Genomic DNA, 115,343 nt, shown 5'->3' with positions numbered 1-115,343 from the left:
ATCCGCGGAGCCCCGTTCCTTTGTGCAGCCTTCCATCGGGTATGATAGTGATATGCCCAAGCTCTCCGGCGAATCCATCATGCCCGTAGATCAGCTGGCCATTGGCTACGATGCCGCTGCCCACGCCGGTTCCGAGGGTGATCATGATGAAGTCTTTCATGCCGCGCGCAACGCCATACATCATTTCACCTACTGCCGCCGCATTGGCGTCGTTGGTGAGTGAGCTCTGACATTGAAAACGCGCAGTGATGAGATCGCGGAGAGGCACTACGCCTCTCCACGGAAGATTTGGAGCATATTCTATTGTTCCATTGTAGTAATTGCCATTGGGTGCGCCTACACCGATGCCCTGGATGTTTTCCAATCCGCCCACCTGTTCTATCGATGGCTGCAGCGCATAATATAATTCATCAATGAAATCGTTGGGGTTATCGTGTTTTCTGGTTGAGATGGCGCCGCGGTAGGAAATATCTCCACGATGATCCACAATCCCAAACACTGTATTGGTGCCGCCTATATCGATACCAATTGCATATTCCTGCCGTTGACTTACCATGTCTGTTACCTGATTAGTTAAATGTGTGTGCATGTTGTTACAGAGAACAATTCGTTTAGAGATCACATTATCAATGCCCCGCAGCAACCTGCGCATCTACGTCGAGGCCTTGCTTTTTCAATACTGCTTTGGTTTTCAGCGTATGCCATGCAAGGTATGCGAAACAAAGTAACGGAACAATATACGAGAAGTGCGTGAAGTTGGTGCCCATGATGGTTTCACCGGCTGCCACTGCTGTTTTGTCGATATCGATGATGGCTCCCTGTGCAGGCGGAACTATCGCTCCTCCAAGGATCATCATAATCAGGAACGCAGAACCCTGGCTGGTGTATTTGCCCAGGCCGCTTACAGCCAGTGCAAAAATACAGGGCCACATCACCGAGCAGCAGAGACCGCAGCTGATGATAGCGAAGTTGGCCACCATACCTGTTGATGTCAGTGCAATCACCATCGCGATGGTTGCCAGTACAGAAACAGTGAGCAACAGTTTCACTGGTTTTTCACCGGCGAACAGGAACGCACCTACTGCAATGGCGATGCAGATTGGATAGAGCAGGAAGTCTTTCACTTCGTTACCCTTGATGATATTCACCAGCAGAATAATGCCGAATGCGAGGAACGGCACTACTATGCCCAACAGTTTTTTGAGTGGCTTCTTAATATTGAAAACGCTCACAGCGCCCGTCCAGCGGCCGATCATGAGACTGCCCCAATACAGAGAAACGAGGTGGGAGATATGTGCTTCATCGTACCCTCCGAATTCCTGCAGTTTCAGCAGCGCTCCGAAGTTATTGTCGATGGTTACTTCCACACCTACATAAATGAAGATGGCGATCATTCCCAGCACCAGTTGTGGAAATGCCATGGCTCCCCATCCGCTCTTATTCTTTTTTGCTGCAATCATACTGATAAACAGCACCAGCAAAATCAATGTCAGTGATGAATAAATGATTGCGCTCTTTGAGATCTGAAGCTGCTCTTTCACGGCATCTGCAAACAATACCGGAAGAAATAATGCACCGATTATAACCAGCGCTATCAGGGCTTTCGGGCTCTTCTCCAGCTTTTCATCAGAAGTTGTCTTCGGCAGTTTGGATGCCGCGAAGATCAATGCTGCGAGAATGAACAATCCTGAAAGGAAGAAATACAATGTCTGGATATTTGCAATTGAAGCAGTTGCTTTTCCTTCTTTCACTGTTCCGAACAACAACCAGCTAACCACCAATGGTCCAAGAAGGGTTCCAAATGAGTTGACACTACCGGCCATGTTCAGGCGGTGAGCGCCTGTTTCTTCGCTGCCCAATGCAATTGCAAATGGTTGTGCAGATGTCTGCTGCAGAGAGAATCCTAATGCAATGATGAAGAAGGAAATCAGTACGAGACCGAAGGTTGCATTGCCCGATCCGCTGATGAATGCCAGCGCCAGTGCGCCCACCACAGAGATCAGCAAGCCGTAGATGATGCCTTTTTTGTAACCGATCTTATTCAGCAGATCCGTTCCGCTGAGCGTTGAGAAAAGGAACAAAAGCAATGATCCGTAAAAATAAGCGCCGTAGAAGGCGGAGCCGATCAATTGGCTCTGGATCTGATCAAGGTGAAAATACTCCTTACAAAAAGGAATGAAGATGCTGTTGGAAGCTGCTACAAACCCCCAAAAGAAGAAAACCGTAATCAGAACCCCGAACTGAGACCATTTTGTTGGTTGTTGACTCATGAACAATCGTTTGATTTGAAAAGATTTTTTAAAAATAGTTGTTTTTTATGATCAGCCGCAAGGATCGTCTCTAAAATTTACAAAGTCACTAAACATCAGTGCTTCTCCTTAGATTTTTGTAATGCCGTGAATGGTGTTCGGTGCTTTTTTCCTAAATTCAATCTGTATTTCATTTAAACACAGTTTCAGCAGCATGGAGATCTTACACGTCAGCGCAGAATGTTATCCGGTAGCGAAGGCAGGAGGCTTGGGAGATGTGGTGGGCGCATTGCCAAAATATCTCAATCAGCAGGGCCAGATCGCCAAAGTGGTGATGCCCATGTACCGCACAAGATTCCTTTACACCAATCAATGGGAGGTAGTTCACAAAGGAAGTTCCAATCTCGGCAACTGGAATTTCGAGTTCACCGTTATCCGCGAAAGCACCAATGTACTCGGTTTCGATCTCTATCTGGTAGACATCAATGGATTGCTCGACCGTGAAAAGATCTATGGGTATGACGATGATACGGAAAGATTCACTGCCTTCCAGATTGCAGTACTGGAGTGGGTTTCGGCCTGGCAGGATAAGCCGGATGTGATCCACGTGCACGATCATCACGCAGCGCTGATCCCTTTTATGATGAAGTACTGTTACAAATTCCAGCACCTCGCGGAGATACCTTCGGTACTCACCATTCACAATGCCCAGTATCAGGGATGGATGGGATGGGACAAAAGCGTGTACCTTCCACGATGGGATACCTGGCAATGGGGCATGCTCGACTGGAACAATCAGATCAATCCGCTTGCCTGCGGCATCAAATGCGCCTGGAAAGTAACAACTGTTAGTCCAAGCTACCTTGCCGAACTCACGCAGAACAGCAACGGCCTCGAAGCCCTCTTCGAATATGAAAAAGGAAAATGCGTGGGCATTCTCAACGGCATCGACGTGCAGGTTTGGGATCCGGCCAGCGATCATTACCTCAATAACCACTACGATATCGAAAGCGTTGAAAAAGGAAAGTCCGCCAGCAAAAAACTTCTCTGCGAACAATTCGGGCTCGATCCCGCCAAACCCCTGATCAGTTTCATCGGAAGACTGGTAGGAGAGAAGGGCGCCGATCTGTTGCCCCAGGCTATTGGCGACTCCTTTTATTATATAGGAAGAAAGATGAATTTCCTGATGCTCGGAAGCGGCTTCCCCGAAGTGGAGGCAGCCCTTACCGATCTCAAAGAAATGGCACAACGCGATTACAATGTATACATCGGCTATAACGAAGCACTAAGCCACCTGATGTATGCAGGTTCGGATTTTCTGTTGATGCCTTCGCGGGTAGAACCATGCGGATTGAATCAGATGTATGCCATGAGATACGGAACTGTTCCCATGGTTCGCAGTACCGGCGGCCTCATCGATACCGTACTCGATATGGGCGAAACAAACGGATACGGAATCTGTTACAATAACGCCAGTGTGGGCGATATCACCCATGCCATCTGGCGGGCAACAGATTTGTACGAAAATCAGCAGAAGCTGCAGGCACTGCGCCGGCGCATGATGGAGCTCGATTACAGCTGGGAAGCCAGCGTTGAACAATATATTCAGGTTTACAAAGCATTCTAAAATTTCCACTATGAGCAAAGAAGTGATTGCCGTCATCTTAGGAGGAGGAGCAGGAACAAGATTATACCCCCTTACCGCAAGCCGCTCCAAACCAGCTGTACCCATTGCCGGGAAATACCGGTTGGTAGACATTCCCATTTCAAACTGCATCAATTCGGGCATCACCAGAATGTTCGTGCTTACGCAGTTCAACTCGGCATCGCTCAATAAACATATCAAGAACACATATCACTTCAGTGTTTTCAGTACTGCTTTTGTAGACATACTTGCTGCAGAGCAGACACCCGACAGTACCGCCTGGTTTCAGGGAACGGCAGATGCGGTGAGGCAGAGCCTGAAACATATCAATCAGCACGATTGCGAATATGTGCTCATCCTCTCCGGCGATCAGCTCTATCAGATGGACTTCAACAAAATGCTGGACGATCACAAAGCCAAGAATGCAGATATCACCATTGCAACTATTCCGGTTGGCGGTCGTGAAGCTTCTGACTTCGGCATCCTCAAAGCGGATGAAGCACATACAATCACCGCTTTCACCGAAAAGCCCAAGGCTGATCTCTTACCCGATTGGGTAAGCGATACCGGACCCGAAATGCAGAGCCAGGGCCGCAATTATCTTGCAAGCATGGGCATCTACATCTTCAACAGAAAAGTGCTGGTGGATATGCTGCTGGATATTTACAAAGACTCTACCGACTTCGGAAAAGAAATTTTGCCGAAAGCGCTCACCGAATATAAAGTGGCCAGTTATCAATACGATGGTTACTGGACGGACATTGGTCATATCTATTCTTTCTTCGAAGCCAATCTGGCGCTCACGCAGGAGATACCGCCATTCAATCTGTTCGATAATGGCAAAGCCGTGTACACGCGTGCGCGTATGCTGCCGCCTGCAAAGATCAGTGGCACTACGCTGGAGAAGACCATCATTGCAGAAGGTTGCATCATCACAGCCAGCCGCATCGAGAATAGCGTGATCGGTATCAGAAGCCGCATCGGACATGGCACCACCATGGTGAGCTGTTATATGATGGGCTCCGATTATTTTGAAACCATCGAAGAAATGGAATATTCAAAAGAGCGCGGATTGCCGAGACTGGGCATTGGGGAAAGATGTTATATCAAGAATGCAATTATCGATAAGAACTGCCGTATCGGAAATGATGTGCGCATTAACGGCAGTACGCATATGGAGAATGCAGATCATTCGCTGTACACCATTCGCGATGGTATTGTGGTGATCAAGAAAGGCGCGATTCTGCCGGATGGATTTGTGGTGTAACACAGCATATCATTTCATGTTTATGATATTTAAAAGCCGGAATTAAGTTCCGGCTTTTTGGGCGCCCGATCTACTTAGCGGGAGATTGGGCGCCCACAACCCGTTTATCCCGCCCCATTGGGCATTCCCTCTGAAATCGATACTTTTGAAAGCCCGCCACAGGCAATTTTCCTTATTGTGTAATATTTACACAATAATCATTATCTTCCGTTCTCAACCATCATTAACAACGATTGCTATGGCCATCAGTTCTTCATCCGGCGCCGGCACTGCAGCGCTGAAACCTAAACCAACGCTGACAACTGCTCAGATCTTCAACATGAGCTTTGGCTTTCTGGGCATCCAGTTCGGATTTGCCTTGCAGAACTCCAACGCCAGCGGCATCCTTCGCAACTACGGCGCTGAAGTGGAGCACCTGAGCTGGTTCTGGCTCGCCGCTCCATTGATCGGATTGATTGTTCAACCCATCGTTGGGCATTACAGCGATCGCACCTGGAACCGCCTCGGCAGACGAAGGCCTTACTTCCTCGCAGGCGCCATCCTTTCTTCGAGTGCACTTGCGCTGATGCCTAATGCAAATATCCTCGGCAGTATTGCACCGCTCGTAATCATCGGAGCAGCCTTTCTCATGATCATGGATGCCTGTTTCAATCTGGCCATGGAGCCCTTCCGCGCATTGGTTGCAGACAATCTTCCGGATTCACAACGAACCAAAGGTTTCGCCATTCAAACATTCCTCATTGGAATAGGAGCCGTGATGGGATCCGCATTGCCTGCCATTCTAAACAGTGTATTTCACGTAAGCAACGAAGCACCCGAAGGCGTGGTTGCACAAAACGTGAAACTTGCTTTCTACATCGGCGCCAGCATTTTTGTGTTGAGTGTGTTGTGGACTGTTTTCAAAACGAAAGAATATCCTCCCAAAGAATATGCAGAATACCACGGCGTGCAGGATGATAAGAAAGAAGGATTAAGCTCCATCTTCAAAGACTTTGCGCGCATGCCCAAAACCATGAAGCAACTCGGACTGGTACAGTTTTTCAGCTGGTTCGCTTTATTCGGCATGTGGGTATTTACTACAGATACCATCGCTACACATATTTTCGGATTGAGCATCGATGATAAAAGTTCCAAAGCGTATCGCGAAGCGCAGGACTGGACCGGCGTTATTTTCGCCGTGTACAACGGTGTTTCCGCCGCTTATGCATTGCTGCTTCCCACCATTGCCAAAAAGATCGGAAGAAAACAAACACATGCGTTGTCGTTGTTCATCGGAGGCATTGGTCTCATCAGCGTTTACTTTGCACCGAATAAAGAATTCCTCATCGGATCGATGGTCTGCGTAGGTATAGCATGGGCCAGCATTCTGGCGATGCCTTACGTAATCTTATCCGGCTCCATACCGGCAGGTAAGATGGGCATCTACATGGGTATCTTCAATTTCTTTATCACCATACCGCAGATACTGAACGGACTGATCGGTGGCCCGATCGTAAAACATCTTTACAACAATCAGCCCGTATATGCACTGGTGCTCGCAGGCGTGTTCATGCTCTGTGCCGCCATCAGTGTGATCTATGTGTATGACCCCGGTGCAATTCGTATCAAAGAAGAAAAAAAACTGGCATGAGAGGAATAATCACTTTCGTATGCGCATTGATGTTGGTATCATCAGCCATCGCTCAGGATACACCACGTTTTTATCCTGCCCATTGGTGGACGGGCATGAAATCGCAGCAACTGCAATTGCTGGTGTATGCTCCGGGAAGCACGAGGGGAGTAGAGTCCGTTCGGCTGAAACCCTATACCGGTGTGCAATTGAAGAAGGTACATCGCTTTAAGAACCGGGCATATATTGCCATCGATCTGGAGATTGCTGCCACGGCAAAACCAGGACAACTGCAATTGAAGTTTTTGCTGAAAGGAGATGTTGGTCCAGATTTCAAATACGAATTGAAGCAACGCCAGCCAGGCATTGGCACTACACGCATCAAAGGCATCGGAACCGAAGATTTGATCTACCTCATCATGCCCGATCGCTTCAGCAATGGCGATATTACCAACGACCGCATACCCGGCATGCTCGATCAATCGCTCAACCGCAAAGATATCTGGGCCCGCCATGGCGGCGATCTCAAAGGTGTCGAAAACAATATCGGCTACCTGCAGGATCTCGGTGTAACTGCCATCTGGCTCAATCCTGTTCTCGAAAACGATATGGCCAATCGAACGGAACACGGCTATGCTATTACTAATCATTACAAGGTAGATCCGAGACTGGGCGGGGCTAAAGCCTATCATTCACTCATCGATGCACTGCATGCGCGAGGCATGAAAATTATTCAGGATGCAGTGTACAATCACGTTGGCATCAATCATTTCCTCTTCAAAGATCTGCCCGACAGCAGCTGGTTCCACTTCTCCAAAAAGTATATCAACACCACTTACAAAGATCAGGTGCTGATGGATCCTTACGCTGCAGCCGACGACAAAAAAAGAATGAGCGATGGATGGTTTGTTCCTTCGATGCCCGACCTAAATCAGCAAAACGAATTCGTTGCCAACTTCCTCATCCAGCATGCACTCTGGTGCACGGAAGAATTCGGTCTCGACGGATGGCGCATCGATACCTATGCCTACAACGATCTCGCTTTCATGAACCGCTGCAACAAAGCGCTGCTCGACGAATATCCGCAGCTTCATATCTTCGGAGAAACATGGGTTCACGGAACGCTTAACCAGAGCTACTTTGCAGCCAATCATTTCGATATTCCCTACAAAAGCAATCTGCCAGGCGTAACGGATTTTCAACTGAATCTGTACGGCATTATTCCGGCACTCACGCAGCCCTTCGGGTGGACGGAAGGCGTTAGCCGCCTCTACAGCACTACCGCCAATGATTTCGTGTATCAGGATCCCAACCGAAATGTGATCTTCCTCGACAATCACGATGTGAGCCGCATCTTCTCCATCCTGGGCGAGAACATTCCAAAAATGAAAATGGCCATCGGATGGCTGCTCACCTACAGAGGCATTCCGCAACTCTACTACGGAACCGAAACGCTGATGAAGAATTTTGCCAACCCCGACGGACTCGTCCGCGAAGATTTTCCCGGCGGATGGAAAAATGATTCCGCTAACAAATTCACCGCATCTGGCAGAACAACAGCAGAGAATGAAATTTTCGATTACACCCGCAAACTCGCCAACTACCGGAAAAACACACCGGCGCTGCATTCCGGAAAGCTGATGCAATATGTTCCCGAAGACGGCGTGTACGTCTATTTCCGGTACAACGATCAGAAAACAATTATGTGCATCATCAATTCAAACGATCAGCCTAAAACCATTGCTACTGCAAGGTTTGAAGAAAGATTGAAAGGATTTGGCGGAGCAACCGACATCGCTACAGGTAATCGTTTCACACTAAAAGATTCCATGTCGCTGCCTGCGCAAAGTTTGCTGATAGCAGACCTGCAACCATAACGATGCAATCGGTATCATAATTCCTGTATCTTTAAGTACCGTAAAACCTTGAACATTGGTACCACCCTTGAAGTACGAGGAAGAACATTTTATCGACAGCACCAAACCGGTGTGGAATTACTCCTTATTCACCGACGAAGATATCCGCAACTACCAGCAGGGCACCAATTACAGGATGTACCAGCTGCTTGGCTCTCACGAAGCAACAGTGCTGGGCATAACAGGCTATTATTTCGCCGTATGGGCGCCTAACGCAACCTACGTTGCTGTTACAGGCAATTTCAACAACTGGAATAATGAAGCTCATCCGCTCTTTGTACGAAAAGACAGCAGCGGCATCTGGGAAGGCTTTATTCCGCATATGCATAAGGGTGAGGTCTACAAATACCATATTCACGGATACAAAGGCGTACAACTCGATAAGGGCGATCCCTACGCAAACTTCTGGGAACGCCGTCCACAAACCGCAAGCATCACCTGGAATCTGGATTATGTGTGGAAGGATGAGGAATGGATGGCAAACCGCCACGCCAGCAACTCCATCGACGCGCCATGGAGTGTATACGAAATGCATCTGGCCAGCTGGATGCGTCCGGATAAGAATGATGAAGAAAGTTACAATACCTACGCTACCATACGCGAAAAACTGGTGCCTTACCTGCAGGAGATGGCCTTCACGCATGTGGAGTTCATGCCTGTAATGGAGCACCCTTACGACGGCAGCTGGGGCTACCAGGGGGCAGGATACTTTGCACCCACTTCGCGTTTCGGCGATCCGCAGGGGCTGATGGAACTGATCGATGCGCTCCATCAGGCCGGCATCGGCGTGATACTCGACTGGGTGCCATCGCATTTTCCCTACGATGCCCACGGCCTCCATATGTTCGACGGCACACATACCTACGAGTATGCCGATATGCGCAAAGGTTTCCATCCCGACTGGAACAGTTACATCTTCAATTACAAAAGGGGAGAAGTAAAATCTTTCCTCATCAGCAGTGCCCGGTTCTGGTTCGAACTGTTCCATATCGATGGCATCCGGGTAGATGCCGTGAGCTCGGTGATCAAACTCAACTACAGCCGCACCGAAGGCGAATGGGAACCCAACGAATTCGGCGGCAACGGCAATATCGAAGCCATCCACTTCATCCGCGATCTCAACGAAACCATCTACCGCGACTTCCCCGATGTACAAACTATCGCAGAAGAAGCCACCGACTGGCCCGGCGTATCGCGACCCACTTACACCGACGGACTCGGTTTCGGCATGAAATGGATGATGGGCTGGATGCACGATACCCTCGACTATTTCAAAGCAGATCCGCTCTTCCGCAAAGGACTTCAGGATAAATTCACTTTCAGCATGATGTATTATTACGACGAGAACTTCATGCTGCCGCTCAGCCACGACGAAGTGGTGCACGGCAAGAGCCCCATGCTCTACAAAATGCCCGGAGACGAATGGCAGAAATTCGCCAATCTCCGCACATTGTACACCTATATGTTCACTCACCCCGGTGCCAAACTGCTCTTTATGGGCAATGAATTCGGAGCTACCGATGAGTGGAATCATAAGTCTGAATTGCAATGGCCACTGCTTCAGTTCGATGCACATCGTCAATTGAAAGATTGCGTGCGCGACCTCAACAACTTATTGCGCAATCAGCCCGCACTCTATGAGAACCAGTTCAATGCCCAGGGATTTGAATGGATAGACCTCAATCACCGCGACGAATGCGTGATCGCTTACCGCCGAAAAGGCAAGCTGCCGGAGAACGATTTGCTTATAGTGTTGAACCTCACACCCAATGTGCGGCACGATTGGAAATTATATGCAAAAGGGAAGAAGGTTTGGAAGGAGATATTCAACAGCAACGACCGAAAATACTGGGGTTCAGGCGATGTGTTCAATCTTGAAATTTCCGTGAAATTGGTAGACAAAAATCAAGACCTCTACGAAATAAACGTACATTTACCAGCGTTGGGAGCAATAGTTTTACGCTAACCAACCTTTACACGTAACCTTTTGATCCAATACCAATCTCAGAAACATGCGAAAGTATCTCCCGCTGGCGGGATGTCTGCTAATGTCCGCAGCAGTATACAGCCAGTCTGACAGCGCCGGCTTTTATCATGATAAAGGCCTGGTGGAAAAACAAGCCCGCCGCTACCGTGAAGCTGAAAAACACTTCATAAAGGCTTCATCTTTCAATCCGAAAAATACTGTTATCCTCACAGACCTTGCATCTGTACTGCTCGAGCAGAACCGCTACATGGAGGCCCGTGAAAAATTGCTGTCCGTTGAGCAACTCGATCCCAACAATCTGCCGGTGATCGAAAAACTCGCGCAACTCAGCATCAACACGCGCAAGTGGGAAGAAGTAATCAAGTATGCCGATAAGATGAAGCAGCTGAAAAGCACTCAGCCCGTGAACTTTCTGATGGCAAAGGCCAATTACGAACTGGAGCGATATGGTGATGCTTTGAGATTCTGCGAGCTCGCTTTCAGAGACGATCCTAAGAAAGCAGAAACGCCTTACATCGCTGCACGCGCACTCGTTGAAATGAGCAATTACAAAAAGGCGGCAGGCTGCTACGAACAGGCGCTGGAGCGCGATTCGTCCAACGCCACCTGGATGTATGAAGCCGGACTCACCTTCTACGCCATTCCCGACGACAAGAAAGCCGTTTACTGGCTCGAACGCGCCGGAGCTAAGGGCTACAAAAAAACAAACGATTATCTCGAAAACCTTGGCAACGCCTACCTCAATACAGGGCAACTGGAAAAAGGCATGGAGATCATGAACCAGATGCTGAAGAACAGACCCGGTGATAAGGAACTCATCTACACCATCGGCGAAGCATGGTACAAAGCAGGCAAGTGGCAGGAAGCCATCGATACATGGGATAAGATCTTCAGCATCGATGCCAAAAACGCCAACGCGCTCTACATGATCGGAATGGCATACCAGAAAAAAGGAGAGAAAGAAAAAGGACAACAATTGTGCGATAAAGCCATCGAACTCGATCCCGGTTTGGCTAAACAGCGTACAGAGAAGAAAATGCCAACAGGATTGTAAGAAGTAATATCAACTTTCTGAAATAAACGCCGGGCCTGCTTTTCAGGTCCGGTTTTTTTGTGCAGTGATCTTACAGCTCATCGAAATAATAGCGTTTTTCGATCTGGGAGCTTCCGCCGAATACACCAAGTCCGGATTGGATATTGCCCACAGGAGAGATCAGTTCATTGGCAGGAACAGATCCGAAATCCGTCTTGTATTTTTCGTAAGTAACCAGATACCTGTACAACTCTCTGCTCACCGATTTTATCTGCAGCAACACACGGCCTTTCAGTTCAGTAGAGTCTGTAGTGAAATACGTTTTATCGATGCCGAAATTCAGTTCGTATTTGTTGTTCTCGAAATGAGAATCGGTTAAGAAGATCCTGCGGTATGGATTGTCGGGATTATCGAAACGGATATTGTCGATATTCTTATCATTGGTGTACAGATCGAGCCGAAGGAACTTTTGCTGAGCAACAGTATCTTTCACCAATTTTACGCCGGGTTCCGACTTCACCTGTGCATAGAGTGTTTGAGCTACTTCGGTAGCCATATCGTATTTGGTTCCTTTGTAACTGAAAGTGGTACGAACTTTCAGCACCTGCTTCAATGCTTCGATTACATACAGTTCCTGCGTTTCGGCAAGATCAACCAATTTGAGTTTAACCTGCAGTACAGGTTTAAGCTGATGTACGTTGCTGCTGGTATCGAGCTTTTCGATATTTACGGGTGCGGGGATGATGGTGTTCGCTCTTGCTGCACCCAATACAGGATGGCTTACTTCCAGCGTATAGTTGCCGCCGGGCTTGAAATAATGTTTAACAGTAAAAACAGAAGTGGGATTGTTTTCAAACTGTGGTGATTTATCTGCTTTCAGCAACCATTTGCCGCCGTGTTCTTCGGTTAGCACCACAGTGGCGTCGTTCACTTTTTCGAATTGCAGCAGATTGCCCGCACCTGCGCGGATGGTTCGTCCGATAGGGATCCTTACCAGATCGCCTGCTGTTGCTTCGGAGAGGATCACCAGTTTATCGTCTTCACTGGCATCGGGAATGAAATTCTTCCTGCAGGAAAAAGCCGGTAGCAGCAGAAGCAGCATCAAAGCATGAAATATGTACTTTTTCCTTTGCATCAGAAATTGATATTGTAAGCTACATAAGGTGTAATGTCGAAAAACTGGTACTTGGTGGTAACCACCAGCGAACGCTTGCCCAGCGTACCTTCCAGATCGTACACGTACTGGCTGGGCGCTCCGTACACGTTGTAAATTCCCATGATCAGTTTTGCAGGAAGTTTTTTGTTCACCAGATGATGGAAGCCTGCCGATACATCGAGCCTGTGATACGATGGCGTTCTGTACGGATGTGCATTGGTGCCCTGATAGATCAACCGGTATTCGTCGGGCGAACGCGGATCTTTGATCTGCTGCGCATCATCAAAATCGGGATAAACAAGACTGGGGAGCGTGAACACATCACCCGTAGCCCAGCTCCACAATGCAGCACAGTTCCATCTTTTGCCTACCTGATACGATACTGCCAGATTGAGATCGTGACGACGATCGTACTTGAAAGGGAATTTGTTTCCCTTATTCACGTATTTGAACTGACGCCAGTTCCAGGAAAGTGTATAGCTGATCTGTGCTCTCCACTTCGGAGTTTTCTTAACGTACATGAACTCCGAACCATAGCTCCATCCTTTACCTGTTTGAATGGATTGCTCCCAGCTTCGGTTGTTCAGGAACAGATTCTTGCCTTCGATATAGTTGGTAACGTTGTAGAGTTTCTTGTAATACAGTTCGGCGCTGAAGGTGCCGAAATTAGGGTGATTGTAGAGATAACCAAGATTGAACATCCGGCTCTCTTCGGGTTCCAGCTTGCGCGTAGAAGGGACCCATGCATCACTGTTAACACCCATGTAAGGATTGGTAACCTGATGCAGGTACTGCGCCATCTGGCTCCAGGCAAGACTTACCTGATTATGTCCGTCGATTCTGTAAGCCGCATAAAATCTGGGCTGCCAGGAACTGAATGCAAAATTACCGTGTGTGTAATTGGAAAAATGTAAACCCGGGCGTACAGTGAGTTTTTTTCCGAGTCTGAATTCAGATTCGTAGAACAACACAGCTTCGCGGTAAGTGAGAGTAGGGAAGGCGCTGAACTCATCGGGGTCATCGATAAAATCCTGCGTTACCGTTCGCGTGAATGGCTTGATGCGCGTAGCTGAGTACTTCGCGCCGAAATTCATTCTCCAGTTATTGGTGGGCGAATACTCAAGTACACTGCGGATATTGTATTGCCTGATCGATGAAAAGATATTGTATACTTTGTTCTGCACTATCGATCCTGAACTGTCGTACAGAGAATACCTGAAGCCTGCAATATTGTTGTAGCTGCTCATGTTCAGCGATGTATTGATGAACGCATTGGCGCCGAGCAGTCTGTTCCAGCTGAGTGCAAGGTTTTTATTTCCCCACTGGTGGCGGTTATTGATATTCGCTTCAGACAGTTTGAGGTTATCGTCTCCGCTGTAGATATTGAACATCAGTTTATCTTTCTTCGAAAGTATATGCGTCACCTTCATTTGAACATCGTAGAAATTGAGGAGGATGCTGCTGTTGGTGAGTCGCAGGAGCGGATTGATCCAGCTATGACGGAAGCTGAGCATGATGGCAGTGCGGTCTTTTTTCAATGGACCTTCGATGGTGAAGGAGCCTGCGAGTACGCCTGCATTGATCTCGCCCTGCCACTGCTTCATATTGCCGTCTTTGGTGCTTACATCCATTACAGAACTGAGTCCACCTCCGAAGCGGCTCGGAAAATTGCTTTTGTAAATGTACATCGACTTCAGCGAGGTCTTGTTTACGATCGGCAACGAACCCAGCAGGTGCATGGGATTGAATACGGGATTGCCATCGAGCAAAAACAAGTTCTCTCCGGGATTACCTCCCCGCACGAGAATGCCGTTGGGAATATCGGCTACGTTCTTCACGCCGGGAAGCTGATACAATGAGCGAAGTACATCGGGTTCGCCGAGTACGTTGTTGTAATCTTCTGCATTCACTTTATCGGCGCCTTCTCTTTTCTGCCGGGGCACTTCGGCTACAATTACTTCGGCGATGGCAGGAACGGGCTGCAGGCGTATATCGCGCCGCATATCCTGTTGCAGATCGGCGATGTTCAGCACCATCGGCGTGTATCCGGCATAGGTGATCTGAATGGTCTGTTTCCCTTCGGGGATTACGAGGGTGAAATAGCCATGCTGATTGGCCAGTGTGCCTTTTCGGTGAACAGGATCCCAGATGGTAGCATCGGGGAGCGGCTCTCCGCTGGTTTCATCTTTTACGATGCCGAAAATGGTGTAACTGTTCAGCAATGCATCATCGGGCAATGCGGTGGAGTTGGGAGCAAGAATGAGTTTGTTGTTTCTTTCCACCACCCTTATCAGCTGGCCACGCAATACCTGTTGCAGCAATGCACCGATGGTAGCGGGTTTGCCGCTGATGGTGACAATCTTACCTGTATCAATAGCCGAAGATGTGTATTCGATAATTACCTTGCTATGCAGGCTGATATCTTCTAAGAACGAGCGGATGGATGCTTTGTCTGTAAACGCACTGAAGGGTGTGGTCAATAAACGTTGCTGCGCATTAGCCCGGTGGAAGCCAATGCAGCCAGTCAGAATAAATATTGTGAAAAGTAGACCCTTCATGTAAAGCCAAAACCCGGTGGCCGTGGTTTAGGAGGGGCAATTTGCTGAATTCCGTGGATTTTCCGTCTTATTTTTTATGAAATATAATTTTATTGACTTCTGTGCTGGTTTCCAGACCCGTAAACAGTTTTACTTCTTCCAGCACTTCAGTGAGTGGTTGTTTGTCGAATTTGGCGGTGAGGTGCATTTTCAGGGCTTCGGACTGGATGGCGGGAGCTACAGAAATTTCGATGCCGTAGTAGTCGGCAATCTCCTCCAGCGCTTCCATGAGCGGCGTATTGCTGAAATTGAGGAGACCTGTTTTCCATGAAAGGAAATTGGAATCCGATACAGCAGCCTGTTGAAGATCGTTACCGGTGAGCACGGCTTTTTGTCCGGCTGAAAGTATCACCTGTGGCGCTTCTTTCTGTTTTCCGGCAAAACTTACCCTTCCGGTGCTCACGATCACTTCGTCTCCCAGGTCGGTTGAATGAACAAGGAAGGAAGTGCCCAGTACCTTTATAGTGGAGTAATCGGTGGAGATGAGGAATGGTTTCTTTTCCATTGGTTCAACTTCAAAGAAAGCTTCGCCTTTCAGCTGCACTTTCCTGAAAGTACCTGCAAAGTCTTTATCATACCCGATGCTGCTGCCTTTGCGCAGGGTTACCTGTGTGCCATCTGGCAAAGTAACAGGGGTATTGCCTTCGGCTGCGATTATGGTTTGTGTGTTGTTCTGTGTACGATTCCAGAGATACCAACCGCCGAATACCACGCCGAGGAATACTACGGCAACAGCCAGCCTCTTCAGCGGGAATACCATAGCGGGTTGCTGCTGTTCTTTTTGGCGAATGCCTGTATCTACTTTATTCCAGGCTGCAATGGTATCGAATGTGGGAGTGTCATGCATGGTAGCGCCTTTATCCCAGATGAGCTGCATCTGTTCGTATTCATGGCGATGCGATGCATCGGCATCCAGCCATTGCTGCAATTCTGCCAGGTCTTGCGGGGTGGCAGTTCCATTCAATTGGCGGGCAATAATATCAGCTATCTGGTCGTCTATCATAACGTGCTTGCGATAAAACTATAACAGAAAATAGTGTTGAACCCCTATTTCCATGAACGAATAAAACGCAGAAAGGAGGAAAACCGAAAGGTAAACCTGCCGTTCCTTTATAAAAAGTCTTAATATCTTCAGTGCTTTTCCCATCTGATTCTCTACAGTTTTCACAGAAATGCCTTGTGAATCAGCAATTTCCTGATAGGTGAGCTTGCCCATCCGGCTGAGTACGAATACTTCGCGGCATTTGGGTGGCAGCTTGTCGAGCGCAGATTTCAGCAATGCCATAAAATCTGTTTCCGCTTTCTCCGGCGAGAGGTGCACCTGCTCCGTGGCAATGGTTTCCTGCCCCGTTAATGCAGTTACCATCTGCTTTTTGTTGCGTTGCAGCCAGGTGAGGCAGTTGTTTCGCACAGCTGTGTAGAGATAGTACCGGATGCCTTCATTGCCCACGAGGCTTTGCTTCTTCTCCCATACATGCATGAAAATATCCTGAACGATGTCTTCACAAACATTCATTTCTTTCACTAATGTATAGGCATACTGGCACAGTGGTTCATAAAAGCGCGAGAACTCTTGCTGGAACTGATGGTATAGTGGGCTGGTTGTCGACATGCCGATTTTACGGTATGTAAAAATAATGGAAACCGGGTAAATAAAAGAGGGAGGTCTTTGTTAAACCTCCCTCATAACCCTATTGTTCTACTTGTTCTTTTACTGTTTTATCAGCTGTTGTCTGTAACTGATCTGGGTTCCGCTCAGTTCGAGGGAATAAGAACCCGAAGGTAAATTACCCAAATCCGTGATGCTGCTTGTATTAACGCCTGCATTGCCGCGAATGTTGTATGTTTTTACAATAACACCGCTGAGGTTGTAGATGCGTACGCGGATATTGTCTTCTCTGTCGAGTTTGAAACGAAGCTCCAGCACAGACTTGAACGGATTGGGCGATGCCCTGGCCGTGAAGACGCCGAGATCGGTACGAACCGACATGATCTTCGACTCTGAAGAATTGTTATCGAAATCTACCTGACGGATCTTGTAGTAGCTCAATCCATCTGCCGGTTTATCGTCGATGAATTCATAACTGCTGTTGCTTCCTTTGGCTGCTACTTTTCCAATTATGCTGTAGTCTTTGCCATTGGTGCTTTTCAGTATTTCAAAATGATGGTTGTTGATCTCTTCGGCAGTTCTCCAGTTGATATGCACTTTGCCGTTGTTGTATCTCGATCCTATAGACAACCATTGTACCGGCATTGGGATCAGTGCCGTAACCGGACCAAACTCCGAAGTATTGCCGGCGCCTGTTGCACTTTCATAAGCCAGTGCCGTGATGCGGGTGCCGGCTGAAACTGACCCCTGGAGGCTGCTCAACGGAATGGAAAAGCGGAATTCAGCTTCGTTGCGAATGCCGCCTGTGCCTGTTCCTTCCTGCGATGCATTGTAATTGCCGGTGGTGCCAACGAGCAGGTCGGCTGCATCGAGTGTTGCGTCATCCTGACCACGGAAAAGGAAAGTCTTTCCTTCGCCGAAGCTTGTTACATATCCGCCGGGAAGTGGATTGGGATTGGGACCCGCATCGGCAATATAAAATTCTATCACAGCATTGGGGCGTGAAAAACCACGTACAGTAAGGGTTGTAGCGCTTACCTGTACAGAAGTGATCACAGGGAAATTCAGCAGGTTGTTAACGCCTGCATCACTGTCGCCGTTATCGTTGCTGGTAACCTTATCTGCATTGAGATCGATGCCCAGCAGATTGTTGTTGTTGAAGATGCTGTTGCGCGAGAATTTATTTCCGGTGGCAACACCTGCCGTTGTTTTTGCTACAATGCCTCCATTGTTGTTGTTGCCAATATGATTTCCTTCAGCTGCATCTTCACTGCCATCGTTATTGGAACCGATGATATTGTTCGATAAAGTGAATGTGCTGTACTCTGCAGTGAGCAAAATGCCCGCACCTCCATTGGCGCCGTCTGCCTCTGTTCCTCCGGGTGCATTTGCTCCGATATTGTTTCCTGCGATGATGTTGTCGTTGGTGTTGTCTGCAAAAGTATTTCCCATGTTAAGGAAATCGAAAGTGCTGAGACGGATACCGTCGCTGATATTGTATACGATGGTGTTCTTCTCATCATTGGCATTGCCATTGAGTCCGTCTGTGCCCACGCGGTTGCCATGGCTGTTCATGATATGGATACCTTCTCTGCCATTGCCTGCTGCGGCTTTTCCGAAGCCGATGATATTGCCTGCGATCACGTTGTCGTGGCTTTGTACCAGAAATAAACCTACTTCACCGTTATTGCCGATGATATTGCCTTCCAATGCGTCGGAAGTGCCGTCGCCATTGGTTCCGATGGTATTGTTAAGAGCGGTTACTGTTACCAGAATTCCATTTCGGCTATGGCCAAAACTGCCGCCAGCTGCTGTTGTGTTCAGATTTTTGTCGAACCCGATTATGTTGCCGGCAATCACTGCACTGCGTGTATTCCAAAGAATGATACCATCAGCGCTGTTGGTTCCTGAGCAGATGAGATTGCCTTCGTTGATATCATTGAGGCCATCGCCATCCACGCCAATAACTACGCCTGTGTTAAATGCACCTCCGTAGTTGAAGAGGTTGACTGCAATGCCGCCACTGGCATTGCCGAGGCCCGCTGTTGCACCGTCTGCACTTGTTCCGAGATAGTTGCCCCAGATATGTGCAGTGTTTCCCTGCTGATTGATGTTGATCGCATAACGCGGCGAACGGATGATCGACAATCCTGCAATGGAAACATCCGCTGAATTGATGGTGAAAACATCTGAGCCGCCATTGAGAAGACTGCCGTCGATTGTTACTACGATAACTCTCGAAGATATGGTTCCCTGACTTGCTCCGGATTGCGAATATCCATTAATGAAGAGTTCGTCGGTAATGGCAGGTAATCCGGCCCCTGTGAGACTAATGGTTGTTGATCCGGCCGGAAGATTGAATTCGATGATGTCTGCCCCAGGCAATGTATTGCTGGTTTGAATAGCTTCAGCCAATGTATTTGCGCCACTGGCAGCATTGCTGGTTACAGTAATAGTGTTTGCTGTTGAATGGTTGGTGTACAGGATAGCCAATACATGAAAGGCAATACCTGTCAGGGTCTTGAAGGTAATTGACATACGAGGTCCTTTTGATGTTCAGAGTTGAATCAGGTTACTGGAAGGAAGATGGACTTTGGAGGTATGTTAAATAGGATGTGTGGAATAGGGAGGGTACCTGACAATACTAAAGTATAAATAGAATGCGAATATCGCAATTATTCTTTCTATGTAATGAATGGTGGAAAAGTTTCTTTCCGGAAAAGGGAGAAGCGCTTAAAAGTCTTCCGGTGTTTGCTGCAAAAGAAGGTAGGCATTGCCCAGGTGACGGGTGATATCAGACGCAATAAGTCCAGGCTCTGAAACCTGCACTGCTGCCAGATCTCCTGCCAGCCCATGCAGGTAAACTCCCGCGATGGCTGCCTGTTCGGGTATCAGTCCCTGTGCACAGAGACCGGTGATGATGCCTGTGAGTACATCTCCGCTTCCGCCGGTTGCCATACCCGGATTGCCGGTGCTGTTGAACCAGGAAATTCCTCCCGGCGTGGCCACCATGGTGAAGGCGCCTTTCAGCACAATGGTAATGCCGAGTTTTTTTGCATGATGGTGAGCCAGTTCCCATCTTTCAAAATCATTGGCAGCCGGACCGAACATCCTTTCCAGTTCTTTTACATGCGGTGTAAGCACTGCACGCGATGGTATCTTTTCAAGCAATGATTTGTTTTCTCCGAGTATATTCAACGCATCCGCATCGAGCACCAATGCTCCCTTGCTTTGCTGAAACAATTGTTGCAGCAGGGGAGCGCCTTCGGTATATCTCCCCATACCCGGACCCACGCCGATGGCATTGAATGCTGCAATATTTTCTACCGTTCCGATATGATCCGTTCCTGCCACAATACACATGGCCTCCGGCGCACTGATCTGCATGATCTCATAACCGGCTTTCGGCACAAAACAAGTGAGCTTGCCCACTCCGCTGCGCAGGCAGGATTGTGCGCTGAGCACAGCGGCACCCATCATGCCAAGGCTTCCTGCTATCAGTGCCGCATGACCGAAATCCCCCTTGTGCGCGAACTTATTTCTGACAGGAAGAATAGCGCGGACAATTGTATCATCGATCCACTGGTAAGTGGGGGTGATGGTGTTGAGGTATTCGGGGTGAAGACCAATATCCAGAATGTGCAGTTCCCCTATATGCCGCTGGTTCTCTGCTGCAAGAAATGCAGGCTTGTAACATTGAAAACTCAATGTCTGCATTGCTTCGATGGCGATTGCACCTTTACTGCTTTTATCGGTGTACAATCCCGAAGGAATATCGATGGCAATCACCAGATTCCCGCTTTGGTTGATATGCTGCACAACAGCGGCAGTAAGTCCGTCCAGCGGACGGTTGAGTCCGGTTCCAAGCAATGCATCGATTACAATATGATCGTCGTCGATTGCATGAATGGTTTCTTCAGACGAAATGAACCGGATGATGGCATTTGTCTGATGAAGACGCGCAAGATTGGTCTGAAAATCCGTGGTTCCTTTTGCGCCGAATTCGAGGATGTTCACCGTTACCGCATGTCCGCTTTGAGCAAGCAGTCGCGCGATTGCCAATCCATCACCGCCATTATTGCCTTTGCCACAGAAAATGGTAAAGGCACTTTGTTTGTAGCCGTTATCCAGCAGCCAGTCGAAACAGGCTGTGGAAGCACGTTCCATAAGGTCGATGCTAAGGATGGGCAGCTCGCGGATGGTGAATTGGTCCCATTCGCGGATCTGAGCGGCAGTGAGAATTTGCATAGGCGAAAATTAGAGATAAAGCTAGGGTTAATCCCCGATATTAGTTGTATTTTATGCCTGTAAAACAACCTGCTCTCCATGAAATTCAGGCATTACCTGTATTGGCTGATACCTGCATTGCTATTGACTGCTCCTGCATCTCAGGCGCAATCGAATGCAAAAGATTCCATCCATGTATTTGCACTTATCGCCAAAGCGGAAGAATTCTTCTCTTCTTCAGATTATGACTCTGCCCTGAATTATTGCGGCCTCGCAGAAAGCTATTGCAAAAAGATCAATTACAAAAAAGGACTCGCTTACACGCTGATCGAAAGAACCGATATTCTCATGGATAAAGGAGATCTGACGCGCGCTGCCCTCGAAACAAATGTGTCGCATGCCATCGGGCAGCAACTGAAAGATTCCCTGATTCTCGCCATTACTTTCATGCAAATGGCACAGACCAATATGTATGGACAGAAGTATGATGAAGCCATTCCTTTCTTTGAAAAATGCGCGCAGTATTTCAACAATCATCCTTCCCGATATGCCGCGTTGGCCTTTAACGATTTCGGATTCACCTACGGTGTAAAAGGTGAACTCGATAAAAAAGCCAACTGCCTCATCAGATCCATCGATATGTACGAGTCGCTGGGTGATGGCTACGATGGCGAAAAAGCCGCTGCCTACAACAATCTCGCTACCGTTTACTACGAATTGAAACAACGCGATAAAACCATTGAATACGCTAAGAAATCTCTTGCCCTTAGAGAAAAATCCGGCGATATCGCAAGGCTGTCGCTGGGTTGCTGCAATCTCAGCCAGTTCTATCTCGGAGTGAATAATCAGGAAGCTGTAAAGTATCAGAAACTTTGCGTGAAATATGCGGAACAGTCGGGAGATGAAAGCCGCATCCTTCATTCCTACATCACTTCATCCCTCATTGCCAGCGAACAAAAAGACAGCGCTACCGCGATTGAATATGAACTGAAAACTATTGCGCTGCTGGAAAAAAGCAAAAAGGATCCTTCCATGCTCGCCCGGCGCTATATCGCAGCCGGAATGGCCTTCTCCGGAAAAGATTCTGCCCGCGCAATTTCCTATTTCAACAATGCTCAACGATTGTCAGCAACATTGAACGATAAATTCAATCTCCGGGATCTTTATCTTCAACGGGCTATCTTTTACAAGCGTCATCAGAATTACGAAGAAGCCTACAGCAACCTCACCACTCATATTCTTTACAGGGACAGCATCATCAAGAGCAATACAGCCTCCACCATTGCAGATCTCGAAGCCAAATACGAAAGTGAAAAGAAAGACAACCTGATTTCCCGGCTCAATGCAACCCAGGAAATCAAAACCCTTCAGATAGAAAAACAGAATGCATTATTGGCCGGCAATCTGCTGGAGGCACAGAAAAAACAGAACGAGATCGATCTTCTGTCAAAAGAAAAAGAACTGCAGGATTTGCAGATCAGCCGGCAGGATGAACAACTCGATAAACAACAGCTGCTGGCCAGTTACAATCAACAACAACTGCAACTGGCAGCCAAAGAAAAACAGTTGCAGGAGAAGCAATTGAAAAACTCCCGAACGGTGCGTAATCTGCTGTTGGTGGGGTTAGGACTTATTTCCATCATCGGGTATTTTCTGTTTAACCGTTACCAGCTGAAACGAAAGATCCATGAGCAGGAAGCTTTGCTGGCTGTGCGAAACAATATCGCTAAAGACCTGCATGATGAGATCGGTTCTACGCTCACCAGCATCAAAATTCTATCCGAAGTTTCCGGGAAGAACCTGCAAAAAGACACCAGCAAAGCAGCTGTATTCATCCAGAAGATCACCGAACAATCTGCCGCTGCACAACAAGGCATCAGCGACATCGTGTGGGCAGTGAAACCAGAAAACGATAAAATGGAGAACATGGTGGTGCGCATGCGCGAATATGCCGCACAGACACTCGAATGCAGGAATGTGCAAACCTATATCACCATCGATGAAAAACTGCTGAACCTGAGTCTGGATATGCAGCAACGGCGGGACTTCTTCCTCATCTACAAAGAAGCGATCAATAATATTGCGAAATATGCGCAGGCAACTGAAGTGAATGTGGTTATCGAGAGCAAAGAACATCAGCTCAATCTGATGATTCAGGATAATGGAGTGGGTTTCGATACCGGCCTCATTCGAAGCAGCAATGGACTGCGTAACATGAAAGCCAGAGCAGAAGCGTTACACGGAGCATTGAATATCCGCTCTGTTCAACAGCAAGGCACTGTGATAGACCTGCGGATACCACTTACATGATCATGTAGTATTCACCAAACTGAAAGCTGATTATCTTTAAATTATGGCTATTAAAGTACTGGTATACGACGACAATGCTGCGCTGCGCACCAGCATCGAGGCACTGATTGTTGCAGAGGACGATTTTGTACTGCTGGCAGTGATGCCCAATGCAGAAACGGTGGAAACAGACGTACAACAGTTTCAGCCAGATGTAGTGCTGATGGATATCGATATGCCGGTAGTAAATGGAGTGATGGCCGTGAAAAAGATCCGGCAGTTCAATCAGCAATTGCCAGTGATAATGCTCACCGTATTCGACGACGACGATAATATTTTCAATGCCATCTGCGCAGGCGCATCGGGTTATCTGCTGAAACAAAATGCTACCGGCGAAATTCCCGGCGCCATCCGAATGGTAATTGCCGGCGGCGCTCCCATGACCGGTTCCGTTGCCAAAAAAGTATTGCAAATGGTTCCCAAAGCCATCAACGCCGATCAGGAAAAAAGCAATCTGTCAGAAAAGGAAACAGCCATTCTTCAATTGCTCGTAAAAGGATACAGTTATAAAATGATTGCCACAGAAATGAACATCAGTATCGATACCGTTCGGTTCCATATCAAAAAGATCTACGACAAACTTCATGTACATTCCGCCACAGAAGCCGTTTCCAGAGCCATCAGAGATAAACTCGTTTAACAGATAATCATGTTTCCCGTAATGCCGCTACATGGATATGTAGTTGATAACACCCCGCAGTAAAACTAGGTTTGGGGTGTAATCAAAAAACCGACATCATGAGACAGTACATTCTGCTTGTTATTTTGCTGGTAACAGCAGCCACCATACATGCACAAAGCCCTATTCCCAAAAGGGCTGAACAAAGAGCAAAGGACAAAGCCAACAGTAAAGTGGATGAATCAGTTGACAAAGGCATCGATTCTGCCTTTTCGAAAACCACCCGCGCAATTGGCAACCTATTCAAGAAAAAAGACAAAACCAAAAAGAGGACGGACGAAGAAGCCCGCAGCGACGAATCTGTATCCACTTCGGATAGAAGAGGAAACATCGGAAATGCAGGCGCCGGTTCTGCCAGGAAAGTGAACAGTGCCGGAGATTTTGAACCTGGCGGAACAGTATTGTTTGAAGATCATTTTTCAAAAGATCGTACCGGAGATTTTCCTGCCAACTGGAATACCAACGGAAGCGGAAAAATTGTAACCATCGATGGAGTGGAAGGAAAATGGCTCGATGTGGTGCACAACTGCATCATCACTCCCGTGCTGAACAAACCACTTCCTGAAAATTGTACCATTGAATTTGATCTGTTCCTCAGATCGGAAGGGGAGCGCAGTACACCATTCATTCAATTCGGACTTACCGAAGTGCGCGATATTCTGCGGGAAGACCTGTTTTACAAAGATCGGTTCTTCGTTAACCTGCACCGGTACACCGAAGAAGATGGAAAAACACTGGAGTATGGATTGAAGAATGATGTGATCGGCAACAAAAGTAGTTTTCCGCTCACTGCGTATGTGAACAAAGTATTGCATGTTGCTCTTGCAGTAAATAAATCACGCGTGAGACTTTATCTGGATGATAACAAAATCATCGACCTGCCACAAGCGCTCACCAGCAATATGCGCAATAACTTTTTCCTGAACAACAATGCAGTGATACCTGCCTCTGAAACCGGCATGTACGTGGGCAATATTCGCATCGCTTCCGGGGAGACCGATGCGCGCAGTCTTCTCATCAAACAACTGATGGAAGAAGGGAAAGCCGTTACCAATGATATTTTGTTTGATGTAAACAGCGACCGGATAAAGAAAGAATCTTTTTCCATCATCAATCAGTTTGGCGACGCGCTGCAAAAGAATCCTTCCCTGAAAATAAAGATCACCGGGCATACTGATAATGATGGCAACGATGCAGACAACCTCACCCTCTCACAAAAACGTGCAGCGGCGGTAAAAATGTACATCACGGAAAATTATGCAGTGGCTGGTTCCAGAATTCAGACCGATGGAAAAGGGGAATCGCAACCAATTGCCACCAATTCCACAACAGATGGAAAGGCAAGGAACAGGCGCGTAGAATTCGTAAAACTTTAATTGCAAACCATGAAAAATTGTTTCCTGATATTTCTGGTGTGCCTGTTGATGTCAGCACAATCATTTGCGCAACCCCGGAACCGAAGCAGGGATAGCATTGGTGTTGCCGGCTGGCGCACCATCATCAAAAAAGCGCCGGTGCTTACCGGTGAAACATCACCGAGGATCATTGTTCCTCACGAACAGCCATTGTGTTTTCCCATGGAATTCGATCTCAAAATATCCATTCCGGGTAAAATTGCAGAACAGGCCATGTTCATCAATGCAAACACGGGCGTGCTCGGATTTTTGCCTCCCAGCAGCAGTGGCCTTGTTAATATGCTCTTTCCCGAACTGCCCGATTTCTCTTTTTCGGTGATGAGCCTCAAAGGCAATGCCTTCCACTATTACACACGAAAAGGAAAGAACAATACGATCGACAGATGGGTGTCGACCGGCAATACGGAAACACATTTTTTTCAAATGCCTGCGGGTAGTTTTACAGGAGCAGTTGATTTGCAAAGAAAGAACGAAACGGCCCCTTACTGCAATAGCACACTTACAGCAACGGCTTATCGTTTTTCCACCAATCCGGATATGACCTGGTTTTTGTTTGGAGATCGTTTTCCGGAGAAACTGCATCCACGGAAATTCCTGGGCAATTTCGGAGTTGGCTATCTGTATACCGATGAAGGATTGTTTATTGCCACTGAATTCAGAACAGGTTCCTACACCTGCAAAGTCACCGAAATACAGGTAACCAATACCTGTTTGCATACGAATGAATTCAATGTAATGGAAGATAAGTTTGTGGAGAAACGAACGGAGGCGCTCAATCAGAACAGACAAAAACTGGAGCGGGATGCTGCGAAGATCGGCGGTGATTGCGCGAGTGAGCAATCCGATCTGTTAACCTTCAGACGGGAACAACAAACGAAACAAGAGGCCGCTTTGCGGCAATCCAAAACAGGCAATACTTACCAGGATCAGAATGTGCAGCGAAGCATGCTGAGTATGATGGATCCGCTCACCATGGTTCAGGAAGGGATACTCACCACAAAGCTGAGCATCTGCAGAGCAGAACATTCTACCAGCTCCAGAAAAGCAGAAAAGATAAATTGCCTCAATAATCAGCTGGGAGTTCTGATGGATCTGGAAACGCGGATGCGCGCGCTGGATACTCAATACGCCAATGATCCCGGTAAAGCATATGCAGAGAAGAGTAAGTTGTATATGCAACGCAGGCCCGGCGGGTGTTCATGAAATTTATTAAGAATCGTTGTGAGCGGGTCTATGCCCGCTCACAACGATTATCTCTTCACTACTGCTTCACCACTTTTATTGCTTTCAGCAGATCTCCTCCTATCACCAGATGATACACTCCACTCACATACTTTGCGGTAGACCATTCTACAATATTTGCGCCCGCATTCAGTTTCACTGATCTGCGTTCTATCAATCCTCCGCTCAAATCGTATATTCTTAACTCCACCTGCTTCGCAGCTTCACTGTACACCTGCACTGTAAACCGGTCTCGGAAAGGATTCGGATACACTTTCGTCTCCATCGGTTTTGCTTCCGCTGGTGTGGATGAATGTATCGCATTACCCAATGTGAATCTCTGCAACTGATCAACCTTGCCTGTCGAAATCCAGTTGTTTGCCGATGCATTCCCTGATGCGATCATGCGCAATCGAGATCCTGCTTTGCCGGTAAACACTGCCAGCTCATTTTTGCTATTTCCGTTCAACTCTTTGTCGGAAAAACTGAACCTGAGTTTGGTATCGCTGCCTGGTTGTGAGGTTGGCTGTATATCATAATACCTCAGAATACTTTTTTTACCCGCGGCATTGAACTGTTCTTTGAAGCCACGTATGATGGTGGTTTTTCCAAGGTTCGACGATGTGGTGATCTCTATACCCAAATTGCCGGGATTCACGCCCTGCGGCGCATTCAGGTCAACCGTGGTGATGATTTTTCCGTCGTTGCCGGTAATGTAATTGTCAACGCCATCCTGACCAAGCACCGCTCCCGGACCAAGTGTTACGCGATGATTTCCGATATCGGTCATATGCCCGGCTGGGTCCCATCTGGCGATGATGTATATGTCCTGTTCCAGCACCATCACACCATCCGGTCCTCCTGAGTTGGTGATAAGATGATAGAACCTCGACTCCGATGAACCTCCGAGTCTGATCCATGATCCTTCAGTTCTTCTCAGTGCAACGCGGCTGTAATCCGGAACAAAGTTTCCGTTGTTCAGCCAGGAGCCGTTATGTATGGTAATCCATGGATTGTCCGATGCCACCACGTCTGTGCCTCCTGTTATCAGCAGACTCTGCGCATGTGGGCTTTGTTGCCAAAACACGGAAACCAGTGCCAGCAGCAGTATCCATCGCTTGTGATAAAATTGTTTTTTCATACCGTTATATTAGGAGTGATCTATTTTGTTTTCTGCAACAGCTGCATCATGGCATCGATCTTCTTTTCGAGCTCGGCTATTTTGGCTGATTGCTCATTCAGTTTTTTCTGTTGTGTGGTGATGATATGCTGCTGCTCCTGCACCGATTTCACTAATGGCACAACAAACGCATCATAGCTTAGACTGTAATGATCGCTCTCCGATTTTGGAGTGATGATGCCGCTGAAATTGTAATTGGCGCGTTTCGCTGCGCGTTCTACTTCCTGCGCAATAAAACCTGTGCGGCGGATGGAAGTAGCCTCATCATATGCCACCTGATGTGCTACGTTGCTGGCGTTACCGGATTGTCCATCGAATCTTTTTACATCGAACTGATAAGTAACAGGGCGCAGTTGAAGAATGAAATCGAGGCCCTTCACATCATCCTGCACATTGAATTTGTAACGGCCGTCCGAAGGGGTGGTGAAGGGAACCTGACCTTCGATAACGGTTACCGCGCTGTTGCCGATCCGTACTTTGTTGGAAGTAAATACCTGTGCTGACCATCCAATGGCTGTAGAATTTTCGATGTTTTGTCCGAAAGCATTGGCGTGTGCACCTATAGCTGTATTGCCGTTTCCTGCAACATTGAGTTCCAGCGCACCAATTCCAAGAGCAGTGTTCCAGTTACCCGTAGTGTTTAAGCGCATGGCCTGCATACCGATACCGGTATTTCCATTTCCGGTAGTATTGCCATCGAGGCTCTGCAGACCTACACCTGTATTGTTGGCTCCGGATTGGTTGTTGGTGAGTGAATAAGTGCCCACTCCGGTATTGGCGGAAGATTCGTTCTTTTGGAGAACACCCGAACCCAGGGCTGTATTGCCGGATCCGTTTACATTTTGTAATAGTGCTGCAGTACCAAAGGCCGTATTGAATGATCCGATGGTATTTTTTCGCATGGCCATAAATCCAGCTGCGGTATTCCATTCTCCTTTGGTATTCTCTTCAAGTACGGCATACCCAAATGCTGAATTATATGCGCCATCATTTAATTTCAGGGCATTTACTCCTACGGCAGTGGCATTGTGTTGTTTGTTGGCTTCAAGTGCTCTTGCCCCAACTGCGGTATTGCCATCGAGAGACTCCCCGGGTTTTCCATAGGCCAGTGCATTGTATCCTACGGCTGTACTGCTGCTTTGACTGTTTTTTATCATGGCAGCATAGCCTATGGCAGTATTGAAACTGCTGTATTCTGCACTATCCATTGCATGGCTACCTACGGCCACGCTGTAAGTGGTGTTGATAGTGTTGCGCATGGAATTATGTCCGATTGCAGTGTTCAGGTTTCCTCCTGATTTTTCCATACTGAAATCACCCACTGCAGTGTTGTAAAATCCGGTTTCATTTAGACGCAATGCCGATTCGCCGATGGCAGTGTTGTGGTGCCCCGTAGTGTTGCTGTACAGCGCTTCGTGGCCGAATGCGGAGTTGGAGTTTCCGCCGATATTGCTGAACATGGCAGAACTTCCCACTGCGAGGTTGTTCTGGCCTTGCGTGTTCTTGTTCAGTGTTTTCATACCGATGGCAAGGTTGGTGCTGCCGGTAGTGTTGAACTCCATGGAATAGCCGCCCAGCGCAATGTTGCCGCGCCCTTCGGTATTGTTCTTTAGTGCCTGATTGCCTACACCGATATTGTTGTTGCCGGTGGTATTCTCACTCAGTACATAAAAACCAATGCCCGTGTTTTCAAAACCTGTAGTGTTCTTCTGCAACACGCGCGTGCCGAAGGCGCTGTTGTTGAATCCACTGGTATTGCTCTTTCCGCTGTGATGGCCGAAGTAAGCATTTGATTTGATGGGATCGATGCGGCCTGCCGCTTCGTTGTTCACTCTGAAGCTGAGCGGTACATTGTCGATAGTGCCCAGAAAATTCACTGAATCGATGGTGCCTGTATTGCCGAGCAGCATCCATGGATCTGTTGCCGGCGTGCTGCCTCCGGTAGTGGAGAGGCTTTTCCATACCGAACCGGTGTAATACCAGAAGCCGCTGGAGGTTGTATCGTACACCAGCAGGCCCTTTGCCGGTACGATGGCATTTCTGGCGGCTGTGCTTACCCGTGGTATCAGCAGGCCTTTGTTGGAAGATTGAATGTCCAGCATTGCGCTGGGATGTGGAAGACTGTTGTTGTTGCTGATCGCAACGCCCTGACCGTAGCCGGATAGCAGCATGCATACGCCTGCTATCATGGATAATAAAATCCTTTTCATGATAAAAGTTTAGGTATTAATGAAAAAAATTGCCGACTCGATTTTTTTCAAAGGGGAGCGGATGGCAATAGCTGTGCTATTGCATCAGAATTATCAGCTGCTGATTCGTAGTACCAGTAAAGGAGGCGAGGTAAGACGGGTGAATACAAAGCGTTTGCTAACAGCAAAGCATAAGTGAAGAAATGTTAATTGGGTGTTTCAACATTCTACGTTGATCTTGAGCATGAATATTGGCAGTTGGGGTTCAAAGTAAACAATTAATTTCTGCATTCATCGCAGGCGCCTGGGAATTTGTTTTAAGATAAATGCAGAATTACCAGTTAGTGGTATGCGAAAAATTATTGGTAGATGAATATCCGCGATTCGTTGGTTTCCATATTACTGATCCTGCTCATGTTTTGGATGCTGATTATATGATCGATGGAAAGTAGCGCCCTGTCTGCATTCCGGCTAAACTGATTTGGTGTTGAAACAATGCACAAAAAAGAAACCGGTGAACAGCAGATCCGAAAATCATTTGTTCACCGGTTACAGGCCTGCTGTTGCAGGACTCTCTTCGATGTTTTATCGTTTGGCCGAATAGCTGGTAGAAGTGCTGCGCTTGCCTCTTACCTTTTTCTTATTGGAAGCCATTGCGGCAGATGTTTTTCTTTTTGTTTTGGATGCTTTCGCAACTGGCGCTGATCTTCTCACCGGAGCATGTCTAACGAGCGCTTCATTGTCGTCGTCGTCACTGCGGCCCTGCATGTAGTCGCCGAAGATATCTGCCATTTCGCGAACGGAATAGATCTTCTTGGAATCGTTATTGCAGAGTGCGATGATGGTGGTGTTCTCATCTATCAGACGATAGAATGCAGTTCGGTTGCCATGCCACCAGCCATTGTGGTACACCAGTTTCTTTCCATTCTTCAGCAGATACATTCTCCATCCCAGTCCGTAATTATGTGTGCCGGGTTTTTCATTGGAGTAGGGCGTATAAGCTGCTGCGAGTGTTTCTGGTTTGAAGAAACGTCCGCTGCGCAGTGCTTCATCCCATTTCATCAGATCGCGTGGAGTGGAGTAAATATTTTTATCGCCATACACCAGATCGAGAAAATCGAGCGGATACAGGCGGCCGTTATTGAAGTAGGAGGGAAGGTAATGATTGGCATAAGCATTGGTGAACACATACGTGTCTTTCATGCCGATGGAATCGAAGAAAGTTTGCTTGAGGTAATCACCGTAGAACCTGCCGGTAACTTTTTCGATCATCAGGGCCAGCAATGCATAGTTGGTATTGGAATAGCTGAAGCCTCTGTCCGGACGGCCTACAGGGATCTGCTTTCTTTTTGCGATGAGAAAATCCAGCACATCCTGATTGGTGACCTGCTGTTGTTTGTTCCAGCCCATCGATCCCATGTAATGATCGTACTTGGGAATACCGCTGCGATGATTCAGCAGCATCTTCACCGTTACGCCCTCGCAGGGAAAGCCGGGGAGATACCTGCTCACGCTATCATCAATATTGATCTTTCCTTCTTCCCACAATTTGCAGATGGCCATTGCGGTGAATGTTTTGGAAACAGATGCAAGATGGATGGGAGTTTTTTCAGTGATGCTGTCAGCCGCTATGCGTGGGTTAGCGTAGCCGCCATATTTTTCGTAGATGATCTGTCCGTCTTTGGCAACTAGGATGCCACCATTGAAGCCATTCCTGAAATTGCTGTCTACAAACTCTTTCACCTTATCGAAGTAGGGACTCGTTTTCGGTGCCGGAGTTGTTGTGCTTGTCAGAGCTGCCTGCGTTGTTGCATTTCCGTTCGCCTCATTGTTTGATACATGTCCGCAACTGAATGCAAATAGCATCAGGGGAATGAGCTTCGTTAAGTTCTTCAAAAGGGTGTCTTTTTTGAATAGGTTAGTGATCGGCAAAAGTACAACAAACGAACAATCGTTCAGTTATGCAATCCGTTTTTTCCGTTTCAAATATAAGAGACATCTTTGCAAACCTGACCAAAACAGCGCTCATTTTACCTTTGCTGTATAGTGAATAACGCAAAAGAGAAGCCAACAATATATGACAGACAAAAAAAATACCAGCTACCCCAAAGAAAAGGTGAACATTCTGTTCCTGGAGAATATCAGTGATAAGGCCGTAAAACACTTCACAGAGGCGGGATACGCATCCGTAAAGAAATTATCGGGCGCCCTCTCCGAAGAAGAACTGATCAAAGCGGTGAAGGATGTGCATCTGCTCGGCATCCGTTCCAAAACCCAGATCACACCTGCTGTTCTCGATGCAGCCAAAAAGTTGCAGGCGATAGGCTGCTTCTGTATCGGCGTAAATCAGGTTGACCTGAAATCGGCCACAGAACATGGTGTAGCGGTATTCAATGCACCTTATTCCAATACCCGCTCCGTGGCGGAATTGGTGATAGGATTGTCTGTTATGCTCATCCGTCGCATCCCCGACAAAAACAAAGCAGCCCACGAAGGCATCTGGAATAAAGAAGCCAAAGGCAGCTACGAACTGAGAGGAAAAACCCTCGGCATCATCGGTTACGGAAATATCGGATCGCAGGTGAGCGTGCTCGCCGAAGCCCTCGGTATGAAAGTGATCTTCTACGATTCAGTGACCAAACTCCCGCTGGGCAATGCTATTGCAAAAAAAACGTTAAAGGAAGTACTGTCCCAGTCAGATATTGTAACCTTGCATGTGCCGGATACCAATTCCACGCGCAACATGATCAATAAAACCACCCTGAAACTGCTGAAAAAGGGAGCCATCTTCCTGAACTATGCAAGAGGTGAAGTAGTTGATCTCGATGCGCTGGCCAAGGCACTCGAAGAAGGACAGGTAGGCGGAGCAGCCGTAGACGTGTTTCCATGGGAGCCGGAAAAGAATGGCGACAAATTCACATCGCCCCTGATGGGATTGCCCAATGTGATACTCACGCCGCATATCGGCGGGTCTACGGAAGAAGCGCAGATGAATATCGGAGAAGATGTGAGCAACAAAATGTTCCAGTTTCTCGAACAGGGGCAGACCACCGGTTCGCATACTGTTCCCTCACTGAGCCTGCCTTTGCAGGAAGGTACGCACCGTATTCTGCACATTCACCGGAACGTGCCGGGTGTATTGAGTGAGATCAATACCCAGCTGAGCAAACACAATATCAACATCCTTGCCCAGTACCTGAAAACAAACGACGAGATCGGTTATGTGGTGCTGGACGTAGACAGAAAATTATCCAATACAGCCTTGCAGCTCTTGAAAGAAGTGAAGGCTACCATCAAGACGAGGCTGTTGTACTAATGAATAAATCTCATGGACAACGAAACCATCAGACAGTTAAAAGAAGCCGTAGAATTATCTCCTGAGAATGTACCGCTGCGCCTGCATCTGGCAGAAGTATTGCTGAAAGCAAACGCTTTTTCAGATGCAGCTGCTCAGTTCAGTGAAGTGCTGAACAGAAGTTATGGCAACCTCAAAGCCAAACTCGGACTGGCCGAAGCCTATTTCCACCAGCAAAAATATTCCGCTGCACTCATCATTTACGAAGAAGTGCAGGACAGCATGCCCGTACCTGCCATGGTGCTCTACGTGAAATGCCTCATCAAGGAGCATTCGCGCGCACAGGCTGTGGAAGTGTATCAGAAAGTGATTGCCCTGCATCCTGAATTTCGGGACGAAGAGATAGATCAGTACCTGCGCCTCTCCGGAACCGGCAACAGCGCTGAGTTTGATGAGGAAGAGGATGATATCTTCGGAGAGAGTGATGCCGACAGCAAATACTTCCTCGAAAAACCCTCCACCAAATTTTCGGATGTAGGAGGAATGCAGCGTATCAAAGATGAGATCTCATTGAAGATCATACAGCCGCTGCTGAATCCCGATCTGTACAAAGCCTTCGGCAAGAAAACCGGCGGAGGTATATTGATGTATGGTCCTCCGGGATGCGGAAAAACTTTTATTGCCAAAGCCACAGCCGGACAAATAGATGCGAAGTTCATCAGCATCGGTCTGCACGATATACTCGATATGTGGATCGGCAACAGCGAAAAGAATCTCCACGGCATTTTCGAGCTGGCGCGCAAGAATGCTCCCTGCGTGCTCTTCTTCGACGAAGTGGATGCAATGGGCGCCAGCCGCAACGATATGAAGCAATCCGCCATGCGGCATGTGATCAATCAGTTCCTTTCCGAAATGGATGGCATCAACTCCTCCAACGAAGGAGTGCTGATACTCGCCGCCACCAATGCTCCCTGGAGCGTTGACCCTGCATTCCGCAGGCCCGGCCGCTTCGATCGTGTGATCTTCGTAGAGCCGCCCGATGAAAAAGCGAGAGAAGAGATCATCGCATCCATGCTGCAGAACAAACCCGTGAAAGAAGCGGATGTGAAAAAGATTGCACAGCAAACACAGGATTACTCCGGTGCCGATCTGCAGGCCGTGATCGATATCGCCATCGAAGAAAAATTGCGCGAATCGCTCAGCACCGGCGTGCTGCAGCCGCTCACTACCAAAGATCTGCTGAAGGGAGTGAAACAGCATCGCCCCACAACTTTGGAGTGGTTCGCCTCTGCCCGCAATTACGCACTCTATGCCAACGAATCGGGATTGTATGATGATATCCTGAAATTTCTCAAGATCAAAAAGTAATATGCCCGAAACTGAAGTACTGATTGGCAGAGCAGAGTTATTGCTTTCTCAGGGAAGAGCGGCCGAAGCCATCAAACAATTGACGGAAGTGCTGCGGCAGGACCCTCAAAATACGCATGCACTTGGGCTCATGGCACGCGCCCGCTTCGATCAGAAGAATTTCGACGCTGGTATAGAATTGGCACATCGTGCTATTTCCATAGAACCGAATGAAAGTTATTTTCATTACCTGCTCGCTTTCGGACATTATTTGCAGGATAAGAATGTGGATGCTCAGTCGGCCATCAGCAGGGCTATTCAGTTGAATCCGTATCAGGCGGAGTACTTCGGATTATGGTCCTTGCTGCTGCTGGAAAAAAATCAATTTGAACAGGCGCTGGAAAAAGCCAATGAAGGCCTTGCACTCGATGCAGAAAGCATCAGCTGTCTCAATGCGCGTGCAACGGCGCTCAATAAACTCAGGCGAACCGACGATGCCATCGATACCATGCGAGCTGCGCTCGATCAGGATCCTGAGAACTCCTTCACGCATACCACAGTTGGCTGGAACCTGCTGGAGAAAGGCAGACAGAAAGAAGCGACGAAACATTTTCGCGAAGCGCTCAGGCTGAATCCCAATGCTGAAGCGGCCCGTGCGGGATTGAAGCAATCGCTGAAATCGAATATCCCTCCTTACAAATGGTTGCTTCAATATAGTTTCTGGATCAACAATAAAGGAAAACAGGCGAGATGGATAATACCCATCGGTATCTATGTCGGTGTAAGGGTAGTGGGCGCATTATCGAGAAATGCACCTCCTGCTGTTGCCATGATTGGAACGGTGCTGGTAGGATTGTACATCCTTGTTGCACTGGCCTCCTGGTTTCTGAATCCGCTGGCGAATATTTTTCTCTTCTTCCATAAAGATGGCAAGCATGCACTCTCCACTAGTGAAAAGTGGAATGCGGTGCTGACCACTACTGCATTGATAACCGGAATAACGCTGCTGGCAACCGGATTTTTCAAAGGACAGCAGTTCGAAGATTCCACACTCATGCTGTCGGGCCTTGTGCTCGTAGCAATGGCCATGCCGTTGAGTCAACTGGAAATACCGATTCGGTTTCGCCGTGCGCCGAAGATGCAGTACTACACCATGGCGCTGGTTGCATTGGGACTGATTTGTCTGGGATTCATCTCAACCGGCAATGTGAATGACATATTGTTTGCCCTCTTCCTTTTTGGAGTGGTGGCGTTTACATGGATCATACCTTTTTCCCGCTAAATCTTTTTGAAATTTATCTGATAGGTGGGCCGGGAATAAAACCGATCCCGTCTGCCAATGTCAGTATAATTGCTGCTGTGGCTGCCAGGTAAATGATTATTCTTGCAAGCCACCGTGGCGCAATTTTCTGTGCTCTCAATAACAGAAAACAACCAATCCATACTACAAATGAAAAGACCTGAAATATGGTTGAAATATTCTTTCTTATCTGATAGGCTTTCCCGATACCATCACGCTCGGCTTGTGTAAGATCGTGATCAACTATCAATGCATGGTAGGTTACGTTTGTTAGTTTGTACGATATCGGAAAACGGTAACACCATATTGCTGCCATTGCCCCCTTCTCTTACGCTTCTTAAACAAATGATAAAATCGCTTCCATAATTTATTTAATTTTCAAAATATATTGAAAGATATGTAACTTTACGTCCGTTAAAGCATCCTTTATGAAAGTTGTAATAGTTGGAGGCGGCTTCGGCGGCCTCCGTTTAGCCCGGAAGCTCAATAATAAACCCGGTTTTGAAGTTACGCTGCTGGACCGCTTCAATTACCATCAGTTTCAGCCGCTGTTCTATCAGGTAGCAACAGCAGGTCTCGACGCCAGCAATATTTCTTTCCCGCTTCGTAAAGTTTTCCATAATTCAAAGAACGTTCGCATCCGTCTTGGTGAGTTGAAGGAGGTAGTGGCCGATCAGCATCTGATCCGCACATCACTTGGCGATATGGAGTATGATGTACTGGTACTCGCCACCGGCGCCGGCACCAATTTCTTCGGCAACAAAGCGCTCGAAGAACATGCTTTTCCTATGAAGAGCACTACGGAAGCTTTGCAGCTTCGCCACACTTTAATACAGCACTTCGAAGACGCGCTGCAGGCGCGGGATTCAGCCGAAATGGAGAAGTTGCTCACACTCGTTGTTGTTGGTGGCGGCCCCACCGGCGTAGAGCTCAGTGGCGCACTCGCAGAAATGAAACGTTACGTGCTTCCCAAAGATTTTCCTGAGATCGATTTCAGCAAGATGAAAATCTATCTGCTCGAAGGCTCACCCAGAACTCTGGCAGCGATGAGCGAAGATTCTTCTGCCGATTCTGCGAAGTATCTCAGCAAACTCGGCGTAACGGTAATGACCGGCACCACTGTGCAGGATTACGACGGCGAAACCGTTGTGCTGAAAGATGGCCGTACCATCGAATCCAAACTCGTTATCTGGGCGGCGGGTATCAAAGGGAATATGCCTGCCGGCATCAAACCCGAACTCATCGCCAGAGGTCACCGCATAAAAGTCGATCAAACCAATAAAGTACTGGGTACCTCCAACGTATATGCGATCGGTGATCTGGCTTATATGGAAACTGAAAAATATCCCAATGGTCACCCTCAGGTAGCGCCCGTTGCGATGCAGCAGGCAGATCTGCTGGCCGCGAATCTGAAACGCATCGAAAGCAGGAGCGGAGCGAAACATATCCAAACCTTCAGCTACTTCGACAAGGGGTCCATGGCCACTGTTGGCCGCAACCTTGCAGTGGTGGACCTCCCTAAAAACAAAATGCATTTCGGGGGATTCTTCGCCTGGATGATCTGGATGGGACTGCACCTGATGCTGATACTCGGCGTGAAGAACAGACTCTTCGTATTCATGAACTGGCTGTACAACTACTTCACATACGATCAAAGCCTGCGATTGCTTTTCAACAATACCAAACCGCCCAAAAGAACGGCCTATGTTAAAGCCCTTCCTGAGCGCCGCCTGGAAGAAGTTAGTGCTGGCTAATTATGCAGTGGATGCAGCTTTGCTGCAACCTTATCTTCCTCCGGGACTGGAGCTGGATACCTTCAACGGAACCTGTTACCTCAGTCTTGTTGGTTTTATGTTCCGCGACACACGCGTGATGGGAATGAAGATCCCATACCATGTGAACTTCCCCGAAGTGAACCTCCGGTTCTATGTTCGGTACGATGATGGAAAACAGGTAAAAAGGGGAGTGGTGTTTCTCAGTGAGATCGTTCCGAAATATGCAGTGGCGTTCATCGCCAATACGCTCTACAAAGAAAATTATCGTCGCATGCCGATGGAAGCATCCGAAGAGTTTGCCGGTGAGCAACTCGAAGTTCGCTACCGCTGGAAGTTCCGCGATAAATGGAATCATATCGCTGCAAAGGCAAACAGCATCAGTCTGCCTTTGCAGTCCGGCACCGAAGAAGAATTCATCACCGAACATTTCTGGGGATATGCCACGGATAGTTTCAGCAGCGCCAATGAATATCAGGTGGCACATCCGCGATGGGAGCTTTATCCGGTGAAAGAATATTCGATCGATTGTGACTTCGGAGCGATCTATGGCCCTGCATTTGAATTTCTGAGGCTGGCGAAACCGGTTTCTGTTTTCCTCGCGGAAGGTTCTGCCATTGAGGTATATCCGAAAAAAATAATCCGTAAAATACAGTAAGGACTTCGGTTCCCCGCATTTCTTCCCCCCCTACGTTTTAATGGCTCTTTAATTGGCCATACCTATGGCTTTTGGTAAATTTGGATACCACTCTGCAGTATCCTCAATTATCCTGCATTCAAAAACCGGCAGCTCAACCTTTGTTATCCTCACCGGAAAAACATTTCGTATGCAGCAAGCCCCGGCATCAACCAAAAGAGGCAAACCCAACGACTGGATTCCCATCTCCATTGCACTCACCATTTTCATAGTGGCGGCAGTTAAAATATTGTTCTTCACCGTTGCTCCTGCTCCTCCTACGGAACCTTACAAAAGAGGGAGAGGACATGCGGATACCAGCACTAAAATTGATACTGCAAAACAACTGCAAATTGAAACGGCCAGATAATAATTGAGGTGTCCCCAAAAAACAGGTTGTCTTCTGAAATGATATGGCAGTCCCGCAGAACAGCGGCCGCTCCCTCAGGAGCGGCTTTCTTATTGCGTTGTACCAGCGGTTAAATTTCTTTTCCCTATTTTTATCGCCGCGCAACAATGCCCGGAAGCCCATTGGATACCCATAACCAGAACAACGAACTTCTCACCCTGATCTCACAAAGCGACGAAAAAGCTTTCAGGGAATTATTTGACCAGTACAGTCAACTCATCTTCTCATTTGCATACCACCTCACCGATTCCGACATCATCGCAAAAGATGTGGTGCAGGAAATTTTTATCCGCATCTGGACCAACCGCCACACCCTCGACCAGATTGTGAATATCCGTGCCTGGATACTCCGCCTCACGCGCAACCATGTGCTGAACGGGCTGAAACGAAAAGCTCACGAAACGATGCTGCTCCGCGAAATCAAAGCCGGCCTCACAGAAGATCATCATCCCACCGATGAAGCTATCCAGTACCGTGAGCTCGAAACCCTGCTTCAGCAGGCCATTGCACAACTGCCTCCCCAGCAGCAGAAAGTGTATCAGCTCAGCAGAAATGCAGGGATGAAACACGATGAAATAGCCACTGCACTGAATATTTCGCCCGAAACAGTAAAGAAGCATATCATGGCCGCTTTGCTGAGCATCCGCAAATACCTCGAAAAAAGAGAGCAGCTGCCGCCCCGCATGTTCGCCATTTTTTTCTGAAAATAATTATCCTGTCGACTACCCCTTCTTCTTTTCCTGATTGTCTCTATACAGGAACCTTTCCTTTTTTATTCATAACAGACACCCAATGGAAGAAAAAAACATCGCCGGGATGTTCCGGCGGTATTTCGATAAAACCTGCACGGAAGAAGAGCGAATGGCCTTTCTGAAGCTGATCGCTTCGGGAGATCATGAAGAAGAACTGAAGCAGTTGCTGGAAGAAGAACTGCAACATTTCACCCCCGGCCGCAAACTCGATGCAGCCGGAGCAGAAGCGCTCTTTTCTCAGATACGAGAATCTATTGCTGATCCGAAACCAGCTCCTGTAGCAGGTTTCAGAAGAAGCCTCGTAAAGAAACTGGCGATCGCTGCCACACTACTGCTGCTGGTAAGCGCCGGAACATGGTTCCTGCTGAACAACAGCAGCAAAAAGAAAAAACATACCACAGGGCATCCGGTAGCGATGACCACGTTCAGTCCCACACCAACGCCATCCGGCGATCAGGCGGTGCTTGAACTGGCCGACGGCACTAAAGTGATCTTAGATTCGAGCGGAGTGGGGCAGATTGCGAAACAAGGCAATGCATCGGTGATTAGAAAGGATGGGGGAGAGCTGATCTATGAATACGGAAAGGGTGAACAGGGAAGCAAAGAACCACAGTACAACACACTCAGCACACCATTGGGAAGACAATACAAACTGCGTTTGCCCGATGGAAGCAGGGTTTGGCTGAATGCAGCATCGAGCATCCGTTATCCTACTGCATTCACCGGCAAGGAAAGAACAGTCACCATTTCGGGCGAAGCTTATTTTGAAGTAGAGAAGAATGCCGCGCAGCCATTTGTGGTGCGTACGCTCAATATGGATGTAGAAGTGCTGGGAACCGATTTCAACGTGAACAGTTATAACGATGAACCTGTGAGCAAAACCACGCTGGTGGAAGGTGCAGTGCGTGTAAGCAGCCTGCATCATAAAGAGATCTCACAGACCATTCAACCGGGAGAACAGGCGCAGCTGGCTGTATCCACTTCCACTACAACATTGCAGATAAAAGAAGTGGATACCGAAGCAGTAACAGCCTGGAAGAACGGCCTGTTTCATTTTGAAGGAACACCCACACAGGAAGTGATGCGTCAGATAGCGCGCTGGTACAATGCGGACATTACCTGCGAAGGCAGGCTGGGCAAGCATTTCAGAGGAGTGATATCGAGAACGGCCACTATGGAAGAAGTGTTCCATATGCTGTCGCTGACGGGAGAATTCAAATATAAAATTGAGGGAAGAAAAGTGACGATTACACCTTAGGACTGCTGACCTTTCGATAAATATGGGTTAACAAAAAAGCCGGTTCAGATGGCGGTCTGAATCCGGCGACAGTAAGGTTAATCCATTTTCCCGGCAAAACCGGGAACAGCTATTGTTTAACCTAAACTACACAAATGTATGTATTTAAACCTTCCCGGTAAAGGCCTGCTGTTACCAGGTCTTTCACCAGTAGCCAAAACCTTGCGGATCATGAAACTGATTGCCCTACTGATGTTTGCAGGCTGTCTGCAGGTGAGTGCAAAAGGATACGCACAGAAAATCACACTGCATGAGAAAAACGCTCCGTTGCAAAAGATCTTCAAAGAGATCAAAAAGCAGAGCGGTTACTTTTTTCTGTATACCGATGAGCTCATCAGAGACACCAGAAATACAGATGTAAATGTAAAGAATGTATCGCTGGAAGACGCGCTAGACGAAGCTTTCAGAGATCAGCCTCTCACGTTCACCATCGTGAACAGAACCATCATCATTAAAAGAAAAGCTGCTCAACCCCTCTTCCCCGAACTGGTGATCCAGCAACGGCATTCCATCAGAGGAACCGTACTCGATGCCGATAACAAACCAGTGGCAGATGCATCCGTAGTGCTCAATGGCACCAAATACGGAACCAGCACCAATGCCAACGGAGAATTTGTTTTCGGCAATATTCCCGAAGGAGAGTACGAACTCTCGGTTTCTTCTGTAGGCTTCGGCAAGTACACCCAGAAAGTGAAACTGAAAGGAGAGAGCATCACCCTCAATATTGCACTGAGCAAGAGCGCCAGCCGCCTCGATGAAATTGTGGTAACCGCCTACGGAACCAGCAAGCAGAGCAATGTAACCGGCTCTGTGAGCACCGTGTCGAGCAAACTGCTGGAACATTCACCCCGCCCATCCGTACAGGAAAACCTGCAGGGAAATGTGAGTGGTGTGATTGTGTCTACCGGTTCCGGACAACCGGGTTATTCCGGTAACGTGCGCATCCGTGGAATCGGATCGATCAACGGAGGCAACGTTCCGCTCTATGTGGTAGACGGCATACCGCTCATTGCCGGAGATCTCAACAGTATCAATGCGTCGGATGTACAGAGTATCAGTGTTCTGAAAGATGCGTCTGCCGCATCGTTGTACGGATCCCGCGCCGCCAACGGGGTGATCATCATCACCACCAAAAAAGGTGGTGCCGGTAAAACTGTTTTCAATGCATCCGTGCAGGCCGGTTCCAATACCATCACCAATGCGCAGGCTTCCAAACCGCTGAACACACTGGAAATGCTGGAGCTGCTGCGCGAAGGATTGAAGAACAATACCAAGATCAAACCAACAGATTTTGAAAACGATCTGAAGAAAGCTGCACCGGATACTACGGTGAATACCGACTGGTTCGATGCGCTGATCAGAAATGGTTCTTATTCGCAGTTCGATCTGTCGGCCAGTGGCGGCAGCGACAAAACAAAGTTCTTTGCATCTGCCAGCTACTACAACGCCATCGCTCCGATGCTGGGCAGCGATTTCAAAAGATATTCTGCCAGGCTCAACCTCAGCAATCAGGCATCACAAAGGCTGAGCCTCAACCTTACGCTGAATGCAAGCGCTACCAAATCGAATCTGGTAAAAGATGAAGGAAGTTTTGCCAACCCTGTGCGCGCCTACAAGCGCTACCAGCCTTGGCTTCGCGTGTACAAAGACGACGGCACTTACGACCTCAGCTACAGCAACAACTACAACCCTGTTGCCGTGGTGAAAGAGAATAAATTCTCACAGGATCGTTACAGTTTCCTCGGATCGTTTGGCGCTAAATTCAGCATCACTGAAGGACTGACCATCGAAACGCAGAACAGCGTTGATTTCAAATACAGCGAGAACCTCGATTATGCTGAGTCCGGAATCGGTACTGCCAGAAGCAATGGTGGTATTGCCAATCAGGAAACCGGCAGAATCATGAACCTCGTAAGCACCAATATCATCCGATACAAAAAGCAATTCGACCTGCATGGCTTCGAGGCATTTGCCGGATACGAAGCGCAGAAAGTGCAGAGTGTGGGGCTCGATGTAACCAAGCGCAACTTTATTCCCAATATGCTTACACTGGCCAATGCTGCAGCAGTGGATGGCGGTAAAAGCACTGAGAGCAACAGCACGCTGGTAGGCATGTTCACCAACGTGAGCTACAGCTACGACGGAAAATATAACCTGAGTGCATCATTCCGCCGTGATGGTTCATCACGTTTCGGTGCCAATCAGCAGTATGGTAATTTCTGGTCTGTAGGTGCATCGTGGAATATTGCGCAGGAAGGTTTCATGGCAAAGCAGAATATCTTCTCCGATCTCCGTCTGCGACTGAGCTATGGAAGCAACGGCAACCAGAGCATCGATGATTTTGCATCGAGAGGTTTGTACAGCAACACAGCCATCTACGACAACAACCCCGGCATGGTGCTCGATCAGTACGGAAATGCAGAGCTTACCTGGGAGAAGAATAATCCCTTCAATGTGGGAGTAGATTTCGGCATACTCCGCAACCGTCTGCAGGGATCGGTTGAGTACTATGTTCGTTCAACTGCGGCATTGTTGCTGAACCGTCCGGTTTCAGCTACCAATGGCGTTACCAGTGTATTGCAGAACATCGGCTCCATGCAGAACAGCGGTATCGAAATAGAACTGAATTCATCCAATATCGTGGCGCCAAAATCAGGAGGTTTCTCCTGGAACACGCGTGCGATGTTCGCCACGCTGAAGAACAAGATCACCAAGCTGGAAAGCCCGATGGTAGGCACTTTCAATCGTTACGAAGGGGGCGATTTCTATCAGTTCAATCTTCCCGGATTCGTTGGAGCAGATCCTGAAACCGGTGAAGCGCTCTGGTATACAGATGCCACCAAAGGCACTACCACCAACGAATTCAACAAGGCAAAAGCATTCAATCAGGGATCAGCGTTGCCTAAATTCTATACAGGTCTTACCAATACATTCGATTACAAAGGCATTTCACTGAGCTTTCAGCTCTATGGAAGTTTCGGCAACAAGATCTACGACAACTGGGGATCCAACAGTTTCAGCGATGGGAGTGCAGGCTTCGGCGCAACAAGTGCAATGCCGCGCTACTACTACAACAACAGATGGAAAGAGAAAGGTGATATGGGCAAGCAGCCGAAAGTAATGTACAACGGCAGCCAGAGCGGAGCCTCCAATCAGGGTTCTACGAGATTTTTGTATGATGGTGATTTCATCCGTCTGCGCGATGTTACACTCGGATACGATCTCTCCAAACAGCTGATCAGCAAACTGCATCTGAGCAGTGCACGCGTGTATGTGCGCGCCAATAACCTGTACACCTGGCTGAAAGACGAACGCGTGGAATTCGATCCGGAAGTAGGTATCGAAGGATATGCAGATCAGAACGCACCTGTTTTCAAAACCATCCTGATAGGGCTTGACATCAAGTTCTAAGAACCATCAAAATAATCGAATATGAAACGTATCATCATACATTCCATAACTCCTTTGATGCTGATGGTTGGCTTCTCTACTGTCAGCTGCAAGAAAGATTTTCTGCAAACCGTACCGCAGCAGAGTACGGATGTAACCAAGGTTGTGATTGATCTTCCAACCACCCGTGCTGCCATCAATGGCATGTACTCGTTGCTGAAGAGTGCGGATTATTATGGCCGCAGCCAGTACGTGAATGCAGACCTGATGGCCGACAATGGATTTCTCAGCAAGAGAAACTCGGGCCGTTATGCGGGCAACGATCAGTTTGCGCTCAATATCACGGATGCGCGCGTACGCGATACCTGGAACAGGCTTTACCTGGTGGTAGCCAACTGCAATATTCTCATACAGAAAGCTACTGCGCTGCAATTGCCGGCTTCGGAACAAGCGGAGAAGAAGCATATTCTCGGTGAGGCTTATGCGCTGCGTGCACTGGCTTATCACGATCTGGTTCGCTGGTATGCCATGCCGTACAATTACACAGCCGACGCTTCTCATTTAGGCGTGCCTGTAGTAACGGTTACCAATGCAGACAAGGGGGAGATCATTTCTCCCAAACGCAATACGGTAAAGGAAACTTACAAGCAGATCAAGGACGATCTTACAAAAGCCATAGAGCTGATGTATACCGAACCGATCACTTCTAACCCCGGTAATCCCGGCAACCCTGTGGGCTTTTCGTTATCCAATCGCGGACGATTCACTATCGGCGGTGCAAAAGCGCTGCTCTCCAGGGTTTATCTGTATACCGAAGAGTGGGCAAGTGCAGAAGCAGTAGCATCGGAAGTGATCAGCGATGTAAAAAAATACACACTCATTCAGAGAGATAAACTGGTGGGTGGATTTCAGACGCAGAACAGTTCTGAGGCGATCTTCGAAGTGCATTATTCCAGCACAGACAATCTGGGCAGCGATATGATGGCCAATTTCACCCTGCAGGCAGGAAGTTATGGCGATCTGCTGGCAACGGATGATCTGTTCAACAGTTATGATGCAGCTGATGTACGCAAAGGTTTTCTGCTGAAAGGATCGAGAACCACTGCCGAAAATCCGGCTAATCTTATCACGAAGTACACGGCTTTCCAAACCTTCGATGAAGGCATCAAAGTGATCAGGCTGGCAGAAGTGTATCTCAACAGGGCAGAGGCGAGAGCCATGCAGGGAGGAAAGGATGCAGAGGCGGCAGCTGATGTGGACGTGATCAAAAAGCGTGCATTCGCAGCTCCTGTACCAACTGTGGAAACAGGCACTGCGCTGCGCGATCTCATCCGTGCAGAGCGGAGGAGAGAGCTGGCGTTCGAAGGCCATCGTCTCTTCGATCTGAACCGCTGGAAACTGTCGTTCACCAAGTATCGTTCAGGAGGCACCGTGAGTGTAGACTATCCTAATCTGAGGAGCATTTTCCCGATCCCGCTGAACGAAATGAACGCCAATACCAGCATGGAACAGAACGATGCATACAAATAGTTGCAAGGTTAAATAATGTCAAGGTTAAGGTTCTGACAATTTTTAACGGGGTTTCACTTTTGCAATCAACAGGGCCGCACCAGAACAGGTGCGGCTTTTTTGTGCATGTCCGGCATGTGTTTTCCTTTGCTGATTGTGCGTATCTTTATAAGGTCCCTGAATAACCCTGGCATGAAATTTTTCCTGAAGTAAAAAACTATAGTATGACTACCAACAACAATCGCGGGGATCAGATGAGCACTATGCTTGAAGTGATCAATAAATGCAATGAGCGGGGCATGAATATTCCTTTCGAGTATGAGCCGCAGGGGCTTACTTCGGGGAAGGGGGATTATTATCAGCCTGCCGATCTGAAGATCATCAAAACCTATCGTTTTGAAGGCATGAGCAATCCCGACGACAGTTCCATTTTATACATCATCGAAACCAATACGGGCAAGCAGGGTTATCTGATCGATTCCTATGGGGCGTATTCGAGCCATGATAATGATCAGGGATTCGATAATTTTGTGCGCCAGATAGCGGTGGAGGACCGGGATGAGCAGTTGCTTTTCTCGCTTTGAGATGGGAGAGGGCCGCTCCGATACCGGGAATGCTCCGTGGTTTACTGCCAAGGGATGCCAGGTTAAACCGTGTAGACAGCGATGATACAGCGTCTATGCAGTGCCCATGCAGCGGGGATACACCGTCGGGACTGCCTTTTGAAGTGTATGTTTTGCCGCATTCAGTCATACGAGCGGCTGATTTTGCCATTCTCCGCTAATTTTCTGGCTAATATTCTTTGCTATTTCCCTGAAATACCTACCTTTGCGCTCCATTTTGAGCAATAATTAAGATTGCTCTATTGCCCACACGGCCCAAAAAGTTCTCCGACTGTTCGGGGGCGCCAGCAGGGTATCACTCGCAAAAGGTATTAGAATGCCAAAGGTTAAAACCAACTCCAGTGCCAAGAAAAGGTTTAAAGTTACCGGCACCGGAAAGATCACACACCAGAGATCTCACAAACGTCACATTCTGACAAAGAAATCTAACAAACGTAAACGCGCTCTGAGAGTTGATGGCGTTGTTCACAAGTCGAATGAAGATTTTGTTAAGCGTCTGCTGCGTCTGAAATAATTCCGGGAATTCAATTTATCAAACACAACTTTAAACTAATTAAGATATGCCACGTTCAGTAAATGCCGTAGCATCAAGAGCCCGTCGTAAACGGATTCTGAAGGCCGCAAAAGGTTACTACGGTAAACGTAAAAATGTATACACTGTAGCTAAAAACGTAATGGAGAAAGGTCTCCAGTACAAATATGTTAGCCGCAAACTGAAGAAGAGAGAATACCGCGCGCTGTGGATCGTTCGTATCAACGCCGCTGTAAGAGAAGAAGGTCTCACTTACTCTGAGTTCATCAACAAACTGAACAAGAAAGGCATCACCCTCGATCGCAAGATCCTGGCTGATCTGGCTATGAATGAGCCGGCAACTTTCAAAAATCTGATCGCTTCCGTGAAATAATCATGAAGCTGACAACGATACAAAGCCGGGCAGATCATCTGCCCGGTTTTTTTTATTTGTAAAACCGTACAAACATTTACTTTTGTGTAACTTTTTTGGTATGTGCTTTTTACTTCATCATTAAAACTCATAGCCATCAGCAATCCGAATCAGTTCATGAACAACTCTTATGCGGACCTGGTAAAGCAGACTTTCAACTGGCCCCAGGAAGGCATAGATGTTAAAGACGGCAAACTCTTCTTTAACGGAATCGATCTCAACGCGCTGATCGATAAATACGGAACGCCGCTTAAACTCAGCTATCTTCCTAAAATCGGTAGTCAGATCAAGAAGGCAAAGAAGATGTTCGAGAATGCTTTCAAGAAACACCGCTACACCGGAACTTACAATTATTGTTATTGTACCAAAAGTTCCCATTTCTCTTTTGTAGTGGAAGAGGCACTGAAGAACGACATCCATCTGGAGACCTCGTATGCGTACGACATCGAGATCATTAAAAAACTGTACGCCCGCAGAAAGATCAACAAAGAAACCTTCATCATCTGCAACGGCTATAAACAGAAGTCCTATACCACGCGTATAGCCCAGCTGCTTAACAGCGGTTTCAAAAATGTGATTCCGGTTCTCGACAACAAAGACGAACTGCTGAACTATAAAAAGTCCGTAAAAGTTCCCTTCAAACTCGGTATCCGCATCGCAGCAGAAGAAGAACCCACTTTCCCGTTCTATACATCCCGCCTGGGATTCAGAGCGCGCGACGTGCTGGAGTTCTATGTAGATAAGATCGAAGGCAACGAAGATCGCTTTCAGCTGAAGATGCTCCATATCTTCCTCAACAAGGGGATTAAGGATGATATCTACTACTGGAGTGAGCTCAATAAAGTGATCAACCTGTATTGCCAGCTCAAGAAGATCTGTCCTGAACTCGATTCCATCAATATCGGTGGCGGATTCCCCATCAAGCACTCGCTTGGTTTCGAATACGATTATCAGTTCATGATCAACGAGATCGTTGGCAATATCAAAAAGGCCTGCAAAAAGAACAACGTGCCGATGCCGAATATCTTCACGGAGTTTGGCAGCTACACCGTTGGCGAAAGCATGGCGCATATTTACAGCGTAATCGGAGAGAAAGTACAGAACGATCGTGAGAACTGGTATATGATCGATTCTTCTTTCATCACTACATTGCCGGACACCTGGGGTATTGGTGAGAAGTTTCTGATGCTTCCCGTGAATAAATGGGACAGTGAGTACCAGCGGGTAGTTCTCGGAGGTATCACCTGCGACAGTCACGATTACTACGATTCTGAAGAGCACGTAAACGAAGTGTTTCTGCCCAAGACCAATGGCGCCGAGCCGTTGCGTGTAGGCTTCTTCCATACAGGGGCTTATCAGGATCAGATCAGCGGGTACGGTGGTATCAAACACTGCCTCATTCCGTCGCCCAAGCATGTAATTATCGGGCACGATAAGAATGGTAAGCTCGTAGACTGGGTTTATGCCAAAGAACAAAGTGCGCAGAGCATGCTGAAGATCTTAGGATACTAAGCTGCTTTGATGTAAGCATAAAAAAACGGGATATGTTTCAAAACATATCCCGTTTGTATTTTTCAGTGAGCCGGTTCATATCATTTGTTAGCGATCATCCCAGTCGCGATCATGACCTCTGCCATGTCCGCGCCCATGACCACGTCCACGTCCGCGATCGTCGTCGCAATCGTCATCGTAGCGGCGATGCTTCTTCCATTTCTTGTGATAATGACGGTCGTCGCAATCCCAGTCGCGGTACGCACGTCTGTCGTAATCTACATAACGTACATACCTTTCGTCGAGATAATACCTTCCGTCTCTGCCTTCCCAGTAGTAATAACCGGCCGGGTTGCGGTAGCAACGTCGTCCGTCATCGCCAATGGTGATGGCCAGTCCGGGTGTTCTTACAATAATCAGCGGATACCTTCTGTAACCGGGCTGATCAAAGTTCGCAGCTGTGGAAGAGGGATAAATAGTCACTTCCTTTTTAACTGCGTTTTTTTCTTCGCTTGAATTGATGAGGTTGCTGTTGGCCGAAGCGCTGCTGAACATTACCGTTACCAGGGTAAGAGCGGCAACCGTTGATGTAAAAACTGGGGCTTTCATACTTTGCTGGTTTTATATTTATAAAGCCAAGTAGTTTGCCAGAAAACCTTAAAATCTTTAACATGGATCGAATTGTAGTTCTATTAACAATCATGCTTTTACACTTTGCTAATCTGCAGGCACAACAGAATGCAGAAGAACCGGTAAAGGCAACCGTAAATCAGTTGTTCGAAGGAATGAAAGCGGGTGATGCTGCAAAAGTGAAAGCTGCTTTTGCAGATAGCGCCATACTTCAGACAATAGTTTCAAAAGATGGTAAAGTGAGCATCAGAAATATTACTGTGCAATTCTTTGCCGACTTCGTTGGCAAACAGGCTGCAGGCGCTGCTGATGAGCAGATAAAATTCGAGACCATCAAAATCGATGATAATCTCGCGTTGGTGTGGACGCCCTACAAGTTTTACTACAATGGGAAATTCAGTCACTGCGGTGTGAATTCTTTTCAGCTGGTGAGATTTAATGGTCAATGGAAAATACAGTACCTGATCGATACAAGAAGAAAGGAGGGCTGCGAATAGCCCTCCTTGTTAGTATCGTAATTGGTGTATGTAAATTATCTGCCGGGCTCGTCCCGGTTTTTTATTGTCCGGATTATTTCTTCAGTCTGTACTTCTTGCTCACTTTGGGGCTGTTGAAGTATTCGTTGAGCTCTTCTTCGGTCATGTCGTTGGCATCTACGATCGGAATATCTATCAGCTGTATCTGAATCTGTTTCAGTTCATCTTTCAGCTTCGCAGTTTTCTGCGAAATATTGGGATCGCGCTCACCCACGAGGGTATTGTCGCGAACCATGTACTCCAGTCTTTTGATGGAAGTGCGCACCAGCGATGCCTGGTTCTGATCGAACACTTTCTGAGGAGCGATGGCCTCTTTGATAGGAACCAGTGAAACGCCTACACTGGGAAGCACTTTGCCAACCTTCTGGCTGCCTTCGCCGGTAGAAGAGGCGAGGATACTGCCTGTGAGGGCGGTGGTGGAGCCGGTGATATCGAAAGTGGTGCGGGTATTTTTGGTGCCGCGAACGCGTTTATCGAGTTGCAGGAAAGAATATTTCAGCTGCAGGATATAAGTGTTGATGTTTCGTACAGCAAGATTGTAATCCTGCACAGCAATCGGATAATTGAGTGCGTCGCGTACGATGATCTTTACACCTGCCGTGTCTTTGTTCATGAACTTGTTGGCTCCTACGAAAGTGAGATTCAGGATTTTCACTTTTCCGGAGTCGGTGTCCTTCACAAAATCGAAGGGCACGGCCCACACGAAGTCGTCGTCGCATTTCTTTACCTGCGAAACTACTTTCAGCGGCATATTGGCGTAGAAAGTGATGTTCTCGATAGGGAAGTTTCCGTTCTCACACTGCACTTTAAAGGCAACGGTATCGCCTTCATCCACCCAAAGGGTAGAGCTCACCGATGGTTTCAGCCTGCTGGGTATGATCTCGGTATTGTAAAATAATATGGAGAAGAAAGTATCTACCCGGTCCGCAGGATTATCGAGATTCTGAACACCGAGGAAAACCTTGTATTCATGATCGTAGCGAAGCCTTCCTGAGAGGAAATAACTTTTCTCGGCTTTGAAGGTGAGCTGACCATTGTCTTTATTGATGCGGAGGCCAACGGGAGAGTTGCGGAGGTACCAGTAGTATTTCGTCTGGTCTTTATTGATCTCCAGTCTGTAGTTGAGTGTTGAATCTACGGGAAGTGTTACGTAGGGATTCAGGTTTTTGATGCGAAGGGCCACATCCGCTGAATCGTGGATAATTGGAATGGTATCTGTGTGTTTCCTTAACGTATCCACACGAACTTCCTGTGAAAAAAGCTGTGCTACAGGACTAATCAGGAAGATAACCAACAGAATGTTTTGGACTATTCGGCTTTTCACCATGTGATGTTCATGTTGTTGTAATCGGGTCCGAAGTTAACACAAAACAATAAAAAACCCATCCCGGTAGAAACCGGGATGGGGCTTAAACCAAAACCAACTGCTTACCTTGCCCGCCGTGTTTGAGTCGGCAGGGCTGTATGAAAAGGGATTTTAACCTTTCTTTAATATTTCAATTATTGAATATTAATCTGTTTGGTGGACGGCTTCACTGTTTCTTTTTTGGGCAGGTGTAATTTCAGTACACCGTTCTCGTATTTAGCGGAGATGTTCTCTGCATCAACCTGCTCGTCGAGATTGAAACTGCGTTTGAAGCTGCGTTGACTGAATTCTTTTCTGATCACTTTCTGATCTTCGGATTTCTGGGCTTCTTTTTTCTCGAATGCGATGGTCAACAGGCCATTTTCGAGGTTTAACTGAAAATCTTCTTTAGCTAATCCGGCAGCACTCAGTTCGATATCGAATGCGTTGGTCGATTCGAATACGTTCACAGGAGGGTAGTGAAAACCATCTTTCCATGTGTTGGGGATATGATCGAATAACTCATCGAATACTGATTTTGCTACGGGTCTGTTGTTAAGCTTTACGAATGTCATGGTATTAATTTGTTTGTTTTTTGAAATTTTGAATTACGCAGAACAGAGATCAAATGGCATACCATTGGCCAATGCCAGCTTTTTTGCTGCCGGAGATGCAGAAAACTGAAAAGCGATAAGTCAAAATGGCCGAAACGGTTAGGTTGGCGAGTCAAAATGGCTGATTTCGAATCCATAAACTACGTATCAACCTTTTTCGATAGTTTTGTGTTTTAGGAAATGAATCAAAACAAATCAAAATGTATCCCGCAGAAATAGTTATTCCGATGAAAGAAGAGCTGACTGAAAATGGATTTTCAGAGCTCCTCACTCCGCAAGAAGTAGATACTCAGCTGTCTCAGTCAGGCACCACCCTGGTAATGATCAACTCTGTATGTGGTTGTTCAGCAGGTTCTGCACGACCTGGTGTATTGATGGCGGTGGCCAATTCAGCTAAGAAACCCGATCATCTTACGACCAGCTTTGCTGGTTTCGATGTAGATGCAGTAAAGAAATTGCGTGAGCATTTGCTGCCTTATCCTCCTTCTTCACCGGCAATTGCGCTGTTCAAGAACGGAGAACTGGTGCATTTCATCGAGCGCCACATGATTGAAGGCCGCCCTGCTCAAATGATCGCACACAACCTGATTGCGGCGTTTGATCAGCACTGTTAAGGAATCATGCTGACTAGTTCAGCTTTGTTCATAGTGATGACCCTCTCATTCATGAGAGGGTTTTTTTTCTTATCATTGCACACTGAACTCATCAAACCCTATAATTCAACACTTCATATTGCATGTATCCTAACCTTTACTATGCCTTTAGAGATCTCTTCGGTCTGGAGCTTCCCGGCCTGAGATTCGTGAATTCATTCGGCTTCTTTGTTGCACTGTCGTTTTTGGCGGGGGCCTGGGTGCTTACGCGCGAACTGAAACGGAAGGAGAGGGCAGGATTGTTATCCGGCAAAGAAGTGAAGATTATGGTAGGGCAGCCTGCCAGCATCACCGAAATGCTGCTCAACTTCATTCTCGGCTTTATTCTCGGGTATAAGATCATTGGATTATTCCTTGCCGATAAAGAACACAGTGCAGATCCGCAGGCGTTCATTTTCTCTGGAGCAGGTAACCTGCCGATGGGCATCATTCTCGGTTTGCTGATGGCCGGACTGAAATGGTGGGAAAAGCAAAAGCAAAAACTTCCCAAGCCCGAAGAACGTGTGATCCGCATCTGGCCACACGACAGAGTAGGAGACATCATTATCTATTCAGCGCTCTTTGGTTTTCTCGGGGCCAAAGTTTTCCATAACCTCGAAAACTGGAACGAGTTTGTAAAGAGTCCCATCGAAGCACTGCTTTCTTTCAGCGGGTTGACCTTCTATGGAGGCTTGATCTGTGCAGCGCTCGCACTTTATTTCTACGCCAGAAAACATAAGATCAATTTCAAACACCTCGCAGATGCTGCAGCACCGGCACTTTTGCTGGCTTACGCATTAGGCCGTGTTGGTTGTCAGGTTGCTGGTGATGGCGACTGGGGCATACTCAACAGCGCTTATGTAACCGGACCAGACAGCAAGGCTGTACTGGCCGATACCACAACCTTCAACCAGGCACTGGAGAGCAATAAGAATTTCTATCTCAAAACATTCAATGTAACCAGTCTGGACGAAGTGCATCACACGAGTGTGAAAGCTCCATCGTGGCTTCCCGACTGGATGGTGGCCTATACCTATCCGCACAACGTAATCAATGAGGGTACGCCCATTCCCGGTTGTGTGGACGATCAATATTGCAGCCATCTTCCCATACCGGTATTTCCAACTCCGTTCTACGAAACAGTTGTCTGCCTGATCTTCTTCTTCATACTCTGGGCATTCAGAAAAAGATTATCGGTACCCGGCAGCATGTTTGCCGTTTATCTGATCGTAAATGGCATCGAACGTTTCCTCGTTGAGAAGATCCGTGTGAATACCAAATATGATATCGGAGGATTCCATCCAACGCAGGCCGAGCTGATCTCTACGGGATTGGTACTCGCCGGTCTCGCATTGTATTTCTTTGTAAACAGAAAGAAGAAGCAGGATGCTTAAATAATTGAGTATTGTCTTAGATCGATAAAGACACATTAAGTAAAGGATGTCTCAATGTATGAGGCATCCTTTATTATTTCAGGGCTGTGTGGTTGATGCGGCCGGTCCGGGTCGGGATATGACAACACCGGCGTGAAATGTGCCAGGCAGAGTGGAATCTCCGATCGGCTTAGGGAAATAGGATAGGGCAGTGGTTCAATGCTATACTTTCGTGCAACACATTGCAATGCCGGGTTATCATATTCCGTCCCGTCCCAGCTGCTGTAGGGCAAGTGCTAAGGCTATCAGGCCATTCTGGGGTATGCTTTATCATCTATTCCAATAGCCAATAGTCAGACGCAAACATGCTTCATAGAAACTCCTGCCTGCGCAGCGAGCCCCCATATTCCCCCTCCTTAGGATGAATGGAAATATCCATACAGTGAGTCTACTCAGGTGCACCTTCAGCGATTACCGGCAAACTGTTATCCTGCGGTAGGGTCTTAAAATCTGTTATTGCACAGTCCTGGTTCAGCACTATAGTCACATGCTACTTCCCAATGTTCCCAAAAAAATCTACTCTGTCCGGCAGATTTTTCCGCCCGCCCGCGGGATAACAGGTTGCCAACCAATCATCCACCCCAAAAGCCTGCACTCAAATTTTTCCTTCCAACTGTAACCTTACACAATCCTCCCACGTCAAACCACTGTTCCCTATTATTTCCGGTCATCCAAATTATCAACCGTTCACATACATAATACTGTACTATGCTAAACCAAGTACCTACTTTTGAACTGTAATAATTAAAACAAAGTATTTAACTATATAGAAACTTCAACCGCCATGAGAAATTTACACGTATTCATCCTTTTCCTTTTTACCCTTGGATCCGCCAGCTTTACTCAGGCTCAGTCCGGTAAAGTTTCGGGCAAAGTGCTCGATAACAGGCAGGCTCCTTTAGCTGCCGCTACCGTTTCTGTTCTGAAACAAACCGACTCAAGTTCCGTAGCCATGCTGGCCACCGACCAGTACGGCCGCTTTCAAATAACCGGATTACCAGCCGGAACCTTCTTTGTTCAGATCTCAGCAACCGGGCATCTCTCTACCTACTCTAAAAATTTCGATATCAGCTCCAATAGTACTGACATTGAGCTTCCTGTATTTACTCTCACTGCTGCCACCAAAGAGCTCGGCAGTGTAACCGTTGTTGCTTCCAGGCCAGCAGTGGAGCAGAAGATAGACCGTACCGTAGTGAACGTAGACGCCACCATCAGCAATATCGGAACCAATGCTTTGGAAGTACTGGAGAAAGTGCCTGGTGTTCAGGTAGATAAAGACGGAAATATCAGCCTCAAAGGCAAGCAGGGTGTGATGGTGCTGCTCGATGGCCGCCCTACCTATCTCAGCGCTGCCGATCTTGCCAACATGCTTCGCGGCATGCAAAGTTCTCAGCTCGATCAGGTAGAAGTAATGACCAATCCTCCCGCCAAATACGACGCAGCCGGCAATTCCGGCATCATCAATATCAAGACCAAGAAAAACAAAGCCCGCGGCTTCAATGGCTCCGTAAACGTGGGAGCCGGCCAGGGCAAATACTTCAGAACATGGGAAAGTATAGCCTTGAATTACAGAAACAAAAAGTTCAACCTTTTTGCAAACTATGGGTTCGATAACACCCATAACTTCCAGCAGCTGGATATCCACCGTTCTTTTTACAACAAAGACCGCAGCGCAGTAACCAACATCTTCGATCAGGTTTCTTATCAGAAGAGAACCTACGTAAACCATAACCTGAAACTGGGAATGGATTACTCTATCAGCAAATCAACCACAGTTGGCATAGTGCTTACCGGTTTTCTGAACAAAGAACTGTCGCTCGGAAACAATTACAGCGAAATGAAATCGCCTAAAGGAACGGTGGATTCTACACTGGTTGCTCTTTCGGATTCCAAAGAAAACTGGAAGAACGGAGCCATCAACCTCAATTTCCGCCATCAGTTCGATACTACCGGCCGTGAACTGACCATCGATCTCGATTACATTCGCTACAAAGCTGCCAACGATCAGGATTTCGACAATATCACCAGCTTTCCTAACGGAGATCCTAACGCTGAAGAACTGCTGAAAGGCGATATGCCTGCCAGCATCGATATCAGATCTGCGAAGCTGGATTATGTTCATCCTATTACAAAAGATACCCGCGTAGAAGCAGGTTGGAAAACCAGCTTCGTGGAAAACGACAGCAAGGCCAACTATTTCCTCGGATTCAGAAACAGCCATGCTATCGACTATACTGTCGATTACGGTAAAACGAACTACTTCAACTATCGTGAGAACATCAATGCTGCATATGTGAACTTCAATCATAAGTTCAGCGACAAATGGAGTGTTCAATCGGGACTTCGTTTTGAAAACACCAACTACAAAGGCCATCAGTTCGGCAATGCAAGAAAAGCCGACTCATCTTTTAACAACTCATACAACAGTCTTTTCCCTACTGTGTACGTTAGCTATACACCCAGCGAAAAGCATCAGTTTGGTGCGAACTTCGGCAGAAGAATTGAAAGACCAGCTTATCAGGATATGAATCCTTTTCTCTTCTACATCGATAAATTCACATACGGCAGAGGTAACCCGTTCCTTCGTCCGCAATACGCTACCACCTTTGAATTGAACCATATTTACAAAAGCATGCTCACCACCTCGCTGCAGTACAGCGAATCGAAGAACGATATGAACGAAGCATTCGATCAGGGTAAGGTAGAGAATGGTGAAGATCCGCTCGCAACCATTGTGAAGAAAGGCAACTACGGAAAGCGTCAGAACTTTGTAGCCAGCATGAACCTTCAATGGCAGATTACAAAATGGTACAGCACCAATATGTATGCAAGCTATGGTTACACAAAGATATCCGGACTGATCGCAGCCACTGGCGAAACGCTCAACATGGAAGCCAACAACTTTTTCGTAAAACTGAACAACCAGTTCCGTTTCGATCAGGGTTGGGGTGCGGAACTCAGCGGATGGTATTCCGGTCCTCAGCTCGAAGGTCAGATCAGACTTCGCGAAATGGCACGTGTAGATGCAGCAGTTAGCAAGCAGGTACTGAAAGGAAAAGGAAGCATCAAATTATCTGTGCGGGATCTCTTCTTTACTCAGCTGGCAAAAGGAGATATGGACTTCAAAAGCACCTATGCTTCATTCAAGAATACCCGCGATACCCGTATCTGGAGCATCAACTTCAACTATCGTTTCGGAAAGGCAGCCGGCAACGGAAGTCAGCGCAGACGCAGTGCCAGTGAAGAACAGAGCAGGGTTCGTTCAGGAGAATAAAGTGAGTTTTGTTTTAATTAATAGTTTGAAAAAACACGGGCGTCTCATTCCTGAGACGCTCTTTTTGTTGCTTTTGAGCTATTGTGAAAGCCCGGCTCAGCAACCATAATCCGGCCTTTATAATAATTTTAACAGTAAACTTCGAAACTTTTTTGCCTTTCAGTAGTCATATATATGTGTAACGCGCGCAAGCGTTGTACATCTTACAAACAGTCATTCAAGTTTTTCTCATAAGCAGTTAGTTTTGGTTAACGTCCCCCATTTCCATGGGGGACTTCTCTTTTATTACCCTTTTGTTACTAATAACGGCTTCCCTTAGATTTGCACAAATTTGTTGTTATGCCTTCATTCGACATCGTTAGTAAAGTAGATGCCCAGGCATTGGACAATGCCGTAAATGTTGTGACCAAAGAGATCACCAACCGATTCGACTTCAAAAATGCGCATGTGGTGATTGATCTCGATAAAAAAGAGTACAAGATCAAGCTGGAAGCGGATGATGATATGAAGCTCCGCCAGATCGCAGATGTGCTCATCAGCAGGGCACACAAGCAGGGTATTGCTCCGCAGGCTTTCGATTTTTCTAAAGATCCTTATCAGAGCGGAAAATACACCAAGCAGGATGTTTCAGTGAAAAACGGACTGAAGCAGGAAGATGCCAAGAAGATTGTAAAACTGATCAAAGACTCCGGACTGAAAGTACAGGCTGCCATTCACGACGATATGGTGCGTGTAACAGGTAAAAAAATCGACGACCTTCAGGAGGTGATTGCCCTCTGCCGCAATGCAGAACTCGACCTCGCCCTTCAGTACGAAAATATGCGTAGCTAGTACGTTTTGTGCATATCCAGGTGCATAAAAGGTGCATTTCAAAATTTGGATTGCCCGTACTCAATAACGTAACTTTAGTATACAAAATCGCCAGAAATCTGTAAAAAGAAAAGAAGGTGGTTAACGGAAAGCATTGGTTCAGAAAATATGTAAGCTCACGCAAGCATATGAATGATCCGATGCTTTTCTCTTTTATGCCCAGTAAACAGAAATTGGCAATCTTTCAAGAAAAATTGCCGTTTTATGCCCTCCAGGGTTGATGTTAGTCAATTTTTAGTATATTGTTGTCCGGAAATTGGAAGAGTAACGAAATAAATTTAATTTGGCAGAGCGCCGGCCGAGGATTAATTTTGCGGCTTTGCAAATAATTAAATTGTACGGCAAAATCCGTACAACCTTTTAAATCAGAAAGTTATGAAAAAGGAGCTCCACCCCGGTTCTTACCGGTTTGTTATTTTCAAGGATATGTCTAATGGCGTAACCTTCCTCAGCCGTTCTACTGCACCAAGCAAAGAAACCCTGAAATGGGAAGATGGCAATGAATACCCGCTGATCAAGCTTGAGATCTCTTCTACTTCTCACCCGTTCTTTACTGGTCAGAATGTACTGGTAGATACTGCAGGTAGAATCGATAAGTTCAAGAAGCGTTACGAAAAGAAAAAATAAAATCTTAATTTCAAGATAACATTTTTGTTTTTCATGGCTATACTTTCCCTTTCCTGTTCTCAGGAAGGGGATTTTTTTTGTCCCACCATCTTTGCTCACTACATTTGGCCTCCCAATATTGGACTTCACCTGATTCCTTCTTCATGCAACCGGTTTATCTCAATGATGCCGAAATCCGGAACCAGCTTTTTCCCTTCGCACAGATCCGTCATGTTGCGGATATGCGTGTAGGTATTCTCACCATCCGCGAAAAATGGGAAGCCCTGCTGGGCACTGCCGTTCAACTGATCAGTGATACCAGTGCATTGCCCGAAGGTGCGCAGGTGTTTGCCGCCAATATTCTCCCTTCACGCGCGTTTGTTGCATCGCTGCGCAGCTCGCCGGATAATCCGGATTGGAGCACGGTTAAAGTAGTTCAATACCCCTGGCATATCTTTCAGCTGAACGACTGGGCAATCCGCGAAGACTTCGAATACCTTCGTTCAAGACCAGGTGCCGGTTCAATTCCTGTCGGGGGTACAGCTGTTCATCTCATCAATCCCGATCAGATTTTTATTGAACCCGGCGCTAAGTTGCAGCACTGCATCCTCAATGCCACTGAAGGACCGATCTATATCGGCCGCGATGCGCACGTAATGGAAGGATGCCTCATCCGCGGCCCTTTTGCCCTCTGCGAAAATGCCACCATGAAGATGGGCTCTAAAGTGTACGGAGCTACCACCATCGGACCCAGGTGCGTTATGGGAGGGGAGATCAAGAACAGCGTTGTGTTTGGCAACTCCAACAAAGCGCATGATGGTTACCTCGGAGATGCCGTTCTCGGAGAATGGTGCAATCTCGGAGCAGGCACTTCCAACTCCAACATGAAGAACAATGCTTCCGATGTTCGCGTATGGCATCCTTCATCCGACACACATCTTGCCGCAGGCATGAAATGCGGGCTGCTGATGGGAGATTACAGCCGTGCTGCCATCAACACTTCTTTTTATACCGGCACTGTTGTCGGCATCTGCGTGAATGTTTTTGGAGACGGCATTCCTCCCAAATTCATACCCAGCTTCACCTGGGGCACACGCGGACTCAGCAAGTACGAATTCGAAAAAGCATTGTCCGATATACAGGCCTGGAAGAAATTGAAACATCAGTCACTCACCGATGATGAAATAAACCGATTGCGGTCAATTTTTGAATTATCATAGTCTGGATACATCATATCTAAAAAATATAATAGAACATGCGGAAAAAAATAGCTGCAGCTAACTGGAAAATGAATTGCACCCTTCAGCAGGGAGAACAACTGCTGGATGGCATCCTCGGAGCCAATATCGAACTGAAAGCCCATCAGCAGGCAATCTTTGCCGTTCCCTTCCCATACCTCACTATGGCCACTGCCAAACTCAATGGCCGTAAGGGTTACAGCATTGCTGCTCAAAACGTGTACAACAAAAAATCCGGCGCCTATACCGGTGAAGTCTCTGCAGAAATGCTGCAATCGATCCAGGTACCTTACTGTCTGGTTGGACATAGCGAACGCCGCGAATATTTCAGCGAAAGCAACCAGATGCTGGCAGAAAAGATCGATCTGCTGCTCGCAAACGGCATCACACCCATCTTCTGCTGTGGCGAGCCACTGAGCATCCGCGAAGCAGGTACACAGAACAGCTTTGTTGCAAAACAACTCGAAGAGTCGCTGTTTCATTTGTCTGCCGAAGTGGTGGCAACTATCGTGATCGCATACGAACCAATCTGGGCCATCGGTACTGGCAAAACTGCAACAGCTGATCAGGCTCAGGAGATCCATGCATACCTGCGCAGTGTACTGGCCGGTAAATACGGACAGGCAGTAGCGGATCAGATCCCCGTACTCTATGGTGGAAGTGTGAAAGGCAGCAATGCAAAGGAACTCTTCTCCTGCCCGGATGTAGATGGTGGTCTCGTTGGTGGCGCTTCACTCAATGCTGAGGAATTCGCAACTATCATCAGCAGTCTTCCTTAATGAAATACATCAGCATGCTGTGCGCGTATGTTCTTCAGCGTTAGTAACCGCGAAACTTCGAGCGCTGCCTGCTTCAGTACATCATATTCAACTGAATTGTCCCGGATCCGAATCAGAAGGTCCGGGATTTCTTTTATATCCGCATACCTGAATACACTCTTGCTGAACATAGGCTCCAGCAAAAGCCCTTCGGGCACAATGGCCGGTCTGGCAAATCTTATCATGTCTCCGATATTGCCCGATGATTTGGTGAGGCCATATTGCTCTGTTACATCATCCGCCATAACAGTGATGATGCGGGTAGGAGAGAAGATAAAATGCGTTTGCTCCATCACTCTGTCGAACTCAGGCTGATCCACCGTTTCCGTATCGTACCAGAACAGATTGTTATGCACCGATGCGTATTCCTTCACCTGTTGCAGAATGCCCGCCCCATACTGTTCTGAGAAGCCTCCCAGCAATGTTATTCTTACCGCAATCTGTTTTGCATGGCAATATTCCAGCAATGCAAAAACTGCGTTATAATCCCTTCTTCGTTCATCGATAGTACCCGGGACTGTGATATTGATGTACGGTTGCGTAGATGGAGGATTTACATACCGGCCTTCATCGAAAAATGCACCCGGAATGGTTCGTACAGTTTTCCCTTCAGGAAGTTTTGCACGAAGCGGCGCTTCCATGGTACTGTTGAGTACCGTAAACTCATCGATGTGTTTGAGAAGGATCTTTTTTCCGGTATTGCGGATATACCTGCGCAAAGTTCCGTTTGAAGGATATTCGAAGTAGTTGTTGATATCGTGAATGGTGAGCAGTATCCGTACATCGGGAAGCATTTTCGCCAGCCACGCATACAGTATAAAATTGTCGCTCAGGGTTTCGAGCCAAAGCAGTTCGATCTTTTCTGCCTTCACCTTTTTGTAGATAGTGTAAATGAACGATCGCTTCGATTGATTGTCTTCTTTTACGATCCATTGAAATCCCGACAGATCCAGCGCCGGCATTGCCTGCAGCTGCTTGTACGAAGCGGCATAAGTAAACACTGAAACCCTGTGCTGTGGCTGATCGAAAAGGCGCAGCAGGGTATGGGCCACTTCAAAATGATCCATCTCGAATATTCCAATGCGCATATCAACAAAAATAATCATTTCGGCAAAAGAGACTACATTTAAGTGCTTTTGGTATGTTTGTGCCTATGAGTATCCGCAAAAATCTGGTGTATAACTTTATACTGACGCTCAGCCAGGTTTTGCTTCCGTTAGTATCCATCCCGTATGTGTCGCGGATACTCTCTCCCGAAGGCATCGGAAAAGTGAGCTTTATAGACAGCTTCACGTATTATTTCATCTTCATCGCTGAATTCGGCATCATCATCTACGGCATCCGCGAAGTAGCCAAACTGCGCGAAAACAAAGATGCGAGAGATAAGCTGGTGTCTGAACTGCTCACGCTGCATGTGCTCACTTCGTCTGTTGCCATTATCGTTTACGGCATTTCGGTAGCCATTCTCTGGCAAAAGTTCGGTGATATCCGGCTTTTGTTTTTCTCTCTCAGTTATCTGCTCGTGAACAGCTTTGCATGCGAATGGTATTTCATGGGCATGGAGAAATTCCGCTACATCACCATGCGGTCGCTGATTACAAGGGTGCTGGCATTGGCTTCTTTGTTCCTGCTGGTGAAAGCACCGGATGATTATTACCTCTACTACGCCATCATGGTAGTGGCTGCCATTGTGAATCTCGTATGGAACAATATCAATCTTTTCAGAGAAGTGAAGATAAGTTTCGGTGAACCCGGATGGAAGAAGCACCTGAGGCACACCGTTGTTACCAATGCCATCAACCTGGCATTTGGCATTACGCTGCTGCTGGATAATGTGCTGCTTCGTTTGGTAAGCAGCGCTGCAGCCGTTGGGCTCTATGCTTTCTCCGTGAAGATATTGCGCACCACCACTTTGCTGCTCACCGATTCTTTGCAGGTGTTCTTTCCGCGCATTGTAGCATTGAAACGTTCGGGCAACGAAACCGGCATGCAACAGGTGATGCAGAAGAACCTGCAACTGCTCATTTTCTTTGCAGTGCCGATGTGTGTTGGGCTGGGACTGCTCGCCGGTCCGCTTGTAAGATTGTTTCTCGGTCCACAGTTCGATGTGGCAGTTCGGAATGTGCAGATCTTATGTGTATTTCCTCTGCTGAAATCCATGAGTCTGTTTTGCTGCAATCAGGTATTGATCGCGCAACATAAAGAGCGGCAGGCACTGGTGAGCCTGCTTATCGGAAACGGATTGTTCATTCCCATTGCATTGCTGCTTGGCTGGCATTGGCAGGATGCCGGAGCAGCCATCGCGCTGCTGATTGCAGAATTGATTGTACTCATCATCTCTTACAACTACGCTTCGAAACTCATACCAGTACTTCAACTGTTCGATTTCAAAGGATGGATGCAGGCCTCTTTCACCAGCCTGCTGTTTGTGCCGGTGGTGTTGGTATTGCAATATCTCCATGCCAGTGATACACTGATGGTGCTCGCAGGTGTTCCGCTCTGTATGGCCATTTATTTTGGCGTGCAATTGCTGCTGCTTAAAAACTCCTTTGCCATCGATCTCAGGCAGTGGGCATGGAGCAGGGTTGCAGGCAAATAAAAAAAATAAGCGCCCTTTCCGGAGCGCTCATCATTCAATGTTTTTTGTTCAGATCTAATTCTTCAATTTCTCAATCAGTTCTACGTATTCTTCCATGGCAGTTTCTCTGGTTTTGCCTTTAAGGGCTGCCCAGGATTCGAACTTTGCTTTGGATACAAAGTCGAATGGGTTGGAAGGAGGGTCCACGTTGATGTCCCCTTCGGTGGCCTGCTTATAATAAGAATACAATTGCAGAAGCGTGTCGTTGCTGGGACGGTCAGACAGGTTCTTGCTATCTGCAACAGCTTGCTCGAAGCGGGATTTCAAATCCATAATATTGTTGATTTGTTGCGAATGTAAGCAATTGTTACAAATACAATTTCACCAATAAAACAGATGTCCCCTGATTTTTCCATTGCTGCCCAGCTCCAATGTGGGAGCGGGTATCTTGATGCTGTTTGCAGCAAAGAGTATCGTTTTCAGCCACTTCTTTTTGGTTCGGATGCGGGTGAGGTCCAAGTCTGCCGATAAATAAAAATGGCGGGTGCGTTCGATCTCCGGATGGCCGAATGTTCTTCCGCTCTTATCCTTCCAGAAATTCTCTTCGCCGCCAAGCATGCCGCGGGCACCGTATCCCACAGCAACATTGAGCCAGAGTGGAAGTTTGCTTTCCTGTGCAAAGGACCGCAGGTTAACGCTGAGCCAATAGGTTTGGGAATTGTAATCTTTCAACATGCGCTCCTGCAGTGATTTTCCAAACAACTGATTGCGCCTGTTCTTCAGTTCCTGCGTAGGGTAATCGTATGGATTGTAGCTGAGTTTGAATTGAATGCGTTGTGTATTCCAGTGCAGCTCCTGCGCAACAAAAGTGGCGGCGCCCAAGGAATTGGCGGCCATATCGCCCCAGCTGAATCCCCATTCGGAGGAATAGCCGTCCTGAATTTCAATCACACTCTGATAGGCCATGGCGCTGAGCCCACCCAGCCAGGCACTTTTGCGGCGGTTGAGGCCCGACCAGTTCCACAACTCGGTGCTCAGGCGGCTCATCTGGTAAGCCGTCCAGGCATGGCCGGCTTTGTCCATCTGCAACCACTCCTTATTGTCGTTGAAAAAGTGAAAATTGGTTTTGGGATAATCTTTGTACCATACCTGGTTCAGGGTAATGAAGGAGCCTACCCACAGAGCGGCTTGGGTGCCTGCAATCAGGTATACTTTTGCGGGTTTATAAGGATACCGGCCTGCATCAGGGTTTACGATCTTCGGGGTGTCTACCTGGGGCATAACCTGTTCCGGTGGCCTTGCCGCCATCTGACCCGATACCCTGATATTTGCTGCCAATAGTACCATCAGGAGAAGGGTTGTTCTCCAGGATTTAGGGTTCATGTAACAAAAATACGTTTTAGGGCACGGATTGTCAATCCATAAAATTCAATATCTTCAAACCTTGATCCCGCGGGGATCAACTACATTAAACAGCAAGTATGGAAGCAAAGATCAAGGAAAATGTGAATGCCTGGCTGAATGGAAATTTTGATCAGGACACGAAAAATGAAATAAGCAGATTAGAGAAAGAAAATCCCAACGAACTCGCAGACGCTTTTTACCGTAACCTCGAATTCGGAACCGGAGGATTGCGCGGAATCATGGGCGTTGGTACCAACCGCATGAACAAATACACTGTGGGCATGAGCACACAGGGGTATGCCAACTATCTCAAACAAACTTATCCCGGCGGCGAGATCCGAGTTGCCATTGCACACGATCCACGCAATAACAGCCGCTACTTCGCAGAGATCACCGCCAATGTAATGGCTGCCAATGGCATCAAAGTATTTCTCTTCGAAGCACTGAGACCAACACCCGAACTGAGTTTCACCATCCGTAAACTGGGTTGCCAGGGCGGTGTTGTGTGCACAGCCAGCCACAACCCAAAAGAATACAACGGTTACAAAGCATATTGGAATGATGGTGGACAACTGGTGCCGCCACACGATAAGAACGTTATCAAAGAAGTGGATAAGATCAGTTCTGTTGACGACGTAAAATGGAGCGGCGGCGAAGCCAATATCCAAATCATCGGAAAGGAAATGGACGAAGCCTATATCAGCATGGTAAAAGGCCTCAGTGTGTATCCCGAAGTGATCGCAAAGCAAAAAGATCTGAAGATAGTTTATACACCGATCCACGGAAGTGGCATCATGCTTGTACCACAGGTGCTGCAGGCCTTCGGCTTCACCAATGTGCACATTGTGGAAGAGCAGGCGAAACCCGACGGCAATTTCCCAACTGTGGTGTATCCTAACCCCGAAGAGGCAGAAGCCATGAGCATCGGTCTTAAAAAAGCACAGGAGCTCGATGCAGACATTCTGCTGGGAACCGATCCCGATGCAGACCGCGTAGGCATCGCCATCAAAGACAGCAGCGGCAACTGGGTGCTGATGAACGGAAACCAAACAGCCGTACTCGCATTCAATTACATGCTCGAAGCACGCAGGGCAAAAGGAGTAGCGCAACCAAACGACATGGTGGTGAAAACCATCGTAACCACCGATATGATCGATCATATTGCAGCACACTACAACGTTAACTGCTACAATGTGCTCACCGGTTTCAAATGGATTGCCGAACTGATCAAAGAGAAAGAAGGAAAAGAAAACTATATCATTGGAGGAGAAGAAAGCTATGGTCTGATGATCGGGCCGCAACTCCGCGACAAAGATGCCGTATCTGCAGTAGCCCTGCTCTGCGAAATGGCAGCATACGAAAAAGAAAAAGGACGCACGCTCTACGAGAAACTGATCGATCTCTACGTGCAGTTCGGATACTATCAGGAGCATCTGATCTCCATCACCAAAAAAGGCATGAACGGCCAGCAGGAGATCGCTGCCATGATGGAAAGATACAGAACCAATCCACCCGCATCACTGCACAATATCGCCGTAGTGCAGTTGCTCGATTACCAATTGAAACGCGGCCGAAACCTGCAAACAGGCGAAGAGTGGGACATCAAACTCCCGGCCTCCAACGTATTGCAATTTATCCTTGAAGATGGAAGCAAAATTTCCGCCCGCCCCTCTGGCACTGAACCGAAGATAAAATTCTATTTCAGTGTAAACACGAAACTGAATAGCGCAGCCGGCTTCCCTGAAGCACAGGCTGAACTGAAAAACAGGATCGACGGGATCATTCAAGGACTGTCTTTATAAATTTCAAAAAAACAAACAACAATGAAGCGATTATTCTCTTGCTTACTCGTGACCATGGCATTGGTGATGGTGGGACAACATTCACAGGCTCAGGCCAAGATTGGCTACATCAGTCTCAATGAGCTGATCGTTGCCATGCCAGAATACAAAAAAGCCGGAACAGATCTGGCTGATCATCAGAAAGCGCTGCAACAGCAGGCAGCTGACTATCAGGTGGAGTTTCAACGCAAAGACAGCCTCTTCGCTGCCGATTCTACCAAATGGTCTTCAGCGATGAAAGAAATCAAAAGAAAAGAACTGAACGACTTATATGTTAAGATCGTAAACTTCAATCAGCAGGCACAACAAAGCATGCAGGAAAAAGAACAGCAACTGCTGGCTCCCATTCAGCAGAAAGCTGTAAGCACTGCACAGGCAGTGGCTAAAGAAAACGGCTATGCCTACATCCTCAGCAAAGAGCAGCTGATCTCTTTCCCTTCGGGAGATGATATACTGCCGCTGGTTGCCAAAAAACTTGGATTGAATCTGAATGCGGCTCCGGCAGCTCCCCCTGCAGGTGGAGGTGTGAAGCCAAAGCAGTAACCGATAACTGATTATGCAAAAGGGTGTTCAGAAAAATCTTCTGAACACCCTTTTGCATTGTGTCGAATTATTTTCTCAACACTCCCGGCGTTATGCCATATTTCTTTTTGAATGCTCTGCTGAAGTGCTGGGGATTGGCGTATCCGCAGTCTGCTGCTATTTCTGCAATGGACTTATGCGTGTTTTGTATCAGTGTTTTCGCTTCTTCGAGTTTCACGGTATTCAGATAACCGAACACAGTATCGTTGAATAATTCTTTGAAACCATTCTTCAGTTTGTATTCGTTGGTGTAACAAAGGCGGGCCAGTTGCTGAAGGGTAGGAGGAGCATCTTTCATTTGCAGCAATAACTCACGCGCTGCATAGATCTTGTCTTTGTCTCCCGGTTGTTTCAATACAGAATATACCGGTGCTGTATCATTCAGCTGATTCCATTGCAGCAGCAGCAACTCCAGCACCTTCGTCTCGAAATGCAGATTGCGCAGTGGGCCAATGTATTGCTGTTGCCACAATGATGCAATGAGACAGCTCATGGCTGGCGTGATCTTTTTTGCAGTTTGATGTTTCACAAAAGGTTTATTGGCGAGGATGTTATCAGTGATGCCATCCAGTGCAGCTGAATGTGGTAACATCAACTCCATGAATCTATGCTTCGCAATATTGACGGTGAAATTGCAGTGAACACCTGCACCGTAAAACCGGTTCTGCTCCCAATGCCCCTGATTGTACATGATGTTGTGATAGCCCTGCGCAAAAGGAACTTCTTCTTTCATAAAACTGTTGCGCTGTACGATGTTTCCCTGCATCACAAAATTCATTTCTACTACAGGCAGATTGTTCCAGTGTTTTACGCCGGCATGCGTAGCAAGACCTGCGCCGAAGCTGAGGCTTCCTTCGGAAATATGGATATCCCCTCGTTTCAGCAAACGCAGTTGTCCGTTTACCTCGCGGGTTTTGATATCGAAGTGCACTGGTTTGTCTGTTTCCGTTAACCAGTCGAATCCGGGAAATTCCGGAAGAGAGGAAGCGGGCTGTTGATTGTTCTGCATCACGGTAATTTTGCGATGAATCCTTTTCAGGTAATTTCTTATCCCTGTTATGCCATCTGAACGCTGAAGACTTTACCAAATTGCCGGAAACAAATGGCAGTATGAATGTACAACAACCAACAGCAGAAATACCGGTATTAATTGCAGGAGGCGGAGTGGTAGGATTATCGGCAGCGCTGTTTCTTTTGGAGCAGGGAATACCTGTTGTGCTTATTGAAAAACATAGCGGAACCAGCATTCACCCGCGTGCGCGGGGATTCGATACCAGAACCATGGAGATCTTCCGGGAAACGGGACTGAGTGCACCGATCCGCGAAGCGGGCAAAGCCCTCGCGCCAGCATGGGGCATATATCGCAACAGCTCCCTCGTTAAATCGATCAGCAAAAGAAAAGCAAATTCAAAAACCTCGCCGGTGAATATGCTGGGCATTCAGGCTTTATTGCAGATGAGCCCGGAATTTGTAGCCCGCTGTACACAGGATCTTTCCGAACCCGTATTGCTCGAAGCAGTGATAAAACGTGGCGGAACCGTGATGTTCCATGCAGAGCTGACGAAATTTACGCAGGACATGAATGGCGTAACTGCGCATATCCTGCATCGTGGTACAGGAGAAAAAACTTTTATCAGAAGTAGCTGGATGATCGCTGCAGACGGAGCAAAAAGCTCCATCCGCGAATCGCTCAAAGCAAAAACCACGGGGCGTGGTTCAATGGGCAATCTGCTGAACATCTACTTCGAAGCAGACCTCACCGATCTGGTAAAAGGAAAAGAATTCAGCATCCTCAATATCAGAGAAAGCTGGTGCAGAGGCATGTTGTGCAGTATCAACAACTCCAACAAATGGGTGTTTCACCTGCATTCCGCTGATGATGATGCTCACTTTTCAGAAGAAGAATCGAAGCACAGAATCGTAGTGCTGCTGAGAAAGGCCATCGGCATACCAGACCTGCCAATAAAGATCATCAGCATACTGCCCTGGCAACCTACGGAAAAAGTAATGGTGAACATGCGGCATAACCGCATCTTCTTCGCAGGCGATGCTGCGCATGTGATGACGCCCTACGGCGGAAAAGGCGCCAACACCGGCGTGCAGGATGCACATAATCTCGCATGGAAACTGGCCATGGTGATAAAAGGAGAGGCATCAGAAACTTTACTCGATTCGTACAATCAGGAACGACAGCCCATCGGCAAAGAAGTGTCTGCACGCTCGGCAGATTGGGCCGATGAATACGGTCTGCTTTCCAAAGGCCCGATGGCAATTGGTCCCGTAGTGTTGACTGTGCTTGGTGCAAAACTCACTGCCACGCTTGGCATGCATCAGCTCAGCACCCGGTTGGCCATGAAGCATATGGGAAATTTGCTCGGCCTGCCAGATTACAGGTATCATTCCGCTGCTGTGCTGAATGGAAATACTGCAAAACATGGATACGATCAGGCATTGCAGTTAACAGGATTGCCAGGTACGCGCCTGCCCCATGTTTGGGTACAGTATCAGCAAAACAGGCTCTCCACACTCGATCTGGTAAAAAGCAAATGGATGCTGATCACCGGCATGCAAAATGGCGCATGGCTTCGGGATGTGATAGAGACGAACAAACAGAAGGGTCTGCGTATCCGGCTCTTCAGTTTCGGAGAACAGGGGGAGCTGAAGCCGGAAAACGCTTCTCTGCAACAGGCATTCGGAATTAAGGAGGATGGTGCAATACTGATAAGACCAGATGGATTTGTTGCATGGCGGTCAACCGGCTACTCCACAGAGCTCGCGGATGTTCTCGGAAAGCTGACAGGCAAATGAAACAGGGAGAATGAGTAGACTTCAATAAAAATGGGGCGACATCATTGGTGTCGCCCCATTCTCATGTATGTGCAGGTGATCATCCGATTGTCTGCTCGCTGATCTTACCTGTTGTTTTATTTTTCAGGATCAGTTTCTTTGCGCCATAGTGCGTCATTTCTTCTTTCACCAGATAATGATCGGCATCGTATTCCACGAGATGGCTGTCTTTGCTCACGCCTGTTTGTCCTCTCCAGATATCGAGTTTCACCGGTTCCCAGAGTTTCGATTTGGCAGAACGGTAAGCTGCATCGAGAATGCAGTTCACTACATAACCGTCGTAGAATGTTTCTTTGGGATCTTTGCCGCTTTCCATGGCATTGAACATATCCATGAACATATGGTTGTAGCCGAGTTCATTCAGTTCGTCACCTACCGGAAATAACCAACCGCTGTTGCTTTCAGCTTTCTCAGCCACATAGTCTGCGCCTTTGCCGGTGGTGAACATATCGAAACCAGTACGGAGGAAGCTGTTGATCCAGATGGTGCCTTCGGTGCCCATCACTTCGTCGCGGAGATCGAGGCCGCCGCGGAAAGTCCAGCTTACTTCGAATTGGCCGATGGCGCCATTCTCATATTTCACTAATCCTATGGCATGATCTTCTGCATCGATGGGTTTCACCTGTGTATCGGCCCAGCACATCACTTCAACTGGTTTGATGTCTTTGCCGATATAACTGCGGGAGATCTCCACGCAGTGGCAACCGAGATCGAGAATGCAGCCGCCACCTGCGAGTTCCATATCCCAGAACCAGTCGCTGTGCGGCCCGGGATGTGTTTCTCTCGACTTGGCCCAGAGGATGCGGCCGAGTGCGCCGCCCTTCACACTTTCCAGCGCTTTGATGAATTTCGGGGTATACACCAGGTCTTCGAGATATCCGTTGAAGATGCCCGCTTTTTCTACAGCTTCGAGCATGCGTTTGGCTTCTTCGCCATTGCGGCCGAGTGGTTTGGTGGTGATCACTGCTTTTTTGTGTTTGCAGCAAAGCATCACCGCTTCTTCGTGCATATGGTTGGGAAGCGAAATGCAAACGATGTCTACATCTTCGCGTGCAATGGCAGCTTCGAGATCGGTGGTAACGAAATCTACCTTGTAATCATCGGCAAATTTCTGTGCACTTTCCTGGCGGCGGGAGTAGATGCTTACGATCTTGTCCCTGCTTCTGTATCCTTGTATCGACTCTGCATAGAAACGTCCGATAAAGCCGGAGCCTAACATCGCAATTCTTTTCATAGTAGCTGTCTGTATTAGAAGTTATGTTATGCGTTTTCCTGAATCTGTTTTTTCTCGCGGAAGAAAAGGATAAAGTAGATCAGTACACCAATGGCAATATAGGCTGGTACGAACCAGATGCCTTTCCAGTTATGTCCGCCTTCGGTAACATATCCGTTGGCAACGTATCCTGAGAACCAGGTTCCGATCACCATGCCAAGTCCGTAAGTAGCAAAGGTGAACAATCCCTGTGCAGCGCTCTTGATTTTTTCGCCTGCCTTTTTCTCGGTGTACATATAACCCGTTACGAAGAAGAAATCGTAACATACGCCGTGCAGAATGATGCCGGCATACAGCAGCCAGTTGTTGGCGCCCGTGTCTCCGTAAGCGAAAGCAATATAGCGGAGTATCCACGCAAGCATGCCGATCACCAGCATTTTCTTCACGCCAATGCGGTTGAAGAGAAAGGGGATCGCCAGAATGAAGATGGCTTCAGAGAACTGGCCATAGATCATTTTGCTGGCAGGCGCCTCCATTCCGATCTCATTCAGGAATTTATTGGCGAATCCATAATAGAAAGATAATGGGATACAGATAAGGATGGCTGCGATGAAGAAAACCAGATAGGGTTTGTCTTTCAGCAACGAGAATGCTTCTGTGCCCAATGCCTTCGAAGCAGAAGTGTCTGTATTCTTTTTGGGAGGTGTATTGGGAAGAACAAAACTGAACAGTCCGAGTGCAGCGGAAACTGCTGCTGCAATGAGGAAGGTAGTGTTGTTCTTTTCGATGCCGAGATTGCCGATGAGGAAACCGGCAGCGATCCATCCCAGCGTTCCGAAAACCCTGATCCAGGGGAATTGTTTGCCGGGGTTGTTCATCTGCTGAAAGGCAATGCTGTTGCTCAGCGCAATGGTGGGCATATAGAGAATGGAATACAGCAGTATCACCCAGTAAAAAGCGGTATTGTCGCCGATGGTAGTGGCAAAATAGAGCAGGGCAGCTCCACCGAGATGCAGTAGTCCCATTAACTTTTGTGCGGCAAAGAACCTGTCGGCGATCATTCCCACAAAGAAAGGGGAGATCATGGTGGCGATGGCCAGAGCGCTGTAGGCGGCGCCGATCTGGATATCGTTGGATTTCAGTTGCTCGCCCATGTATGTGCCCAGTGTAACGTACCAGGCGCCCCAGATAAAATACTGGAGAAACATCATCAGGCCAAGTGAGATCCCTGTATTCGTTTTCATCAGTTTGTGTTGGTTTAAGTAAGAAGTTATGGTGTATCGGTGTTGAACAGGGAGGGAATTTACAAAACAAATCGATTGTGGCATCAGTACACGTTAAAAAACTAATACACAGGGCGGGAATTACGGGGGATAAATAATGGCGTGCTATAACCATTTAGCAGGCTACGGCCCATTTTGAAGCTATCAATCGTTTGCGTTGGTGACCCCCCTCCAAAAAATACCACTTTTTTCAACGCAACAAATCCACAGGGTATTCCTATTTTGTATCGCTAATCTTTCTATATTTGTATAAGCGCTTATATAATTTTATGAACTTTTACGAATCACTTGGGTTTCTTGTTCTTGGCAGCCGCCTCAGACGTCTCAGCGAAACTTTCCTTGCCGACGTAAATAAGATCTATGCAGAGCATCAGCTGAAGTTCGATGCCAGCTGGTTCCCTGTATTTTACATCCTCAGTAAACAGAAGCAGGTTTCCATCAGGTACATCGCCGACGAACTGGTTATTTCGCATTCCGCGGTAAGTCAGCTGGTGAGCAGCCTTACTGAAAAAGGACTGGTGAAAACTTCTGCTTCTTCGGAAGACGGCAGAAAGAAAGTGGTAACGTTCACTGCAAAAGGACAAAAACTGCAACAGCAGATCGAACCCGTGTGGAAGGCGCTTTCCAAAGCCATGGAAGAACTGGCGAAGGAAGGCACGCACAGCAAACATTTCCTCAAAGCCATCGCAGAGGTGGAAGAAGGATTGGCCAATGCATCCCTGTTCGATCGCGTAGAAGCACAAATGAAGTAGGCGCCTGTACCGGAACATCTACATCATTATATTCTTTATTTTATGTTGAACGAATTTCAATACGGAATAGATCAGCTTACCATCGATAAAGTGCTGGCTATCGCGTCTGGCAGCCTCAAAGGCGTACTGGGAAAAGCCTCCCGCGAAAAGGTTTTAGCCAGTCAGCGGCATGTGCAGGAGATCGTCGATACCAACAGAACTGTATATGGAGTGAATACCGGTTTCGGCATCCTCGCTTCTTCGGGCATTTCGGAAGACGATACCAGATTGCTGCAGCACAAAATTTTGCAGAGCCATAGCGTTGGAGTAGGAAACGCCATTCCCGTGGAAGTGGCTAAGATCATGCTCATCACCAAAATGCAGGCGCTCGCGCAGGGCTTTTCCGGTGTTCAGCTCGAAACCCTCGAACGCATCAACTGGCATATCGAAAACAATGTGATCCCTGTTGTTCCCGAAAAAGGAAGCGTAGGTGCATCGGGCGATCTGGCGCCACTGTCGCATCTCTTCCTTCCGCTGATCGGATTGGGAGAAGTGTTCTACAATGGTGAAAGACTTCCTTCGCAACAAGTGCTCAACAAACTCAGTGTGCATCCTATTCAGCTCGGACCCAAAGAAGGGCTGGCACTGATCAACGGAACGCAATTCATTCTGAGCTGGGCTGTGAAAGCTGTGCAGCGCATGCACAACTGCCTCGAAGCTGCCGACATCATCGGCGCTATGAGCCTCGAAGCGCTTACCGGAACCAAAGCGCCTTTCGATGCGAGACTGCACGAACTGCGCCCATATGCGGGCAGCAAGCTGGTAGCACAGCGTTTGCGCGGATTGCTCGATCAGTCCGACATCATGCAAAGCCACGTCGATTGCGGCCGCGTGCAGGATCCCTACAGTCTCCGCTGCATGCCGCAGGTGCATGGCGCCAGCAGAAATGCATGGCTGCACCTGAAAGAACTCACCGAGATCGAACTCAATTCCGTTACAGATAATCCCATCATACTCGCTGCCGACGATACCATCAGTGGTGGTAACTTTCATGGACAACCGATGGCATTACCACTCGACTATGCCTGCTTCGCAGCAGCAGAGATCGGCAATATCGCAGACCGCCGCTGTTACCTGTTGCTCGAAGGCAAATGGGGACTGCCCATGTTGCTGATGAAGAACGTTGGTCTCAACAGCGGATTCATGATTCCTCAATACACCACAGCAGCGCTGGTTACAGAAAACAAAACACTTTGTTTCCCGGCGAGTGCAGACAGCATTCCTACTTCACTCGGTCAGGAAGATCATGTGAGCATGGGAAGCATCAGTGGACGCAAGCTCAATCAGGTGATCGATAATCTCGAATACATTCTGGCTATCGAACTACTGAGTGCCTGCCAGGCCATCGAGTTTCGCCGTCCGCTGAAAAGCAGCGCCATTCTGGAGTTTGCACATGAGTATGTACGCAAATTTGTGTCGTTCGCAGAAGAGGACAGAATCTTTGCCAACGATATCAACCAGATCAGAGACATTATTCACGATTTCTCTTTTGTGCAGCAGGTGAATAATTTCTCCAATGCATCCGGCACATCGCTCAGCAAAGGGTACGAGCAATTCCAATTATCAAATTAATTCAGCTAAAATATTTTTTTATGACGAAGACTTATGATGCTGTGAAATATAAAACACCCACCGGATCAACCCTTACCTGTAAAGGATGGGTGCAGGAGGCAGCGCTCCGCATGCTGCTGAACAACCTCGATCCGCAGGTGGCTGAACGCCCGGAAGAGCTGATCGTTTATGGTGGCAGAGGTAAAGCAGCGCGCAATTTCGAAGCGCTCGATCTCATCATCAAAGGACTGAAAGATCTCAACGAAGACGAGACCCTGCTGATCCAGAGCGGCAAGCCTGTAGGCATTCTCAGAACACATAAAGATGCACCGCGTGTGCTGATCTCCAACTCTCAGCTGGTTCCCAACTGGGCCAACTGGAAACACTTTGAAGAGCTGGAGAAAAAAGGACTGATGATGTACGGTCAGATGACTGCCGGCTCATGGATCTACATCGGATCACAGGGCATTGTGCAGGGCACCTACGAAACCTATGCAGCCGCTGCCGATAAACATTTCGGTGGAACACTGCGAGGTACACTGAACGTAACAGCAGGTCTTGGTGGAATGGGTGGCGCTCAGCCATTGTCCATCACCATGAACGAAGGCGTAGCCCTCGTTGCAGAAGTAGAGAAATGGCGTATCGAAAAAAGATTGCAGACGAAATATCTCGATATCATGATCGAAGATATCGATGAAGCTATCGACCGCGCCATGGAAGCGCGTTCCAAAGGCGAAGCCCTTTCAATTGGTGTGCTCTGCAATGCTGTGAACTTATTGGAAAGACTGGTTGAAAGAAATATCATTCCCGATACACTCACCGATCAGACATCGGCGCATGATCCGCTCATCGGATACTGGCCGCACGAGATCAGCTACGAGCAGGCGAAAGTTCTGCGTACCGAAAATCCTGATCAGTATATCGGGTATGCTTATCAGTCGATGTACCGCCATGTTGAGCTGATGCTCGAACTGCAGAAACGCGGAGCCATCACCTTCGACTATGGCAATAATATCCGTGCGAGAGCACAGGAAAAAGGCTTGAAAAATGCATTCGATTTTCCGGGATTCGTTCCTGCCTATATCCGTCCATTGTTCTGCGAAGGAAAAGGACCGTTCCGCTGGGCTGCACTCAGTGGCGATCCTGCTGATATCGCAGTAACGGATGAGCTGATCGCAAATATGTTCCCCGAAAATAAATCACTGCAACGCTGGCTGAAACTGGCAAAGGAAAAGATCTCATTCCAGGGACTGCCTGCGCGCATTTGCTGGCTGGGACAGGGTGAGCGTGAGAAAGCAGGACTTGCATTCAACGAACTCGTGAGAACCGGAAAAGTGAAAGCGCCGATCGTGATCGGAAGGGACCACCTGGATACAGGATCAGTGGCATCGCCCAACCGCGAAACGGAAGCCATGCTCGATGGCAGCGATGCAGTAGCCGACTGGCCATTGCTGAATGCACTGGTGAATACAGCCGGTGGCGCATCATGGGTGAGCCTGCACCACGGAGGTGGAGTAGGGATGGGATACAGCATCCATGCGGGTATGGTGATTGTTGCAGACGGTTCCGAAGATGCTGCAAAACGCCTCGCACGTGTGCTGAGAAACGATCCGGGCATGGGTGTGATAAGACACGCAGATGCAGGTTATGAGCTCGCGAAAGAAACCGCGAAAGCCAATGACCTCGATCTCGAAGCGCGACTGAAGTAATTTCTCTGAAATATTTTTTGCAATGGGTTGTCACAAAAATCGGTTTGTGGCGACCCATTTGTTTTAACTTTAGTTGCAACCAATAAACCTACACATTAAGCTATGAAGAAAATCCTGCTGCTGCTGATGATTCCAGTCTCAGCTTTTTCACAGAAGAATTACCCCGCACTACTCGATAATTTCATGAGATCCGAAGCCAACGTAAGAAATTTCAACGGCAACGTACTCGTGGCCCGTGGCGGAAAAGTGATCTACCAAAAATCTTTCGGCTACAGCAATTACGAAAAGAAAACTCCGCTGAACGCCAACTCTGTGTTTGAACTTGCATCTGTGTCGAAGCAGTTCACTGCAATGGGCATCCTTCTTTTGCGCGACAAAGGAAAACTGAAACTCACCGACTCGCTCCGTCAGTATTTTCCGGAACTTCCATATCATAATATTTCTATTCAGCAGCTGCTGAATCATACCTCCGGCTTACCCGATTACCAGGAAGCCATGACCGGCAAATGGGACACCACCAAAGTGGCTTTCAACAAAGACATGATCCAATTTCTGGCCAAAGAGCAACCACCGCTGTACTTTGCACCAGGCACCAAATGGGAGTACTCAAACACCGGTTATGCAATTCTGGCAAGCATCATCGAAAAAGTATCAGGCAAGAGCTTCAAAGATTTTCTGCAGCAGCAGATTTTTACGCCGCTTGGAATGACCCATTCAAGAATTTACAATACCAGAAGATCACTGAAAGAAACTATTCCCAACTATGCATTGGGTTATGTGCTGAATGAAGAAACCGGCAATTATCAGCTGCCAGACAGCATTCCATCTTACAGTTTTGTTTACTGGCTCGACGGTATTCAGGGCGATGGTGTAGTGAACAGTACGGTGGGCGATCTGCTGCTCTGGAACAGAGCATTGATGAATCATCGGCTGATCAGCGAAAAATCACAGAAAGAAATGTTGTCTGCTCAGGCTACCATCGATACGGCCGGTAAAAAATATTATGGCTATGGTCAGATCCTCGGCACCAATGAGATCGGCGAATACTTCATGCACACAGGAGGATGGCCCGGCTATCATACAGTCCTCTTTCAATATCTGAAAGATGATGTAACCATTATTGTCTTATCCAACAACGAATCGGATGCAGGCATGCTCGCTGGTCCATTGGCATATATTCTGAATGGCCTTCCTGTGGTAACTCCAGCAAAACATCAGGCTATTGCCGCGGATACATCATCTTATAAAAATCTGGCCGGATGGTACAGCATTCCTGCATATCCAACACCGGCAAAAGTTCAACTGATGCAGAAAGAAGGTAAGCTGTTCTACAAAAATCAAAGCGGCACAAGAGTGATTGAACTGATCCCTGAGTCTGCAAACAGTTTTTACACCAACACGCCAGTTGATATTCAGTTCAGGTTCGATAAACAACCGGGAGGGGATTATAAAGCTTACTTCATCATTTATTCCATGGAAAAAGAAATGACGAAGCTGCCTAATCCGTAATTAACCCTGCATTAAAACATGCTTAGAATTGCATTAAAATATTGATAACGTTGATGTGTATGTGCAGTTGATGGATATCAGCTAACACCATCTTAATATTATTTTAATAGCCCCGGAGTTCCCACCCATGGAGCATTCCGGGGCTTTAACATTTTAAAGATCTCCTTGTTTCAATAACCTTCAACCCTTTCTGTCTACCTTTGTTATACTCCTGTAAAGCATTATTTCATAATGTTTTGCTTACCCCAAACTTTCCATGCCAAAGCATGGCCCCTTTTTTGAAACCGGGAAATGCGGTACCCAAAAATTCACCCGTACCGCCGCAATCAGAAGTATATATTATGGCAAGACTAATTATCATATCCAACCGTTTACCTTTTTCCGTAGACCGCGAAGGAGATCAGGTTACTATCCGCCAGAGTTCAGGTGGACTGGTATCCGCTATCAAAAGTTATTTCGAAAGCGATACTGCGCAGAACAGCCATATCACAGAGAAATTATGGATGGGCGTAGCAGATTTTTCAAAAGAAGATTTTGAACAGGAAGTGGTTCCTAAACTGGATAAATACGACTTCACTGCTGTCCCCCTTTTTACAGACAAAACCGTGTACAAAGATTATTACAATGGTTTTTCCAATTCAACCTTATGGCCATTGTTCCACTATTTCCCTTCACTGGTAGAGTATCAGTCCGATTACTTCGATGCCTATACCAAAGTGAATGCCATGTTCGCCGAAACATTGCTGCCGATGCTGAAGCCAGACGATATCATCTGGATACACGATTATCAGCTGATGCTGCTTCCCGGCATGATCCGCGCACAGCAACCTAAAGCCACCATTGGCTTCTTCCTGCATATTCCGTTTCCGAGTTATGAGATCTTCCGCATGATGCCCACGGACTGGAAAATGAATATCCTCCGCGGAGTGCTCGGCGCCGATCTTGTGGGATTCCATACCTACGATTATGTGGAACATTTTGTGCAATCTGTTCGCATGGTGGTAGGAGCCGATTCCAATTTCAGAAGCATCCAATACCAGAACAGACTGGTGAAAGCAGATCTGTTTCCTATCGGTATCGATTATAAAAAATTCCAGCACGCAGCCAAAGACCCTGAAGTACAGCAATTGCGCGACGAAGTGCAGCAAAACTTCGCAGGCAAGAAAATCATTTTCTCGGTAGACAGGCTCGATTATACCAAGGGGCTGATGGACCGCCTCAACGGCTTCGAATATTTTCTCACCGAACATCCGGAGTGGCAGGACAGAGTAGTGTTTGTGCTTAACGTAGTGCCATCCCGCGATGATATTCAGGCTTACACCCGAAGAAAACGAACCATCGAAGAAAAGATCAGCGGCATCAACGGAAAATTCTCCAGCATCAGCTGGCAGCCGGTGATCTACCGGTACATGCATCTTCCGTTCAATGAATTGTCTGCACTCTATCAAACGGCCGACGTGGCATTGATAACACCGCTGCGCGATGGCATGAATCTCGTGGCCAAAGAATATATCGCCAGTACTGTTTCGCAGAAAGGCGTACTGATATTGAGCGAGCTCGCAGGTGCAGCGAGTGAATTGAGTGAAGCCCTGCTGGTGAATCCTACAGATGTGAAAGATGTATCCAACGCCATCGTGCGCGCACTCAACATGCCGGTGCCCGAACAGAAACAACGGATGGCCCTCATGCAGAAACGCCTCAGCGATTATGATGTGATCAATTGGGTGAACGATTTTCTCGATCAGCTCAACAATGTGAAGACCGAACAGGCAAAACAACAAACGAAACTGATGGACGATAAGATAGTTGAACAGATGCATCAGGCCTACCAGAAAGCGAAGAAACGCTGCCTGCTGCTCGATTACGACGGCACCCTCGTTCCTTTTGCACGACTTCCGCAGGAAGCCATGCCCGGCAAAGATCTCCTGGGCCTGCTCAAAAAAATGGCCGCAGATAAAAAGAACAATGTGGTGATCATCAGCGGAAGGGAGGGAGATACTCTGGAAAACTGGCTCGGCAAAGTACCACTCACACTGGTTGCCGAACATGGCGCCAGCTTCAAAATGAAAGAGGGCGACTGGCAATTTGCAGCCCCGGTTTCGGATACCTGGAAAGAAGAGATCAGGCCGGTAATGCAAACCTTTGTTACCCGATGTGTAGGATCTTTTGTAGAAGAGAAAACAAACACTATCGCGTGGCATTACCGGAACACCCATCCCGATCTGGGTTTCGTCCGCAGCCGCGAACTGATCAATAACCTCAATCAACTGCTGCAGAATACACTGCTGCAGGTGATCGACGGAAACAAAGTAGTGGAAGTACGCATGTCAGGATTTGATAAAGGTGTGATGGCAAGAAAACTGGTGCAGGAACTCGATCCTGATTTTGTATTGTGTATCGGAGATGATACCACCGACGAAGATATGTTCAAAGCGCTCGGAGACAAAGCATATACAATAAAAGTAAGTCACGGACCCACGGCCGCACAGTTCACGGTACTTTCCCAACAGAATGTACTGCCCCTGCTGGAAGAACTATCGCAGCCTTTAACAAAGAAACAATATGCCGGTTCATAAGTACAACATGGGCATCATAGGAAACTGTTCCTATCTCGCCTACATCGACAACAAAGCAGATATCAAATGGATGTGCCTTCCGAAATTCGACAGCAGTTTCCTTTTCGGGTCGCTGCTCGATGAAGAGAAAGGAGGACATTTCTCCATTACGCCTGCGGCGGAAAATTATTCCAGCCGCCAGTTCTACATTCCCAATACCAATGTGCTCTGTACGGAGTTCACTGCGCCCGACGGCGTGTATCAGGTGGAGGACTGCGCGCCGCGCATGATTGTGCACGATCGTCAGTTCCGCCCGCTGATGCTGGTCCGGAAGATCAGGCTCATCAAAGGCGAGCCTGCCATCCGCATCAGGTGCCAGCCGAAAGGAGAGTATGGGAAGATGGATCCCGAACTGTACACGGCGAGCAATCATCTCCGTTACATGGGCTTCGAGCAGCAGCTCCGCCTCACCACCGATGTGCCACTGAACTGGATCATCAAAGAACAGCAATTTGTACTCGATCAGGATCGCTACCTCGTGCTCACTTATGGCGAGCCGCTCGAAGCGCCGCTGCAGGAAACTGCCGAATCCTTTCTGGTAAAGACCATTCAGTACTGGCAGCAATGGATCAAGAGTTCTTACATCCCGGATATTTATCAGGATGAGATCATCCGGTCGGCGCTGGTGCTGAAACTGCATCAGTACGAAGATACCGGCGGCATCATTGCATCCGGCACTACCAGTCTCCCGGAATTTCACGATAGCACCCGCAACTGGGACTACCGTTACTGCTGGTTCCGCGATGCGCACTATACGCTCAAAGCATTCAATCAGATCGGGCACTTCGAGGAACTGGAAAAGTATTTCGATTTTGTGCAGAATATCCTTCGCAATGCAGATGATACGCTCCAGCCGCTCTACTCCATCACCGGAGAAAAAGACATCGAAGAGCTGGTGATAGACCTGCACGGATATCTCGGCAACCGCCCCGTTCGTGTGGGAAATAAAGCCTATATTCAGGTACAGCATGATGTATACGGGCAAGTGCTGGTGAGTCTGTTGCCGCTGTACACCGACAAGCGGCTCACGTTTCTGAAAAAGAGCAGCTACAAAACCATTGTGCCCTGGCTGCTGAATCAGATCGAGCGAACGCTCACCATGCCCGATTCGGGGTTATGGGAATTCCGCAATCAGGTGCAGGTGCATACCTACACTTTGCTGTTCCACTGGGCAGGAGCCAAGGCTGCATTCAAGATTGCACAGTTGTTCGGCGATTCGGAACTGATGCGCAAAGCCGATGCCATTGCCCGCGAAGCAGACAGATTGCTGGATGAGAGTTACGACAAAGAACGCAAAGTGTATCCGCAGGCAATTGGTACGCCCAATCTAGATGCGAGCACACTCAGCATGGTTACCATGGGCTATCTCGATCATGATTCTTCGAAAGCCCGTGCACATATCGAAGCGCTCGAAAAAGAATTGCTGGCAGAGCACGGATTGTTCTATCGCTACAAGCACTACGACGATTTTGGTTTTCCCGATACCACATTCCTTGTATGCGCATTCTGGTATGTAGATGCACTGGCCTGTGTGGGAAGAGTCGATGATGCTATCAAAAATCTCAATCAGTTGCTGAAATTCAGCAATCATCTGGGCATCTTCAGCGAAGATGTGGGATTGGATGGATCGCAGTGGGGTAACTTCCCTCAAACCTACAGCCATGTAGGATTGATCAATGCCGTGCTGCGCATCTCCAAAAAACTGGACAGACCCGAGTTTATGTAAGCGCTTATATAAAAAACAATAGTATCTTGCAGCACACAGAAAAATAAACAACCCTGCATGGCAACCACTTTGTTCACCAATATCAGATTACTGGTAAATACCCGTTCGGAAAGCAATTTGTTATATGGAAAAGCCCTGGCCGATCTGCCTTGCGTAGAGAATGCCTGGTTGCTGGTAGAAGACGATCGCATTGCCGGTTACGGCAGTATGGATAATCTGCCGGCATCTTACAGTGGCGTACGCGAACTGGTAGATGCAAAAGGATGTCTGGTATTGCCGGCATGGTGCGACAGCCATACGCATATTGTTTTTGCAGGAAGCCGCGAGAGTGAATTTGTAGACAAGATACGCGGACTCAGTTATGCCGAGATCGCTGCAAGGGGAGGAGGCATTCTCAATTCTGCCGGCAAGTTGCGCGAAGCCAGTGAAGACGAACTCTTCAATCAGGCATGGAAACGCCTCGAAGAGATCAGCAAACAGGGAACAGGCGCCGTAGAGATCAAAAGCGGTTATGGCCTCACGGTAGACAGCGAATTGAAAATGCTGCGCGTAATTAAGAAGCTGAGAGAGAAGAGTCCGTTAAGCATCAAAGCTACTTTTCTGGGTGCGCATACCTATCCTCCGGAATTCAAAGAAAATCATCAGGGCTATATCGATCAGATCATCAACGAAATGCTGCCGGTGATCGGCAAAGAAAAACTCGCGGATTACATCGATGTATTCTGCGAAACAGGTTTCTTCTCTCCCGAAGAAACAGCACGCATCTGCAGGGCAGGCATGGAGTACGGACTGAAGCCCAAGATCCACGCCAACCAGCTGAACCTTTCCGGCGGAACGCAGGTGGGGGTTGAGTTGGGAGCCATCAGCGTAGATCACCTCGAAACCATGGATGAGGCAGCCATCAGCACGCTCGCCAATTCTTCTACCATCGGAACTTTATTGCCGACTGCTGCATTCTTTCTCCGCATGGGCTTTCAGCCTGCGAGAAAACTGATCGATGCAGGTTGCGCCATTGCACTGGCCTCGGATTTCAACCCCGGTTCGTCTCCCAGCGGAAATATGAATCTGGTGGTAGCCATGAGTTGCATTCAGATGCGCATGCTGCCGGAAGAAGCCATCAATGCGGCTACGCTTAACGGTGCATTTGCCATGGAGCTGGCACAGGATCTGGGCAGCATCACCATCGGCAAAAAAGCTAACCTGCTTTTAACGCGCGCTGTGCCTTCATTAGCTTATCTTCCCTACGCTTTCGGGTCGCCATTGATCGACAGAGTAATGATCGGCGGTAACTGGATCAGTTAATGAAATAGCACTGTATGGCATTTAAAAAGAAAAAGAAAGTAGACCCCGTTTTTGCCTTTCTGGAAGAGAGTCCGGCCATCTCGGTCCGCGACAGGGAAGGCGCTTTGAACTACCTCGTAGGATTTGTAAACCTGCTTCGTCCGAAACCTTCGGACACCGAAGAACAGATTCAGCAGAATTTCGATACTGTAATCAGACTGCTCTATCAGTTCCCTGCATCGCAGACAGCCCTTCGCACGGCTATTCTGGCGCAGCTCGTGGGCAGCAATCTGGTGCCGATGTTCACCGAAAGCGGCATCACGGTATCCCGCGGAGTGGGCCGCGAATTGTATGCGCGGCTGAAACATAAATTTCTTCCGGCCCTGCAGGATCACAATGATTTTCTTTATCTGCTCGATCGCATCTTCTATAAAAAATCCGATTACAAATGGGTGGAAGCCATTCCACGCGAAAGATGGAGTCAGTTCTTCGAACTGATGAAATTGCCATTGAGCAGCAATGAACCCATCATCATCAATCAGGCGATGGTATCGTTGCAGATACTCGGCGCCAATGTATCGCAGCTTGGATGGGAGAAAGAGATCATTCATTTCTCCAGCATGAAATGGCAAACTGCAGAAAATCCATTCGAAACACAACAGTTTCTCATATACGAATTGCGCGAGCTGGTGCTGGAACGCGCTCCGGTCGAAGAGATCAAAAAATTATCGGCACGCATCAAGGAAGTGCTGAAACGCGACAGAGAGCTGATCGACGAAATACGCAACCGAACCAGTGAAAAAGGAACCAGTTTATCGCAGACATTCATTCTTTTTCAGATAGAGCAGAAACTCAACCGGATGGAGTTGCTGCTCGATATCGTCGATGCAGACGATCATATCAACTCATCCCGTTTCGTAGATCTCTTCAGAAGTGTGGTGCGATACGAAAACAGAAAGAACAGTCTGCTCGAATTCCTTTCTCAAACCACCGGATATGTGGCGTACCAGATTGCAGAACATAAAGGCAAGAAGGGAAACAAGTACATCACATCGAGTCCGAAAGAATATTGGGCGATGCTGGCCAGCGCCATGGCGGGTGGACTGATCGTTTGTTTTGTGGCCATCTTCAAAACATTGCTGCATAAACTTCCCTTCGCACCTTTCTGGCAGGGATTCATTTACAGCATTAACTACAGTGTGGGCTTCATTGCCATCGAAGAAACCAAATCCACGCTCGCTACCAAACAGCCTGCCTTCACTGCCAGCGCTGTGGCGGGTTCACTCGATACGAAGAAGGGAGATGAGAAACCCAATCTGCTGAATCTGGCAGTAACGGTTTCGAAAGTTTTCAGAAGTCAGACTGCCTCTTTCGTTGGTAATCTCATCATCGTATTTCCTGTTACATTTTTGCTGGCCTGGGCATACGACTGGATCTTCGGTCACCCCATCGTCGGAGCGGAAGAGGGCATGGCCATGCTGCGCGATCAGCATCCATGGCAAAGCCTCTCATTGCTGTATGCCTGCAATACCGGTTTCTTTTTGTTCCTCAGCGGCATCATCGCCGGGTATGTACAGAACAAAATGAATTATGCGAGAATCGAAAGAAGGCTGGTAGAGCATCCTGTACTCCGGTTGTATATCTCTCCGAAAAAATTGCAGCGTGTGGCAGGTTATCTCAATTCGCATGCGGGCAGTCTGATCGGGAACATTTCTCTGGGTTTCTTTTTAGGAATGGCAGGGATGGTGGGAAAGATATTCGGAATACCTTTCGATATCCGCCACATCACCATTTCGGCTGCCAATACTTCCCTGGGATTGTACAGCGTGGGTTGGGAGCAGATCAACCTCGGCTTTTTGATTACGGTATTTATCGGCGTGCTGTGCATTGGAATGCTCAACTTCATCGTAAGTTTTTCTCTGGCATTTATTGTGGCTGTAAGATCGAGAGGCATACATTTGCGGGATTATCCTGAGTTTATTTCGATACTCTGGAAGTATTTCAGAACACATCCGCTGGATTTTTTCCGTCCGCGGAAACGCATTCAGCATGCGGAGAAAGCAACGGAATAATCATCAGGAAAGATCCCTATATTCACATACGCAGTACACGAAAACGATTCACATATGAAGCAGTTCAGATTCTACGACAAGGAAACTATTCTTCAGCTTACTAAGATCAGAAGGTTCGAAACCAAACTGGGCGAATGCGTTCAGGTTATCACGGAAGCCGGTGAGTGGGAGCAGGCCCTGCAGCAATCTGATGCGAAATATGTGTTGTTCGGCATTCCTGAAGACATTGGTGTTCGTGCAAATTATGGCTTAGGAGGAACCGATTCTGTGTGGCAGCCTTTCCTGCGCAGCTTCCTCAATATTCAGAGCAACGATTTTCTCATAGGAGATGATATACTGGTGCTCGGACATTTCGATTTCGGTGATCTGCCTCAGCTCATCGATTCCAATGCACATGATAATGATGAAAAGATCAATGCCTACCGGCATGCAGTAACCACTATCGATGATGCAGTGGAGTCGCTGGTGAAAGTGATTGCAGCTGCGGGAAAGATCCCTGTGGCAGTGGGTGGTGGACATAACAACTCTTATCCCATGCTGAAAGGAACGGCGAAAGGATTGCACAAAGCCGGTATCATTCCATTGGCCCAGATCAATTGCGTTAACCTCGATGCGCATTCGGATTATCGGCCGGCAGAAGGCCGCCACAGCGGCAATGGTTTCCGGTATGCAGAAGAAGATGGCTACCTGCAGAAATACTGCATGATCGGGCTTCATGAAAACTATATTCCGCAGAATGTATGGATGGATATTGTGAACAATCCGTTCATGGACTGCATTACATATGAGGATATATTCATTCATCAGAAACGCAGTTTTGTACAGGGGCTTGCAGATGCGCTCGACTTTATGGAAGGGCAGCCTACAGGCGTAGAGCTCGATCTCGATTGCATCGAAGGAGTGCTCAGCAGTGCGGCAACGCCTGCGGGATTGAACTCACTGCATGCAAGGCAATATGTATCGCTGTTCGGCAGTGCCGGAAAGCCGGCATATCTGCATATCTGCGAAGGCGCCACCCGCCTCGAAGACGGAAGAAAAGATGAATCTACCGGAAAGCTGATCAGTTACCTCGTCAGCGATTTCGTGAAAGCATAAATTAGTCTGAACAGGGGAGAGCCATCTTCCCTGTTTTGTTTCATAGCTACAGGGAAACCTGTTGTTCAAATGTGCTACTCCGTTGTTCAGCTGGCATTTGCCCTGAACCGGTTGATTTACTGCATCTGCTCCTCGTTTTTTCCCCGGTCCAAACTCTTGGAAATTGCCTCCGAAATACTTTATCTTTGTAGGAGCACCATGCGACCAGATTACCCGCATAAAATTTTCGACGATAAGCGCCACAACTACTGCCTGTTGATGGAGGCGCTCGCCATGACTGCAACTGCAGCATAACTTCTTTCTGAACACTGACTGTTCTCCACAACCTTTTACTGTTCAATTTTCTTTACTGGCCGATCCGTGTATGGATCAAATATTATTCGCAGATCTAAATCATTTGAATATGTCAACGCTTTCTGCTGTTAATGCAAATGCATCAACCAATGTAGATTTCCTGCCATTGCAGGGTACCGATTATGTAGAGTTCTATGTAGGCAACGCCAAACAGGCCGCACACTTTTACAAAACAGCTTTCGGTTTTCAGAGCCTCGCTTATGCTGGTCCTGAAACAGGTGTAAAAGACAGAGCCAGCTATGCGGTTCGTCAGGAAAAACTCACTTTCGTTTTCACTACGCCACTGCGCGCAGGCAATGCCATTGCTGATCATATCGCCAAACACGGCGATGGTGTGAAGATGCTGGCCCTCCGTGTAGACGACGCTACCAGCGCATGGGAAGAAACCACCAAACGCGGTGCTAAAAGTTATATGGAACCCGTTCGTACAAACGACGAACATGGTGAAGTGGTAATGAGCGGCATCCATACTTACGGCGATACCGTGCACCTCTTCATCGAGCGTAAGAACTATACCGGCGCCTTCATGCCCGGATACAAACCCTGGAACAGCCTCTACAACCCAGCGCCAACAGGGCTGCTGTATGTAGACCATTGCGTAGGGAACGTAGGCTGGAATCAAATGAACCCATGGGTGAAATTCTATGAAGATGTGATGGGCTTCCGTAACATCCTCAGCTTCGACGATAACGATATTTCTACCGAGTACTCTGCCCTCATGAGTAAAGTGATGAGCAACGGAAACGGCTTCGTGAAATTCCCTATCAACGAACCTGCCGAAGGAAAGAAAAAATCTCAGGTAGAAGAGTACCTCGATTTTTATGATGGAGAAGGTTGTCAGCACGTAGCGCTCGCTACCAACAATATCGTGGAAACCGTTACCGATCTGCGCAGCCGCGGTGTTGAGTTCCTCATAGTACCTACTTCTTACTACGACGAACTGCAGGACAGAGTAGGGAAGATCGACGAAGATATCGAGCCGCTGAAAGAACTGGGCATTCTGGTAGACCGCGACGACGAAGGCTATCTGCTCCAGATCTTCACCAAACCAGTTGAAGACAGACCAACTTTGTTTTTTGAGATAATACAGCGCAAAGGCGCCAAGAGCTTTGGTAAGGGTAATTTCAAAGCCCTCTTCGAAGCAATTGAGCGTGAGCAGGAACTCAGAGGTAATCTCTAGTTTTTGTTCAATGGGGTGATGTTCCGGTGAGCAGACGATCCTGGCACATAACCCCTCACCTTATTGAAGGCCGTTGCCGCGAAAGCGGGCAGCGGCCTTTGTTTTTCCACATTGTTAACAAGCGCGGGTGCGGTTCGTGTGGCTATTTGTGCTAATTTTATCCGGTTCCAACCAATATTCGAGGCCTGAAAACGTTATATCACCGTGCGAGTAAGAACCATGAGATACCTCCTGATTGTAGCAGCAGCACTGTTTCTCACCGAAACAGCGAAGAGTCAGGCAGCTGCATCAACCTTCAACTTCGTTGAATACCAGAAATCTTTCCCCCGCTCTGGCGATGCCTGGAAACGCAAAGAAGATACGCTGATGCGTCAGTTTCAGCAGAAAGGACTGAAGTTCCCCTTCAAATATATGTATGTCCGCAGTTTCAAGTACGACAGTAAAATGGAAGTGTGGGTGAAAGCGGACAGAAAAGACAAGTTCCAGCTTTTCAAAACCTATAAAGTCTGTGCGCTCGCCGGCACCCTCGGTCCCAAGCGAATGATGGGCGATTTTCAGGTTCCCGAAGGGTTCTACTACATCAACGAATTCAATCCGCGCAGCAATTACCATTTGTCGCTCGGCCTCAATTATCCCAACGCATCCGATAAAATATTGTCAGATTCCCTTCAGCCCGGAGGTGATATCTATATTCACGGCAGCTGTGTAACAACCGGCTGCATTCCTGTAACCGACGATCAGATCGAAGAGATCTACATCCTGGCATCCGTGGCACGCAGTCAGGGACAGGATTTCATCCCCGTACATATCTTTCCCGTTGCCTTCAGCAATCAGAAGAGTGTGGACTATCTCGGCCGTTTTCTGAAAGACTTCCCCGAGTATCGCAATCTCGCTGCAGAACTGAAAGACGTGTATGATTATTTCGACCGTACACAGCAGCTCCCCATTGTGGTAGTGAATAAGAAAGGGGAGTACAAAATGGAAAGCGAACTGCCGCCGCTTCCTGTGAAAGAAGTGAAAGTGGTGAAAAAAAGACCAGCCCGCAAAGTGGAAGAATTCACCGGCGAAATAGCGCCTGTGGTGAATAACCTGCCTGTGTATCCCGGCGGCAATCAGCAATTCCAGCAATTCCTCGATAAACTGAGCAAAGAAATGGCCGAACATCTCGAAGAAGATCAGGCCAAAACATATGTAATGATGGAATTCGTGATCGACAGCGCCGGCCAGGTTCACGCAGTGAAAGTACTGAAGGGAGGGAACGATGAGATCAACTACCGGTTAGCTGAAGCCTTTGAGAAAATGCCGCTCTGGACCCCGGCCATGCGTCTGGACAAATACAAAGAGACGAAGGTGGCGGTAAAACTCAAGCAATCGATCTTCATAGAAAAGTGATTTACTTGAAGGACATAAGAAAAACACAAATGCCCTGCTGAAAAGCGGGGCATTTGATTTATAAAGATGTTGTAATGTCAACTCAGATGATATCCATCGCCAACACAAAGAACGTGCACACAAAAGGAAGAATCATTGTCAGGTACTCCCAACGGGCTACAATGGCGTAGAGAAACAGGATAGTGAAAACGAAGAATAACAACCAATATATGCCTCTGTATTTTCTGGATGTTGTCATGTTGCGTAAAAATTTGTGCAAAAATAAGGGGAAAGTGTTAATTATTCGCTGTTTATATTAATTTCACTCACCCCCTGACTTTTCCCGGCAAGAGAATTCAGTAAAACTATATTGTGTAATTAATACACTTTGTGATAAATTCGCTGGGCAGACCTGCGTTTGAAGGAACATATTGTTCTTTATCGCAATGTCTGTTGTGAAAAAACTGCATTGATGAAGATTCATTTTTATATCCGCTTCTCTACCCGTTATGGTCAGCAATTATCAGTGACGGGCAATGCGGAAGAGCTGGGGAACGATACGATTGAACAGGCCATTCCACTCACTTACCTGAATAACCAATTCTGGCATGGCGTTGTTGAGCTGCCTCTCACCAAAGGATCAGCACTCCGATACAAATACATTCTGCACGATACAAACGGTCAGTCCATTATGGAATGGGGGGAGGACCGCATACTGGAAATCCATCACAACAATATGGACGAAGTACAGGTGATCGATACCTGGAACCATGCCGGCGAATACGAGAACGCTTTCTACACCGATCCGTTTCAGCAGGTATTGCTGAAACAAAACAAACCGGCCAGCCATACCAAATGGTCGAAGCAGTTTACACATATCTTCAAAGTAAAAGCGCCTTTGCTGGCCAAACACGAAGTGATCTGCCTCATCGGTAGCAGCATTTCCACCGGTGAATGGACCACCGAAAATCCCATCCTGCTCGCGCGCGAGAATGGTTGGTGGACAGCAAAACCAGAACTCTCCAAAGACGAGTTTCCGCTCCACTACAAATACGGCATCTACAATACGAAAGAAAAAACTTTTGTACGATATGAGGATGGAGAAAATCGCTCCCTCTTCGGAGATGCGCACCAGTACTCGCTTACACAGGTGCACGATGGATTTGTGCAGATACCCAACGATACCTGGAAAGCAGCCGGCGTATCTATTCCTGTATTCAGTCTTCGCAGCAACAATTCGTTCGGCGCCGGTGAATTCACCGACCTGAAGCTGCTGGCAGACTGGGCTGGCAAATGCGGACTCAGGCTGATTCAGATTCTTCCGGTGAACGATACCATCGCTACACATACCTTTATCGATACCTATCCGTATGCAGCCATTTCTGCATTCGCTTTGCATCCGCTCTATCTCAATCTGTATGAGATGGCAGGAAAGAAACATGCCGCCATTCTCAAGCCGCTGAAGAAAAAACAGCAGGAGCTCAATGCGCTGCCCGATATGAATTACGATGAAGTGATGAAATTCAAGCTGGGCGCCATCAAAGAGCTTTATCTGTTACAGAAAGAAGAATGGCTCAACGATAAAGACTACCAGCAATTCTTTACCGACAACCAGCACTGGCTGGTGCCTTACGCTGCGTTCTCTTATCTCCGCGATAAAAACAACACGGTAGACTTCAGCAAATGGAGTACACACCGCATTTACAATAAAGAAGCCATCCAGCAACTGGTGGCCGCCGATACTAAACATTATGACGAAGTAGCCATTCACTACTTCACACAATACCACCTGCATCTTCAACTGAAAGATGCAGCAGAATACGCGCACAAGCAGGGCGTGATCCTTAAAGGCGATATCCCCATCGGCGTGTATCGCTATGGCTGCGATGCCTGGATGGAGCCCGAACTCTATCATATGGATCAGCAGGCCGGTGCGCCGCCCGACGACTTCGCTGTAAAAGGACAGAACTGGGGATTCCCCACCTACAACTGGACACGCATGGCCGAGGACGGTTTCGAATGGTGGCATCGCCGTTTTCTGCAAATGGGCAATTACTTCGATGCATTCCGTATCGATCATATCCTCGGATTCTTCCGTATCTGGAGCATTCCCGTTCACGCAGTGGAAGGCATCATGGGAACTTTTTCTCCGGCCATCCCCATCAGCATCGAAGAGCTGAACCGGCGCGGTATTGCGTATGATCATGATCGTTACTGCAAGCCCTATATCACCGACACCGTGCTCTGGGAAATGTTCGGCCCTAATCACGATAAGATCCGTCCATTCCTGCAATCCACTGCAGACGGGCATTTCGAGCTACTGCCCGAATTCGGCACACAACGCCAGGTAGAACATTACTTCAGCAAACTCGACAACAATACTGAGAACAACAATATCCGTCAGGGGCTCTATGATCTGCTCTCCAATGTGATCTTCTTCGAAAAGACCGATGCCAATGGCAGCGGACTGCATTGCAGAATAGCCGTAGAGCAGACATATAGTTTCCGTCATCTCGACGGGAACACACAACAGCAGCTCAAAGAGCTTTACGTAGATTATTTCTATCATCGTCAGGACGAAGGCTGGATGCTCGAAGCCATGAAAAAGCTCCCTGCACTCAAACGCAGCACCAATATGCTCATCTGCGGCGAAGATCTTGGCATGGTGCCACACTGCGTGCCCGATGCTATGAAGCAACTCGGCATACTCAGTCTCGAAATACAGCGGATGCCCAAAGATTCCGCCAATGAATTCCTGAAACTCGCTGCAGTGCCTTATCTCTCCGTAGTAACGCCCGGTACGCACGATATGAGCACCCTCCGCGGATGGTGGGAAGAAGACAAAGTGCGCACCCAACATTTCTTTCAGCAGGAATTGGAACAGTGGGGTGATGCGCCGTATTTTTGTGAACCCTGGATCAACAAAGCCATTGTGATGCAGCACCTGCAATCACCGGCCATGTGGGCCATTTTTCAGTTGCAGGATCTGTTGGGAATGGATGCCATGCTCCGCAGGGACAACCCCGAAGAAGAGCGCATCAACATCCCGGCCATCACCGGTCACTACTGGAAATACAGAATGCACCTCACTTTGGAGGATCTGATCGGGGAAAAACAATTTAACGAAGCACTGGAGCAGGCTGTTGAAGCCAGTGGGCGGGCTTAGCCAATTTTACAATCATGAAAGTTACGTACCAGACGCAGAATCTGCCATTCCGTTATCCCTTTACCATTTCCAAAGGAACAAAAACACATCAGCCATCGCTGACGGTTTCACTCGATTTTCGCGGCATCATCGGTTACGGAGAAGCACCGGCCATTGCTTACTACAATATCCCTGTAGAGAAAATGGTGGAAGATCTGCAACGCAAACAACGCTTCGTAGAGCAGTTCGCCTTCATGGAACCAGAACGTTACTGGCATTACCTGCATCATTTGTATCCCGCCAATAATTTCCTCGTTTGTGCACTCGACATTGCTGCCTGGGATCTCTACGGAAAGATCCGGCGTTTGCCCCTGTACAAACTCTGGGACCTCGATATGGCCAATGCACCACTCACCGATTATACCATCGGCATCGATACCATCGAAAAAATGGTAGAGAAGATGCAGGAGAAACCATGGCCCATTTACAAAATCAAACTCGGTACATCCGAAGACATTCAGATTGTTGAATCATTACGCAGGCATACCGATGCCATATTCCGCGTAGATGCCAATGCTGCATGGACAACGGAAGAAGCGCTGGAAAAAATTCCCGTGCTTGCATCTCTGGGTGTTGAAATGATCGAGCAACCACTCGCCAAAGACAATTGGGAGGGGATGAAACAACTCATCGACGTTAGCCCGGTTCCACTCATCGCAGACGAAAGCTGTGTGCTGGAGCAGGATGTAGAAAAATGTCATGGCCACTTCCACGGCATCAATATCAAACTCACCAAATGCAGCGGCATCACACCTGCGCGCCGCATGATCACCAAAGCACGCGAACTCGGCATGAAAGTGATGGTGGGAAGCATGAACGAAAGCACTATCGGATCGGCTGCCATCGCACACCTCAGTCCACTGCTCGATTACATGGATGCAGACGGACCAATGCTATTGTCCCAAGACCTGGCAACAGGCCTCGAATACAGCAACGGCAGAGTAGGAGTGAGTGAAGGTTTCGGACTGGGCATTACCACCCTGGCATAATTTTTTTACTGATTCCTAAGACATTTGCGGTTTTCCCAGGTACCCGGCTGGCAGCTTGCTGTTAGTCGGGTTTTTATTGCCTGATACCATTTATCAAATCATTTGCGCAATATATGTAGTTAACTACGTACTTTTGTACGTAAATGAACATAACACATGGAGAAGGCATTTACTATAGAACAGGTTCATAACAAATATTGCCAGCAGGTGGTAGATCTGATACTGCCCATTCAGCAGATCGAATTCAATGTGCCGGTAACGCTGGATGCGCAGCCAGACCTGCTCGACATCGATCAGGCTTACTTTGCAGCCGGCGGCGGTTTCTGGGGCGCTTTTCACAAGGGCGAGCTGGTAGGCACTATTGCATTGCTGAACACAGGCCATAAAAGCGGCGCCATCCGAAAGATGTTTGTGAAAAAAGAATTCAGGGGAAAAGAGTTCGGCATTGCCCAGGCCCTGCTCGATACTTTATTTGCTTACTGTGCAGATAAACAAATCGATCATCTCTATCTGGGTACAGTCGAAGCGTTGAAAGCTGCACAAAGATTTTACGAGAGAAACGGATTTGAGAAAGTGGAAGCAGACGATCTTCCGGATTACTTTCCAAGGATGAAGGTGGATACCTTGTTTTACAAATTCAGCATTGCTGCGCAATAACTGATACGGCAAAAGGGCAGGCGTCCGGAAACATCATTCCGTACGTCTGCCCTTTTTTTTATTGCCTGATATTTTGATCTCCTCGGCTCTTTCTGCAAACCCTTTTTTCCTGAGAGCAGCTTCTACCTCTTCGATAGCCTGCATGAGATTATTGGTTGTATCCGTGATTTCTGTAAGCGCTTTGATCATGATATTCCAGACAGGCTCCATCTCGGAAACCAGTTGCGATCCTTTCTCAGTAAGCTGGATCAGCCTTTTACGCTCATCGGTTTTGTCTTTCTTCGAACGGATCAGCTTCTCTTTCTCCAGTTCCTTCAGCAATGTAATGGTGCTGGGATGCGTATAACCGATCTCATTGGCGATCTCCACCACACCAAGCAGGGGCTTGTTATGCAGCACATAGATCACGGGGAACCACTTGGGCTCAAACTCAATCCCATTTTCTTTGTAAATAAGCGTACCGTCTTTTCTGAGCTGTTCAGAAAGACGCTGCAATCTTGTGGAAATAGCCAGTATGCCTGCCTGGTTGATGATATTCATTCCATCAAATATACGTAGTCAGCTACGGATATTCAAAACTCAGTTCTGTGAACTGGTTTCCCGCTGCTAGTATACGATGATCCTGCGCTCTGCCACTTCTTCCGTATTCATTGGAACACAGATGTATTCGCCTTTTCCGAACCTTTTGAGAAACTGATAAAGATCGTCGGGATGCGCCACCATCGCATAGACCAGAAAACGGCCATTGCCCCGGAATATCTTGAATAGCTGATGTTCCTGTGCTGGTCCGGATACTGGTCCGCGCTGCGGAGCAGCGGGCTTGTCCTGCGCAAAGCTGTTGCCTAATGCAAAGAAGGTCAGTGCTAAAAGCAGACTGAATCGTTTCATGTGTATTTTTTTCAGAAAGATAGCGGCATGCATGCCAACGTACAGGCAGTTTCCGGCGGCCGGATGCATAACCCGACCAATTGCACTCCATAACGACGGGTTTCATCTTTGCTCTTGCACAGGTGCAACTGGTTTGCAAACGTCCGCTACGGAATTTGCCAGCTGGATGCGCAACTTCTTTTATCCGTTGTCTGGCAACAGCCAAACACTTGATATGCTCACTACCAACGGTTCTCTGAACAATGGCACCCAACTGAAGTATGCATTGGGCATTGGAGAAGGCAGCTATCTCGGTTGGAAATTGTATGCGCATAGCGGTTCCGATGCAGCATTCAGAACAACCATGTTTGTTTATCCTGAACAAAATTTAGGCATCGCCATCTTCTGCAACAGAAGTGATATGAAACCTGCCGATAAAGCCATTGAGTTATCATCGTTGTTGCTGAAGCCGCATCCAGACTATATTCCACCTGCATCATTGCCAACAATCGACAGCAACAATGCGGAGCCTGCCTGTTTATCCTGCTACAATAATTTCATCGGCAAAGATTATATCGCAGACAATGGCGTGCAATGCAGCATCATTGCAAAGAATGGACGCATCTACTGGCGTTCATTTGGCGAAGATCTGCTGCTGAAAGAATTGCGTGCAGACAGTTTGGTGGTGGTTAATCGTCCACAAACAACACTGGTATTTCAGCATGCAACAAAAAAGTCCGGCTCACTGCGCATCAGAAAGTACACGAGAGGCGAGGAGCGTATCTTTCGGCCAATTCAATTGACCACTCCACAGTCTGAAGACATCAGACAATATCAGGGCACCTATTTCAGCAAAGAGTTGGGAATACATTGCAGAATAATCTGGAAAGGCAATATTGAAATGTCGATAGCAGGTACATGGTTCCACCGTTTCAAATTTGTGGGAGTTGATGATGTGCTTTCTGAGGACTGGCCGGTAGAGCATATTGTTTTTCAGCGAAACAAAAGAGGTAAGATCACAGGTTTTGCTATCTACAATGTAAGCGTACAGCAGATACTATTCAGCAAAATCCGATAAATAAAGTAGTGATATCAAAAGCGTTTTACGAGGTTTAAGCCAACCGCACCATTCGAATAAAACGGAGCCACAGCAGTGTTCTTCATTTTATTGCCTTTAAACATAGACTGCAACCGCGGATATAGAAAATAAGCAAGATCTGTTGAGAGAATGCCCACACCCGCACCAGCTACCACATCACTCAGCCAGTGCCTGTTATTGTACATGCGCAGATAACCGGTAAATGCGGCCACTGCATATCCTCCAACGCCGTACCAGATGCTAACGTCTTTGTATTCTTTCCGTAGAAACTCAGCTGCTGCAAATGCATTGGCCGTATGCCCGGATGGAAAAGACAGGTCATTGGAAAGATCGGGCCGCCATTGTTTGGTGAGATGCTTCGATGCAAACACGGTGGTATTCATAATGGCAAGTGATAATCCATAGATGATGCTGCGATCTTTAAGATTGTGCGCTCCTTTGATGCCCGCTGCATTGAGCGCATACACGGCGAGGGCAGGCGTCCATTGCAGGTAATTGTCTATATGCAATTGCCGGTGTGGCTTTTCGGTATAAAGTTCTTCTTTCACTTGCGCATTGAAGCTTTCCAGCTGGCCGTTATCGAGGCTCCAGATACCGTATCCGATGAGGGTTGCAGGGATCAGCAATTGGGTGGCTTTCAGTACCGGGCGCTCCGGCAGATGCAGCTGAAGGGCTGCGGAATCCGGAATCCGGGGCATGGTGTCGGTTTGAGACCAGGTCTGAATAGTGCAGCAAACCATCGATAGCAGCAGCAAAAAACGCATCATATACTTTGCGGTTTGGGAATGAGCAATACTTCCGCAAATTATTTTCCGGATCTGAAGAAATTCTGAAGCGCGTTGTTTCAACAAAATCCTAATTTTCAGTCTGCGGCCTGCTTCAGAATGTTTTCAAAATCAGGCCGATACTTTTGCCGAATGAAAATCCTGATCATAGAAGACGAAGAAGCCCTCGCAAAAAGCATTGGCGCTTATCTTTCCGATGCACACTACCGCTGCGAGTACGCCACCAGCTTCAGTGAGGCTATGGAAAAGACCGAAGTCTATGTTTATGATTGCATTCTGCTCGATCTGATGCTGCCCGGAGGGGATGGGCTGAAGATACTCTCCGAGCTCAAAGCCAATAACAAACAGGATGGCGTTATCATCATCTCCGCCAAAGATTCACTCGACGATAAAATAAAAGGACTGCAAATCGGGGCAGACGATTATCTCACCAAACCCTTTCATCTTTCAGAGCTCGCTGCACGCATCTATTCTGTGATCCGCCGCAAGCAATTCAGCAATGCAAATATTGTAGAGCAGCACGAGCTGCGCATCGATATTCCTGCCAAAACAGTAACCGTTAACGATCAACCTGTAAACCTCACACGCAAAGAATTCGATCTGCTGCTGTATTTCATTAGCAACAAAAACAAAGTGGTATCCAAAACAGCTTTGGCAGAACATCTTTCCGGAGATATTGCAGGCATGTTCGATAATTACGATTTTGTTTACGTGCACATAAAGAACCTCAAGAAAAAACTCGCAGAAGCCGGGTGTGACAACTACCTCAAAACATTGTACGGAACCGGCTATAAATGGGAAGTATGAATAAACTGCTCAATCTCACCATGAAAAGGTTTCTGCTGTATGCCGCACTGGTGCTGGTTTGCAGCGTACCTGTCTATTATCTGGCTTTAAACAGGCTATGGCAGTACGAAATGACCGAGCACAATATTGTGCTGGATGATGCCGAGGGGAGGGAAGACAGCTACCTCATCATACTCGCCGTTACTTCCGTAACACTGGTATTCTTTGTGCTGCTGATGTTCGGTTTTATTTTGCTCAACCGCCGGATCTCCGGAAAACTCTGGCAACCATTTTACAAAAGCATGGATCAGATAAAACATTTCGATCTGAGCAGTCAGCAGTCGGTGCAATTTGAACAAACCAATATCACCGAATTTTCTGAAATGAACCAGCACCTGCGCAAGCTCATTGCCGGTAACGTTGCGGCTTACAGCCAGCAGAAAGAATTTGCCGACAATGCTTCGCATGAATTGCAGACACCCCTTGCCATCATTCAATTTAAGCTCGATCTGCTGATGCAGACCAGCAACCTGAGCAATGAACAGTATCAGTTGATTGAAGATGCCAGTAAGGCGCTTTCGCGTGTTACACGCATCAACAAAAATCTGCTGCTGCTCACCAAGATCGAGAACAGCCAGTACATGGAGGAAGACAATATCGATCTGTCGGCCTTGCTCCATCACACCATTCAAACCTTCACTGTATTTGCAGACGACAAACAACTTGTTTTTGAAGAGGATATCCATCCGGGTATTTCGATCCGCGCCAACAAAATACTTCTCGAAATATTATTGAACAATCTCATCAATAATGCTATCAGGTACAGTAGTAATGGTGCAGTTATCCGCATACGCCTTGCAGAAAATACGCTCACGGTATCGAATGCGGGAAATACGCCATTGATAAGAGAGCATCTGTTCAGAAGGTTCAGCGCCACTTCTGCTGATTCGCCAGGAACCGGACTGGGACTGGCTTTGATAAAACAGATCAGTACGCGGTATGGCTGGGCCATCGACTATAGTTTTGATAATCATCAACACCATTTCACACTGAAATACTGATTCAGATTTCCTTCCAAATTGCATGGTAACCTTGTGCTTACAAATCTTTAGCTCATGCACCGTTGGTTATCTGTTCTGATTTTGTTTTTTGTTGCAACTGCTTCTGAAGCCCAATCCATTAAAGTGAATCTCTCAGGCGTAGTACGCGATGCTGCGTCCTCATCAAATCTCGCTTTCGTTAATTTGCTGCTGAAATCTCAAAAAGACAGCGCTTTCATTGCCGGCACTATTTCCGGAGATGATGGTCGTTTTCAATTGGCTGATGTGAAAACCGGCAATTACCTGCTGGTGATTTCCTATACCGGTTACCAAACGAAAATACAATCAGTAACAGTTGGCTATCTCAGCAATTTTCTCGATCTCGGTAATATAGATCTGCGACCCGATTCGAATATGCTGAAAGAAGTGATTGTGACTGGCGGCAAAGACCCTGTATCGGCCAGAATGGATAAGAAAACTTTTACGGTATCGGACAATATCAGTCAGGCCGGCGCTTCTGTGCTGGAAGCTATGAAGAACCTGCCCGGCATTTCTGTCGACAACGGAAAAGTATTGCTGCGGGGCAGCGACAAAGTGATGGTGCTCATCGATGGAAAACAAACAGCCCTCACTGGTTTTGGTGGACAAAGCAGTCTCGATAATATCCCGGCATCAGCCATCGAGCGTGTAGAGATCATCAATAATCCTTCTTCAAAATTCGATGCCAATGGAAATGCGGGCATCATCAATATCATTTTCAAGAAAGAGAAAAGAGAAGGTTTTAACGGAAAAGTAGGAATGGCAGCGGGTTTGGGCGCTTTATGGATCAGAAAGGAGAACTTTCCAGGTATACGCCCGCAATATCAGGCCACACCGAAGATCAATCCCAGCATCTCATTGAATTACCGGAAGAAGAAAGTGAACCTGTTCTTTCAGGGAGATAATCTGTATACCAAAACGCTCAATAAAAATGAATTCGTAGACCGGTTTTACGATAAAGGTGAAACTGTGCGTCAGCAAACCAAACGCAATCGCAACACCAATATCGTAACGTTACGGTCGGGCGTAGACTGGTTTCAGAACAGCGCCAATACTTTCACGTTATCCGGTTTATTCAGCAGCGAAAAAATCATAGACAGAGGCGATGAGCCTTTCTTTGATGCCGATCTCAAAAACAGAAGCAGGCTCTGGCAGTTTCTGGAAGATGAAGTAAAAACCACCGTTACCGCCAGCGCAGCCTGGCAACATAAATTCGATGAGCCGGGAAGAACACTGAATGTAGGCTTCAATTATACTTTTCACCGGGAAGATGAAAAGTATTTTTTCACCAACATCATGCCTTCCTTTACCGGGCTCGATTCTTTCAAAGTTCTTTCGGATGAGCATGTTGCCGATCTCAATGTAGACTATGTGCAACCGCTGAAACATGGCCGCTTTGAAACCGGGCTGAAACTCAGGCGCAGATTCATTCCTGTGAACATGACCTTCAAACCCGGACTAAATTCTCCGCTTGATGTGAAGGCCGGAGGATGGGCAGATTATGCAGAAACTATTCCGGCAGTTTACGGCAACTATATTTTCGAGAACGATCATTACGAAGTGGAAGCAGGCGTGCGTGTGGAATATGTAAATCTCAACTACAAAGTGAACCCCGACCATCCTACGTACAAGAGCGATGGATATAATTACACGCAGCCATTTCCCAGTTTGCGCCTGGCATACAAATTCGATGATCGCAATAAGCTTTCCTTTTTTTACAACAGGAGAGTGGACCGGCCGAATGAAGGCGATATCCGCATCTTCCCGAAATACGACGATCCGGAGATCATCAAAGTGGGCAATCCTGCATTGCGGCCGCAGTTCACCAATAATTTTGAACTGGGATACAGACTCGGCTGGCACAATGGTTTTCTTTTCTCCTCCCTGTTTCATAAAAGGATGGATGCCACCATTACGAGAATCGGCAGCACAGTGCCCGGCAGCAATATCATCTACAATATTTTCCAGAATGCAGGCAAGAGCTACAGTTCGGGCATCGATCTGATGATCTCACATACGTTATCGAAAAGAGTAACGTTGAATATGAATGTTACGGGATACAAGAATATCATCGATTCCTTCACAGTGGTAAATAAATATCCGATTGAAAATGTGTATTCGTCAGGGCGTGATGAGATCTTTTCAGGCAACTTCAAACTCAATGGCATCTTCAGTCTGCCGAATCAGACAGAGGCACAGATAACAGTGATCTATGGCCTGCCCGATCTGGTTCCGCAAGGCAAGACCTTCTCCCGTTTTTCTATCGATGCAGGAGTGAAACGTGGCATTCAGAAAGGAAGGGGTGAAGTGTTTGTGAATGCTACGGATATTGCGAATACACTTCGCCGCAAGCGGGAAGTGAAAGGCGCCGGATTCCGGTATGTGAGCAACGATTATTTCGAGACACAGGTGTTTCGTGTTGGATACAATTACAAGTTCTAGGCAACTCTCAGAATCTGTATATGGTGTAAAAATGCCGTCTGTGCTGAATCTTCAGTTACAGACGGCATTTGTTTATTTCATGGAGGCATTGCTGCCAATCAGTTTCCTGTTATCACCACCTTCGACGACCATTTCAGTTGACCGGCAGTTGCTCTGAGGAAATAGAGCCCTGCAGGAAATGATCCGGAAATGGTGATAGGTCTGTCCGATATACGGCTTCCATTCCACACAGTTTTGCCGAAGGCATCGGTAAGCACCAGTTGTACATTGGTGCCCGGTGGTACCGGTACTGCAACAGTAAAACTTCCTCTCGATGGATTGGGCGATACTTTGATGTAACCTGCTGCATCATCTTCGCTATTACCGGTGCCGAGTATGCGGGAATAGAATTTTGCTCCGTCGAGTTCAGTGGCAAGTATTCTGTACCACGAAGAGGAGTTGTTGTATTGATCGTCTTCCACCGCATAAGCTGCATTGCCATTGATTCCGGAGGATGGTGCAAATTCTTTCACGGTGATGAAATCATTTCCTTTTTTGTTGGCACGTTGCAACGCATATGTTTTCACCATCTGTTGTTCTCCCACCTTGAATGAGAATTGCAGTTTGTTGTTGCGCACCTTTATCGATTCGTCGTAGATCTTCACGGGCAAGGCGCTGGCCGGAAGAATGGTCACTGCATAATCTTTTGTTTGCCCGTATTGCAGATTGCTGCATGGGCCAATCGAAGAGTTGGTAAAGAAATCCGCTACAACCCGCATCCGCAGTGGCTTATTGAGCACTGCGCCTACTGGCGGCGTGATACTCGTGGTATGCGTGTAATCTACTGGTGAGGCGGGTGTTGTGGAATTCATAACCAGCTCGCCCGCTTCAAAACTGCCATTGTCGTTGTAATCGATATACACTTTTACAATTTGCCTGTTGGTATTTGTGCTCACAGAAATGGTGTAGTTCTGTGTCATGATCATATTGGTGCCCATATTGCAGGTGTTGTCTACATAGAACACCCAATCAGGCGTGTAACTGTTGGTGGAATCGTCGAGGGTATTCAACTGCAGACGGGTTGCTCCCATGTCGTTATTATTGTTCAGGTGAACGATGGAGAGCGGTTGACATAATGCAGCTGTAACAGTGGTAGCGGGAGGAGGAGTGAGTGCAGCCGAGGTCATGAGTCCGTTGCGAAGCGCATTTACGGATGCGATCATTCTGTCGCGCTGTCCCGGTGTAAATTTCTTTTGAGCGCAACTGGTGTAGTGCATGAAGTTGAGCCGCTGGTCGCTCCAGGGAGTACCCGTGCATGGGTTGTTGTCTGTGGAGAGTGGGCAGGTAAAGAATGCCTGTTCGTTTGTGGGATCTGTGTCGCAGACCCGGTCGCCCTGTGTATTGCAATTAGCATTGGGAGGACAGGTTGCACCAGTTGCTCCCTGAAAAGTATGGAAGAGATTGAATGCGTGTCCCATTTCGTGAGGCAAAGTTGATTGTCCTGATTTAGCCTGTGATGCCAGCATGATGGTTCCGTCGATGTACATCGGCGCTCCTGGAAAATACGCAAAGCCTGCAACAAACGGACCTACAGTACCGGGATAACCATCTTTGCCATCGATCTTATTCACTACATATACATTGTAATATTGATTGGCTGGCCAGAGTGTGATCGCTTTTACGAGCGAATCATCCGCACCTGCGGATTGGGAGAAAACCCCATTGGCAACATAACCGGGAATGCTGCTTCCATCTACCCGAACAATGCCGGTGGTTGGCGTACAATCAGGTGCACGTTGCGCGAGTATGAATCTGAATGGAACCCTGGTTCCGCCTGCACCTGCGAGAGGGTAGGATGCCCAGGTTGCCTGAAAAGACTGATTGAGATAATCGATCATCCCTGTAAGCTGCGCATCTGCCGGATTGTAATTGGTGCCTACTGCCCCACCTGTGTGAATCACATGAATAACAACCGGAATTTCGTAGATGGTCTCTGGACCGTTAGGCACTCTGCCATCCACCTGCAGATTGCCGGAAGGCTTGTGCTCATCGAGCCAGTTCCTGAGTTTCACTTCGTTTTGTTCAACCCTGTTTTTGTAAGCAGGATGCTGTAACTCTAATTGTCGGTGTACTTTATCGAAGCCGCAGACAGGCTGTGCTTTAGTAATGGAAGAAAGGCATATAAGTACATAAACCAGCAGGAGAGAATGTAAAGGTTTTCTCATAGTTGTTGTTTCAGAAATAAAGGATCTGGATCCGGTTCAAAAACGCAGTTGTTTGGAAAGCAAAAGTAACGATAACATATAATGAAAAAGTATCAGCCCCTTGATAATAAAGGGGCTGATACTTTGCTTTTTCCCAGGATGGAAAAGCCATTAGACAAATGTCAATTATTTAGCTGGCTAAGGTCTCTGCCGGTTTGGTCAGCAGCAGCTTTTTTCCTCTGGAGTTTACGATGCTGTGAAGGAATGCATTGTTGATATTGCTTACCAGCTGATTGATCATGCCGGGATGATCTACATGCCCTTCCATGGCGTGTTGCAGCTGCCAGCAATACAGGTCGGAAGCATCTTCTTTGCTGAGATCTGTACGGTATGTTTCCTCGGCCATGCCTCTGCCGATATTCTGGTGGATGAATGGAACCACCACTTCGTCCCTGAAACCGTTGATGCGGCTGTGTACTGCCGGATAGATTTTGGCGGTTTCGTTGAGGAACTGCGGAGTAAATACATCCAGCAGGCTTTCGATGCAACCAAAGAAATTATTGAGTTCGGTAATGGCATCCGGTGAAATGCCATTGAACATGCTCATAAACTGATTTACTCTTGCAATCTGTGAGTCTACTACTTCCTGCAACAGAATTTCCTTGCTCTCGAAAAAAAGGTAAAGTGTTTTCTTTGAAATGCCACATTCCTTTGCTACTGCATTGGTTGATACATTCCTGATTCCCTGCCTGGCGAACAACGAAGATGCTGTTCGCAAAATGCTGCTTTTTACGTTCTTCATAACAAACGATGTTTTATTTAGGAGTGCATTCCGGAGGGGTTACATGAGTCGGTATGCAAAGTAAGAACGGCATCGTCAGCCGGGAAAGGTTGATAGTTCGGCAATATTGGTCGAAAAGTCGGTTCGTGTTTTAGTGAGACAGCCGGTATTCTTTGGGACTCAATCCGGTAAAGCGTTTGAAGAATTTTCCGAAGAAACTCTGGTCGCTGAAATTCAATTCGTCGGCTATCTGCGAAATGCTGTAGGTTGGATCATCGAGCAATAATTTTGCTTCGAGCAGCACGTAATCGTCGAGGATCTCGCCTGCAGTTTTGCCTGCAATTTCCTTCACTGTTTCGGTGAGGTATTTGGGTGTGATATTCAGCTCGCCGGCATAGTGCTGAACACTGCGGTGGCTCTTGCATTGCTGCTGTACCAGGTTTACAAATCTGATCACCAGGTGTTCTTTCCGTGATGGTTGAAACGGTTCCTGTTCTGCATACTTTCTTCCCAATGCAGCCATCTCATACAACAGGAGATAGAATTTATGGGTGAGCATTTCTTTTCCGAAAGGATGTTCGGTAATACGGGCTACCTGCTTTTCCACCAGCCGCGCAAATTTATTGATAGCATTGCTGTCTTTTGTACTCAGCCTCCATAGCGGAGTGTATCGGCTGGAATAATATTCGAACACCTCCATCTGATTCCTCGGCATACCAATACGGCTGAGAAAAGCAGGGGTGAAGGCCACATAAGTAGCGGCAGTTCCTTCTGATACCGACATCACCTGCTTGATGCTGGCGGGCGCCAACAGCAGCATGTCATTTTTGCGAAGCAGGTATTTTTTGAAATTCACCGAGCATTCAACTTCGCCCTTCGTTACAAGCAATATGGTGAGATAATCCGTACGGAACTGTTGCTTGAAGATGCTGTGATCCATGTTGGGGGTCGATACGGCCAGTGACAATCCCGATACATTGGGGAATTGCCGGAAATCAGGATCAGCATTGAGTTCGTCCAGTTTGTAGAGTACGCTGCGGCTCATGGTGCAGGGTTGATCAATCAAAGATACCGGAATATTGAATGAGAACGCCGCCATTGTCGTAAGGGATCACTCTTTCGCATTTCAGCTTTACGGATTGCTTCAACGTGCTTGTAAGCGGAAGGCCGGAATTTGTTGTATTATTGCCCACCTGAAATTCAGATCATGAGCCAGCAATATTTTGAAGACGCAACTTTTGAGAAAACAGATTTCCGCATTACCGGATTGGAGCGTGGCAATTACGATGCCTGCGTTTTCAGGAATTGCGATCTGTCGGGCGTAAATCTGTCCGGGATCTCTTTTACCGATTGCGAGTTTGTTCACTGCAATCTCAGTATGGCGCCATTGGGGAATACCGTTTTTCAGTCGGTGATTTTCAGGGACTGCAAAATGCTGGGGCTGCATTTCGATCAATGCAATGAATTCGGTCTTTCTGTTACTTTCTTCAATTGTCTGCTCAACAATGCATCTTTCTTCAAAAGGAAGCTGAAGAAAACACTGTTCCGCGACTGTCAGCTCAAAGAAACCGACTTCACGGAAACCGATCTTACCGAAGCAGTGTTCGATCGCTGCGAGCTGTCCAATGCAAGTTTCGTAAAGTCCAATCTGGAGAAGGCCGATTTCAGAACCGCACTCAATATCGGCATCGATCCCGAACAGAACCGCATGAAAAAAGCGAAGTTCTCCATCTATAACGTAGAAGGATTGCTGCTTAAATACAATCTCCAGATAGATACAAAAATCTGATGCCAATCACTTGAATTGCGCTTTTACTGCTTCCGTAAAATCGGGGAGCAGCGGATGCGGCTTCCCAAGCCAGGCTGCACGCCAGGTGCGTTTCTTAAAGGATGATTTGATCGGCAGGGTTATCAGGTCTCTGTTCTTCAGATAAGGTTCAATTACCCAGGTGGCGAAAATGCTGATGCCCATATTGGCATTGATCATTTCAACAATAGCCTCGGTGAGCTGTACGCGCGTGGTCTTTTTCGGCTGCACCTCTCTGAAGAATTCTTTTGCAAAAACATTACTGGTCTCTCTGGAGTCGTAAGTGATCATGTGCTCATTGGCAAAGTCGTTGGCAGTAACCAGCGACCGGTGTTTTGCCAGCGGATGATGTTTATTTACTACCGCCACCAGATTGTCTGTAAACAATGGAGTGCTGTTGATACCAGACTGACCGGGCACTTCGGATATGATGGCCAGATCGAGTTCTCCGTTCAGCAGAAAATCTATCGGGCGTTGTGTGGCAGCCGCTACGATGGAGATATCTGCACCATCTGATTTCTTTCTCAGTTTAGTGATGATCTCCGGCAACCAGTGATAACAGGTATAACATTCCGTACTGATGCGAAGGGCAGGAGGATGCCCGTATTTAAGTGAATGCAGATCATCGGAAAGCCTGCTTAGCTGCGGGAGGATATTGCATGCACTCTCCATCACTCTTCTGCCTGCATGTGTAAGCAGCAGTTTCTTATTCACTCTTTCAAAAAGCTGCATGCCGGCCCGAAGCTCCAGTTCACGCAACTGATGGCTGATGGCAGACTGCGTGAGATAGAGGCTGTCTGCCGCTTTGGTGATGCTGCCCATTTCCACGATGCGCTGAACGAGCAAAAGATCGCTGCTGTTTATCATGAAGGATTTTCATCAAAAGTACAAAAACAATTCATTTTCATCATGCATCAGGGCGGTGTACTTTTGAATAAATATTTCAATTATGCAAACAGCCATAAAGTTTTATACAGAAAGCCAGGCCTCAGAAGCGCTGGCAGCTGCAAAAGCAACGCAAAAACCTTTGCTGATCGATTACTGGGCCCATAACTGCAAGGGCTGCGCCAGAATGGACTCCCTTACCTATGAAGACGAACAGGTGCAGGAGTACCTGTCGGAAAACTACATCGTGCTAAAGTGCAATGTAGCAGCAGTGGATGGCGCATTCGCCAAAACATTTCTCACCACTGCTGTGATCTGGACGCCATCTCTGTACATCTATTCTCCCGAAGGAGTGATTTTGAGAACTGTGGTAGGATATGTTTCCCCCGCACAGTTTCTTACGGAACTCGGCATTGGAAGAGCTGCTCACCAAATGCGCAGAAGGCATTTTGCAGAAGCAGGAGAATTGCTGGAGCAGCTGCCGTTTGCTGCGCAATATCCCGCACTTCATGCCGAAGCTATTTATTGGGCAGGTATTGCTGCATTCTTCCAGCATCAGAACAGCTTCGATCACCTGGTTGGTTACTGGGCCGATCTTCGGAAAAAATATCCTGAGACTACCTGGGCCGAGAAAGCCGATTTCATTCCGGAATAACAGTGGATACTTAGCTGCGATGCCCTGCGGAGTTCGCTCCGGCAGGGTTTCGGCATTATGGGTGTGCAAAATGCAGCTCAACGGAAATGATTACATTAGCAGACTGATCGAACAATTATCAGTACTGCATAATGAAAAAAGAACTTCCTCTCGTTGACAAGGAATATGTACTGGAAAAATTTCAGAGCAAAGGTGGCTGGACCTTCGCCCGCATTCCCGAAATCCCCAAAAGCAAGGCTGCATTTGGATTGCTGAGAGTTCGCGGAACCATCGATTCTTTTTCATTCACGGCTGCCCATCTGATGCCCGATGGAAAAGGGGGACTCTTTCTTCCCGTGAAAGCTGCCATAAGAAAACAGATCAAAAAGAAGGAGGGAGACAAAGTGCGCATAGTATTGTACGAAGATAATATGCCGGTGGAACTGCCCGAAGAGTTCGCTATCTGCCTAACCGATGAACCCGATGCTCATATCGCCTTTCGGGCAATGTCGAATGGCGAACAGAAAGCAATGATCGAATACATCTTCTCTGCAAAGAACGAATCTACACGAATCGATCGCATGGCGAAAGCCATCAACGACCTCATAAGCAAACGCTGAGATTGATCACACATCGATCCGGATGTGCAGCCGATGATTCCCGTTTATTGAGCACCTGAATAGAGCCGGTCTGAGCCCGGTTGGTCAATTTGTTTTGGCTGTTGGTCCAATGGCAGGCAGTGTTGTTTTGGTATTGGATAATTTCAGCACCAGCAACACCTAATGTTTCAATATGAAAAAAATACTCTTCAGCTTAGCGGCTGTTTTGGCGGGTATGCTCGCCTTTGCTCAAAATCCCAACTCGATGGTGATCATCAAAGGCACTATCAAAGGTGATCTCAAAGGATACAATAAAATCAAACTGTATACGCGTACCAGTAATGATTCTGCGGAAATCAAAAACGGAGAATACACTTTTAGTTTCCCTTTTACTGAGCCGGCACTGAAGATGTTTCTTCCTGAGTACATCACAAAAACGCGTCAGATGTATCAACCGTTTGGAGTACTGATTGCGGGCCCGGGTACCTACTACGTAAGTTCTGATATTGCCAAAGGAATGTACCAGTCTTCTGAAGTGAAAGGCCCTGAGGCCGCAGAGCTCTATCGTACTTTTGAATTGGAGAATAATGCAGCATCCGTGAAAGTAAATTATGCGCTGGGAGATTTATATGGTAAGGATTGGTACCGCATGGACGAAAAAGACGTTCGTTATGCTGCATATCAGAAAAGCAGGGATTCTTTGCAGAATATCTATACCGTTCCATTGCTTGAAAAATTGCTGAAGAATCATCCAGAATCCTATGCGACAGCATTTGTACTGGCAGGCAATGGCAGGCAGATTTCTTCCATTGAAAAGAAGGAGCAATTGCTTGCGATGCTGGGCAAAAAAATCCGAAAGTCCGATGCGGCAAAGAAATTTGCAGATCATATTCAGGGGATCAAAAGTGCGGGTGTAGGCAAGAAAGTGGCAGACTTTGTATTGCCAGATCCCAAAGAAAAGGATGTAACATTCAGTAACCTGAAAGGCAAATATGTACTGATCGATTTCTGGGCCAGCTGGTGTGCTCCCTGCCGCCAGAGCTTTCCACGCATGCGTGAAGTATATGCTGCTTACAAAGATCAGAACTTCGAGATCTACAGCATTTCCATCGATGAAAGCAAATCTGCCTGGTTGAAAGCTGTGGCAGATGAACATAATCCATGGCTGCAGTCGCTCGATAACAAGAATATTTCTCAGCGTCAGTTTGCTGTAACCGGTGTTCCGTCTACATTTCTGATAGGTCCGGATGGAGTGATCCTTGCGAGTGAAGTGGGCTTCGATCCCAAAGGCGGTGGCGAGATGGAGAAGAAACTGGCATCCATTTTCGGAAAAACGGTTCCCATCGCAGCTGAAAAGAAAGCAACAGAAAAGAAAGACGCACAACCCATGAAGGCCATTCCAATGACCCGCATGTAAAATTACTTCATCATTAATTCAATCAAAATGTTCAGGAAGATAGCAGCGTTTGCTGCATGTTTGTTTGTTGCGTCGCTGGCAAATGCGCAAATGGAAGCAGCACAGAAAGTACATCTCGATATCGATACCGGCGTTGTATACAAAACGTCTGTTATAGCGCTCTGGGATGCCATTAAAGATCCGGCAGCATGGGCGGCATTCAGCAACGGATTTGTGCAGTCGATCGAGGTAACAGGGGAGAAGGAGAATCAGAAAAGAACCATACAATTCACCGATGGAACTCAGCGAAAAGATATGGTTACACAGTATCAGCCTGAGTACAAAATGATAGTGTTCAAAATGAGCGAGCCGATGGAGCCGTCTGTGAAAGATTGTACATTGATGTTCGTTATCCGCACACCGGAAGAAAGCTGTACGGCAGAATTCCATATCGGGGTTATCATGCAGGGAAACAAAGCCGATAAAGAAAAAATGCTTCCGCATCTGAGGAAAGAAATGGCCAGCTACCTGCAGGGAATGAGCAACAGGTTTTCAAAATAGCAGTGATTTTTTATCTGCGTAAGCATGGGGATGGCTGAAAGGCTGTCCCCTTGCTGCTTTCAGCAGGTTCAGTATTATGCATCAATAATATTTCTGCATCACTTATTTTGCCGGTTGAAATATTTATCTAATTTTGCATCGCATTCCTTTATTCTTTCACACATAAATCAAAGGAATCAATGACAGAATATACTTTCATATCATCACACCCCACTACCGAGCAATAGGTTGCTCCGGATTTCCTTTTAGTTAATGGAGAAAACGTGGATTCAGCATTGGATGCAATTAGTTGCACCTGACTGAACGAACGCTTCGTTGTGCATGAAACCCGGATGCAGCCAGTATTTCAACTGCAACTGAATAATCATGCATTTACATCATGGAACCGATGAGTTCCAGGGATACAGGCTGAGGTCTGCCCGTACCAGAAAGCGATGGGCAAAAACGGATCGCGAAAAACAGCTGATAGCGCTGGATAAACTACAGAATGAATTGTGGCGTCAATGGTCGGACCGTCCTTTTTTGCCTTTGGAAACACCGTATCAAAGCGGCTGGATCCGGACCTATGTGCTGAGAGAAGATGTACAAAAAAGCAAGCATGCTGCTTTCTTTTCTTCCATTCTCAGCAGAATCAACAACGTGCAATTCAACAGGGACAAAGACTTCCGGGCAAAGAAGAGAAACCGCCGGAGAAAAACATATTCAATTGCGCAGCCACTCAGAGAGATCGATGAATATGGATGGAAGAGCGGAAAGTGTAAACTGACCGATTTACAGAAACAGTTCTTTTACCCCAGAACCAGCTGGTGCACACGGAAACGCAGGTTTGTAACACACTACGTTTTCTCTGAACCATGGCGGTTTGTATTAGTGGTACAACCCCGCATGATCACACAGGTTCAGCTGGCAGATCCTGTATTGGAGAGTAAAAAGCAACTGGTGGACAATCATATCCGAAACTACGATCTCCGGCAGAAACTGAACAAACTAACCAAAGGTAAAAAACGGACCTATAGCAGATGTGGGAAACCACCGGTTATTGATCCTTACAAAAACAGATCTTTCAGTGACAGGCTGCAAGCCTATCTCACTGAAGCATAAAAAACAAAACGATGGACAAGATCATCATACAAATTACTTCGGGCCGCGGCCCTGCGGAATGTTGCAGGGTGGTAGCCAAATTGCAGCAATTGCTGCTGAAACAAGGGCGTCAACAGGGCTTCGACATGGAAGTGCTGGAAACTATGCCTGGCGATATTTCAGGCACATTGCATTCCGCCACCATTCTCGCCAAAGGCAGCAATATGCAGGCGTTCGTTCAGGAATGGCGGGGAACTATCCGATGGATTGCACAAAGCCCTTACAGGAAGTTTCACAAAAGAAAGAACTGGTTCGCCGGTATCGAGATCTTTGATGTGAAAGACCTGATGGCCTGGAATGAAAAAGATGTACGGTTTGAAACCTGCCGCGCTTCCGGGCCGGGTGGGCAGAACGTAAACAAGGTAGAATCTGCTGTGCGTGGCATCCATATTCCATCCGGCATTCAGGTGCTGGCGATGGACAGCCGTTCGCAACATCAGAATAAAAAACTTTGTCTCGAAAGGCTTGAAGCAAAATACCTGGCCTGGCAAACAAGCCAGCTTGTAATGCAGCAGCAGAGCCGCTGGCAGGAGCATGATTCGCTCGAGCGCGGCAATGAAGTAAAAATAATCAGGGATGATCTTTTGTGATCATCCCTGATAGTTTTCTCCGGAATATGTTTTTCTATAACTGTTTCCTGATCGTTTCCCTCAGCTGGTCGCTGTACTGCTGTTGCTGTTCGGAAGACCAGGGAAGTTTGTTTACATTGAATTTCCTGTCCATTTCATTCATCAGTTTCATCGCATTTGCAAACTGAGATCTGGAATGAATATAAGCGATACAGGTGAGGTAAGCTCTGCGGTATTCGTTGAGCAGGAACACTGCATCCTGCGACTTTCTGATGTCTTCGTCGTTGATCTTTTCGATGGAATATGTTTGCAGTTTGCCGGGAGCAGCTTCAACAAGTCTGGCAAGATCAGCATCGTTTCTTACAAGTGTGAAGAGCAATCCATCCGGTTGGAGGAAAGAATCCAGAAAAAGACTGCTGGTTGTATCCGGACCAGTGGTATAATGCAACGGCCTGCTGTGAAGGTTTTGCTTTAAAATATCCAGCAGCATCAGATCACTTTTGAGAACGTACCTTTCGCCGTATGTCGGGCGCAGCGTCCATTTAATGCCATTGCCCGGATTGTCAGGGTCTGCGAGGCTTACCTCGGTGGGAGTCCACTCTTTGTATACCAGCGTATCGATATCATTATTGTTGTAACTGAGTTTCAGGTGTTGCTTCTGATTGAGGTATCTAACGTACCAGGCAGTATTGAGCAGGTTGCAATCGATGATAGTTACATCGGGTCTGAGTTTTTCGATGCTTTGCAAATAAAGCAATGGAAAAGTTACCATGTCGCCGGAGCTGATGAGGAAAGCATTTTTCTGGCAGCTGTTCAGCAGATGCCGGTTATAATCCAGCACTGGGTTGATAAATCCTCCGCGTTGCCTGCCTTCTCTGAATGCATAAATGGCGGAATCGGATTTGCCTGCATACAGATAGGCCATTGCCTGTCCACTCCAGATAGCGCTGATTTTGGAGTAGGGATCCAGTAACCACATCTCACCGCTGTAAGAAGGTGTTAGTTTATTGATGGCTTCGAGATGCTGGCTTGCTTCGATGGTCAGTCTCTTCTTGCTGAGGTACATTTCTTTGCCATCACTGCTGTTGATTCTGTCGATTACATGCGCGAGAAAATAGCGTCCTTCCGTATTGCCGGGTTGTTTCTTTACAGCCTGGCTCAGCAATGAATAAGCGTTGGAGAAATCAGGTGAATCAGCTACTGCCTGTCTCTTGAACTCTGCCTTTCCACTGTCCAGGAGGGCAGTAAAATCCAGGGACTGGGAGAAACCATGCTGCGTCACAAACAGGCAGCACAGGAGGAATAGGTTTTTTGACATAATGGGGTCAAAGGGTTAGTTAGATGCGTAAAAGTGAATGGTTCAGGACAGTAACGTTGAAATTGGTCAAATGTTTTATTGTGAGGGCAGTGCTTTGGAGCCCCAAGAATTTGTGAAAATCGACCAGTATGTCCGCCCATAGCATCGGATTCGATATTTTCATGTTCCAAAGCCGGTAGTGCATGAAACAATTATCTACCTTCATCCTTTTACTGCTTCTCGGATTTGCAGCCAACGCCCAGCTGATCTACAGATATTATACAGAGACCCGCCCAGGCATATTCAAAGACAGAATTCCCAAAGTAATATATCAGCGCTTAGTCACTTTCTACGACGAATATGCGGTGAAAGAGTTAACAGCACTTCATTTTGACAGTACCGGATTGCAAACTGAAAAAATCGAATATGATGATTCCGGTAAAGTAACCGGCCGCATGGTCTGGCATTTTGAACAACCCGGCAGGCAATTGAAATATCTGGCCGGTAATGTGTGGAGTGCCGGAAAGTTCAGCAGCGATTCTGCTCTTTTTCATTACGACAGCAAAGGGTTTTTGAATGAGGTGATACTCAAGAACGATCAGAATACATTGCTTCGTCAGGCCTTCATCACCTGCGACAGCATTGGCAATCCCATAGAAAGTAATTTTTACGATAATCGTGGCAATCTGTTATCTGCAGAATATGCCCGTTATCTGCCTGAAAGAAATAAGATACTGATCAGGCAGGTGAAAACTGATGGATCGGAACCGAGAACAGATTCTATCGACATCGATAAACGTTATGCAGCAAAATATGCAGCAGCGGGAGAAACTTATAATGATCGCGGCGATCTCATTCGAAGCGAAAATTATAAACCATTCAAAGGAAAAGCTGTTCTGGAAATTTTCTATCGATACGATGAATTCGGTAACCCAGCTGAGATAAGTATGTTCAAGGTGCGGGGAAAGGGACGGATGAAAAGGAGTGAAGCCCATGCAACCATTTACAGAACATACGAGTACTGATTGAAAAAAGGAGCCGGCTTCAATCGATGAAACCAGCTCCCGTACTACATCAGACGATAACTGAACTAAGAATTTTTATGGGCGAGAGAAGTCCACAACGGGTTTTATCGCACCACTCAATGGTGTATAAACCGGTCCACCAGGCAATCCCGAAGGAATACCGTCGGTGAGCAATGTTGCAGGACCTACAGGATCATAGTTTCCTGTGATGAAACGCTTGATGCAAAGCGAATCGTGGTGCAGCCCCATTTCAGGAATATTCACACCTGGTGAAGGAGTGATTGGTCCCGGATAAGAATACGTATTCACAATCGATCCGGATGCAGTGCTGATCTCCAGCAATCTTCCCCCTGTTCCATTCACTGCCATTACATACAGTTTGCCCGACAAGGTAACGGTGAGGCCACGGATGTAAAGACTTGGTGA

General features: G+C 47.4%; 93 protein-coding genes (2 of these 93 cut by a window edge). 62 read left to right on the top strand and 31 right to left on the bottom strand.

Annotation, left to right across the window (positions count from 1 at the left end; all coding sequences use genetic code 11):
- Both HHL16_RS11545 and HHL16_RS11540 read right to left on the bottom strand, forming a co-directional pair.
- A protein-coding gene (locus tag HHL16_RS11545) for an ROK family protein (RefSeq protein ID WP_240966099.1) crosses the window boundary here: on the bottom strand, positions 1–589 show its 5' portion. 419 nt of this gene lie to the left of the window's left edge; only the first 589 of its 1,008 coding nucleotides appear in the window; its start codon is at positions 587–589; its stop codon lies beyond the left edge, outside the window.
- Positions 590–626: 37 nt separating this feature from the next.
- Complete coding sequence (locus HHL16_RS11540) at positions 627–2,270, bottom strand: MFS transporter (protein WP_169425354.1); 1,644 nt, start codon at positions 2,268–2,270, stop codon at positions 627–629.
- A 193-nt stretch (positions 2,271–2,463) separates the two neighbouring features.
- Between HHL16_RS11540 and HHL16_RS11535 the strand changes: the two genes are divergently transcribed.
- From HHL16_RS11535 to HHL16_RS11510, 6 genes are all read left to right on the top strand, one after another.
- Positions 2,464–3,876, top strand: coding sequence for a glycogen synthase (locus HHL16_RS11535; protein ID WP_169425353.1), 1,413 nt, complete (start codon positions 2,464–2,466; stop codon positions 3,874–3,876).
- 10 nt (positions 3,877–3,886) lie between these two features.
- On the top strand, positions 3,887–5,161 hold the full coding sequence (locus HHL16_RS11530; RefSeq protein ID WP_169425352.1) for a glucose-1-phosphate adenylyltransferase: 1,275 nt from the start codon (positions 3,887–3,889) through the stop codon (positions 5,159–5,161).
- A gap of 238 nt (positions 5,162–5,399) precedes the next feature.
- Positions 5,400–6,791, top strand: a complete 1,392-nt coding sequence (locus tag HHL16_RS11525; RefSeq protein ID WP_206022392.1) for an MFS transporter — start codon at positions 5,400–5,402, stop codon at positions 6,789–6,791.
- Positions 6,788–8,647, top strand: coding sequence for a glycoside hydrolase family 13 protein (locus HHL16_RS11520; protein ID WP_169425351.1), 1,860 nt, complete (start codon positions 6,788–6,790; stop codon positions 8,645–8,647). Before HHL16_RS11525 ends, HHL16_RS11520 begins: the two co-directional genes overlap by 4 nt.
- 55 nt (positions 8,648–8,702) lie before the next feature.
- Entirely contained in the window at positions 8,703–10,652 is a 1,950-nt protein-coding gene (gene glgB, locus HHL16_RS11515) for a 1,4-alpha-glucan branching protein GlgB (RefSeq protein ID WP_206022390.1), read from the top strand.
- Between the two features lie 46 nt (positions 10,653–10,698).
- A complete protein-coding gene (locus HHL16_RS11510; RefSeq protein ID WP_169425350.1) occupies positions 10,699–11,727 on the top strand; it encodes a tetratricopeptide repeat protein in 1,029 nt (342 codons plus the stop codon).
- A gap of 70 nt (positions 11,728–11,797) precedes the next feature.
- Here the strand turns inward: HHL16_RS11510 and HHL16_RS11505 are convergent, their stop codons facing one another.
- From HHL16_RS11505 to HHL16_RS11480, 6 genes are all read right to left on the bottom strand, one after another.
- A complete protein-coding gene (locus tag HHL16_RS11505) occupies positions 11,798–12,841 on the bottom strand; it encodes a DUF4249 family protein (protein WP_169425349.1) in 1,044 nt (347 codons plus the stop codon).
- Entirely contained in the window at positions 12,841–15,420 is a 2,580-nt protein-coding gene (locus tag HHL16_RS11500) for a TonB-dependent receptor (RefSeq protein WP_169425348.1), read from the bottom strand. Before HHL16_RS11500 ends, HHL16_RS11505 begins: the two co-directional genes overlap by 1 nt.
- 67 nt (positions 15,421–15,487) lie before the next feature.
- The gene (locus tag HHL16_RS11495) at positions 15,488–16,462 is read right to left on the bottom strand and encodes a FecR domain-containing protein (RefSeq protein WP_169425347.1); all 975 of its coding nucleotides are present in this window, start codon (positions 16,460–16,462) and stop codon (positions 15,488–15,490) included.
- An 18-nt stretch (positions 16,463–16,480) separates the two neighbouring features.
- The gene (locus HHL16_RS11490; protein WP_169425346.1) at positions 16,481–17,071 is read right to left on the bottom strand and encodes an RNA polymerase sigma-70 factor; all 591 of its coding nucleotides are present in this window, start codon (positions 17,069–17,071) and stop codon (positions 16,481–16,483) included.
- Positions 17,072–17,170: 99 nt separating this feature from the next.
- Positions 17,171–19,606, bottom strand: coding sequence for a T9SS type A sorting domain-containing protein (locus HHL16_RS11485; RefSeq protein WP_169425345.1), 2,436 nt, complete (start codon positions 19,604–19,606; stop codon positions 17,171–17,173).
- Positions 19,607–19,801: 195 nt separating this feature from the next.
- Positions 19,802–21,316, bottom strand: coding sequence for an NAD(P)H-hydrate dehydratase (locus tag HHL16_RS11480; RefSeq protein WP_169425344.1), 1,515 nt, complete (start codon positions 21,314–21,316; stop codon positions 19,802–19,804).
- 78 nt (positions 21,317–21,394) lie between these two features.
- Between HHL16_RS11480 and HHL16_RS11475 the strand changes: the two genes are divergently transcribed.
- From HHL16_RS11475 to HHL16_RS11460, 4 genes are all read left to right on the top strand, one after another.
- Positions 21,395–23,605, top strand: coding sequence for a sensor histidine kinase (locus tag HHL16_RS11475; RefSeq protein ID WP_169425343.1), 2,211 nt, complete (start codon positions 21,395–21,397; stop codon positions 23,603–23,605).
- A gap of 43 nt (positions 23,606–23,648) precedes the next feature.
- Complete coding sequence (locus tag HHL16_RS11470) at positions 23,649–24,284, top strand: response regulator transcription factor (RefSeq protein WP_169425342.1); 636 nt, start codon at positions 23,649–23,651, stop codon at positions 24,282–24,284.
- Between the two features lie 98 nt (positions 24,285–24,382).
- On the top strand, positions 24,383–25,699 hold the full coding sequence (locus tag HHL16_RS11465) for an OmpA family protein (RefSeq protein ID WP_169425341.1): 1,317 nt from the start codon (positions 24,383–24,385) through the stop codon (positions 25,697–25,699).
- 9 nt (positions 25,700–25,708) lie between these two features.
- Entirely contained in the window at positions 25,709–26,941 is a 1,233-nt protein-coding gene (locus tag HHL16_RS11460; protein ID WP_169425340.1) for a hypothetical protein, read from the top strand.
- 58 nt (positions 26,942–26,999) lie between these two features.
- On the opposite strand, the gene HHL16_RS11455 is transcribed toward HHL16_RS11460, so the two are convergent.
- From HHL16_RS11455 to HHL16_RS11445, 3 genes are all read right to left on the bottom strand, one after another.
- Positions 27,000–28,100: a T9SS type A sorting domain-containing protein gene (locus tag HHL16_RS11455; protein WP_169425339.1), complete on the bottom strand. Its 1,101-nt coding sequence runs from the start codon at positions 28,098–28,100 to the stop codon at positions 27,000–27,002.
- 20 nt (positions 28,101–28,120) lie between these two features.
- On the bottom strand, positions 28,121–30,349 hold the full coding sequence (locus HHL16_RS11450) for a tail fiber domain-containing protein (protein WP_169425338.1): 2,229 nt from the start codon (positions 30,347–30,349) through the stop codon (positions 28,121–28,123).
- A 564-nt stretch (positions 30,350–30,913) separates the two neighbouring features.
- Positions 30,914–32,224: a serine hydrolase domain-containing protein gene (locus HHL16_RS11445; protein WP_169425337.1), complete on the bottom strand. Its 1,311-nt coding sequence runs from the start codon at positions 32,222–32,224 to the stop codon at positions 30,914–30,916.
- A 181-nt stretch (positions 32,225–32,405) separates the two neighbouring features.
- Between HHL16_RS11445 and serA the strand changes: the two genes are divergently transcribed.
- From serA to HHL16_RS11430, 3 genes are read left to right on the top strand one after another with little or no spacing between them, the layout of a single operon-like run.
- Positions 32,406–33,644, top strand: coding sequence for a phosphoglycerate dehydrogenase (gene serA / locus HHL16_RS11440; protein WP_169425336.1), 1,239 nt, complete (start codon positions 32,406–32,408; stop codon positions 33,642–33,644).
- 12 nt (positions 33,645–33,656) lie between these two features.
- Positions 33,657–34,991, top strand: coding sequence for an ATP-binding protein (locus HHL16_RS11435; protein ID WP_169425335.1), 1,335 nt, complete (start codon positions 33,657–33,659; stop codon positions 34,989–34,991).
- A 1-nt stretch (position 34,992) separates the two neighbouring features.
- Positions 34,993–36,252 (top strand): tetratricopeptide repeat protein, encoded by a 1,260-nt coding sequence (locus HHL16_RS11430; RefSeq protein WP_169425334.1) that lies wholly within the window; start codon positions 34,993–34,995, stop codon positions 36,250–36,252.
- Between the two features lie 13 nt (positions 36,253–36,265).
- Here HHL16_RS11430 and HHL16_RS11425 read toward each other — a convergent pair whose 3' ends face one another.
- A complete protein-coding gene (locus HHL16_RS11425) occupies positions 36,266–36,586 on the bottom strand; it encodes a hypothetical protein (RefSeq protein WP_169425333.1) in 321 nt (106 codons plus the stop codon).
- 112 nt (positions 36,587–36,698) lie between these two features.
- On the opposite strand from HHL16_RS11425, the gene HHL16_RS11420 reads away from it, so the two are divergent.
- The 11 genes from HHL16_RS11420 to HHL16_RS11370 all read left to right on the top strand — a co-directional run bounded on the left by HHL16_RS11420 (position 36,699) and on the right by HHL16_RS11370 (position 49,154).
- Positions 36,699–38,024: an NAD(P)/FAD-dependent oxidoreductase gene (locus tag HHL16_RS11420; RefSeq protein ID WP_169425332.1), complete on the top strand. Its 1,326-nt coding sequence runs from the start codon at positions 36,699–36,701 to the stop codon at positions 38,022–38,024.
- A complete protein-coding gene (locus HHL16_RS11415; protein WP_169425331.1) occupies positions 37,975–38,700 on the top strand; it encodes a DUF2071 domain-containing protein in 726 nt (241 codons plus the stop codon). Before HHL16_RS11420 ends, HHL16_RS11415 begins: the two co-directional genes overlap by 50 nt.
- Before the next feature lie 169 nt (positions 38,701–38,869).
- A complete protein-coding gene (locus HHL16_RS11410) occupies positions 38,870–39,088 on the top strand; it encodes a hypothetical protein (protein WP_169425330.1) in 219 nt (72 codons plus the stop codon).
- A 161-nt stretch (positions 39,089–39,249) separates the two neighbouring features.
- Positions 39,250–39,831 (top strand): RNA polymerase sigma-70 factor, encoded by a 582-nt coding sequence (locus HHL16_RS11405; RefSeq protein ID WP_169425329.1) that lies wholly within the window; start codon positions 39,250–39,252, stop codon positions 39,829–39,831.
- Between the two features lie 88 nt (positions 39,832–39,919).
- Positions 39,920–41,137, top strand: coding sequence for a FecR family protein (locus HHL16_RS11400; RefSeq protein WP_169425328.1), 1,218 nt, complete (start codon positions 39,920–39,922; stop codon positions 41,135–41,137).
- 210 nt (positions 41,138–41,347) lie between these two features.
- Entirely contained in the window at positions 41,348–44,587 is a 3,240-nt protein-coding gene (locus tag HHL16_RS11395; protein WP_169425327.1) for a SusC/RagA family TonB-linked outer membrane protein, read from the top strand.
- A 21-nt stretch (positions 44,588–44,608) separates the two neighbouring features.
- Positions 44,609–46,096 (top strand): RagB/SusD family nutrient uptake outer membrane protein, encoded by a 1,488-nt coding sequence (locus HHL16_RS11390; protein ID WP_169425326.1) that lies wholly within the window; start codon positions 44,609–44,611, stop codon positions 46,094–46,096.
- Between the two features lie 203 nt (positions 46,097–46,299).
- Positions 46,300–46,659 (top strand): hypothetical protein, encoded by a 360-nt coding sequence (locus tag HHL16_RS11385; protein ID WP_169425325.1) that lies wholly within the window; start codon positions 46,300–46,302, stop codon positions 46,657–46,659.
- 355 nt (positions 46,660–47,014) lie between these two features.
- Positions 47,015–47,212, top strand: a complete 198-nt coding sequence (gene rpmI / locus HHL16_RS11380; RefSeq protein WP_169425324.1) for a 50S ribosomal protein L35 — start codon at positions 47,015–47,017, stop codon at positions 47,210–47,212.
- Positions 47,213–47,258: 46 nt separating this feature from the next.
- Positions 47,259–47,603 carry a 50S ribosomal protein L20 gene (gene rplT, locus HHL16_RS11375; protein WP_169425323.1) on the top strand — a complete coding sequence of 115 codons (345 nt, stop codon included), beginning with the start codon at positions 47,259–47,261 and terminating at the stop codon, positions 47,601–47,603.
- Between the two features lie 156 nt (positions 47,604–47,759).
- Entirely contained in the window at positions 47,760–49,154 is a 1,395-nt protein-coding gene (locus tag HHL16_RS11370; RefSeq protein WP_169426446.1) for an arginine decarboxylase, read from the top strand.
- 87 nt (positions 49,155–49,241) lie between these two features.
- Here the strand turns inward: HHL16_RS11370 and HHL16_RS24825 are convergent, their stop codons facing one another.
- The gene (locus tag HHL16_RS24825) at positions 49,242–49,742 is read right to left on the bottom strand and encodes a hypothetical protein (protein WP_206022387.1); all 501 of its coding nucleotides are present in this window, start codon (positions 49,740–49,742) and stop codon (positions 49,242–49,244) included.
- 92 nt (positions 49,743–49,834) lie between these two features.
- On the opposite strand from HHL16_RS24825, the gene HHL16_RS11360 reads away from it, so the two are divergent.
- Positions 49,835–50,260 carry a nuclear transport factor 2 family protein gene (locus HHL16_RS11360; protein WP_240966098.1) on the top strand — a complete coding sequence of 142 codons (426 nt, stop codon included), beginning with the start codon at positions 49,835–49,837 and terminating at the stop codon, positions 50,258–50,260.
- A gap of 73 nt (positions 50,261–50,333) precedes the next feature.
- Here HHL16_RS11360 and HHL16_RS11355 read toward each other — a convergent pair whose 3' ends face one another.
- Positions 50,334–51,593, bottom strand: coding sequence for a hypothetical protein (locus HHL16_RS11355; protein WP_240966097.1), 1,260 nt, complete (start codon positions 51,591–51,593; stop codon positions 50,334–50,336).
- 206 nt (positions 51,594–51,799) lie between these two features.
- On the bottom strand, positions 51,800–52,219 hold the full coding sequence (locus HHL16_RS11350; protein ID WP_169425320.1) for an Hsp20/alpha crystallin family protein: 420 nt from the start codon (positions 52,217–52,219) through the stop codon (positions 51,800–51,802).
- Between the two features lie 239 nt (positions 52,220–52,458).
- Here HHL16_RS11350 and HHL16_RS11345 point away from each other — a divergent pair, with 239 nt between their 5' ends.
- From HHL16_RS11345 to tpiA, 7 genes are all read left to right on the top strand, one after another.
- A complete protein-coding gene (locus tag HHL16_RS11345; protein ID WP_169425319.1) occupies positions 52,459–52,872 on the top strand; it encodes a BrxA/BrxB family bacilliredoxin in 414 nt (137 codons plus the stop codon).
- 122 nt (positions 52,873–52,994) lie between these two features.
- Positions 52,995–54,284, top strand: coding sequence for a prolipoprotein diacylglyceryl transferase family protein (locus tag HHL16_RS11340; RefSeq protein WP_169425318.1), 1,290 nt, complete (start codon positions 52,995–52,997; stop codon positions 54,282–54,284).
- A gap of 823 nt (positions 54,285–55,107) precedes the next feature.
- Complete coding sequence (locus HHL16_RS11335; protein ID WP_169425317.1) at positions 55,108–57,597, top strand: TonB-dependent receptor; 2,490 nt, start codon at positions 55,108–55,110, stop codon at positions 57,595–57,597.
- Between the two features lie 339 nt (positions 57,598–57,936).
- Positions 57,937–58,428: a YajQ family cyclic di-GMP-binding protein gene (locus tag HHL16_RS11330; protein WP_169425316.1), complete on the top strand. Its 492-nt coding sequence runs from the start codon at positions 57,937–57,939 to the stop codon at positions 58,426–58,428.
- Between the two features lie 414 nt (positions 58,429–58,842).
- Complete coding sequence (locus tag HHL16_RS11325) at positions 58,843–59,094, top strand: type B 50S ribosomal protein L31 (RefSeq protein ID WP_130540053.1); 252 nt, start codon at positions 58,843–58,845, stop codon at positions 59,092–59,094.
- Positions 59,095–59,237: 143 nt separating this feature from the next.
- Complete coding sequence (locus tag HHL16_RS11320) at positions 59,238–60,293, top strand: putative sugar nucleotidyl transferase (RefSeq protein ID WP_169425315.1); 1,056 nt, start codon at positions 59,238–59,240, stop codon at positions 60,291–60,293.
- Positions 60,294–60,328: 35 nt separating this feature from the next.
- Positions 60,329–61,090, top strand: a complete 762-nt coding sequence (tpiA, locus tag HHL16_RS11315) for a triose-phosphate isomerase (protein ID WP_169425314.1) — start codon at positions 60,329–60,331, stop codon at positions 61,088–61,090.
- Here tpiA and HHL16_RS11310 read toward each other — a convergent pair.
- Positions 61,087–62,217 carry a glycosyltransferase gene (locus HHL16_RS11310; protein WP_169425313.1) on the bottom strand — a complete coding sequence of 377 codons (1,131 nt, stop codon included), beginning with the start codon at positions 62,215–62,217 and terminating at the stop codon, positions 61,087–61,089. The genes tpiA and HHL16_RS11310 overlap by 4 nt on opposite strands.
- Positions 62,218–62,282: 65 nt before the next feature.
- Between HHL16_RS11310 and HHL16_RS11305 the strand changes: the two genes are divergently transcribed.
- Positions 62,283–63,728, top strand: a complete 1,446-nt coding sequence (locus HHL16_RS11305) for an oligosaccharide flippase family protein (protein ID WP_169425312.1) — start codon at positions 62,283–62,285, stop codon at positions 63,726–63,728.
- A gap of 54 nt (positions 63,729–63,782) precedes the next feature.
- Here the strand turns inward: HHL16_RS11305 and HHL16_RS11300 are convergent, their stop codons facing one another.
- Together HHL16_RS11300 and HHL16_RS11295 are read right to left on the bottom strand one after the other, a co-directional pair.
- Positions 63,783–64,040 carry an acyl-CoA-binding protein gene (locus HHL16_RS11300; protein WP_206022385.1) on the bottom strand — a complete coding sequence of 86 codons (258 nt, stop codon included), beginning with the start codon at positions 64,038–64,040 and terminating at the stop codon, positions 63,783–63,785.
- Positions 64,041–64,088: 48 nt separating this feature from the next.
- The gene (locus HHL16_RS11295) at positions 64,089–65,090 is read right to left on the bottom strand and encodes a DUF2279 domain-containing protein (RefSeq protein WP_169425311.1); all 1,002 of its coding nucleotides are present in this window, start codon (positions 65,088–65,090) and stop codon (positions 64,089–64,091) included.
- A 98-nt stretch (positions 65,091–65,188) separates the two neighbouring features.
- Between HHL16_RS11295 and HHL16_RS11290 the strand changes: the two genes are divergently transcribed.
- Both HHL16_RS11290 and HHL16_RS11285 read left to right on the top strand, forming a co-directional pair.
- Positions 65,189–66,913 (top strand): phospho-sugar mutase, encoded by a 1,725-nt coding sequence (locus tag HHL16_RS11290; protein WP_169425310.1) that lies wholly within the window; start codon positions 65,189–65,191, stop codon positions 66,911–66,913.
- Between the two features lie 21 nt (positions 66,914–66,934).
- Positions 66,935–67,495, top strand: a complete 561-nt coding sequence (locus HHL16_RS11285) for an OmpH family outer membrane protein (protein WP_169425309.1) — start codon at positions 66,935–66,937, stop codon at positions 67,493–67,495.
- A gap of 67 nt (positions 67,496–67,562) precedes the next feature.
- Here HHL16_RS11285 and HHL16_RS11280 read toward each other — a convergent pair whose 3' ends face one another.
- Positions 67,563–68,543 (bottom strand): AraC family transcriptional regulator, encoded by a 981-nt coding sequence (locus tag HHL16_RS11280; protein WP_169425308.1) that lies wholly within the window; start codon positions 68,541–68,543, stop codon positions 67,563–67,565.
- A gap of 101 nt (positions 68,544–68,644) precedes the next feature.
- On the opposite strand from HHL16_RS11280, the gene HHL16_RS11275 reads away from it, so the two are divergent.
- Positions 68,645–70,342, top strand: a complete 1,698-nt coding sequence (locus tag HHL16_RS11275) for an FAD-dependent monooxygenase (RefSeq protein WP_169425307.1) — start codon at positions 68,645–68,647, stop codon at positions 70,340–70,342.
- A 79-nt stretch (positions 70,343–70,421) separates the two neighbouring features.
- On the opposite strand, the gene HHL16_RS11270 is transcribed toward HHL16_RS11275, so the two are convergent.
- Positions 70,422–71,615: a Gfo/Idh/MocA family oxidoreductase gene (locus tag HHL16_RS11270; protein ID WP_169425306.1), complete on the bottom strand. Its 1,194-nt coding sequence runs from the start codon at positions 71,613–71,615 to the stop codon at positions 70,422–70,424.
- A gap of 26 nt (positions 71,616–71,641) precedes the next feature.
- Complete coding sequence (locus tag HHL16_RS11265; protein WP_169425305.1) at positions 71,642–72,838, bottom strand: nucleoside permease; 1,197 nt, start codon at positions 72,836–72,838, stop codon at positions 71,642–71,644.
- 308 nt (positions 72,839–73,146) lie between these two features.
- Here HHL16_RS11265 and HHL16_RS11260 point away from each other — a divergent pair, with 308 nt between their 5' ends.
- The 11 genes from HHL16_RS11260 to HHL16_RS11210 all read left to right on the top strand — a co-directional run bounded on the left by HHL16_RS11260 (position 73,147) and on the right by HHL16_RS11210 (position 90,152).
- Positions 73,147–73,629: a helix-turn-helix domain-containing protein gene (locus HHL16_RS11260; protein WP_169425304.1), complete on the top strand. Its 483-nt coding sequence runs from the start codon at positions 73,147–73,149 to the stop codon at positions 73,627–73,629.
- 42 nt (positions 73,630–73,671) lie between these two features.
- Positions 73,672–75,240 carry a histidine ammonia-lyase gene (gene hutH / locus HHL16_RS11255; protein ID WP_169425303.1) on the top strand — a complete coding sequence of 523 codons (1,569 nt, stop codon included), beginning with the start codon at positions 73,672–73,674 and terminating at the stop codon, positions 75,238–75,240.
- Between the two features lie 20 nt (positions 75,241–75,260).
- Entirely contained in the window at positions 75,261–76,928 is a 1,668-nt protein-coding gene (hutU, locus tag HHL16_RS11250; RefSeq protein ID WP_169425302.1) for a urocanate hydratase, read from the top strand.
- 102 nt (positions 76,929–77,030) lie between these two features.
- Positions 77,031–78,437: a serine hydrolase domain-containing protein gene (locus HHL16_RS11245; protein ID WP_169425301.1), complete on the top strand. Its 1,407-nt coding sequence runs from the start codon at positions 77,031–77,033 to the stop codon at positions 78,435–78,437.
- A 341-nt stretch (positions 78,438–78,778) separates the two neighbouring features.
- Positions 78,779–81,013: a bifunctional alpha,alpha-trehalose-phosphate synthase (UDP-forming)/trehalose-phosphatase gene (locus tag HHL16_RS11240; protein ID WP_169425300.1), complete on the top strand. Its 2,235-nt coding sequence runs from the start codon at positions 78,779–78,781 to the stop codon at positions 81,011–81,013.
- The gene (locus HHL16_RS11235; protein ID WP_169425299.1) at positions 81,000–82,778 is read left to right on the top strand and encodes a glycoside hydrolase family 15 protein; all 1,779 of its coding nucleotides are present in this window, start codon (positions 81,000–81,002) and stop codon (positions 82,776–82,778) included. The genes HHL16_RS11240 and HHL16_RS11235 overlap by 14 nt, the downstream gene beginning before the upstream one ends.
- Positions 82,779–82,835: 57 nt before the next feature.
- Positions 82,836–84,080 (top strand): imidazolonepropionase, encoded by a 1,245-nt coding sequence (gene hutI, locus HHL16_RS11230; protein WP_169425298.1) that lies wholly within the window; start codon positions 82,836–82,838, stop codon positions 84,078–84,080.
- Positions 84,081–84,094: 14 nt separating this feature from the next.
- The gene (locus HHL16_RS11225) at positions 84,095–86,131 is read left to right on the top strand and encodes a site-specific recombinase (RefSeq protein WP_169425297.1); all 2,037 of its coding nucleotides are present in this window, start codon (positions 84,095–84,097) and stop codon (positions 86,129–86,131) included.
- Between the two features lie 54 nt (positions 86,132–86,185).
- Positions 86,186–87,226, top strand: a complete 1,041-nt coding sequence (locus HHL16_RS11220; protein ID WP_169425296.1) for a formimidoylglutamase — start codon at positions 86,186–86,188, stop codon at positions 87,224–87,226.
- Between the two features lie 403 nt (positions 87,227–87,629).
- Positions 87,630–88,760: a 4-hydroxyphenylpyruvate dioxygenase gene (hppD, locus tag HHL16_RS11215; protein ID WP_169425295.1), complete on the top strand. Its 1,131-nt coding sequence runs from the start codon at positions 87,630–87,632 to the stop codon at positions 88,758–88,760.
- 219 nt (positions 88,761–88,979) lie between these two features.
- On the top strand, positions 88,980–90,152 hold the full coding sequence (locus HHL16_RS11210) for a L,D-transpeptidase family protein (RefSeq protein WP_169425294.1): 1,173 nt from the start codon (positions 88,980–88,982) through the stop codon (positions 90,150–90,152).
- Between the two features lie 82 nt (positions 90,153–90,234).
- Here the strand turns inward: HHL16_RS11210 and HHL16_RS11205 are convergent, their stop codons facing one another.
- A complete protein-coding gene (locus HHL16_RS11205) occupies positions 90,235–90,390 on the bottom strand; it encodes a hypothetical protein (protein ID WP_169425293.1) in 156 nt (51 codons plus the stop codon).
- A gap of 213 nt (positions 90,391–90,603) precedes the next feature.
- Between HHL16_RS11205 and HHL16_RS11200 the strand changes: the two genes are divergently transcribed.
- From HHL16_RS11200 to HHL16_RS11190, 3 genes are all read left to right on the top strand, one after another.
- Entirely contained in the window at positions 90,604–93,297 is a 2,694-nt protein-coding gene (locus HHL16_RS11200; protein ID WP_169425292.1) for a 4-alpha-glucanotransferase, read from the top strand.
- Positions 93,298–93,311: 14 nt separating this feature from the next.
- Complete coding sequence (locus HHL16_RS11195; RefSeq protein ID WP_169425291.1) at positions 93,312–94,325, top strand: dipeptide epimerase; 1,014 nt, start codon at positions 93,312–93,314, stop codon at positions 94,323–94,325.
- A 156-nt stretch (positions 94,326–94,481) separates the two neighbouring features.
- Positions 94,482–94,982, top strand: coding sequence for a GNAT family N-acetyltransferase (locus HHL16_RS11190; protein WP_169425290.1), 501 nt, complete (start codon positions 94,482–94,484; stop codon positions 94,980–94,982).
- Between the two features lie 33 nt (positions 94,983–95,015).
- Here the strand turns inward: HHL16_RS11190 and HHL16_RS11185 are convergent, their stop codons facing one another.
- Positions 95,016–95,522 (bottom strand): MarR family winged helix-turn-helix transcriptional regulator, encoded by a 507-nt coding sequence (locus HHL16_RS11185; RefSeq protein WP_169425289.1) that lies wholly within the window; start codon positions 95,520–95,522, stop codon positions 95,016–95,018.
- A gap of 66 nt (positions 95,523–95,588) precedes the next feature.
- A complete protein-coding gene (locus HHL16_RS11180) occupies positions 95,589–95,870 on the bottom strand; it encodes a hypothetical protein (RefSeq protein WP_169425288.1) in 282 nt (93 codons plus the stop codon).
- On the opposite strand from HHL16_RS11180, the gene HHL16_RS11175 reads away from it, so the two are divergent.
- Positions 95,869–96,927 carry a serine hydrolase gene (locus HHL16_RS11175; protein WP_346766837.1) on the top strand — a complete coding sequence of 353 codons (1,059 nt, stop codon included), beginning with the start codon at positions 95,869–95,871 and terminating at the stop codon, positions 96,925–96,927. The genes HHL16_RS11180 and HHL16_RS11175 overlap by 2 nt on opposite strands.
- A 14-nt stretch (positions 96,928–96,941) precedes the next feature.
- Here HHL16_RS11175 and HHL16_RS11170 read toward each other — a convergent pair whose 3' ends face one another.
- Positions 96,942–97,715: a phosphatase PAP2 family protein gene (locus tag HHL16_RS11170; RefSeq protein WP_169425286.1), complete on the bottom strand. Its 774-nt coding sequence runs from the start codon at positions 97,713–97,715 to the stop codon at positions 96,942–96,944.
- Between the two features lie 150 nt (positions 97,716–97,865).
- Here HHL16_RS11170 and HHL16_RS11165 point away from each other — a divergent pair, with 150 nt between their 5' ends.
- From HHL16_RS11165 to HHL16_RS11155, 3 genes are read left to right on the top strand one after another with little or no spacing between them, the layout of a single operon-like run.
- Positions 97,866–98,540: a response regulator transcription factor gene (locus HHL16_RS11165; RefSeq protein WP_169425285.1), complete on the top strand. Its 675-nt coding sequence runs from the start codon at positions 97,866–97,868 to the stop codon at positions 98,538–98,540.
- Positions 98,537–99,580: a HAMP domain-containing sensor histidine kinase gene (locus HHL16_RS11160; protein ID WP_169425284.1), complete on the top strand. Its 1,044-nt coding sequence runs from the start codon at positions 98,537–98,539 to the stop codon at positions 99,578–99,580. Before HHL16_RS11165 ends, HHL16_RS11160 begins: the two co-directional genes overlap by 4 nt.
- A gap of 54 nt (positions 99,581–99,634) precedes the next feature.
- A complete protein-coding gene (locus tag HHL16_RS11155; protein ID WP_169425283.1) occupies positions 99,635–102,040 on the top strand; it encodes an outer membrane beta-barrel family protein in 2,406 nt (801 codons plus the stop codon).
- A 98-nt stretch (positions 102,041–102,138) separates the two neighbouring features.
- On the opposite strand, the gene HHL16_RS11150 is transcribed toward HHL16_RS11155, so the two are convergent.
- From HHL16_RS11150 to HHL16_RS11140, 3 genes are all read right to left on the bottom strand, one after another.
- Positions 102,139–104,244, bottom strand: coding sequence for a M43 family zinc metalloprotease (locus HHL16_RS11150; RefSeq protein ID WP_169425282.1), 2,106 nt, complete (start codon positions 104,242–104,244; stop codon positions 102,139–102,141).
- A 169-nt stretch (positions 104,245–104,413) separates the two neighbouring features.
- Positions 104,414–105,025 (bottom strand): TetR/AcrR family transcriptional regulator, encoded by a 612-nt coding sequence (locus HHL16_RS11145; RefSeq protein WP_169425281.1) that lies wholly within the window; start codon positions 105,023–105,025, stop codon positions 104,414–104,416.
- Positions 105,026–105,155: 130 nt separating this feature from the next.
- Positions 105,156–106,049, bottom strand: a complete 894-nt coding sequence (locus tag HHL16_RS11140) for a helix-turn-helix domain-containing protein (RefSeq protein WP_169425280.1) — start codon at positions 106,047–106,049, stop codon at positions 105,156–105,158.
- A 162-nt stretch (positions 106,050–106,211) separates the two neighbouring features.
- On the opposite strand from HHL16_RS11140, the gene HHL16_RS11135 reads away from it, so the two are divergent.
- On the top strand, positions 106,212–106,793 hold the full coding sequence (locus tag HHL16_RS11135) for a pentapeptide repeat-containing protein (protein ID WP_169425279.1): 582 nt from the start codon (positions 106,212–106,214) through the stop codon (positions 106,791–106,793).
- 6 nt (positions 106,794–106,799) lie between these two features.
- Here HHL16_RS11135 and HHL16_RS11130 read toward each other — a convergent pair whose 3' ends face one another.
- Entirely contained in the window at positions 106,800–107,678 is an 879-nt protein-coding gene (locus HHL16_RS11130; protein ID WP_169425278.1) for a LysR family transcriptional regulator, read from the bottom strand.
- Between the two features lie 82 nt (positions 107,679–107,760).
- On the opposite strand from HHL16_RS11130, the gene HHL16_RS11125 reads away from it, so the two are divergent.
- From HHL16_RS11125 to prfH, 6 genes are all read left to right on the top strand, one after another.
- Positions 107,761–108,351, top strand: a complete 591-nt coding sequence (locus tag HHL16_RS11125) for a thioredoxin family protein (RefSeq protein ID WP_169425277.1) — start codon at positions 107,761–107,763, stop codon at positions 108,349–108,351.
- A gap of 131 nt (positions 108,352–108,482) precedes the next feature.
- The gene (locus HHL16_RS11120) at positions 108,483–108,950 is read left to right on the top strand and encodes a YdeI/OmpD-associated family protein (protein WP_169425276.1); all 468 of its coding nucleotides are present in this window, start codon (positions 108,483–108,485) and stop codon (positions 108,948–108,950) included.
- Between the two features lie 172 nt (positions 108,951–109,122).
- Positions 109,123–110,346, top strand: coding sequence for a TlpA disulfide reductase family protein (locus HHL16_RS11115; RefSeq protein WP_169425275.1), 1,224 nt, complete (start codon positions 109,123–109,125; stop codon positions 110,344–110,346).
- A gap of 27 nt (positions 110,347–110,373) precedes the next feature.
- On the top strand, positions 110,374–110,886 hold the full coding sequence (locus HHL16_RS11110; RefSeq protein ID WP_169425274.1) for a hypothetical protein: 513 nt from the start codon (positions 110,374–110,376) through the stop codon (positions 110,884–110,886).
- Between the two features lie 366 nt (positions 110,887–111,252).
- Entirely contained in the window at positions 111,253–111,987 is a 735-nt protein-coding gene (locus HHL16_RS11105; RefSeq protein ID WP_169425273.1) for a hypothetical protein, read from the top strand.
- 11 nt (positions 111,988–111,998) lie between these two features.
- Complete coding sequence (gene prfH / locus HHL16_RS11100) at positions 111,999–112,616, top strand: peptide chain release factor H (protein WP_169425272.1); 618 nt, start codon at positions 111,999–112,001, stop codon at positions 112,614–112,616.
- A 34-nt stretch (positions 112,617–112,650) separates the two neighbouring features.
- Here prfH and HHL16_RS11095 read toward each other — a convergent pair whose 3' ends face one another.
- Complete coding sequence (locus HHL16_RS11095; protein ID WP_169425271.1) at positions 112,651–113,913, bottom strand: hypothetical protein; 1,263 nt, start codon at positions 113,911–113,913, stop codon at positions 112,651–112,653.
- A 182-nt stretch (positions 113,914–114,095) separates the two neighbouring features.
- Between HHL16_RS11095 and HHL16_RS11090 the strand changes: the two genes are divergently transcribed.
- The gene (locus HHL16_RS11090) at positions 114,096–114,917 is read left to right on the top strand and encodes a hypothetical protein (RefSeq protein WP_169425270.1); all 822 of its coding nucleotides are present in this window, start codon (positions 114,096–114,098) and stop codon (positions 114,915–114,917) included.
- A gap of 75 nt (positions 114,918–114,992) precedes the next feature.
- Here the strand turns inward: HHL16_RS11090 and HHL16_RS11085 are convergent, their stop codons facing one another.
- Positions 114,993–115,343 carry the 3' end of a hypothetical protein gene (locus HHL16_RS11085; RefSeq protein WP_169425269.1) on the bottom strand. It continues 588 nt past the right edge of the window, so only the last 351 of its 939 coding nucleotides appear in the window; the start codon falls outside the window, past its right edge — the gene reads right to left on this strand; its stop codon occupies positions 114,993–114,995.

It is taken from the genome of Pseudoflavitalea sp. G-6-1-2 (assembly GCF_012927185.1).
In the GTDB taxonomy this organism is placed as follows: Bacteria; Bacteroidota; Bacteroidia; order Chitinophagales; family Chitinophagaceae; genus Pseudobacter.
This window is presented reverse-complemented; position numbering and strand designations above follow the sequence as displayed.

Bases quoted from the DNA above. Each gene is read 5' to 3' on its own strand.
- HHL16_RS11540 (WP_169425354.1), bottom strand. From the start codon at position 2,270: ATGAGTCAACAACCAACAAAATGGTCTCAGTTCGGGGTTCTGATTACG.
- HHL16_RS11535 (WP_169425353.1), top strand. From the start codon at position 2,464: ATGGAGATCTTACACGTCAGCGCAGAATGTTATCCGGTAGCGAAGGCA.
- HHL16_RS11530 (WP_169425352.1), top strand. From the start codon at position 3,887: ATGAGCAAAGAAGTGATTGCCGTCATCTTAGGAGGAGGAGCAGGAACA.
- HHL16_RS11525 (WP_206022392.1), top strand. From the start codon at position 5,400: ATGGCCATCAGTTCTTCATCCGGCGCCGGCACTGCAGCGCTGAAACCT.
- HHL16_RS11520 (WP_169425351.1), top strand. From the start codon at position 6,788: ATGAGAGGAATAATCACTTTCGTATGCGCATTGATGTTGGTATCATCA.
- HHL16_RS11510 (WP_169425350.1), top strand. From the start codon at position 10,699: ATGCGAAAGTATCTCCCGCTGGCGGGATGTCTGCTAATGTCCGCAGCA.
- HHL16_RS11505 (WP_169425349.1), bottom strand. From the start codon at position 12,841: ATGCAAAGGAAAAAGTACATATTTCATGCTTTGATGCTGCTTCTGCTG.
- HHL16_RS11500 (WP_169425348.1), bottom strand. From the start codon at position 15,420: ATGAAGGGTCTACTTTTCACAATATTTATTCTGACTGGCTGCATTGGC.
- HHL16_RS11495 (WP_169425347.1), bottom strand. From the start codon at position 16,462: ATGATAGACGACCAGATAGCTGATATTATTGCCCGCCAATTGAATGGA.
- HHL16_RS11490 (WP_169425346.1), bottom strand. From the start codon at position 17,071: ATGTCGACAACCAGCCCACTATACCATCAGTTCCAGCAAGAGTTCTCG.
- HHL16_RS11485 (WP_169425345.1), bottom strand. From the start codon at position 19,606: ATGTCAATTACCTTCAAGACCCTGACAGGTATTGCCTTTCATGTATTG.
- HHL16_RS11480 (WP_169425344.1), bottom strand. From the start codon at position 21,316: ATGCAAATTCTCACTGCCGCTCAGATCCGCGAATGGGACCAATTCACC.
- HHL16_RS11475 (WP_169425343.1), top strand. From the start codon at position 21,395: ATGAAATTCAGGCATTACCTGTATTGGCTGATACCTGCATTGCTATTG.
- HHL16_RS11470 (WP_169425342.1), top strand. From the start codon at position 23,649: ATGGCTATTAAAGTACTGGTATACGACGACAATGCTGCGCTGCGCACC.
- HHL16_RS11465 (WP_169425341.1), top strand. From the start codon at position 24,383: ATGAGACAGTACATTCTGCTTGTTATTTTGCTGGTAACAGCAGCCACC.
- HHL16_RS11460 (WP_169425340.1), top strand. From the start codon at position 25,709: ATGAAAAATTGTTTCCTGATATTTCTGGTGTGCCTGTTGATGTCAGCA.
- HHL16_RS11455 (WP_169425339.1), bottom strand. From the start codon at position 28,100: ATGAAAAAACAATTTTATCACAAGCGATGGATACTGCTGCTGGCACTG.
- HHL16_RS11450 (WP_169425338.1), bottom strand. From the start codon at position 30,349: ATGAAAAGGATTTTATTATCCATGATAGCAGGCGTATGCATGCTGCTA.
- serA (WP_169425336.1), top strand. From the start codon at position 32,406: ATGACAGACAAAAAAAATACCAGCTACCCCAAAGAAAAGGTGAACATT.
- HHL16_RS11435 (WP_169425335.1), top strand. From the start codon at position 33,657: ATGGACAACGAAACCATCAGACAGTTAAAAGAAGCCGTAGAATTATCT.
- HHL16_RS11430 (WP_169425334.1), top strand. From the start codon at position 34,993: ATGCCCGAAACTGAAGTACTGATTGGCAGAGCAGAGTTATTGCTTTCT.
- HHL16_RS11425 (WP_169425333.1), bottom strand. From the start codon at position 36,586: ATGGCAGCAATATGGTGTTACCGTTTTCCGATATCGTACAAACTAACA.
- HHL16_RS11420 (WP_169425332.1), top strand. From the start codon at position 36,699: ATGAAAGTTGTAATAGTTGGAGGCGGCTTCGGCGGCCTCCGTTTAGCC.
- HHL16_RS11415 (WP_169425331.1), top strand. From the start codon at position 37,975: ATGTTAAAGCCCTTCCTGAGCGCCGCCTGGAAGAAGTTAGTGCTGGCT.
- HHL16_RS11410 (WP_169425330.1), top strand. From the start codon at position 38,870: ATGCAGCAAGCCCCGGCATCAACCAAAAGAGGCAAACCCAACGACTGG.
- HHL16_RS11400 (WP_169425328.1), top strand. From the start codon at position 39,920: ATGGAAGAAAAAAACATCGCCGGGATGTTCCGGCGGTATTTCGATAAA.
- HHL16_RS11395 (WP_169425327.1), top strand. From the start codon at position 41,348: ATGAAACTGATTGCCCTACTGATGTTTGCAGGCTGTCTGCAGGTGAGT.
- HHL16_RS11390 (WP_169425326.1), top strand. From the start codon at position 44,609: ATGAAACGTATCATCATACATTCCATAACTCCTTTGATGCTGATGGTT.
- HHL16_RS11385 (WP_169425325.1), top strand. From the start codon at position 46,300: ATGACTACCAACAACAATCGCGGGGATCAGATGAGCACTATGCTTGAA.
- rpmI (WP_169425324.1), top strand. From the start codon at position 47,015: ATGCCAAAGGTTAAAACCAACTCCAGTGCCAAGAAAAGGTTTAAAGTT.
- rplT (WP_169425323.1), top strand. From the start codon at position 47,259: ATGCCACGTTCAGTAAATGCCGTAGCATCAAGAGCCCGTCGTAAACGG.
- HHL16_RS11370 (WP_169426446.1), top strand. From the start codon at position 47,760: ATGAACAACTCTTATGCGGACCTGGTAAAGCAGACTTTCAACTGGCCC.
- HHL16_RS24825 (WP_206022387.1), bottom strand. From the start codon at position 49,742: ATGAAAGCCCCAGTTTTTACATCAACGGTTGCCGCTCTTACCCTGGTA.
- HHL16_RS11360 (WP_240966098.1), top strand. From the start codon at position 49,835: ATGCTTTTACACTTTGCTAATCTGCAGGCACAACAGAATGCAGAAGAA.
- HHL16_RS11350 (WP_169425320.1), bottom strand. From the start codon at position 52,219: ATGACATTCGTAAAGCTTAACAACAGACCCGTAGCAAAATCAGTATTC.
- HHL16_RS11345 (WP_169425319.1), top strand. From the start codon at position 52,459: ATGTATCCCGCAGAAATAGTTATTCCGATGAAAGAAGAGCTGACTGAA.
- HHL16_RS11340 (WP_169425318.1), top strand. From the start codon at position 52,995: ATGTATCCTAACCTTTACTATGCCTTTAGAGATCTCTTCGGTCTGGAG.
- HHL16_RS11335 (WP_169425317.1), top strand. From the start codon at position 55,108: ATGAGAAATTTACACGTATTCATCCTTTTCCTTTTTACCCTTGGATCC.
- HHL16_RS11330 (WP_169425316.1), top strand. From the start codon at position 57,937: ATGCCTTCATTCGACATCGTTAGTAAAGTAGATGCCCAGGCATTGGAC.
- HHL16_RS11325 (WP_130540053.1), top strand. From the start codon at position 58,843: ATGAAAAAGGAGCTCCACCCCGGTTCTTACCGGTTTGTTATTTTCAAG.
- HHL16_RS11320 (WP_169425315.1), top strand. From the start codon at position 59,238: ATGCAACCGGTTTATCTCAATGATGCCGAAATCCGGAACCAGCTTTTT.
- tpiA (WP_169425314.1), top strand. From the start codon at position 60,329: ATGCGGAAAAAAATAGCTGCAGCTAACTGGAAAATGAATTGCACCCTT.
- HHL16_RS11310 (WP_169425313.1), bottom strand. From the start codon at position 62,217: ATGCGCATTGGAATATTCGAGATGGATCATTTTGAAGTGGCCCATACC.
- HHL16_RS11305 (WP_169425312.1), top strand. From the start codon at position 62,283: ATGAGTATCCGCAAAAATCTGGTGTATAACTTTATACTGACGCTCAGC.
- HHL16_RS11300 (WP_206022385.1), bottom strand. From the start codon at position 64,040: ATGGATTTGAAATCCCGCTTCGAGCAAGCTGTTGCAGATAGCAAGAAC.
- HHL16_RS11295 (WP_169425311.1), bottom strand. From the start codon at position 65,090: ATGAACCCTAAATCCTGGAGAACAACCCTTCTCCTGATGGTACTATTG.
- HHL16_RS11290 (WP_169425310.1), top strand. From the start codon at position 65,189: ATGGAAGCAAAGATCAAGGAAAATGTGAATGCCTGGCTGAATGGAAAT.
- HHL16_RS11285 (WP_169425309.1), top strand. From the start codon at position 66,935: ATGAAGCGATTATTCTCTTGCTTACTCGTGACCATGGCATTGGTGATG.
- HHL16_RS11280 (WP_169425308.1), bottom strand. From the start codon at position 68,543: ATGCAGAACAATCAACAGCCCGCTTCCTCTCTTCCGGAATTTCCCGGA.
- HHL16_RS11275 (WP_169425307.1), top strand. From the start codon at position 68,645: ATGAATGTACAACAACCAACAGCAGAAATACCGGTATTAATTGCAGGA.
- HHL16_RS11270 (WP_169425306.1), bottom strand. From the start codon at position 71,615: ATGAAAAGAATTGCGATGTTAGGCTCCGGCTTTATCGGACGTTTCTAT.
- HHL16_RS11265 (WP_169425305.1), bottom strand. From the start codon at position 72,838: ATGAAAACGAATACAGGGATCTCACTTGGCCTGATGATGTTTCTCCAG.
- HHL16_RS11260 (WP_169425304.1), top strand. From the start codon at position 73,147: ATGAACTTTTACGAATCACTTGGGTTTCTTGTTCTTGGCAGCCGCCTC.
- hutH (WP_169425303.1), top strand. From the start codon at position 73,672: ATGTTGAACGAATTTCAATACGGAATAGATCAGCTTACCATCGATAAA.
- hutU (WP_169425302.1), top strand. From the start codon at position 75,261: ATGACGAAGACTTATGATGCTGTGAAATATAAAACACCCACCGGATCA.
- HHL16_RS11245 (WP_169425301.1), top strand. From the start codon at position 77,031: ATGAAGAAAATCCTGCTGCTGCTGATGATTCCAGTCTCAGCTTTTTCA.
- HHL16_RS11240 (WP_169425300.1), top strand. From the start codon at position 78,779: ATGGCAAGACTAATTATCATATCCAACCGTTTACCTTTTTCCGTAGAC.
- HHL16_RS11235 (WP_169425299.1), top strand. From the start codon at position 81,000: ATGCCGGTTCATAAGTACAACATGGGCATCATAGGAAACTGTTCCTAT.
- hutI (WP_169425298.1), top strand. From the start codon at position 82,836: ATGGCAACCACTTTGTTCACCAATATCAGATTACTGGTAAATACCCGT.
- HHL16_RS11225 (WP_169425297.1), top strand. From the start codon at position 84,095: ATGGCATTTAAAAAGAAAAAGAAAGTAGACCCCGTTTTTGCCTTTCTG.
- HHL16_RS11220 (WP_169425296.1), top strand. From the start codon at position 86,186: ATGAAGCAGTTCAGATTCTACGACAAGGAAACTATTCTTCAGCTTACT.
- hppD (WP_169425295.1), top strand. From the start codon at position 87,630: ATGTCAACGCTTTCTGCTGTTAATGCAAATGCATCAACCAATGTAGAT.
- HHL16_RS11210 (WP_169425294.1), top strand. From the start codon at position 88,980: ATGAGATACCTCCTGATTGTAGCAGCAGCACTGTTTCTCACCGAAACA.
- HHL16_RS11205 (WP_169425293.1), bottom strand. From the start codon at position 90,390: ATGACAACATCCAGAAAATACAGAGGCATATATTGGTTGTTATTCTTC.
- HHL16_RS11200 (WP_169425292.1), top strand. From the start codon at position 90,604: ATGAAGATTCATTTTTATATCCGCTTCTCTACCCGTTATGGTCAGCAA.
- HHL16_RS11195 (WP_169425291.1), top strand. From the start codon at position 93,312: ATGAAAGTTACGTACCAGACGCAGAATCTGCCATTCCGTTATCCCTTT.
- HHL16_RS11190 (WP_169425290.1), top strand. From the start codon at position 94,482: ATGGAGAAGGCATTTACTATAGAACAGGTTCATAACAAATATTGCCAG.
- HHL16_RS11185 (WP_169425289.1), bottom strand. From the start codon at position 95,522: ATGAATATCATCAACCAGGCAGGCATACTGGCTATTTCCACAAGATTG.
- HHL16_RS11175 (WP_346766837.1), top strand. From the start codon at position 95,869: ATGTGTATTTTTTTCAGAAAGATAGCGGCATGCATGCCAACGTACAGG.
- HHL16_RS11180 (WP_169425288.1), bottom strand. From the start codon at position 95,870: ATGAAACGATTCAGTCTGCTTTTAGCACTGACCTTCTTTGCATTAGGC.
- HHL16_RS11170 (WP_169425286.1), bottom strand. From the start codon at position 97,715: ATGATGCGTTTTTTGCTGCTGCTATCGATGGTTTGCTGCACTATTCAG.
- HHL16_RS11165 (WP_169425285.1), top strand. From the start codon at position 97,866: ATGAAAATCCTGATCATAGAAGACGAAGAAGCCCTCGCAAAAAGCATT.
- HHL16_RS11160 (WP_169425284.1), top strand. From the start codon at position 98,537: ATGAATAAACTGCTCAATCTCACCATGAAAAGGTTTCTGCTGTATGCC.
- HHL16_RS11155 (WP_169425283.1), top strand. From the start codon at position 99,635: ATGCACCGTTGGTTATCTGTTCTGATTTTGTTTTTTGTTGCAACTGCT.
- HHL16_RS11150 (WP_169425282.1), bottom strand. From the start codon at position 104,244: ATGAGAAAACCTTTACATTCTCTCCTGCTGGTTTATGTACTTATATGC.
- HHL16_RS11145 (WP_169425281.1), bottom strand. From the start codon at position 105,025: ATGAAGAACGTAAAAAGCAGCATTTTGCGAACAGCATCTTCGTTGTTC.
- HHL16_RS11140 (WP_169425280.1), bottom strand. From the start codon at position 106,049: ATGAGCCGCAGCGTACTCTACAAACTGGACGAACTCAATGCTGATCCT.
- HHL16_RS11135 (WP_169425279.1), top strand. From the start codon at position 106,212: ATGAGCCAGCAATATTTTGAAGACGCAACTTTTGAGAAAACAGATTTC.
- HHL16_RS11130 (WP_169425278.1), bottom strand. From the start codon at position 107,678: ATGATAAACAGCAGCGATCTTTTGCTCGTTCAGCGCATCGTGGAAATG.
- HHL16_RS11125 (WP_169425277.1), top strand. From the start codon at position 107,761: ATGCAAACAGCCATAAAGTTTTATACAGAAAGCCAGGCCTCAGAAGCG.
- HHL16_RS11120 (WP_169425276.1), top strand. From the start codon at position 108,483: ATGAAAAAAGAACTTCCTCTCGTTGACAAGGAATATGTACTGGAAAAA.
- HHL16_RS11115 (WP_169425275.1), top strand. From the start codon at position 109,123: ATGAAAAAAATACTCTTCAGCTTAGCGGCTGTTTTGGCGGGTATGCTC.
- HHL16_RS11110 (WP_169425274.1), top strand. From the start codon at position 110,374: ATGTTCAGGAAGATAGCAGCGTTTGCTGCATGTTTGTTTGTTGCGTCG.
- HHL16_RS11105 (WP_169425273.1), top strand. From the start codon at position 111,253: ATGCATTTACATCATGGAACCGATGAGTTCCAGGGATACAGGCTGAGG.
- prfH (WP_169425272.1), top strand. From the start codon at position 111,999: ATGGACAAGATCATCATACAAATTACTTCGGGCCGCGGCCCTGCGGAA.
- HHL16_RS11095 (WP_169425271.1), bottom strand. From the start codon at position 113,913: ATGTCAAAAAACCTATTCCTCCTGTGCTGCCTGTTTGTGACGCAGCAT.
- HHL16_RS11090 (WP_169425270.1), top strand. From the start codon at position 114,096: ATGAAACAATTATCTACCTTCATCCTTTTACTGCTTCTCGGATTTGCA.